This window comes from Nocardia cyriacigeorgica GUH-2 (assembly GCF_000284035.1).
GTDB classification, from domain to species: Bacteria; Actinomycetota; Actinomycetes; order Mycobacteriales; family Mycobacteriaceae; genus Nocardia; species Nocardia cyriacigeorgica_B.
Window position 1 is genome coordinate 5,617,911 of sequence record NC_016887.1, and the last position, 113,587, is coordinate 5,731,497.

Sequence of the window (113,587 nt, forward strand, 5' to 3'; positions counted from 1 at the left end):
TGTACCCGCGGACTCTGGTTTGCGTCCGCCATTGGCCTTCAGCTCCGCCTCCATCACTTCTGCGCGGTCGGCGTCATCCTTTGTGTACCCCTCGGGAATCTCTTCTCGGTCCGACCGCATCTTGCCCGGCATGACACGGCGATTGGGGTTGTCGGTCGGCTTCCACCTGCCAGGTTTCGACTTCGGTGGCTGCGCCGGTGCCTGCGCCGGAGCAGGTGCGGTCGAATTCGTCGTTGAGCGCGCGACTCCATCCTCCGGCACCTGTTGTGATGTCGGTGTCGCGGCTCGCGGCGAGGTTGTAGTGGATGTTGTCGCTCTCGGATGGGTGGGGTCCGAAGTGGGTTCAGCCGTGCTGGTTGCGGCACCGACAACCAGTAGGATTGCGGCAGTGGATAGTCCCACGGATGCACGGAATCTGGCACGTCGACTGCTTCTCTGTTGGTGTAGACGCACAACCCCTCCTGTCGCCGAGCCCCGCTAGGAGCAGATACCCCGTCATGGACCAAAGTGGAACAGGTCACTCGACCAGGTTCCAGCAATTGATAGCAGAACAGTCGGGGAAATAGCATGCGACACAACAAGCATGCCGTACGGACATAGCCATCGGCGACGATGTGCCGACCGAGACGAAGTCTTGGCGATATCGCTGCCGTAAGGTCGCCAGCACGGCGAATTTTCAGCGAAGTCATGGGGTGTTCCGGCATGCAGGCCAGGACTATTAGAGCCCGCACGAGAATCCTCGTTCCCGAAGATCCCAGATCGTCGCCGGTCTCGGGCTCATCGCCGCGTCCGATGATCCGGCGGCGGATCGACATCTACGACAAACCCGTCGGATCCGAGCGCACCCCAGGTGCCGTCAGACGCCTGCACCCAGCCGCGAACTTCGATATCGTCCAGATCGGCGGGTTCATTCGGAATCAGCCAGGGGGGCGGAGACTCACTCGCCGCACTGCTCGGATCCGTCACCGGACGAACCGTTCGCCACGGCTATCAGGGATGAGAACGCCGGCGCCGGCGAGTGTGCGGTAAGCGATCCGCTTGCGCGCACAGGAGTACAGATCACAGGTCAGGTGGGTTCTCATGACCTGCCTGGCTGCTGGGACGGACATTTCGCCGCCGGCAGGAGCGTCATGCGGCCAGTTGATCGGCCACATGCTGGCGTCGAGTAGTTCTTGTTCGCACCGGCGCAGGATGTCTCCGACCGGAACGCTGCCGACCGGGTGAACAGTGTTGCGATCCAATAGCCTCAGCGCGCCGAAGAAGGCGGCGGCAACGCCTGCTGCTATGACCAGGGCTGATATGACGTCGGCCATGTTGTGCCTCGCGGGTAGTGGGCGGTCAACCGCCTCGCGGCGGCTGCTTGCTGCACATCTGGCAGCAACCTTGGCACCACAAATCCCGGGCGACTGCTAATTTTTTAGCAGTCTCTCGATGTACGCTGGAGCGCATGAGTCCTGAGCCGCTGATGCAGGGCATCGGCACCAGCATTGCCGCTTACCGACGTGCGATCGGCATCTCCCAGCTGGATCTCGCGCGGGGAATCGGTAAGTCCGTCCAGTGGGTCAGTGGCGTGGAACGTGGTGCGCTGCATGCGGAGCGCCTGACCGACCTGATCAACATCGCGACGGTTGTCGGATGCAAGCTCGAGGATTTGCTCGGCCGGCCGATAGATACTCTGGCGCCGAGCACACCGCCGAGGACCGAAGCCGTTGCTGCCGTTCGGGAAGTGATGATGCGTGCGGCGGTTCCGCAGTCGGCACCGTCATCCGATATTTCGCTCGATGAGGTAGGTAATCGGGTCGCCCAGGCGTGGACGACGTGGCACACCTCGCCCACCGCCCACAGCGCGCTGGGCCGAGTTCTGCCAGACCTGCTGGCTGACGCCAATGCGGCGTATGCGGTGGCCGACGATCGACGCCGTGCAGCACGTAGCCTGTCGGGGACCTACCAGATCACCCGGCAGTGGCTGCATCATCTACCCGAGGGCGACCTCGCCTGGGTGGCGGCCGAGCGCGCGATGAATGCCGCACGCGAGGCAGATGACCCACACTTGATCGCCCTTGGCGCCTGGGCATTATCGGCCTCATATCGACGCGCCGGACAACAGGACGAAGCGACCCGGTTGTGCTTGTCGGCAGCCGATGAATTGAAGAAGAGACTCGACAAGGACCCTGCTGCGACCGATTTGATCGCGGACTACGGAATGCTGCACTTGGCCGCAGCGATCTCCGCAGCGCAGAGCGACGAAGACGGCCGCGCGTGGGCTCTGCACCGAGTCGCAGAGGACGCTGCCCGCTCGCTGGGCGCCGCCTACGATCCGTGGACGATGTTCGGACAAGGCAACGTGGATATTCACGGCCTGGCGATCTCTGCCGAACTCGGGCGTCCCGATGCTGTGATCGACTACGCGTCCAGGCTGGATGTCAACGATGTTCCCAGCGTGGAACGCAAGTCCAGAGTTCTGGTCGACACCGCGCGCGGACACGTGCAACGCAAAGAGGACGAGGCAGCCGCACTGGCACTGTTGGACGCCGAACGCATCTCCGCCGAGGAGGTGCGCGACTCCGGCCTTGTCCGAGAGCTATTGCGAGAGCTGCTGTTTCGTGACCACGCCAGGGCAAGGCCGCATGTTCGTGGTCTGGCGCGGCGCTGCGGGCTGATCGCCGGATGATGGGTATCGAACAGGCCTCGGCGGAATCCTGCTGGGCGTACCCCGGCAGAGATGTTCAGGTGGCTGTCGCGAAGGAACTCGAGACAGGTCGCCCGGATCGCCTGTTGCGCAAGGCGGCCGCAGGTCTGGCGACCATCGTCGCGAACGAACTCGAGCGGCGTTACGGTGCGGTCTACGGCCGGCGCGTGACCATGCTGGTCGGCTCCGGCAACAACGGTGCTGACGCGTTGCTGGCCGGTATTCGATTGCGACGCCGCGGAGTCCGCGTGGACGCGCTACTCACCGGTGCAACCGCCTACGAACCCGGGGTGCGGCAGTTGTTATCCGCTCGTGGCCGGGTTATCCCGGGAGCGGACGTCGGCGCCGGAAAGATGTCGCTCCGAACCGCTGACCTGATTCTGGACGGAATCGTTGGAGAGAGCGGCCAGGGCAGCCTTCGCGGGGCTGCCGCGGAATTGGTCGCAGCTATACCGCCCGGAACACCGGTGATCGCCGTCGACTTGCCGAGCGGGGTTGATCCGGACACCGGCGAAATTCATGGTCCCCACGTGCGTGCCGACCTGACGGTGACATTCGGCGCGTGGAAGGGCTGCTTGCTGCTGCCACCGGGTGCTCATGCTGCCGGAAAGCTGGAGTTCGTCAGCGTCGGCCTCCCGCAGTTCGAGGCCGGCCCAACCGTACGCCGCCTCGGCGCGGATGACCTCGCTGCGCGGTGGCCGGTCCCACCGCGAGTCGCCCACAAGTACACGCGCGGCGTACTCGGCATCGTCGCAGGTTCGGACCGCTATCCCGGAGCGGCCGTACTTGCCGTGCAGGGCGCGGTGGAATCCGGCGCGGCCGGTATCGCCCGATTCATCGGCCCGGACAGTGTCACTGCTCAAGTGTTGTCCGCCGTCCCCGAGGCCGTCCCCGGGATCGGACGGGTCCAGGCATGGTTGCTCGGGTCGGGAGTCGAGGACGACCCACTCCAGGACAAGGCCATCGACGAGGCCCTGAGTTCCGGGCTGCCGTGCGTGGTCGATGCCGGCGCTCTCGAAGCCTGTGTGCGACGACGACTCGACGGCGAACGCCCGTCGAACGCCGATCGGGTTCTGCTCACACCCCACGCCGGGGAGCTTGCACGCATGATGGGCTGGCTGGGCCGCCCCACCGAACGCACGGAGGTCGAAGCCCGGCCATTGCACTACGGCCGTGAGCTGGCTCGTGCCCTGGAGGTGACCGTCCTGGTCAAGGGGCCGACGACGATCATCGTTGGGCCGCGGGGAGTTGTGGCCAGCCAGGCGGAGGCACCACCATGGCTCGCGACCGCCGGGGCCGGTGACATTCTGGCGGGCATCGCGGGTGCACTGATGGCCGCGGGACTGGACGCGCTGGACGCCGGCGAGTTGGCGGCGTTCGTACACGGACGAGCCGCCATGATCGCGCACCTCGCACGGGGCGGCGGGCCGCTGACCGCGAGGGCTGTCGGCCAGGCACTCCCCACCGTCGTCGGTGAACTCCTCGGCGCGCCGCCGATCTCGTCAGCGACCCCGCTCCCGCCTCGGTAATTTGACGGTGTGGCTGCCGAGGACGATCAGAGACCAGCAGACCGGCCCGATCCCGCGGGCCAACTGAATCCGCCCCCGTGGCTGTTGCGCGCGTTCCTGCTCGCGGCGGCGACGGTGGCGGGTTTCGTGGTGGCGTTCTGGCTGCTGCAGCAGTTGCAGGGGCTGCTGACGGTGCTGATGGTGTCGCTGTTTCTGGCCTTTGCCATCGAGCCTGCGGTGAACTGGCTGGCCCGGCACGGCTGGCGGCGCGGCCCGGCCACCGGCGTGGTGTTCCTGACGCTGCTGCTGGTGGTGGTCGGATTCGTGTGGACCCTGGGGTCGCTGCTGGTGGAGCAGGTCACCACGCTGGTGGAAAACGCGCCGCGCTATGCGGATGAAGCGGTCGACCTGGTCAACAAGACCTTCAAAACCGATATGTCCGGCGACGATATCGAGAAGTACGCCACCGAGTGGAGTTCCAGCCTCGAGGGCTATGCGGTGGGGCTGGCGGGCAATGTGTGGGGCATCGGCACCACCGCGGTGGCGGCGCTGTTCCAGGCGCTCGGCGTGCTGCTGTTCACCTACTATTTCGCCGCCGACGGCCCGCGCTTCCGCAATGCGGTCTGCTCGCTGCTGCCGCCGAACAAACAGCGACATGTGTTGCGCGCCTGGGATATCGCGGTGGAGAAGACCGGCGGCTACATCTATTCGCGCGGCCTGCTCGCGCTGGTGTCGACGCTGGCGCACTACATCATGCTGCGGGTGTTCGATGTGCCGTCGGCGTTCGCGCTGGCGTTGTGGGTGGGTGTGGTTTCGCAGTTCATCCCGACCGTCGGTACCTATCTGGCCGGTGCGCTGCCGGTGGTGGTGGCGGTGGTCAACAATCCGCCCGACGGGTTGTGGGTGATCGGCTTCATCATCCTGTACCAGCAGTTCGAGAATTACGTGCTGCAACCGAGGATCACCGCGACGACCCTCGATATGCATCCGGCGGTGGCCTTCGGCGCGGTCCTCGCGGGGGCGGCAATACTAGGCCCGACGGGCGCGCTGCTGGCCATCCCGGTGACCGCGACCCTGCAAGCGTTCGCCGGCGCCTACATCCGCCGCTACGACGTGGAAGTGCCGGCCGAGGACGCGCCACTACCGCTGCCCAAACCCGAACGGCCGCATCATCGCCTGATCCGGATTCGCCGTCCCAAGCGCGACTGATCCACCGGGCCCGCGTGCCGAGCGAACCCGTTTCGCGATCCATTTCCCCAGCTCAACGCCGCGCGACGGGAATTCGCGCGCCTCGAGCCCGGTACTCGGGCGACAATGGAGCGATCGGCTGCGGGTGAAGCGGGAGGCGCATGGACGGCGACTGGCACGATTCGCGCGATAACCAGCGGGACGACCGCCCCCGTCGACGGGGTGGCGCCGGCCGGTTGGGCGCGGCCGTCGTCGCCACCATCCTGGCCGTGGCGGCCTTCCTCGGTTATCGCGGTGAGCTGCCCGGTTGGCCGACGCTGGAGCGCGTGCCCGCCGCCGCACCGGCCGTGGTCGCCCCGCGGCCGCCGCTGGACCCGGTGGCGGTGGCGGCCGGCCTCGAACCGGTGCTGGTGAACATCAACGTCTCGACCAAGCCGTTCGGCGTGGGTGCCGCCGGCTCGGGCATCGTGCTGACCGCCGACGGCCAGGTGCTCACCAGCCATCACGTGGTCAAGGGCGCGGAGTCGGTGAAGGTCACCCGGGTTTCCGACGGCCTGGTCTACGACGCGCAGGTGCTCGGCTACGACTCCAGCACCGATATCGCGCTGCTCGGTCTGGTCGGCGCGACCGGCCTGACCACGGCCCGGCTCGGCAGTTCCTCGGGTTTGCGACTGCGCGATGAGGTCATGGCGATCGGCAATGCCGGCGGCACCGGCGAGCCGACCGCGGTGGCCGGGCGCATCTCCGATCTGGACAGCACCATCCTGGCGTTGAATTCGGCGGACCTGTCCCGCAAGGCGCTCACCGGGATGGTCGAGATCAGCGCGGCGGTGAGTTCGGGCCAATCCGGTGGCGCGCTGGCCGATCACGCGGGCGCGGTGGTCGGGGTGATCGCGGCGGCCTCCGGGGATCAGGAGGACGAGGATCCGGGCATGAAGGCGCAACGCCCGCCTGTCGGGTACGCGGTGCCGATCGATACCGCGATGCGGGTGGTGCGCCAGATCCGTTCGGGGACGCCGACCGAGACCGTGCACGTCGGCCCGACCGCCACCCTAGGAGTGCTGATCTCCGATGCACGGCCCAGTGGCGCCCGCGTCGACGTCGCCATCTACGGACTGCCCGCACATAACGCCGGCCTGGCCGACGGCGAGGTCATCACCTCGATCGACGGGAAAATCGTCACCAGCGCTCGCGCCCTGCGCGCCGCGATCAACAAACACAAACCGAACGACATCGTCGAGCTGGGCGTGAGCGGCCCGGGTGGACAACGCACCGTCCGCGTCGTCCTCGCGCCCGGGACGCCCAACTAGTCCTCAGACCAGCGACAGCCAGTAGTCCTGGAACCGCAGGAAGATCAGCAGCAGCACCACGGCGTAGAACAGCGCGACGAACGTCCACCGCCATTCCGCGACCACCCGCATCGGCCCGCGCGAACCGCCCCAGAGCGTCTGGGTGACGATGGCCAGCAACGGCGTGATGATGGCCCACACGACCATGCAGTACGGGCACAGCGCGCCGATCCGGTACAGGCTCTGGAAGATCAGCCAGCAGATGAACACCGTGCCCGCGACCGTGCCCAGCCACAGCCCGATCCAGATCCAGCGCGGCAGCGCCACACCGGCCACCGCGAGCACGGCCAGGGTGACGACCACCGCGAACCCGGCGACACCGATGATCGGGTTGGGGAACCCGAACAGCGCCGCTTGGTCGGTGGTCATCACCGAACCGCAGGACAGGATCGGGTTGAGGCTGCACGAGGGTTGGTAGGCGGGGTCGACGAACAGTTTGAACCGTTCGACGGTGAGCGTGAACGACGCGATCCAGCCGGCCAGACCACCGATCAGCAGTACCCAGGCGGATCTGGGGGCGGCCGCGATCACTGCCCTGCGGCCTGCGCGATCACCGGCGCCAGCCCACCGGGGGTGAACAGCGCTTCGCGGGTCTGGACCTGCTCACCGTTGACGAAGACGGTCGGCGTGCCCTTGATGCCCTCGTCCAGCAGCTTCTTCGACTTGGCCTTGACGAACTTGTCGTAGGTGCGGTCGGTGATGCACTGGGCGACGCTCGGATCGGTGTAGCCGACCGACTTGGCGATCTCGATCAGCTGATCGTCGGACAGGCCGTTGCCGCCCTCCGGCGGCTGCTGCGCGAACATGGCCTGCAACCAGGCCTGGAACTTGTCGACGCCGGTATCGGTGACGCAGTAGGCGGCGTTGGCGCCGCGCGAGGAGAAGTCGGTGGTCGACATCTCGTCGAGGAACGAGGCGATGTTGTATTCGACCTTCACAGTGCCGTTGGCGACGCCGTCGGCGAGCACCTGACCGTTGGCTTCCTCGAACAACTTGCAGATCGGGCATTGCAGGTCGGCGACGACGCGCACGGTGACCTTGGCATCCGGATTGCCGACGACGATGGCGCCGGTGGATGCCACCGGATCCGGGGCCTCGGCGGCCGGCGTGGCGCCCGCGCTGGTGGGGCTACCCGCGATCACGCTGGGGATCGGGCCCAGGTCCTCGGAGTCGGAACCGCGCAGGGCGATCCCGATGCCGATGGCGGCGACGAGACCGACGAGCACCGCCGCGACACCCACCTGGATCGCGATCTTGCGGTTGCGGTCGGCACGCTCGGCCGCCGCCAGCGGATTGTTCCGACCGGGTTTATTGCTCACCGTGCGTTCACCACGCCTTTCGCTCGCTTTCGCGTTGCCTGCTGCCCTGATGGTAGAGCCGGATGCGGTGTTCCGGCGTCAGCGGGCACGCGCACATCATGGTCGGTGAACCTGAGAGTTTCCGAAATACGCGGCGTGTTCTCGGGCGGAGCCGGTCAGCGCGGGGTGAGCCCGGCCATCAGCAGGTCGACGGCGGTCTCGGGAAGATCGTCGGGGATATCGCCGTCGAGCTGGGTGATGTACATGTGCACCAGCCCGCCGAGGGTGAGCATGGTGAGGCGCGGATCCACCGTGGCGGCGATCTCACCGCGCTCGATTCCGCGCCGGACGATGTCCTGCGAGGCCGCCAGTCGCACGGTCCAGAAATCGCGCCGGACCGCGGCGGCCTCGGCGTCGGTGTCGGTGATCGCGGTGGAGCGGATCAGGGCCGCACCGGACGGGCTGCGGGCGAAGCGCACCAGCATCGTCATGAATTCGATCAGGTCGGTGCGCACCGAGCCGGTGTCCGGAATCGGGATCTGGGTTTCCATGCGGGACAGCAGCGCGTCCAGCAGCAGCCGGGGCAGGGTTTTCCAGCGCCGATAGACCGAGGTTTCGTGCACGCCGGCGGCGGCGGCGATATCGGCGACGCGCACGTCGTCGATGCCCACGGTTTCGATGCGCGCGAGTGTCGCATCGAGGACAGCGCGGCGCAGTCGGGCGCCGCGCAGCTGGGGTGTGTGGTTCGCGTCGGCCATGTCTTCGATTATCGCAAGTGGTCTTGCGTTATTGCTCGGAGGGGCCTAGCGTGGCGATAACGCAAGTCGACTTGCGATACGCGGTAGGAGACGAGATGAACGACAGCGACGTCGTGGTGTTCCGTGGCATCCCGTTCGCCACGGCGGCTCGATTCGGCAGGCCGGAGCGGATCGCCTACGAGGGGCCGCATCAGCACCGGTCGCCGGTGAGCGCACCGCAGCTACCGGGCCGGCTCGAACCGGTGATGGGAGCGCCCGCTCGGTTGCCGCAATCGGAGGACTGCCTGGAGTTGACCGTCACCGCGCCAGCGGATCGGGAACCGGGCGGGCGGCCGGTGATGGTGTGGATTCACGGCGGGGCGTATCTCGCCGGTGGCGGGGCCTGGAATCTGTACGACGCGAGCGAATTGGTGCGCGAGACCGGCATCGTGGTCGTGTCGATCAACTACCGGCTGGGCGTGCTGGGCTATCTGCGGATGCCGGGCGTGGCGCCGGGCAACCTCGGGCTGCTCGATCAGATCGCCGCGCTGGAGTGGGTGCGCGACCATATCGCCGAATTCGGCGGTGATCCGGAGCGGGTCACGGTGGCGGGGCAATCGGCGGGCGCGCATTCGATTGTCGCGATGCTCGGTATCGAATCTACGCGTGGGCTGTTCCGGAGTGCGATCGTGCAGAGTTCGCCGTTCGGGATCGGGTTCCAGACTGCGGCGAAGGCCCAGCGCGCGGCACAGGCGTTTCTCACCGCGCTCGGCGGCGACCCGCAGGATGCCCCGTTGACGCAGGTACTGGCCGCCCAGGCCGCGGCCGCGAAGAAGCTCGCCGGCCCGGGTGGACTCAACTCCGCGCCGCCGTTCCTGCCGATCGCGGGGGTGGATCCGCTGCCGGACCATGACCGATGGCATCGTGAAGTCCTCGACCGTGCTCCCGGATTCCACCTGGTGATCAGCGCGACCGCCGAGGAGATGCGGGCGTTCTACGACGGTCCGCATCCGGTGTTCTCCCGGATCCGCTCGGTGCCGATCGCCGGCCCGCGGGTGGTATCCGCAGTGCAGAACCTGGTCGGGCGCAAGGCTTTCGAAGACGGCACCACCGCCTTCGCCGATCTGCTCGCCGCGCACGGCGCCGACGTCTACCGCTACCGCGTGCACGCCCTGCATCCGGACAATCCGTTCGGCGCCTGCCACTGCCTCGAACTGCCGTTGTTGTTCGGCGACGATTCCGCCTGGCACGACTCGGCCATGCTGCGCCCGCTCACGCCCGCCGAGGTGCGGGAGCTGGGAGCGCCGCTGCGTAAACAGTGGGGCGCATTCGTGCACATCGGAGATCCCGGATGGGACCCGTATGCGGCCAGTTCTCCTGTCATCCAGCACATTCCGTGAAGCACACCCACTTCCCGCAGAGAGGACCGCATGCGATGGCTGACCGGCATGCCGAAGTAATCGGTGGTGGCATCGGCGGGCTGACCGCCGCGACCGCCCTCGCCCAGCAGGGTTGGTCCGTGCGGTTGCACGAACGTCAGTCCGCGATCCGAGCCATCGGCGCCGGAATCTATGTGTGGGACAACGGCCTGTCCGCTCTGGAGGAGATCGGCGCGTTCGCCGACGCGACCCGCGGCGCGCATATCGGTCCCGCCATCGAGGCGCGTTCGCGCAACGGTCGCACGCTCTACCGGATCGATATCAACGCCGACGACGGGCCGCGCTGCTACACACTGCTGCGGGACCGGTTGATCGAGGCACTGGTGCAGGCGGCTACCCGCGCCGGGGTGGACCTCGTCACCGATTCCGCGGTCGTGGCCGCCGATCCGGGCGGGCGGGTGGAATTCAAGGACGGCCGCACGACCAGCGCCGATCTGATCGTCGTCGCCAATGGTGTGCATTCGCGGCTGCGGGATCGGCTCGGTCTCACCGCTCGACGCATCCAAATGCGTGAGGGTGCGGCCCGGCTGATGGTGCCCGCCTCGGCCGACTACCTGCCGGCCGCCGACAGCGTCAAACATCTCGAGCATTTCCAGGGCCGGCGCAGGCTGCTCTACACGCCGTGCACGCCCGAGCACGTCTACCTGGCGTTGGTCGCCGATTCCGACGACGCCGCTACCCGCGGTGACCATCTCGACGTCGACTCCTGGGTGCGCAGCTTCCCCTATCTGGAAACGTTGCTCCGCACCACACCCGACATTCAGATCCGCTGGGACAACTTCGAATTCATCCGCCTGAAGGCATGGTCGCGCGGCAAGGTGGCCCTCCTCGGCGATGCCGCGCACGCGCAGCCGCCCTATCTGGGCCAGGGTGGCGGTACGGCCATGATCAACGCGGTCTCGCTGGCCGCGACCGTCAGCGCGGGCCTGCCGCTGCCCGAGGCGCTGGCGCGCTGGGAGCGCGAGCAGCGGCCCGGCATCGAACGCACGCAGAAGACCTCGTATCGGATGCGTCTGCTCAACAGCCTGCCCGACGGCGTCCGCGATCCGCTGTTGATGGTGGCAGGCCGGTTGCCCGGTCTCACCGATTCACAACTGGCCGCGACGCGCCTGCGGGCCACCACCGGCGATCAGGCCGCCTGACCGGGCGAAATGTCCGTGTCCGCAATGCCGCGGCTCGGGAAAGGGAGAAGAACATGATCACCACGATGAAGATCAACGGCGTCGAGATCGCCTTCGACGACCAGGGCTACGCACCCGATACACCGGCGGTCGTGCTGCTCAACGGCTGGGCCCACGACCTGCGCGCGTGGAATCCGCTACTGCCGTATCTGCGGGACAAGCATCGCGTCATCCGGGTGTGCTGGCGCGGCCACGGCCCCGACCGCTCGCCCGTCGGCGATTTCGGTGTGGCCGAACAGGTTTCCGACACCATCGGGTTACTCGATGCGCTCGAGGTCGAATCGTTCGTGCCCCTGTCGCACGCGCACGGTGGCTGGGTGGGCCTGGACATGGCCGACCAGCTCGGCGTCGAGCGAGTGCCCGCGGTCCTGCTGCTCGACCTCATCATGACCCCGCCACCCCCGGAATTCGCCGCGGGTGTCGCCGCGTTGCAGAACCCGGCTACCTGGAAGGCCGCGCGCGACGAGCTGCTGCGTTCCTGGCTGGACGGGAGCACCAACGAAACGGTGCTCAACCACGTCCGCTTCGAGGCGGGCGGGCACGGGTACGACATGTGGGCGCGGTCCGGGCGCGAGGTGGAAAAGGCTTATCGGACATGGGGTTCGCCGATGGGGCGGATGGAGAAGATGAGTGCACCGCGCCCTATTCGGCACGTGTTCTCACATCCGAAAGCGCCCGAATACGACGCCCTGCACGCCGAATTCGCCGCCAGGAATCCCTGGTTCAGCTACACCCGGCTCGGCGGGGAAACCCACTTCCCGGGTTTGGAACTGCCCGAGCACGTAGCAGGCGAGTTGTTCGACCTGCTCGGATCGACCGTTCGCAGCTGAGAACGCCCATGATCGGCCGATGCACATGCACCGGCCGATCCGGATCCGAGTCATCACATGGTTGCCACGTCGATCACGAAGCGATACCGCACGTCGCTGGCGACCACACGGTCGTAGGCGCCGTCGAGTTCGTCGGCGGCGATCACCTCGATCTCGGCGCCGATGCCGTGTTCGGCGCAGAAGTTGAGCATCTCCTGGGTCTGGGCGATGCCGCCGATCATCGAACCCGACAGCGAGCGGCGGTAGCCGGCCAGCGTCATCGGGCGCACCGACAGCGGCTGTTCGGGCAGGCCGAGGATGACCAGGGTGCCGTCGAGGGCGAGTAGCTTCATGTACTGGTCGATCGGCAGATCGGCCGAGACGGTGTTGATGATCAGGTCGAATTTCCCGCGCAGCTCGCGGAAGGTCTGCTTGTCGCTGGTGGCGTAGTAGTGGTGGGCGCCGAAGCGTTTGCCGTCGTCCTGCTTGCTCAGCGAATGGCTGAGCACGGTGACCTCGGCGCCGAGGGCCGCGGCGATCTTCACCCCGACGTGGCCGAGGCCGCCCATGCCGATGATGGCGACCTTCTTGCCCGGCCCGGCCTGCCAGTGCCGCAGCGGGGAGAACAGGGTGATTCCCGCGCACAGCAGCGGCGCGGCGACGTCCAGCTCGAGGCCGTCGGGGATGGCGAGTACGAAGTTCTCGGTCACCACGACCTGGGTGGAGTAGCCGCCCATGGTGTAGCCGCCGGGCTGCACCGTCTCCGGGACCGGCGTGTTGTAGGTCATAGTGGACCCGCCGGTGCAGTACTGCTCCTCACCGGCCAGGCACGCCCGGCAGACGCCACAGGAATCGACCATGCAGCCCACGCCCACCCGGTCACCGACCTTGTGCCTGGTCACCGCGGAACCGACCGCCGCGACGATGCCCGCGATCTCGTGCCCCGGCACGCACGGGTAATTCGCCCCACCCCATTCGTTGCGGGCGGTGTGGATGTCGGAATGGCAGATGCCCGCGTACTTGATGTCGATCAGCACATCGTGTGGCCCCAGCTCACGACGCTCGATGGCGACCTTCTCGAACGGCGCGTCCGGTCCGGCCATTGCGTAGGCGGTAGCTGTACTCATGCGTTCATGCCTACCGCCGCATGCGGGTGTTTGCCAACTGCCCGCGGGATGGGGCGGCGTGGCCGGGCTCAGCCTGCCGCACGGGTGGCGCGACGGGGGCGGCGCTGACGGGGGCTCGCGGGGGCGGAGTCCTCGAAGCGGCGCGGGGTGTCGGCGTTGTGGCCGCGGGCGTTCGTGCCGTGGGGTGCGGTGGGCCGGTCGGAGCGGGCGCCGGAGCGGTGGGTGGCGGGATCGTGCTCGGTGCGGCGGGCGGGCTGGCGGGTGCGGGCCTGGCCGTCGGCGTGGCGGGTGGCGGCGGCGGGACGGGCTCCGCCGCGGCGCTCGCCCTGCTGACGTCCGGTGCGCTCGCCAAGCTGACCTGCGGCGCGATCGCCGTGCTGACGTGCGGTGCGCTCACCCTGGTGGCCCGCGGTGCGGTCGCCGTGCTGACGTGCAGCGCGTTCGCCCTGCCGGCCGCCCGCGCGCTCGCCGTGCTCCCCGCGGCGGCCACCCACGCGATGTTCGGTCGCCGCCCGACCGGCCGACGGGCGGTTGCGCCGCGAACCGCGACCGGCCGGCTGAGCCGCGGGCTCGGCGTTGCGGCGGAAGCCGCGCGTGGGGCGCTCGTCCTGGCCGGTGTCCGGCGCGGAGCGGTGTTCGGGCGCGGCCACGGCGCCGATGAGGGCGGTGACGGCCGGGGAGGTTGCGCCGGCCCGCTGCGGGGTCACCGTGATGCCGGCCTTGCGTAGCAGCACCGCGACGTCCTTGCGCTGTTCGGGCAACACCACCGTCACCACGTCACCGGAGCCGCCGGCGCGGGCAGTGCGGCCGGATCGGTGCAGGTAGGCCTTGTGTTCGGCGGGCGGATCGACGTGCACCACCAGTTCCACGTCGTCGACGTGCACGCCGCGCGCGGCGATATCGGTGGCGACCAGGACGCGGGTAGAACCGTCGGCGAAGGCGCTCAGGTTGCGGTCGCGGGCGGCTTGGGAGAGGTTGCCGTGCAGGTCGGCGGCCGGGATGCCGGCGGCGGTGAGCTGCTTGGCGAGCCGGCGGGCGTGGTGCTTGGTGCGCATGAACAGGATCCGGCGTCCGGTGCCGGAGGCCAGCGCGCGCACCAGATCCTTCTTGGCGTCGGCGCCTGCCACCTCGAAGACGTGGTGGGTCATGGTCGGCACCGGGCTCGCGGCCGTATCGACCGAATGCGTGACCGGCTCCCGCAGGAACCGCTTGACCAGCCGATCCACCTCGTTGTCGAGCGTGGCCGAGAACAGCAGCCGCTGCCCGTTCGCGGGCGTGGCGGTCAGGATGCGGGTGACGGCGGGCAGGAAGCCGAGGTCGGCCATGTGGTCGGCCTCGTCGAGGATGCTGATCCGCACGGCGTCGAGCGAGACGACGCCCTGGCGCATCAGATCCTCGAGCCGGCCCGGGCAGGCCACCACGATGTCGGCGCCGGCACGCAGGTCACGGGTCTGCCGGTTTACCGGCACCCCACCGAAGATGGTGACCACCCGCAGCCCACACGGCCGCGCCAGCATCTCGACGGTGGCCGCGATCTGGGTGGCCAGCTCGCGGGTGGGCGCGAGGATCAGCCCGGACGGCTGCCCGGATTTGCTGGTCGCGCCGGCCAGCCGCTCGACCATGGGAATGCTGAAGGCGAGGGTCTTGCCGCTGCCGGTCTTGCCGCGGGCGAGCACATCGCGCCCGGCCATGGTGTCGGGCAGGGTGGCCGCCTGGATCGGGAAGGCGCCGGTGATACCGGCCGCGCGCATCGCATCGATCAGTTCGGCGCGCACACCGAATTCGGTGAACGGCGCGACGGGGGAAGCCGCGGACACGGCGGCAGAAGCGTTGTCGGACATGGAGATACAGGTGCCTTTCCGGCATCGGAGCGAGACCGCAGCGTCGCGCAGGACTCGAATCCTCACCCGATGGTGGCAGCGCCGCGATGACCGGCGCGAAAGGTAGCCATCCACGACGGAGTTGGGAACCTGCGCGAAAGATCAGCGCACGGAACCTCCGCAACCCTACCGCATCTGCGGCGCCCGCACTCCCGGCCGGCGCTGGGCGCCGGACCCGCTCGTACCTATGGGCCGCCAGATCGCCGGTCGCGGCGACGTTCTCGGCGGACTCGCCGCGACTGGGAGGTACGTCACACACCGCCGTCGCGCTGGTCCACTACCTGCTGCCCGACCGCGCCCAGGATGAGGCCGGAACCGCATGGATGCCTCGGACGGCACCCCACCCTCACCCCAGACCGGCCCGCGCCGCGACGGTGATTCCGCGCAGCGTGGCCGCCAGCGCGGAGCGCACCTTCTCCTGCCGCATGCGGCTGTAGAGGGAGGTGTCGAATTCGATCTGCACGGTCATCCGTTCGCCGACGGTGAAGACGGTCAGCTTCGGCGAGATGTCCGGTGCCATGGCGAAGATGTCATCGCGGACGAAGTCCAGCCCGGCGGGCAGCGAATGTGCGGGCAAGCGGCCGATATTGGAGATGGTGAAGGTCGGCGGCATCGAGAGCACGGCGGCCATGACCGGGTCGTGACCGAACTGCCGGGCGGCCAGCAGCACCATGGCGGCTTCCCGTCGTTCGAGGGCGTCGCGGACGCCGGCGTCGACTCGCAGGCCGAGCTCGACGGGACTCGCGTCGTCGTCCACGAATACCGGCGTCCCGATGCCGGACGCGAAGTTGACCAGCACGGAGTCGGGCAGCGGTGGACTCAGCCGGGAGCGCAGATCGGCCGCGTGCCCGAGGTTCAGCAGCAGCGGACCGGCCGCATCGAACTGGTCGCGCACCGCGACCAGCGCGGCACCGCTGAACAGACTGTTGACCGAGATGCCGTGGGCGCGGGCCGCGGCGATGAGCTCGGCGGTCTCACCGGCGGTCGACTCGATGCGCACCATCGCGAATCGTCCACCGGGGTCGGCATTTCCGTCGTGCGGCAACGCGACCGGCGCCGAGCCGGGGACGGCAGCGGCGACCTGCGCCCGGACCTGCGCCACCCACCCCGATACCGCCGCCTCGTCCACCAGTTCGGCCATGCGGTCGTCCAGCGCCTCGGGAATTTGCGCGCCGGTCGGCGCGTGTAGAGACGCCGCGTGCGGAGACGGCGCATGTGGAGTCGCCGAGCGCGGAGTCGGAACATGCGGAGTCGCCGAATGCGGCGTCGGCGCGTGCGGAGACAGCGCGTCCGGGGTCGGCGCGTGCGGAGACAGCGCGTGCAGGGTCGGCGCGTGCGGAGACAACGAGCCCGTCCCGCGCGGAGCCGGCGAGGCCGTCGCGGACGGCATCGGCGAGCCTGTCGCAAGCGCAGTGTAGTGGCGCCACAGCTGGTCCAGCAGCGCGAAAGCCGATCGGCCGTCGGCGATTCCGTGATGGATGGCCAGCACGAGCTGGGCGCGGTCGCCGTCGCGGAGGAGGTAGGCGCGCAGCAGCCCGTCCGACCAGTCCACCGGCGTATTGACCAGCCGGAAGTACTCGGTCTCGGCGCCGGCGAGCACTTCGAACGGGGGCCGCCAGAGATCGTCGACCACGAAGTGCTGGGCGCCCGCGCCATCGACCACCCGGCTGCGCAACAGCGGATGCGCCGCGACCACCTCGTCCAGTGCCAGCAGCAGCGTGGTCTCGTCCACCCTGCCGCGCACGGTCGAGCCGATGAACAGGGGCATGCCGCCGGTGCGGACGCTGCCGACGCGGCCGTCGGGGGTGAAGTAAGCGCTCTCGAAGGGGGACAGCGGACGGTGCTCGGCCATCGGACTCTCGTTTCCATGCGGTGGATCTACCTGTCACCGCGAACATACATCTGTTTCAAACATTTGTCACAGACGATTGTTTGAAACAGCCGTAACTAACGTTCGTCAGTGGTCCTGCTACGGTGCCGTGGTGGGAACTCGCGAGGATCTACTCGAAGCGGCGAAGACATGCCTGGCCGAACGCGGCTACGCCCGCACGACAGTGCGCGATATCGTCGCCGCCTCCGGCACCAATCTGGCCGCCATCAACTACCATTTCGGCACCCGCGACGCCCTGCTCAACCAGGCGATGATGGAGTCCAGCGGTGACGCGGTGCAGCAGATTCTGGACTCATTGCCCGGCGATCCCGGCGACCGCACCGCCCGCCTGGATGCGTTCCTGGCCGCACTGATCGGCTCGTTCCAGCAGAATCCGAGCCTGTGGTCGGCCAATATGGAAAGCCTTGCGCAGGCGCTGCATTCACCCGAACTGCGCGCCGAGATCAGCGCGGCGAAGGACCGGGCCCGGCACGCGCTGGCGCAGTTCGGGCAGGCCGGCCCCGATGACGCCGTCGGCGCTGTCCTGCACACCTTGATCTGCGGCCTGCTGGTGCAGTGGGTGATCGACCCGGACGGTGTTCCGGTCCCGGAGGAACTCACCGCAGGCCTACGCACCCTCACCGATCGACTCGCGACCCCGCCGCCACGGTAAGGCTCGCGGCGCCATCTCGTGGGACTCACGGCGCCATCTCGTGGATCTCGCGGCGCCGCCACATGAAAATCGCGGGCCATCACGTGGAGCTCGCGACCCCGGTAGGGCGGGCTCGCGGCCTCCGCCCACGACTACCCGCAGCCGCACCCGGCAATCGCCGCGACAGAGCTTCCGACAGTCGACAGCACGACAAGGGCCGCCTCCCCGGCGAACGGGAAGACGGCCCTTGCCGATTCGATCTATTCGCCCGCGTTCTCGGCTTCCGCCGCGGCTGCGGCAGCCGCCTCGGCCCGTCGGCGCACCCGCCGCGCCGCCGCGACCATATTCCGCAGCGACGGCTCCAACTGCCAGTAATGCCGGGTCTTCAATCCACCGTCCGGATTGGCCCACAATCGTTCCGGGGTGACGGCTTCGGCTGCGGCGGTGAGCAATTCGTCCAGCTCGTCGATGTCCGGGATGCGCGCCGAACGGCTCTCGTACACACCGGGTCCCACACCGTGGCTGAGGCCGTGTCCGGAGGCGCAATCCTCCTTCAGCGCCTTGAGCACCCATTCGATGGAGCGAGTGGCCACGATCGCGGTGACGTCGGCGTCGAGCTGTTCAATCGCCTCGACCACCTCGGCCCGGCCGGAATAGCCGATGTGGGTGTGGATCTGGGTTTCCGGTTTGACGCCCGAGGTCGCCAGCCGGAACGCACCGACGGCCCAGCGCAGGTATTCCTTGCGCCCTTCCGGTCGCGGCGGCAGCAGTTCGCGGATGGCGGGTTCGTCGACCTGGATGATCGAGATGCCGGCCTTCTCCAGATCCACCACTTCGTCGCGGATGGCCAGCGCCACCTGGTCGGCGGTCTCGTACAGCGGCTGGTCCTGGCGCACGAACGAGCGCGCGATCATGGTGACCGGACCGGTGACCATGCCTTTGACCGGCTTGTCGGTCAGCGACTGCGCGTAGCTGATCCACTCCACCGACATCGGCGCAGGCCGGGAGACGTCGCCGTAGATGATCGGCGGCCGCACGCACCGCGAGCCGTAGACCTGCACCCAGCCGAAATGCGTGGTGGCGAAGCCGTCGAGCAGTTCGGCGAAGTACTGGATCATGTCGTTGCGCTCGTGCTCACCGTGCACGAGCACATCCAGGCCGATGTCTTCCTGCAACCGGATGGTGGCCTCGATCTCGGCCTCGATCCGCTTGCGGTACTCGTCGTAGGACAGCCGGCCCTCGCCCAGGTCGTAGCGGGCCTGACGGATCTTGGCGGTCTGCGGGAAGGAGCCCAGCGTGGTCGCGGGCACAAGCGGCAGGTTCAGCTTCTCCTGCTGCGCGGCGCGCCGCTCGGCGTAGGGCGCGCGCTCACGCATCTCCGGGGTGATCGCGTAGACCCGCTGCCGCACCGCGTGCTTCTGCTTGAAATGCACCTCGGTGGGGCGCTTGCGCCACTTGTCCGACGGGCCCTCGGTGAGCGCCTTTGCCAGCGAGACGACCTCGCCCACCTTCTGTTTCGCGAACGCGAGCCGGTCGGCGACATTGCCCTCGATGTCGTATTCGGCCAGCACGTCATAGGGCACGTGCAGCAGCGTGGTGCCGGTGGACACCACCAGGTCGGGGCAGACCTTGGCCAGCTCGTTGAGGTATTCCAGGGTCACGTACCGGTCGGCGCGCCAGACGTTCTGGCCGCTGATCACGCCCGCGTAGAGGCGCTTGCGCCGGATACCGGGGATCTGCGCCAGATCCTCCGGGCGCATCCGGTAGGAGGCCAGGTCCAAGCCGATGGCCTCGACATTGGAGCGCGCCAGAATGGTCAGCGCCTCGCCGAAATCGCCGTACTGGCCGGTGACCAGGATGCGCGGGCGCAGCGGCGCCTTCGTCAACCGTTCGTAGGCGCGTTCGAACAGCGCCAGCTCGGCCTCGGAACGCTCGCTGGTGAAGCACGGTTCGTCCAGCTGCACGCAGGTGGAGCCGCGCTTGGCGAGGATCTCGAACAGCTCTTCGTACACCGGCAGCAGCTTGTCCAGCAGCGTCAGGGTGTCGAAACCGCCGGACTCGCCGGGGATGTGCCCGGCCTTGGACAGCAGCAGCAGCGACATCGGGCCGAGCACCACCGGCCGCAGCTCGATGCCGCGAGCCATGGCGCGATCCCATTCGTCCAGCAGCGCCTCGGGGTGCAGCGAGAACTCGGTGGTCTCGTCCAGCTCGGGCTGACGGTAGTGGTAGTTGGTGCCGAAGAACCGCACCAACTCCAGCGGCGGCAGATCGGGACGGCCCCGCGCCATCAGGAAGTAGAAGTCGAGGGGATCCATCCCCTCTTGCAGCTCCCGGAACCGGGCCGGGACCGCGCCGAACAGCAGCGCGTTGTCCAGGATGTGGTCGTAGAAGGAGAAGGTGTTGCCCGGCACCTGGGTCAGCCCGGTCGCGGCCAGCTCACTGAACTGCCGCTCCTGGATATCGCGCCTGACATCCAGCAGCTCCTCGCGGGTGATGCCGCCGCGCCAGTACGCCTCGAGCGCTCGCTTGAGTTCCCGGTGCGGCCCGATCCGCGGATATCCGAGGACGCTCGACCCGAAACCATCGGTGACGTTGACCATGAGCGGGAAACTCCTTTTCGATCACCTGATCGGCTTCCACCTGCCGAGATGGATGCCGAAGAACGCTGCGCTCGGCGTCGCCCGGGTCCAACGGGCGGCCATTACGCAGCTTATGCCCGGCCGCCCGAGTACCTACCGGATACCCGGCGAACTACATCGATGGATCACCATGCTCGCCGCCGCGAGCTCGGTCGGGCCCCGTCGACCCAGGCCTTCGACGCGGCAGCTGAGCGGGTGTGGGCCGGTCGACTCCGCCGGGTATGCCGCGGTTCGGCACTCGTCCGGCAGTTCGGGCGCCCTGCGGCGACGGCGGCGCCTCCCGGAACCTCGGAGAGCGGACCAGCAACCGCCGGCAGTGACTGCGGTCGGTTGCTGGCCGCCGGCCCGAAGGAATCCCGGAAGGCTCTCCGGAGAGAGCGAGAGCTACTTGCTGTTGTACTGGTAGAACCCGGCGCCGGTCTTCTTACCGAGCAGCCCGGCCTCCACCATGCGCATCAGCAGCGGCGGGGCGGAGTACAGCGGCTCCTTGAACTCGGCGTACATCGAGTCGGCGATGGACTTGACGGTGTCGAGACCGACCAGGTCGGTCAGCGCGAGCGGGCCCATCGGGTGGGCGCAGCCGAGCACCATGGCCTTGTCGACGTCTTCCTTGGTGGCGAAGCCGGATTCGACCATGCGGATGGCCGAGAGCAGGTACGGCACCAGCAGGGCGTTGACGACGAAACCGGAGCGGTCGGCCGAACGCACGACCTGCTTGCCAAGCACCTCGCCGGCGAAGGCCTCGGCGCGCGCGGAGACCGACTCGCTGGTCTTGAGCGTGGTGACCAGCTCGACCAGCGGCAGCACCGGCACCGGGTTGAAGAAGTGCATGCCGACGACCCGCTCGGGGTTGTTGGTGGCGACGGCGATCTTCATGATCGGGATGGAGGAGGTGTTGGAGGCCAGCACGGCGTCCGGGTCGGTGACGACCTTGTCCAGCTCGGAGAAGATGGCCGTCTTGACCTTCTCGTCCTCCAGCACGGCCTCGACGACCAGCTGGCGATCGGCGAAATCGCCCAGGTCGGAGGTGAACCGCAGCCGCCAGGCGGCCTGCTCGCGCTCGCGCTCGGTGATCTTGCCGCTGCTCACACCGCGATCCAGCGAGCGCAGGATGCGCGCGCGACCGGCGGCGGCCAGCTCCCGGGTCTGCTCGTAGACCAGCACGTCGACGTGCGCGCGTGCACACACCTCCGCGATTCCGGCACCCATCTGTCCGGCGCCGATGACACCGACGCGTTGAATCTTCTCGCTGCTCACGTCCAGCTCCTGGGGTAGGTCTTGGCTGTCGGGGTTGTCGGCGCCCGGTGGTGACCGGCACCTTCAGTTGATCAAGTTATAGGGATGCCCTCCCGCCCGGGGCTGTTCGGGCGGGAGGGCGGTACACCCCTACCGGGGTAGAGGACTCGCTATGGAGTTGCCCTCATGGCGCCATCCGGAGATGGCGCCATCAGAGACCGATCAGTGGAACTGACCCTCTTCGGTGGAGCCCTTCAGGGCGGCCGTCGAGGTGTTGGGGTCGACGGTGGTGGCGATGCTGTCGAAGTAGCCGGCACCGACCTCACGCTGGTGCTTGATGGCGGTGAAGCCACGCTCGGCGGCAGCCTTGAACTCGCGCTCCTGCAGGTCGACGAAGGCGGTCATGCCCTCGCGAGCGTAGCCGTGGGCCAGGTCGAACATGCCGTAGTTGAGCGAGTGGAAGCCGGCCAGGGTGATGAACTGGAACTTGAAGCCCATCGCGCCCAGCTCCTTCTGGAACTTCGCGATGGTCGCGTCGTCCAGGTGCGCCTTCCAGTTGAAGGACGGGGAGCAGTTGTAGGCCAGCAGCTGGTCCGGGAACTCCGCCTTGACGGCCTCGGCGAACTGCTTGGCGACCTCGAGGTCCGGCACACCGGTCTCCATCCAGATGAGGTCGGAGTACGGGGCGTAGGCCTTGGCACGCGCGATGCAGGGCTCGATGCCGTTCTTCACACCGAAGAAGCCCTCGGAGGTGCGGGTGCCGTCCAGGAACGGACGGTCGCGCTCGTCGACGTCGGAGGTGATCAGGGTGGCGGCCTCGGCGTCGGTGCGGGCGATGACGACGGTCGGCACGCCGGCGACGTCAGCGGCCAGGCGGGCCGAGGTCAGGGTGCGGATGTGCTGCTGGGTCGGGATCAGCACCTTGCCACCGAGGTGGCCGCACTTCTTCTCCGAGGCGAGCTGGTCTTCCCAGTGCGAACCGGCGACACCGGCCGCGATCATGGCCTTCTGCAGCTCGTAGACGTTGAGCGCGCCACCGAAGCCGGCCTCACCGTCGGCGACGATCGGGGCCAGCCAGTTCTCGACCGAGGTGTCGCCCTCGACCTTGGCGATCTCGTCGGCGCGCAGCAGCGCGTTGTTGATGCGGCGCACGATCTGCGGCACCGAGTTGGCCGGGTACAGCGACTGGTCCGGGTAGGTGTGGCCGGACAGGTTCGCGTCACCGGCGACCTGCCAACCGGACAGGTAGATGGCCTTCAGGCCGGCGCGGACCTGCTGCACGGCCTGGTTACCGGTGAGGGCGCCGAGCGAGTTGATGTAGTCCTCGTTGTTGACGAGATCCCACAGGATCTCCGAGCCGCGGCGAGCGAGCGTGTGCTCCTCGACGACGGTGCCCTGAAGCTTGACGACCTGCTCGGCCGTGTAGTTGCGGGTGATGCCCTTCCAGCGGGGGTTGGTGTCCCAATCCTGCTGGATTTCGGCAGCGGTCTTCGGGGTGCCGACAGTCGACATCTGTGACTCCACTTCCTCGTTCGGTCGGTGCCGCTCCGTCCGGCTCCTCCAGCGGAGATTTCGCACGAACTGCTGGAGCGGCAATTTGCAGGCTTGCTAGGCCCAAGGGGTGTACTTCCACACGATGGCACATCCAGAAATAGCCGTCTACCTGTTGGTACTGTGAATCTCAGCTAGCTTTCACCCACAGTTTGCTAACTCTGCGAAATTTGCGGGCGAATTGCAAGCGTGAAATCTACTCACGGGTAGCGCTGACATGCGGTTTTAGCGTAACGCCCGTACTGTTTGCGATCGGCGGGTGGTGCGGCGCTCGGCCCAGCCGACGCGCCGGGTTGTGAGCACACTCACAGAGCTCTCGGCCGCGCCATTGTGCGGCCCGTCACGCGAGGACACGCCAAGCCGGTCGGGCGCCGAGCGTGTCACTCGCCGGAATCATCCGGCCGCCTCCGCGACGCGGCGGCGCGGCACGCCGAAACTCGGCCGAACTGCTACCTGCGCCGATGGCCGCGCTTGACCGATCGGGCAGACTCGACACCAGTCGTCACCCGGACGAGCGTCCAGTACAACTCGCGCGAGGAGTAGCACTGCGCCGCGCAGAGTCGCAATGCGTCAGACAGGAGCACCATGCGGACCACCAGGATCACCGCCGCCCTCATCACCGGATGCGCCGCCGCGGCGCTGCTGATGCCCAGTGCGCACGCGACCCCGGCCGAGACCGGCGTGGTCGATTCGGTCCAGCCGCTCGCACCGGCGGCGACCCTGCCCGGCTCGGTGAACTCGGTCCGCATCACCTACTCCTCCACCGGCGCGCGCGACGTGCCGACGCAGACCAGCGCGGCGGTCTACTTCCCGCCCGGGCAGGCACCCGAGGGCGGCTGGCCGGTGATCGCGTGGGCGCACGGCACCGTCGGCCTCGGTGACGACTGCGCCTACAGCATCGCCGGACCCGGCGCGGTGGAACGCGACTGGGCCTACCTGGGCACCTGGCTGGATCAGGGCTATGCGGTGGTCGCCGCCGACTACGCGGGTCTCGGCGGTCCGGGCGAGCATCCGTATCTCAACGGTGTAGTCGAGGCCCACAACGTGGTCGACGCCGTGAAGGCCGCGACTCGCCGGTTCGACACGCTGTCGAACAAGTGGGTCGTCGTCGGGCAGTCGCAGGGCGGCGGCGCGGCGGTGTTCACCGCGCGGTACGCGACCGAATTCGGCGGCCCGGAGCTGGACTACCGCGGCGCGGTCGGCACCGGCGTGCCCGCCTACATCGAAGACATCCTGCTGCCGCTCGGCCCCGGTATGCCGCCGATCGAACTCAGCTCGCACACCACCGCCTACGTGCTCTACATCCTCAACGGCCTGCGCACGACCTACCCCGAACTCGATATCGAGTCCTATCTGACCGACGCCGGCCGCACCTGGCTGGCCCGCGCCCGGCAGGCCTGCATCGTGCCCTTCGGTGATGAGCTGAGCGCGAACAATGTCGTCGTCGGCGATCTGTTCGCCCGCCCGCTCAACCAGATTCCGGACCTGCACGGCCTGCTGCGCGGCTACATGGGACTGCCCGAATCCGGCTACGACAAGCCACTGTTCCTCGGCCAGGGCCTGCGCGACACCGACGTCATCACCCCGCAGACGCTGCGTTTCGCCGCCGTGCTGGCCGCCGCGGGCGAGCCGGTCACCCTGCACACCTACCCGACCGGCCACGACGGCGCCGTCAACGATTCGCTGCCGGACTCGCTGCCGTTCGTGCGCGACCTGTTCGCCTGAGCGCGGCCGCGGCAAACTCCGCGCAGCATTCATCCTGCGGTCACCGCGACGTCATTCGGCTCGGCAACGATCGCCGGAATTCTCGCCGCGGCGAGAAGGCATGACAAGCAGGAAGGGGCCGATGGTGGCCAGGATGAGACGGCAGTGGCTATTCGCCACGGTGGCAACGGTTTCGGTGGCGGCGGTCGCCTGCGGATCCGATGACGGCACGGCGGGACTGCCCGCAGCAGACGGCTGGCAACGCGACGCCGCCACCAGCTACCACCGGTTGGCCACCTACCCGGTCTTCCGCAATCTGCCCGACGGTGTGGCGCCGGAAACCCAGACCGTCGCGGAGATCTCGGCGGTCACCGCGGACGGCAAGACGCTGATCTACACCGACGCGCCGGGCAAGCGCATCGGCTTCCTCGACCTCAGTGATCCCGCGGCCCCCACCGGCGCCGGCTCGATCTCCCTGGAACAGCTCGGCCATGCCGACGACCAGCCCACCTCGGTGGCGGTGGTGGGTGATTACGTGCTGGTCGTGATCGACAGCAGCGGAGGCGATTTCGCGCATCCGTCCGGCCGGGTCGATATCGTCCGGATCAGCGATCGCACCAAGGTGCACAGCATCGATCTCGGCGGCCAGCCCGACTCCATCGCGGTGAGCAAGGATGGCACCCGCGCCGCCATCGCGATGGAGAATCAGCGCGATGAGAAGTTCACGCCCGAGGGCGCCGAGGAGGGCGATCTCCCCCAGCCGCCCACCGGTTTCGTACAGATCCTGGAGCTGAACGGCGAGCCGAACCAGTGGTCGGCGCGTCCGGTGCATATCGACGAGGCCGCCGCCCGCGACGCCGGCCTGGACACTCCGCAGGATCTCGAACCCGAGTACGTGAGCATGAACTCGCGCGGCGAGGTGGCGGTGACGTTGCAGGAGAACAACGGCATCGCGATCATCGACGCCGCGACGGCGACCGTGCGCACGGTGTTCTCGGCGGGCAAGGTCAGCGTCGACGGGATCGACACCGCCGAGGACGGCGCGATCGACCAGTCCGGTTCGATCAGCGACGTCGCCCGCGAGCCCGACGCCGTCGGCTGGATCGGCGACGGCCACATCGCGGTCGCGAACGAAGGCGACTGGAAGGGCGGCAGCCGCGGCTGGACCATCTTCGACGCCGTCACCGGCGCGGTGGTGTGGGACGCGGGCAACTCCCTCGAGCAGTTGACCGTGCGCACCGGCCTGCACACCGAGGGCCGCGCCGAGAAGAAGGGACCCGAACCCGAGGGCCTGGCCGTCACCGAACTGGACGGAAAGCCGGTCGTGCTGGTCGGTTCCGAGCGCAGCAACTTCGTCGCGGTCTACGACGTCGCCGATCCGGCCGCGCCGAAATTCCGGCAGATCCTCGCGACGAACGTGGGCCCGGAGGGGATTCTGCCGATTCCGTCGCGCAATCTGCTGGCGGTGTCGTCGGAGGAAGACGATGCGGCGAAGGGGGTGCGCGGCGCGGTGACGGTCTTCGGCTACGGCAGCGAATTCGCCGGTAAGGGCACGCCGCAGTTCCCGTCCGTGGTCTCCGCCGACGGGGCGAACGGCGCTCCGATCGGCTGGGGCGCGCTCGGTGCGCTGAGCGCCGACCCGGCCGCCGCCGACCGCCTCTACACCGCCACCGATGCCGCCTACGGACCGTCGCGGATCCTCGGCCTCGATGTCTCGACCGAGCCCGCCGTCATCGATCGGGAGCTGGCGATCACCGAGAACGGCGCGCCGGTGAGCCTGGATATCGAAGGCCTGGCGGCGCGGGCGGACGGCGGGTTCTATCTCGCGGTCGAGGGCGAAGAAGGGCCCGGCAACGCACTGGTTCAGGTGAACGGAGACGGTGCGATCGACAAGCGCATCGCGCTGCCCGGCGACATCAGCGCCGAACTGGGCAAATACGGTCTCGAAGGCGTCGCCGTCCAGGGTTCGGGCGCCGAGGAGACCGTGTGGGTGGTGTTGCAGCGCGAGCTGAAGTCCGATCCGAAGGGCGTCACGCGGATCGGTAAGTACTCGCCGGCGTCCGGCGAATGGCAGTGGTACGGCTACCAACTCGACACCACCTCCACCGACGGTGACTGGATCGGCGTCTCGGAGATCGCGGTCGACGGCGATTCGCTGCTGCTGCTCGAACGCGACAAGCTCAGCGGGCCGGCCGCGGTGGTCAAGGCCGCCTACCGGGTGGCGATTCCCGGCGATCCCGGCGTCACCGGCACGGCCGCTCCGGCTGTCCTCGCCAAGACCCGCGTGCACGATCTGCTGCCGGACCTCGCCGCCACCAATGGCTGGGTGCAGGAAAAGGTCGAGGGAATGGCGATCGCCGGAAACGGCGGCCTGTATGTCGTCACCGACAACGACGGAGTCGATGACGCGACGGGCGAGACCGTGCTGGTGCGGGTCGCGCTTTCCTGAGTTCACAGCGGGCGGGCGGCGTCGATTCATTCGACGCCGCCCGCATTGTGTTCTACGCCACTTCCCGCCAGTGGTCGCAGTGTGGCGAATACCACTCTCGCCCGAACAATCACGTGAGCCGGAATTCAGTGCCCGCACCGTAGCCGATTCGATGGTGTGAAAACGCTGTGACCAGGACGGTAACCCGTTGATATGTCCTGCATTTCACAGCCGTTGCGCGATTTCTTCGTGACCGGCCACAAGCCTTGGCGCGCCGTTCACACGAGCGCTACCCAAGATTGCGACTGGCACACCTATTTGTACTCCGAGGGCGATATGGTGTGCGTCACGTGCGCCGGATTCGGCGACGGGCGTCGTCCGGTGAACGCCCGCACGGCCCGCGCACGGGTGGATCGGAGTTGTGTGATGCGGGACATCGTCGACGACCTGTTGCGGGTGTGGCACTCGGGCCGGACCGGCGGACTGGCGACCATTGTGCGCACCAATGGTGCGACCGATCTACCGGTCGGGGCGGCCATGCTGGTCGACCCGGACGGCGGCGTTTTCGGCTCGATCACCGCGGGCGGTATCGAAGAGGCCGCCTATGAGGCCACCGCGACCTCGGCCCGCACCGGACAACGCGGTATGCACCGGCTCACCGTCAGCAATTCGATCGACCCCGGCCGGGAAGGCGGGGTGATCGACGTATTCACCGAACCGTTCTCCCGCGATCACTTCCCCGAGTTTCCGACCGTGGCCGCCGAAATCGCCGCGCACCGCCGAGTCACCGTTTTCACCGTGGTGTGGAATCCGGAGCCCGAGGTGATCGGCCAGCATCTGATCACCGACAAACGGCACAACACCGAACTGGTCTCGCTGCCGCAATCCGATATCTTCGTCTCCTCGTTCGCGCCGCCGCCGCGGCTGATCATCTTCGGCGCCAATTCCTTCGCCGCGGCCTTGTCGACGCAGGGGCAACTGCTCGGTTATCGGATCACCATCTGCGATACCCGGCCCAATTTCGCGACCCCGGAATCTTTTCCGGGCGCCGAAGTGGTGGTGGACTGGCCGCACCGATACCTCAATACGCTCTCGGCCGCCGGTGAGATCGACGCCGATACCGGCATCGTCGTGGTCGCCCAGGATCCGAAATTCGAGATCCCCTTGCTCACCGTCGCGCTGCGACTGCCCGAGCTCGGCTATCTCGCGGCACTCGGTTCCGCCTCGGTGCACGCCCGCCGCATGGACGATCTGCGCGCAGGCGGTTTCGACGACACCCTGCTCGCCCGGCTGCACTCCCCCGCCGGCCTCGGCATCGGCGCCCGCACCCCGGCCGAAACCGCCGTCGCCATCGCCGCCGAACTGCTGGCGGCCCGGGCCGGCCGCGCCGCTGCGCGCACCGGCGAGCGCAGGCCATCGGTCGGTACCTTCGCGCAACAGGCGATCTGAGCGACGGCGAATTCGACTCATCCCGACCCGAACCACCCGGACATGGATGAGATAGCGACCGTCCCCGGTTACACCCAGGGTGAATCCGTTCCTCGCCCTGCTCGACGCCAAACTGCACATCGCCGGCTCGGAGATCCTGTGGCGGGAGATCGTCGGCAACGGCTTCGGCATGGCCTCGGCCATCGGCGGTATGCGGCGGCGGGTGTGGGCCTGGCCGGTCGGCATCGCGGGCAACGCGCTGCTGTTCACGGTGTTCGTCGGCGGGGTGTTCAACACCCCGCAGCAGTTGAACATGGCCGGGCAGGCGGGACGTCAGCTGATGTTCGTCGCGGTCAGCGCCTACGGCTGGTGGAGTTGGTACCGCTATGCGCGCGCCGAGACCGGACTCGAACATCGCGGCGTCGATCCGCGCTGGGCGAGCGCGCGGGAACGCTGGCTGCTGGTCGCCGCGATGGCGGTCGGCACGGTCGGATTCGCGCAGGTCTTCGCCTGGATCGGCTCGTACGGCCCGTGGGCCGAGGCGTGGATCTTCACCGGCTCGGTACTGGCCACCTACGGGATGGCGCGCGGCTGGGCGGAGTTCTGGTTGATCTGGATCGGCGTCGACATCGTCGGCATCCCGCTGCTGGTGCGCGCGGGGTACTACCCGTCGGCGGTGCTGTATCTGGTCTACGCGGGATTCGTGGCGTGGGGCTTCACGGTGTGGGTGCGCACGCTGCGCCGCGCGGGATCGGGTCCGGCCGATCAGCACCCGCCGTCACCGGCGCTCACGACCTCGCCGTGACCGGCGCCGCCGGATTCCGGTCGGCGTTCTACCCGCACGCGCGGCAGCACTGCTAGCCCGGCACGCACAGATCGGGCGATACCACAAAGCCCGCCGCCGAACTTCGGGATCGCTGATAAACCCGCACCGATCCCACCCCAGCGGTTGCGCGCCCCGCGTAGGCGTGGACAGTTGAGGACGTGATCCTCACCGTGACAATGAATCCCGCCTACGACATGACCTATCGAGTCGAAGAACTCGAACGCGGTCGGGCGCATCGGGTGCGATCGGTCGAGCAGCGCATAGGGGGCAAGGGAATCAATGTCACCAGGGTGCTCAACCAGCTCGGCAAATACGCCCGCGCCACCGGTTTCGCCGACCACGCCTTCGCCGCCGCGGCCGAATTGGAGCTGCCGGTCGATTTCGTGCACGCGCTGCCCTGGGTGCGCCGGACGGTGGTGATCAGCGAATCCGGTTCCGGTACCGCGACCGCGCTGTGGGAGCCGGGCGCCCGGATCACCAACCCGCATGCCGCCGAACAGCTCGCGGTGCGGGTGGCCGGACTGCTGCCGGATATCTCGGGGCTGGTGATCGCGGGCTCGCTGCCCGGCGGCATCGATCCGGAACTGCCCGCCCAGATCGCTCGCAGCGCGCTCGAGCACGGCGTGCCCACCATCTGCGATCTGGACGGCGAGGCGATGCGGCTGGCCGCGAAGCTACCCGGGGTGGTGCTCACGCCCAATCGCGGTGAGCTGCGGCGGCTCACCGATGCCGATCCGCAGACCCCCGCCGAGGTGGTCGAGTCGGTGCGGCCGCTGATCGAGGGCGGGGTGCTCGCGGTGCTGGCCAAACGCGGTGCCGAGGGCATGGTCGCGGTGACCGCCGACGGCGCGTGGACGGCCGCGCTGCCCGAACCGCTCGCGGGCAACCCCACCGGGGCGGGCGATTCGGCCACGGCCGCCATCATCGCGGCGCTGTCGACTCGGGCGGCTCCGGATTGGCCCGCGATCCTCACCGATGCCGTCGCGACCTCGGCGGCGGCCGTCGTCATCCCGGTCGCCGGCGAGATCGATCGACGACTGCGCAGCCATCTCGCGCCCACCGTGCGGATCTCCGAGATCACCGCCGACCCGGACGGAAAGCCCGAGGTCGTCGCGGTGCCGTAGCCCCGGCCTACTTGAGGACGTACGGGGAGACCGAACTGCGGTGCTCACTGATATCGAGCACCTTGCCCAGCGGGGGAAACGCGCGCTGCGGACAGTTCGCGCGCTCACAGACGCGGCAGCCCGCGCCGATGGGGGTGGCCTTGGCCTCGCCGAGATCGATACCGTCGGCATAGACCACCCGGCCTGCATGGCGCAGTTCGCACCCCAGCCCGATGGCGAAGGTTTTGCTGGGCTGTCCGTACGCCGTCGCGCGGCGCTCGACGGTGCGCGCCACCCACAGGTATTTGCGGCCGTCGGGCATCTGCGCGATCTGGGTCATGATCTTGCCCGGATAGGCGAAGGTCTCGTACACATTCCACAGCGGACAGGTGCCACCGCTGGAGGAGAAGTGAAAACCGGTGGCGGACTGCCGTTTCGACATATTTCCCGCGCGATCCACCCGGACGAACGAGAACGGCACCCCGCGCAATTCCGGCCGTTGCAAGGTGGACAGGCGATGACAGATCGTCTCGTAGCTCTGGGTGAAGAAGGCCGAAAGCCGTTCGATGTCGTAGCGGAAATCCTCGGCGATTTCGTGAAAGTACGTGTACGGCAACACGGTTGCGGCGGCGAAGTAGTTGGCCAGCCCGAGCATGGCCAGCTTCCTGGCGTCCTCGGACATGAAATTGCCCTCGTCGACCAGCTGTTCCAGCAGCTCGCCGCATTCGAAATAGGCGAGTTCAGCCGCGAGCTTGAACGTGCGCTGCCCACCGGACAGGTGCGGCGCGATCTCCAGCCGTAGATTCTCCGGATCGTAGCGGTGCAGCACACCCTCACCGAGGTCGATGCGTTCGAGGATGCGCACACCGTGCGACCGCAGCATGCGCGCGATCTCGCTGTTCACATCGCCGCCGTGGAAACGGATGCGGTTGGCCAATTCCTCTGCGGCGGTATCCAATTCATGGATGTAGTTCTGCCGCTGATAGAAGTAGTCGCGCACTTCCTCGTGCGGTTTGCTGATCGTGGCGCTGCCCGAGCCGTCGGCGAAACGGTCCTCGGTGGCGGCCGCAAGCTGGGCGCTGGTATTGCGGTATCGGCGGTGCATATTGACCAGCGCACGGGCCATGCTCGGATGCGCGGAGACGATTTCGGCGATCTCCTTGGCATCGGCCTCGATACCGAGTTCGGCGTCCATCACCACTTCTTGCAGTTCGGCGATGAGCCGGGTGTCGTCCTGGGACGAGAAGAAGGTGGCATCGACGCCGAACACCTCATTGATCCGCAACAGCACCGGGACGGTGAGCGGACGCACGTCGTGTTCGATCTGATTGAGATAGCTCGCCGAGATCTCCAGTTGTTGAGCGAGCGAGACCTGGCTGAGCCCGCGTTCGGTCCGCAGCTGCCGAAGCCGCGCACCGACGTAAGTCTTGGCCATGCGACCAGCTTATGGCCGATTTCGCAAACCTGCCATAAGCAGAATTAGCAGCGGGTTAGAGCCATATGTCACACCGGCGGGTTACCGTCGTCTGGTGCTGTTCACCGATGTCGTGCGAGCGTCGGAGACCGTCCGCGCCACCCGCTCGCGGAAAACCAAGATCGCCGCCCTGGCCGAGCTGCTGGGCGCGGCGCAGCCCGAGGAGCTCGCCGCCATCGTCGCCTGGGTGTCGGGCGAGCTGCGGCAGGGCCGCATCGGGACCGGCTGGCGCACCCTCACCGCGCTCGGCGAGGCCGCGGCCGATGCGCCCACCCTCACCGCGTCACGGGTGGACGAACTGCTCGGCGAACTGGCCGCCACCTCCGGGCCCGGCTCGGCGAATCGCCGCAAACAACTGCTGAGCGAGCTGTGGCGGGCCGCGACCGCCGATGAGCAGGCGTTCCTGCTGCGATTGCTGACCGGCGAGCTGCGCCAGGGCGCGCTCACGGCCGTCGTCACCGAGGCCGTCGCCCGCGCCGCCGACGTCCCGCTGGAGCTGGTGCGCCGGGCCTACATGCTGTCGGGGAAACTGCCGGTCACCGCCATCGCCGCCCTCACCGGCGGCGAAGCGGCACTGCGCGAATTCCGGCTGGAAGTGGGCCGCCCGATCCAGCCCATGCTCGCCTCCCCCGGCGCCACCCTCGACGACGCCCTCGCCGAATTCGACGGAGCGTTCAGCGTCGAACACAAACTCGACGGCGCCCGCATCCAGGTCCACCGCGACGGCGACCAGGTCTGGGTCTTCACCCGCACCCTCCGCGACATCACCGCCAACGTCCCCGAACTGGTCGAACTGGTCGCCGGCCTGAACTGCACCAGCGTCGTCCTGGACGGCGAAACCCTCGCCCTCACCGACACCGGGCGGCCCCGGCCGTTCCAGGAGACGATGGCGCGGTTCGCGTCGGGGGATCTGGGGCAGAGCGCGGTCCCGCCGCCAGGGGCCGGCGCATCCGAGGCCGGCTCGGAGCCGACGGTTCCCACTGAGCTGCGGCCGGTGCCGACCTCCACGCGGGAGCTGCTGCTGCATCCGTACTTCTTCGACTGCCTGCATCTCGACGGGCGCGATCTGCTGGATGAGCCGTTGATCGAGCGGCGGGCGGCGCTCACCAAAGTTGCCGGGGAGCACAGTATTCCGGCGCTGATCCGGCCGGATGCCGAGGCGGCGGCGGAGTACTTCGACGGGGCGCTGGCGGCCGGGCACGAGGGGGTGATGATCAAATCGCTCGATGCGCCGTATGCGGCGGGGCGGCGCGGGCGGTCCTGGTTGAAGATCAAGCCGACGCACACGCTCGACCTGCTGGTACTCGGTGCCGAATGGGGTTACGGGCGCCGGACGGGGTATCTGTCCAATCTGCATCTGGGCGCCCGCGATCCCGAATCCGGCGAGCCGGTGATGGTCGGCAAGACCTTCAAGGGCCTCACCGACGCCCTGCTGCACTGGCAGACCGCCGAATTCCCCCGCCACGAACGCACCCGCGACCAGCACACCGTCTACCTCTGGCCGGAGCTGGTCGTGGAGATCGCCCTCGACGGAGTGCAGACCAGCACCCGCTACCCGGGCGGCGTCGCCCTGCGCTTCGCCCGGGTCGTCCGCTACCGCCCGGACAAGACGCCCGAGCAGGCCGACACCATCGACACCGTGCGCGCGCTACTGCCGTGAAAGGCGAGTGAAAGGTCAGTGCCGGGTCGACTCGAGGTAGGCGACGAACGACGTCCAGGCGGAAGGAGTGAACACGAGGATGGGTTGGGTGGACCGGTCCGGGTGTTTGCTGTCGCGGACGAGGGTGGAGTCGGGGGTGAAGGACACCTCTACGCAGGTTTGGCTGTCGCCGGAATACGAGGACTTGAACCAGCCCGTGCGGGCGCTGCCCGAGTCGTCAATGTTCACATGGTCGACTCTAGGTCGTCGGCCCGCTGTTCGATCAGGGCCAGCGAATTGTCTCGGTCGAAAGCGACGGTGATCGCGCGATCGTGCAGGAACGCCAGGTCGCGCACGCGCGTGTCCTTGCGTTCGGCGTCATCGGTGAAAAGGTCGCCGAAGACAGCCGATTCGTGCCACGCCGAGGTCGGCAGCCGGGGACTGTCGAAGTCGAGCAGGTGGAACGTCGATCCGCCCATGACGCTCGCGGGCGAAGTGAAGGGGATGACCCGTACATCGACGTTGTCGGGGTGGCGGCGGATCATGTCGGCGAGGTGACGTAGCTGCCGCAGGAGCACCCCGGCGCCGCCGAATTGCTGGACGAGCGCTGCCTCGCCGATCACCGCCGAGAGCATGACGGGATCGTCGTCGTCGAGTCGTTGCTGGCGCCGGCGGCGGACGGCGACTCGCTGCTCGATTTCGACCGGGGGCACCGTGGCCGTTGCCGAGGCCATCAGGGCGCGGGTGTAGTCCTCGTGTTGGAGAAGCCCCGGCATCAACACGCTTTCGAACGTCCGGACCGAGCGCGCGCCCCATTCCAGGCCGTAATACCGCAGCAGCTGTTCGCTGAACAGGGCGGAGTAGCGGGTCCACCAGCCACGGGCTTTCGCCGCTTCGCGCAGCGCCAGCAGCTCGTCTCGCTCATCCTCGTCGATCTCCAAGATGTCGAGTAGCTGCTCGAGTTTCCCCTCGGGGAGCAGGTTTCGCTCGTTCTCGATGTGCGACCAATACGCCGCCGAAACTTTGAGAGCCCTGGTGATGAATGAGGCACCGAGCCCGAGATCGAGCCGGCGCCGTCGCAGCCGCAGCGCCAGTTCCCAGCGCGCGACACCCGGCGACGACGTCATAAATCCGCATCGTACAGGGTACCGCGTGCGCCAATCTGGTTCGTAGTTTGACTTGTATAGTTTAGCAATCTACAGTGAGCGTCATCACAAATGGCAGCGGGGGGGCTCTCACGTCCCCGCATGGCGGGGAGCGAGGGGTCGATGGCTGTGCATGTGGTGCGCAGGGTGTGGATGGTTGGGGACAAGACGGCGCATCGGGCACGCGCGGTGGGAGATGGGGCGTGGGTGGTGTCGTATCTGCGGGGGCGGATGCTGACGATCGAGCAGGCCGTGGCGGCGTTGCAGGCGGCCGAGTTGGTGGTCGATATGGACGAGTTGGCCGCGCGGGTGGGGTTGACGTCGCTGGAGATGTTCGGGCTCGCGGTGGTCGAAGCGCCGTGGGACGCGGTTTCGGTATTCGACGAGTGAGAGAACGCGCTTTATCCGAAAACTATTGTCCGGCACCATAAAACAAGGGGGAATCGTGTCGATCCTGCCCACCAAGGAAAAGCTGCTCCTCGCCTGTCGCACCGCACCGCGCGAACAGCATCCGGTTCTCGGCGCCGCGCACCTGCTGGCCGGGCTGCACACCAAACGCAGGCGCCTCGCGCTCGGCGCCACCACCGATATCGACCGGCGCCGCGCCCGCCTGGTCCTCGCCGTCGACCGCTGGGTGGCGACCGAGCTGCCGATCGCGCACGGCGGCGCGCATATGCACACCGAAACCGTCGGCACCGTGGTCGACCGCCTGGCCATGCTGTCGACTCGCGCCCACGACACACTGTTGACCGCACCGCCCTGGCTGATCCACGACGCCTGGGAAAGCCTCGCCGAACTCGCCGTCGGCTACGAGGACCTCGCCTGCGAAATCGGCACCGGTCGCCGTCGCCTGCCCCGCCGCGCAGAGCCCTGACGGGTCGCGGCCGCGGGCCGGCCTATACCCGAAGTGACGGAATCCTAGATGAACACGACACGGACGCGATTTGGCATCCGTATGAAAATCGTCAAAACGGATACCGCACACTGGACGGCGTGACCGTTGAATTGCTGGTTCTGCTCATCGTCATCGTCACGGCACTCGTATTCGATTTCACCAACGGCTTCCACGACACCGCCAACGCGATGGCCACCTCGATCGCGACCGGTGCGTTGCGGCCGCGGGTCGCGGTGGCGTTGTCGGCGGTGCTGAACCTGATCGGTGCGTTCCTGTCGGTGGCGGTCGCGGCGACAGTGGCCAAAGGGATCGTGCAACTCGACGCGGTGTCGGGGCATGCCCTGCTGATCATCGTGTTCGCGGGGCTGGTCGGCGGCATCCTGTGGAATCTGCTCACCTGGCTGTTCGGCCTGCCGTCGAGCTCCTCGCATGCCCTGTTCGGCGGTCTCATCGGCGCCACCCTGGCCGCGCTCGGCTGGAGCGGCGTCATCTGGGCCGACGGCTCCAACGGCGTGCTCGCCAAAATCGTCATCCCGGCCGTCCTCGCGCCCGTCATCGCGGCGCTGGTCTCGGCGGTGGGGACGTGGCTGGTCTACCGGATCACCCGCGGCGCCGACGAGGGCAAGGTCAACGAGGGGTTCCGCTGGGGGCAGGTCGGGTCGGCGTCACTGGTCTCGCTGGCGCACGGCACCAACGACGCGCAGAAGACGATGGGCGTCATCTTCCTGGCCCTGGTCGCGCACGGCAGCCTCACCAAGGACGACGAGATGCCGCTGTGGGTGATGGCCGCCTGTGCCGTCGCCATCGCCGCGGGCACCTACCTCGGCGGCTGGCGCATCATCCGCACGCTCGGCAAGGGCCTGGTGGAGATCGACTCGCCGCAGGGTCTGGCGGCGGAATCGTCGTCGGCGGCGATCATCCTGACCTCCGCGCACTTCGGGCTGCCGCTGTCGACCACCCAGACCGCCACCGGATCCATCCTCGGCAGCGGACTCGGCAAGGGCGCCGAGGTGCGCTGGGGCGTGATGGGCCGCATGGTGGTGGCCTGGCTGCTGACGCTGCCCGCCGCCGGAATCATGGGCGCCATCTGCTGGGCCATCGCGCACTTCATCGACGGCCTGCCCGGCGTGCTCGTCGTCTTCGCGCTGCTGATCGGCCTGGCCACGCTGATCTACCTGCGGTCGCGGCGCAACCCCGTCGACACCACCAACGTCAACGAATGGCCCGGTGACGGTCCCGCGGGCGGCGGATCGGCGGATACCGGCATCATCGAGGATGTGCGGCACGGTTCGGCGCCCGGCCCCGATACCGGACACAATCGTTCGGCCCAGGTTTAGGAGCTTCCGGTGCACACTCTCGTCACGAATCTGAGCTCGCTGTGGAAGGTCGTCGCGGCCGGTCTGGTGTTCGGCGCCGGCCTGCCGATGATCTTCGCGTTCGGCGTGCGGTTCTGGTCGGCCTCGGAAACCCGCAGCGACGGCGGCGTGGTGCGGCGCAACTACCCGGCGCTGGCCGGGGCTCTGGTATGTCTGGGATTGGTGATCGCCGCCGTGGTGGCCGGTGTGCTCTACACGGCGAAGGCGTTCCTCGCCGCGCGGTTCGGCATCTATCTGTTCGGCGAGTCCTGAAGGGCGTGCAGTGACCGATTCGATCAACTCCAGCCAGTCCGACCCGGTGCGGCCGAAACTGCTCGGCCGGATCATCGGCTGGCTGCGCGCGGGCTACCCGCAGGGGGTGCCGCGCTCGGATTACGTCGCGCTGTTCGCCGTGCTGCACCGTCACCTCACCGACTACGAGGTCGCCGCCGTCGCGGAGGAGCTGGCGCGGGAGAACCCGGAACGCGAGATCACCCACGCCGATATCGAGGACGCGATCGCCCGCATCGCCAAGGAGCAGCCGGCGCCGGACGACATCTCGCGGGTCGCCTCACACCTGGCCGCCGGCGGCTGGCCGCTGGCCGAACCGCTCACCGAACCCGATTGATATGCCGCCCTTCCTGAACGCCATCATCGACTGGCTGCGCGCCGGATATCCCGAGGGCGTGCCGGAGTCCGACTACATCCCGCTGCTGGCCCTGCTGCGCCGCCGCCTCTCCGACGACGAAGTGCGCCAGATCGCCACCGAACTCCTGCGCTCCGGCGAGCACCCCGACCGCATCGACATCCAGGTCCTGATCACCAAGATCACCAACGAGATGCCCTCGGAAACCGACGTGGCACGCATCCAATCCCGCCTCGACCCGCCCACCTGGCCCGAGCCCTGACACCGAGAGTCACATGAGCGAGGCAAAACGCGAGTAGACCTCTCGCTCATGTGACTCTCGGCGAAATCGGTTCACTTGGGTGGGCGGGGGGCTAGGAGGGTGAGGGTTAGGGCTAGGAGGAGGAGGGCGGCGAGGGTCCAGGAGAGAGCTGCGAAGCCGTGGGGGGCGGCTGCGGCGGCGACCAGGGGGCCGGTGGTGGCGCCGACGTAGAAGCTGAACATCGCCACCGAGGAGGCGGCGGCTCTGGCGTCGCCGCCTAGTTCGCCTGCCGATTGCAGGACAGCGGGGGCGATGACGCCGAGGCCGCCGACGAGGACGGCCAGCAGGACCGTCAGCAGGGCGACTTCCGTGCCGGCGAGTGCTGCGGCGATCATGGCGACCGCGGCGACCAGCACGCCGAGCACGATCTGGCCGTGCCGGGAGAGCCGGGCCAGCGGGATCGCCAGCAGCGGCAGGGCCAGCATCACCGGGAGGGCGCCGGCGCGCAGTGCCAGCAGTTCACCGGAACCGTGGACCAGGCCGGCGATTTCGATGCCGGTGTACACCCCGACCATGACCGCCATGCTCAGGGCGCCCGCGATCAGCATGGGGAGCAGTGCGCGGATGCGCAGCACCGCGGGGATTGCGGCATAGCTGTGGCGCAGCGACCGATTCGCGGCGGCGGGCAGGTCGTCGAGCATGACCGAGCGCAGGGCGAAGGCGAGCACGGCGAACAAGACGGCGGAGCCGAGGAACACCGTGCGCCACGGGAACCAACCGACCACTGCCTGTGAGACGATCTGCGCCAGCACGGTCGCGGCCAGGAATGAAGTCGCCATCGACATGGTCACCACCGCGCGGTGGCGGGGCGCGATCCGGATCGCGACATAGGCCATGAGCGCGGGCGGGATCGACCCGACGACCAGCCCCTGCACCACCCGCAGCGGAATCTCCACCGAAGCACTGAACGCCATACCGGTCAAGAGGGTGACCACCGCGGCGGTGAGCATGCCAGTGAACAACACCCGGCGATGTCCGAACCGGTCCGACAGCGGCCCGAAGAGCACGAAGCCGCCCGCATAGCCGAACGCGAACGCGCTGATGATCCAGGTCATCACCCCCGACCCGACGTGCCAATCCGATTTCATGGCGCTGAACAGGGGAATCGGGATGTACATCTGGCCGGTGGCGAGGAGTGCGGACACGACGAAGACCGGGAGCGTCTTGGCGGTGGAGGCGTGTTCGGTGGGCGCGGGGATCGAACCAGGAACGGCGAGAGGAACTGTCGGCGATGCCATGGTACGAAGCGTACGGCCGGCACGACGCCAACGTCAACCAAATAGTTGGTTTAATGGAATGGTAAAGTCTTGCCCATGACGCCCACCACCAAACGCAGCGACGCCACCCGGCAGGCACTGTTGCGCGCGGCGCGCGACGAATTCGCCGAATACGGGCTGGCCGGTGCGCGAGTCGACCGCATCGCCGAGGCGGCGGGCGTCAACAAGGAGCGCATCTACGGGCTGTTCGGCAGCAAAGACAAACTGTTCGACGTCATCCTGATCGACAGCCTGCGCGAATTCATGGAGACCGTGCAGCCACTGGCCGACACCGAGGTGGGCGACTACGTCGCCAAACTGTTCGACTACCACCACGACAACCCGAAACTGCTGCGCCTGATGCTGTGGGAGGCGCTGCATCGCGGCGCCGACGCGCACGATATCGACGGTTGGCGCGCCGACTTCTACGAACGCAAATTCGACCGCGCGCAACAGCAATTCGGCGTCGACCAGCAGCGCGCCGGCTTGCTGCTGATCGCCCTGTGCGGGGTCGCGAACTGGGCCAACACCCTCCCCCAGACCGCACGTCTGCTGCTCGGCGACGCCGCCGACGACACCGCGACCATCCGCACCTTCATGGCCGATTTCGCCCGCGCGGCCCTGCGCTACGACCGGGACTCGCCGGTCAATATCTTGACCGGCCCCGGCGCCGCGGGAGGTGAGCAGGCGCAGACCGATGCCGCGCACGGCGAGCGCGCTCGCGTCGACAAGCCGACCGCATCCGACCAGGACTCCGAATGCACCGCGGCCGCTTCCCCGCGTCCCGATATGCGGCGGGCGGCTGACACCACGAGCCTGGCGCGTCCGCCCGCCGACCTCGAGCCCGCCGGGGCGTCCTCCGTGCCGGGCGGACCCAGCCGATCGGCAACCAGCACAGACGAATCCGGCACCGCCCCCGTCGCCGCGGCCGCCGAACGCTTGCGCGCAGCCCAAGCGGCCGTCGAAGCCGCGCGCGCCGACCTGGCGACGGCCCTGCGTGACGCCCACGCCTGCGGCACCAGCGCCAACCAGCTGGCCCGCCAGGTCTCGGGGACCCTGTCGCGCCCCGTCGTCCTGAAACTCCTCGCGGACTAGCGGCGCTCAGAACGGTTGCGACACTCGGTCACTTGGCCGACGGAGCACCGGAGGGGCGCCCCTACCACGCGACCACCGCCTGCCCGACGCCTCCGGCACCGGTAACGCCGAGCCCCGGCTCGTGGCGCCGGGTCAGAACGCCGCCTCGTCCAGCGCCATGATGTCGGTATCCAGCGACCCGATCACGTTCTTGACCGCCGTCAGCGTCGGCAGCACGTTCCGCGCGAAGAACGTTGCCACCCCGACCTTTCCTGCATAGAACGCCCGGTCCTTCTCACCCACTTCACCAGCCAGCGCTGCGGCCGCGATTTCGGCCTGCACCAGCAGGCGCCAGCCGATGAGCAGGTCGCCCACGGCCAGCAGGAAACGGACCGAACCGAGCCCGACCTTGTAGATCTCGCTCGGCTCCTCCTGCGAAGCCATCAGGTAGCCGGTGAGGGTGGCGGCCATGGTCTGTACGTCGGCCAGGGCCGTGCGCAGTAGTTCGCGTTCGGGTTCGAAGCGGCCGCTCTTGGCGTCGAGGAAGGCGCTGATCTGGCCGGTCACGTGGCCGATCGCCACGCCTTTGTCGCGCACGATCTTGCGGAAGAAGAAGTCCTGCGCCTGGATGGCGGTGGTGCCTTCGTAGAGCGAGTCGATCTTGGCGTCGCGGATGTACTGCTCGATCGGGTAGTCCTGCAGATAGCCCGATCCGCCCAGGGTTTGCAGGGATTCGGTGAGGTACTGGTAGGCACGCTCGGAACCGACACCCTTGACGATCGGCAGCAGCAGATCGTCGACGCGGTGCGCAAGGTCCTCGTCGGCGCCGGAGACCAGTTGCGCCACATCGGCATTCTGGTGCGCGGCCGTGTAGAGGTACACCGCGCGCAGACCCTCGGCGTAGGCCTTCTGCATGGCCAGCGAACGACGCACATCCGGGTGGTGGGTGATGGTGACGCGCGGGGCGGTCTTGTCGGTCATCTGCGTCAGGTCCGCGCCCTGCACCCGCTCTTTGGCGTAGGCCAGCGCGTTGAGGTACCCGGTCGACAAGGTGCCGCTGGATTTGACGCCCACCATCATGCGGGCGTTCTCGATCACCTGGAACATCTGCGCGATACCGTCGTGCACCTCGCCGACCAGCCACCCGACCGCGGGCACCTCGCCGCCGAAGGTGAGTTCGCAGGTGGGCGAGGACTTCAGGCCCATCTTGTGCTCGAGATTGGTCACGTAGACGCCGTTGCGTTCACCGAGTTCGAGCGTCTCGGGATCGAACAGGTATTTCGGCACGTAGAACAGCGACAGCCCCTTGGTGCCCGGCCCCGCACCTTCCGGCCGCGCCAGCACCAGATGGAAGACGTTCTCCGCGGTATCACCGACATCGCCGCCGGAGATGAACCGCTTCACGCCCTCGATATGCCAGGTCCCGTCCGGCTGGGCGATGGCCTTGGTGCGGCCGGCGCCGACATCGGAGCCGGCGTCGGGTTCGGTGAGCACCATGGTGCCCTGCCAGCCCTTGTCGTAGCCGCGGGTGGCCCAGTGCTGCTGCTGTTCGGTGCCGATGTTGTAGAGCACCGCCGCCATCACCGGCCCCATATTGAAAAACGAGGCCGACGGATTCGCGCAGGTGATCATCTCGTTGACCGCCCACACCAGCGCCGACGGTGCGGGCGTTCCGCCCATCCCCTCGGGCAGGCCGAGCCGGCTCCAATCGGCTTCGCGCACCGTAGCCAGCGTCTGGCGCAGCGCGTCCGGCACGGTGATGGTGTGCTCGTCGGGGACGAACTGGACCGGATCGCGGTCGGCGGCGGCGAAGGATTCGGCCACCGGCCCCTCGGCCAGGCGTTTGACCTCGGCCAGGATCTCCCGGACGGTCTCGGAATCCAGATCACCGTAGGCCCCGGTGTCGAGCAGTTTGTCCAGTCCGAGCACCTCGAACAGATTGAACTCGATATCGCGCAGGTTCGCCTTGTAGTGCCCCACCGCGTCCTCCTCGACTCACCGCGCGCGGTCAGCCGACCGTGCGGGTCTTCCGGCTAGCTGATGACTTCGAGTCGAAGCGTGCCGCACCGCCGGCGAGCTACGCAACCGTAGGCGCGGGCCGACCTCACCGCACCGTACTGGACGCTTGTGCGCAAGGTTTCACCTCACGGCAACGCAGGAAACCGACTCGTCATCGAGAGATATTCCGGCGCAACAACTTCTGTCTAACGTTTCGCAGCACGAATACAGGCTCTGTATACAACTCGGTCGACAGCCGTGACCGGGGCGAATGAGCAGGTATTCGGTGCGGAACCCGCGCGGTACCGCCACCACAACTGATGAGTGAGAAGGGTTCGCCCATGTCCGATTCCTCCCGATTCCGCCGACATCGCGGCAACGTCCGATCCAGGCGTTCGGTCAAGGCCCTGGCGGTGCCGACCGCGCTCGCGCTGGCCGGCGTGCTGCTGACCGCCTGCGGCGCCAGGGACGACGCCACCGCGGACGGCTCGAACGCCGTCTCCTGCGTCGACACCACCAAGGACACGATCAAGGTCGGTTCGCTGCATTCGCTGTCGGGCACGATGGCCATCAGCGAGGTCACCGTCGCCAACTCGACCAAGCTGGCCGTCGACCAGATCAACGCCGCAGGCGGGGTGCTGGGCAAGCGGATCGAGCTGGTGCTCGAAGACGGTGCGTCGGACCCGAAGACCTTCGCCGAGAAGGCGGAAAAGCTCATCAGCTCCGACTGTGTGGCCGCGGTGTTCGGCGGCTGGACCTCGTCGAGCCGTAAGGCGATGAAACCGAAGTTCGAAAGCCTGAATTCGCTGCTGTACTACCCCGTTCAGTACGAGGGCCTGGAAGACAGCAAGAACATCTTCTACACCGGTGCGACCACCAATCAGCAGATCGTGCCCGCCCTGGATTATCTGAAGCAGAAGGGCGTGAAGTCGCTGTATCTGGTGGGCAGCGACTATGTGTTCCCGCAGACCGCCAATCGTGAGATCAAGGCGTACGCGGCGGCCAACGGCATCGAGATCAAGGGTGAGGATTACACCCCCCTCGGCTCCACCGATTTCTCCACCATCATCAACAAGGTGCGCACCGCCGACGCCGACGCGGTATTCAACACCCTCAACGGCGATTCCAATGTCGCCTTCTTCCGCGAGTACACCAATGCCGGCCTGACCGCCGCCGATATGCCGGTGGTGTCGGTGTCGATCGCCGAGGAAGAGGTGGCCGGTATCGGCGCGCAGAACATCGCGGGCCAGCTCACCGCCTGGAATTACTACCAGACCGTTCCCACCCCGCAGAACAAGGCCTTCGTCGACGCGTACAAGGCCGCCTTCGGCGCCGACAAGCCCACCTCCGACCCGATGGAAGCCGCCTACACCTCGGTGTACCTGTGGAAGAACACGGTGGAGAAGGCGAACTCGTTCGCGGTAACCGATATTCAGGCCGCCGCCGACGGCGTGAGCTTCGAGGCGCCCGAGGGCCTGGTCACCATCGACGGCAGCAACCACCACATCACCAAAACCGCTCGTATCGGCGAGATCCGCCCCGACGGCCTGATCTACACGGTCTGGGATTCCGGTCAGCCCATCGCCCCGGACCCCTACCTCGACACCTACCCCTGGGCCGAGGGCCTGAAGTAAGCCACCTGCCCGCGGCGGATGCCGACCGCCGCGGGCAGGTTCCGGACGACCACGGTTCGCGGCCTGGTCCGGGCGGCAAGCCGGACGCGACGACGCCTCCGGCCGCCTCCGCCAGGACCCATGAGGGGGCCGCGAACCACGCCGCGCCAGCGGCAAGAAGATACGGAGATTCGATGGAAGTCGTTGTAGGCCAACTCTTCACCGGGTTGAGCCTCGGGTCGATCCTGTTGCTCGCCGCGCTGGGTCTCGCGCTGACCTTCGGTCAGATGGGCGTGATCAATATGGCGCACGGTGAGTTCATCATGGCCGGTTGTTACACCACCTACGTTGTCCAGCAGGTGGTGTCGTCGGCGGGGGTATCGCTGCTGGTGTCGTTGCTGGTCGGGTTCCTGGTCGGCGGCGCGTTGGGGGCGGCGCTGGAGATGGGGCTGATCCGCTGGATGTATCACCGGCCGCTGGACACACTGCTGGTGACCTTCGGTGTCGGCCTGGTGTTGCAGCAGCTGGCGCGCGATATCTTCGGGGCGCCGGCCAAGAATGTGCTGGTCCCGGAATGGTTGAGCGGTGGGGTCACGATTCTGGATGCCGTGGTGCCCAAGACCAGGATCTTCATTCTGGTGCTCGCGGTGGTCGCGGTGACGGCGCTGGCGATCGTGTTGAAGACGACGCCGCTGGGCCGCCGTATCCGCGCGGTGGTGCAGAACCGCGATCTCGCCGAAACCAGCGGTATCTCTTCCCGTTTCACCGATATCAGCACCTTCTTCATCGGTTCCGGCCTGGCCGGTGTCGCGGGTGTGGCGCTGACGTTGATCGGGTCCACCAGCCCGACCATCGGCCAGAGCTATCTGATCGATGCGTTCCTGGTGGTGGTGATCGGCGGGCTCGGGCAGATCAAGGGCACGGTGATCGCGGCGTTCGCGCTCGGGCTGCTCAATTCGTTCATCGAGTATTCGACGACCGCCTCGATCGCCAAGGTGATCGTCTTCGTGATCATCGTGATCTTCTTGCAGGTCCGGCCGCAGGGCCTGTTCACGGTCCGGACAAGGAGCCTGGCATGACCGCACCGCGCTGGTTCGCGAATCCCTCGATACGGGTCTGGGGCGGTTTCGCCCTGGCCGCCATTCTGTTGTTCGCGGTCGCGCCGGCCGTGCTCAGCGATTTCCGGTTGAACCTGCTCGCGAAATTCCTGTGCTTCGCCATCGTGGCGGCGGGTATCGGTTTGGCCTGGGGGCGTGGCGGAATGCTGACTCTGGGCCAGGGTGTGTTCTTCGGGCTCGGCGCCTACATCATGGCGATGCATCTGCAGATGGCGGATGCGGCGCGGCTGGGCAATGACGTGCCGGATTTCATGGAGATCGCCGGAATCCGGGAACTGCCCGCGTATTGGCAACCGTTCGCGTCGGCGCCGGTGGCGATCATCGCGATTCTCGTGCTGCCCGCGCTGGTCGCGGCGGCGCTGGGTTACGGCGTATTCAAGCGCCGGGTCAAGGGCGCGTATTTCGCGATCCTGAGTCAGGCACTGGCGGCGGCGCTGGCGATTCTGCTGACGGGTCAGCAGACCATCGGCGGCTTCACCGGCCTGTCGGATTTCCGGGCGTTCTTCGGTTTCAAGCTGTCGGATCCGCTGAATCGGCAGATGCTGTTCTTCATCGCGGCGGGCACCCTGCTCGTGGTGGTCGCAGTGGTGCGTCAGCTCATGCACAGCCGGTACGGGGAATTGCTGGTCGCGGTGCGTGACCAGGAGGAGCGGGTGCGGTTCCTCGGCTACGACCCGGCCAACGTCAAGATCGTCGCGTATGTGGTGGCGGCGTTCTTCGCCGGGATCGCGGGTGCGTTGTTCACCCCGATCGTCGGCATCATCTCCCCCGCCGATATCGGTGTCGTGCCGTCGATCGCCTTCCTGATCGGCGTCGCCATCGGCGGCCGCACCACCCTGCTGGGCCCGGTGCTCGGCGCGATCGGGGTGGCGTGGGCGCAGACGGCGTTGTCGGAACAGTTCCCGTCGGGCTGGACCTACCTGCAAGGCGTGTTGTTCATCGTGGTGGTCGGGTTCGTGCCGGCCGGGCTGGCCGGACTGTGGCCGACCCTGCGCCGCGTCATCGCCGAGCGCAGACCGAAACCCGGCGACAGCGCGCCGCCCGCGCCGGCGCCCACCGACCTGTTGCCGGTGCGGACCGAGGAGAAGGTGCACACCCGATGATCGATCACGAACCCAAGCGCGGCGGCAATGCCGGAATGTCGAGCGAATACCTCGAAGTTCGCGGGCTGTCGGTGAGTTTCGACGGCTTCCAGGCCGTCACCGATGTCGACCTGACGGTCCTCCAGGGCGACCTACGGTTCCTCATCGGCCCCAACGGCGCAGGCAAGACCACCCTGATCGACGCCATCACCGGCCTCACCCCGGCCACCGGCTCGGCGCAGAAGTCGGGGGTGGAGCTGCTGGGCAAGAAGGTGCATCAGATCGCGCGGCTCGGCGTGGGTCGCACCTTCCAGACCGCTAGCGTTTTCGAGCAGCTCAGCGTCTTGCAGAACCTCGATATCGCGGCGGGGGCCGGACGTTCCGCGCTCACCCTGCTGCGCAGGCGCAAGTCGGTGCTGCCGAGCATCGAGGAGGCGCTGGAGATCACCGGCCTCGGCGCGCTGCGCGACCAGCCCGCCGGTGTGCTCGCGCACGGTCAGAAGCAGTGGCTCGAGATCGGCATGCTGCTGGTGCAGAACGCGTCGGTGCTGCTGCTGGACGAGCCGGTCGCCGGGATGAGCGCCGAGGAACGCGAGGAAACCGGAAACCTGCTGCGTCGCATCGGCGGCGAACGCGTCGTGGTGGTGGTCGAGCACGATATGGATTTCATGCGTGCCTTCGCCACCTCGGTGACGGTGCTCGCCGGGGGCCGGGTGCTCAGCGAGGGCACCGTCGAGCAGGTCCAAGCCGATCCCAAGGTGCAGCAGGTCTACCTCGGCACCGCCGCCGAATCGAACGAGGAGAGCGCCGATGCTCGAATTGGCTGATATCCATTCCGGTTACGGCCGGACCGAAGTGATCCACGGCGTCTCGCTGACCGTCCCCGACGACAGCGTCGTCGCCATCATGGGACACAACGGCGCAGGCAAAACCACCCTGCTGCGCACCGCAGTCGGCCTGCTGACCAGCAAGTCCGGCACCATCACGTTCAATGGTGAGGTGATCACCTCACTGACGCCGTCGCGCCGGGTGCGCCGCGGGATCGCCTATGTCCCGCAGGGGCAGCAGAGTTTTCCCCAGTTGACCACAGCGGAGAACCTTCAGGTGGTGGCCGACGGCCGCAAGCGCGGCAAGGCGCTGATCGACGAATCCCTCGACCTGTTCCCCGCGCTGCGCGACCTGCTCACCCGAAAGGCCGGTCTGCTCTCGGGTGGGCAGCGCCAGCAGCTGGCCATCGCCAGGGCGCTGATCACCGAGCCGAAGCTGCTCATCCTGGACGAGCCCACCGAGGGCATCCAGCCGTCGGTGGTCGCCGAGATCGAACGCACCATCATCGATCTCACCCGCCGCGGCGGTTTGAGCGTGCTGCTGGTGGAACAGCACATCGGCTTCGCCTTGCAGGCCGCCCAGCGCTACTACGTGCTGGAATCGGGCCGCATCACCTCCTCCGGCGAGGGCGGGGCGGGCGCGGAGACCGAGGTCCGCTCGGCGATGGCGATCTGAGGCGCCGTGACGCGACGGGGGCGGGTCCCGCTGAGTGCGCAGGTCTACGAGGCGGTGCGCCGCGATCTGGCCGCGGGCGCACTGGCCTCGACCGAACGGCTGGGCGAGGAACGTCTTGCGGACAATTACGGGGTCTCGCGTACTCCGGTCCGTGAGGCGCTCGCGCGGCTGCTCGCCGACGGGCTGGTGGAGCGGCGCGCCGACGGGCTCTACCCGTACCGGCCGCGGCTGGACGAACTCGACCAGCTCTACGAACTGCGTAATGTGCTGGAATCCAGAGGTATTCAACGCGCGCTCGGTGCGCCGACGCACGACCTCGACATCGTCCGGGCCGAGCTGGAGCACTGGCGTCAGCTGGCCGGCCAGCCGCCCGAACCGGGCCCTGCCCTCATCGCCGCCGACGACCAATTCCACATCGCGCTCCTGCGTGCGGCCGGCAACGCCGCCCTCGCCGAAGCCCTCGCCTCGGTCCAGGTGCGCGTGCGGCCGGTGCGCACCATGGACATGCCCACCCCCGACCGCATCGCCACCATGACCGCCGAGCACATCACCATCGCCGAACAGCTGCTGGCCGGCGACTATGCGGCGGCGCTGGAAACGCTGACGACGCATATTGATTCGTCACGTTCGCATGTGATCGCGCGGGCGAAGGCGGCGCTGCATCTGACGCGGTTGGCGCAGGCGGTGCGGGACTAGGGCAGGCGCTCGCGTCGAGCCCACTGACACAGCGCCCGCGGGAATGCGGCCAAGCTCTCGCGTCGGGCGCGGCAGACATTGTGGTGCGGGGGCGACGGCCAAAACTCTCGGCTCGCCCGCGGTGCCGCCCGGGAGGCTCAGCTACCGCCTATCCCCATCCCGCTCACGGCCGCGCTATACCGCCCGCGGTCCTCAGCAACCGGATTGAAACGGCCAGCACTCCACCGCAGTTCGAGGCGATACCACGCCCGCGGGCACGGCCGGTGCCGTCGCCCGACTCTGCGGAGTCGCGGTCGCACCGGTCGTCGTCGTGGCGGTCGGTTCCACGTCCGGGCCGTCGGTGAGCACCGCCCGCACGATCACCCCCAGCACCACGAGCGTGCCGAGCACGCCGGCCGCGAACACCGCCCACGCCGCGGCCCGCTGCCTGCCGGTGTCCTCGGGTTTCGGCTCTCGTTTGGGCGGGGCCGGGCGGGCCGGGATCGGCTTCGGTTTCGGGGCGGCGGCGTCGAAGCCCTCGGCGAGCAGTTCGTCGCGGGTCGGGTGGATATCGCTGCCGCAGGATCGGGTGAGCGCGGTGGCCGCGGCCAGTACCCGGTCGGCGGTCCAGGCGCGTGGGCCTGCGGCGAAATTCTCCAGGTAGATGCGGAATTCGGTGGTGTCGGCGGCATTGGCGACGACCACGTCCAAGCCCGGGCGCAGGGTGGTGCGGGCGGGCCGGACCACCGCGCCGCGCCACGGCAACAACACCACGGCGCCGCAGAGATGGCCGGGATCCTGCAGGGAGCGTTCCAGCGCCGCCTTCACTTCGTGCACCGCGTGTTCGAGCTGGTCGGAAACACTCACGCCCTCGGGCTGTTCCAGATCGGCGGGCTGCGAGCTGATGGTCCACGGCCCGCCGCTGCTCACCTCGAGAATCCCGCTCTGCCTGCGCCGGAAGCCGCGCGCCTCCAGCACGGTGACGCCGCGCGGAGTCCAGACGACGGCGTCGACCTGCCGTTTCCCGTGTTCCGGACCCACCTGTAGATCGACCAGAGCCAGACCGGTGGTCGGGAGCCTGCGCAGGCATTCGACGAATTCCCGCTCGGGCGCGGACAGTTCCGCTCCCGTGTCGATCTTCACCAGCATCGTGCACAACCCCTGACGTGCGTCCCGATCCAGCCTTCGCCCCCGGCGGCGGCCCACGCAGGGCCGCCGCCCGAGCTACTCCGCTAGATCATGACGCCCCGTCCCGGCGAATTCCACCCCACCAGGGTTGTCACACCCACTGGACCAGTTGATAGAGAATGCCGTTCGGGTCGGCCATCTGGAAGTAGCGCTCGCCCCATTCCTCGGTCTCGATCGGGGTGACGATCGGGACGCCTTCGGACTGCAGGCGGACGTACTCGGTGTCGATATCGTCGACGACGAACACGACGAGCAAGCCCTCGCCTGCACTGCCCGCGGCACTGGCCGGCTTGAAGCTCTTCAGGCCCGTGCGCAGGTAGATGAGGTTCATGCCGGCGTCGTCGCGGGCGAGGGAGACGAACCCGTCGGCCGACATCTTCTCGGTGAAGCCGAGATGGTCGGTGACGAACTTCGCCGAAGCCTGCGGGTCGGCGACGTTGAGCGAGATGGCGGATTCAGTGATGCGCATACGGGGCTCCTTCGGTTCGCGTTTCTCTCTACTTAGTACGCTATACTTTGTAGAGAAATTTCCGGCAAGGCGCATTGTGATGTGAATCACTCCATGGAGGTGCGGATGGCAGGGTCGAAAGAACGCAGTGGGGCGGGAGATCCCGTGCGGACCCTGGAGCTGCTGTGGCGGGTGCCGACCCCGTCCGGGCGCGGTCCGAAGCAGCGCAGCAGTGTGGACGAGGTCGTCGCCGCGGCCATCGAGATCGCCGATACCGAAGGCCTCGAGGCCGTCACCATGCGCGCGGTGGCCACCCACCTCGGGCTCACCCCCATGGCGACTTACACCTACGTCCCCGGCAAGGCCGAGCTGATCGACCTCATGCTCGACGCCGTCTACCTGGCCATGCCGCGCCCTGATCTCGGCGGCCTGCCATGGCGTGAGCGGGTCACCACCATCGCGACGGAAAACCGCGCCATGCTCACCAAGCATCCGTGGGTGGCCTACATCCCGACCACCCGCCCGCCGCTGGGCCCGGGCCAAACCGCGAAATACGACCACGAACTGCGCGCTTTCGACGGCCTCGGCCTCGACGACGTCCAGATGGACGCCGCCCTGACCTACCTGCTCGGCTTCGTCACCTCGGTCGCCCGCATCGCCACCGACACCGCCCGCGCGGCCGCCGAGAGCAATCAATCCGACAGCGAATGGTGGGAACGCGCCGCGCCCCTGCTCGAAACTTGCATCACTGCCGAGCAATACCCGCTGGCCACCCGCGTCGGCGCCGCGGCGGGTTCGGCGTTCGACGGCGCCTACAGCGCCGACCACGCCTACGAATTCGGGCTCGCCCGAGTGCTCGACGGGCTCGACAGGTTGATCAGCGGGGTCGGCGGCTGAGCGCAAAACCAGGGCGCTAGTGCTTCATCTCGTCGCGCTGGATACGTAGCGCGGTAATCGTCGAAGCCAGACCTTCGTATTGGTTTGTCAGCAGCACGATTTCGATGAGGTGCCGCTCGTCGTAGTAGTTCGCCAACTGCGCCCAGGCGGCGTCGTCGATATCGCGAGTGTTCACCAGCTGGTCGACGGCGGTGAGCAGGGCGCGGTGCTTCTCGGACCAGCCCGGCGTTTCCGGGCCGCTGCGCACCCGGTCCAGGATCTCCGCGGTGACGCCGGCGCGTTTGCCGAGCTTGATGTGGTGGTCCATCTCGTAGTCGCAGGAGCGCAGATGGGCTACCCGCAGGATGACGAGCTCGGATTCGTGCCTGGTCAGCTTGCCGCCGGGCATGAGCTTGCCGGAGTAGTGCAGCCAGCCGCGGAACAGTCCGCCGGTGCGGCCGAGGGTGCTGAACAGGTGCGCGTCCGCGGTGCCCGCCGCGCGCGACAGCACCTGCCAGACCACCCAGTTGACCGGCCCCAGCTGACGCAATCGCCCCGGGGACACACGTGGTTGCGACGTCGAAACCATCTGCGTTCGCCTCTTTCACCGAATCTGCGGGCCCGATCAGCGGCCGGGCACGCGGGCCGACGCCGAGCCTACCGGCCGAGCAGTTCCGACACCGTGACGAACCGATATCCGTCGGCCTTCAGCGCGGCGACGATCCCCGGGATCGCGGCCAGTGAATTCGCCCGGTCACCGAACATGACGTGCAGCAGGATGATCGAGCCCGGCCGCACCTCGGCCACCGTCTGCTCGACGATCCGCTTCGCGCTGGGCGCCGCACCGGAGTCCGGTTCCACATCCCACATCACCGTGGTCCGGTCGTGGTCGGAGAGGTATTTCGGCAGCGTCCACAGCTTCTTGCCGTAGGGCGGGCGGAAGGTGATCGGGCCCTGGTATCCGGTCTCGCGGATCTCGTCGTCGGTGCGGGCGACCTCGTCGGCGACAGTTCCGGGCGTCACGAAAACCATCCGGCGGTGGGTGTAGGTGTGGTTGCCGATCTCGTGGCCGGCCGCCGCGATCGCCGTGCCGTACTCGGGATGGGCGGCGAGATCGCGGCCGTTGAGATAGAACGTGGCGGGGACCTGGGCGTCGGCGAGCACCTTCAGGACCTCGGGCGTCTTGGTGGTCGGCCCATCGTCCAGGGTCAACGCGACCACCTTCGCGTCGGTGTCGACCCGATCCACGATCCGCCCCGCCAGCTGGAAGGTCCGCGAATTCATCAGGTAGTAGCCGCCGACGGCCAGCACCACGACGACGACAAGCGTTATCGCCGCGCCGATCAGCACCCGGCGTTTCATCGGGTCGGCCAGACTTCATTCAACTGCGCGGCGGCGTCGGCGGATTGGCGCACCCCGGCGTCGTAGGCGGGATGCAGTGCGGCAGCGCTGAACACGTCCGGACCGAACGCTTCGATGGCACCGGCGTCGGGCACGATCGAGATCTCCCGCGCACAGCCGTGTTCCCGGTCGGTGCGGCTGCGCGGGTACACATGCGCCAGCGGCTCCATGATCACCACGACCTCGGCGCCCGTGGCCAGATCGGCATTGATGCTGGAGCGGTAGCCGCCGTCGTAATAGTGGCTGCCGTCGATCGGGATGGGCGGGAAGATGCCCGGCACGGCGGTGCTCGAGGCCAGGGCTTGCGGCAGGGTGGCGACATCGTCGCGGGTCCACGGGCGCAGCTCACCGGTGGCCGCGTCGATCGCGGTGATCACCAGCTCGCCGTCCGGCCAGTCCGCGAAATCGACCAGCGAGCCGATCCGTTCGATGTGGTCGTCCGGCTCACCCGTGCTCGCCGCCATCGCCAGCTCGCCGATCCGCTTGCGCATCTGCACCGGATCCTGGCCGCGCTTCCCGATGAGCCCGGCGATCTCCATCATCACCGTGAAATCCTGTTGCACCGCAGCCGCATTCGGCCGCGCGGGCACCAGCAGGCTCGACAGGTCACCACCGCCGGCCAGGATCGAACCGACGACGGCGCCGGCGGAGGTCCCGATGAACCGATCGGCCAGCGCCAGGTCGATCCCGGCCTCCCGCAATCCGGTCCCCAGCCCCGCCAGCCAGCTGATCCCCACCGGCCCACCACCGCCGAGCACCAGCGCGATTCGGCCCCGCTCGGCCGCCACCTCAGACATGTAGGCAGGCTAACGAACAAGCGCGGACTCCGCTGGGGAACGCCCGCGGCATGCCCCGAACACACGCGACCCGGCGCGGTGCGGATGGCACCGGCGCCGGGTCGGCGGACGTCGATCGGTTCGCGATCAGAAGTTGATCATGTGCCCGGCGAGGCCGTGAATCGCCTCCTGCAGGGCCTCGCTCAACGTCGGGTGGGTGTGGACGTTGCGGGCGAGTTCGTTGACCGTGAGGTCCCACTTCTGGGCCAGGGTCAGCTCCGGCAGCAGCTCGGAGACGTCGGGGCCGATGAGGTGGCCGCCGAGCAGTTCACCGTGCGTGGTGTCGGCGATGAGCTTGACGAAACCGGTGGGATCGCCCAGGCCGTGCGCCTTGCCGTTGGCGGTGAACGGGAAGGTCGCGACCTTCACGTCGTAGCCCTCGTCGCGGGCCTGCTGCTCGGTGAGACCGAAGCTGGCGACCTGCGGCTGACAGAAGGTGGCGCGCGGCATCATCCGGTAGTCGCCGAGGGTCATGGTCTCGGCGCCGCCGATGGTCTCGGCCGCGACCACACCCTGCGCCTCCGCGACGTGGGCCAGCTGGAGCTTGGCGGTGACGTCACCGATGGCGTAGATGTGCGGCACGTTGGTGCGCATGTGGTCGTCGATGTCGATGGCACCGCGGTCGGTGAGCGCGACGCCGGTGTTCTCCAGGCCGTAGCCCTCCACCCGGGGCGCGAAGCCGACGGCCTGCAGCACCTTGTCGACGGTGACGGTCTCCACCGAACCGGACTTGTTGTCCTTGATGCTGACGGTGACCTTGGATCCGTCGTCATCGATGGACTGCACGGCCGCACCGGTGGTGATGGTGATGCCGAGCTTCTTGTACGCCTTGGTGATCTCCTTGGAGACGTCGGCGTCCTCGTTGGGCAGCGCGCGGTCGAGGAACTCGACGATGCGCACGTCGACGCCGTAGTTCTTCAGCACGTAGCCGAACTCCATGCCGATGGCGCCCGCGCCGACGATCAGGATGGATCCGGGCAGGTCGCGGGTGAGGATCTGCTCCTCGTAGGTGACGACGTTGGCGCTCAGCGAGGTGCCGGGCAGCAGCTTGGTGACGGTGCCCGTCGCGATGATCACGTTGTCGAAGGTGACCGTCTCGGTGCCGCCATCGCTCAACGCCACCGAGAGGGTGTTCGGGTCGGTGAAGGTGCCGAGCCCGTCGTATTCGGTGATCTTGTTCTTCTTCATCAGGAAGTGGACGCCCTTGACCCGGCCGTCGGCGACCTTGCGGCTGCGGTCGAACGCCGCGCCGAAGTCGAAGGACGCCTCACCGGTGATACCGAAGGTCTTCGCTTCCTTGGTGAAGATATGAGCCAGCTCCGCGTTGCGCAGCAGCGCCTTGGAGGGGATGCAGCCCACGTTCAGGCACACGCCACCCCAGTATTTCTGCTCGACAATCGCTGTTCGCAGGCCGAGTTGAGCGGCACGAATCGCGGCGACGTAACCGCCGGGACCCGCGCCGAGAACGACGACATCGTAGTGGGAAGTCACGGCACCGAGCCTAACGCTGTTGCTGGAAGTTCACTCGCCTATCCCCCGCAATGGTGAGGAGTGCACAGCTACTCGCGAGTAGCTGTTTCGGCCGCCGATCGTGGCTACGGGGCCCCACATTCAGGTCAGGGAGGTATCGCCCATGGCGCACAGCAGGATGCGCAGGGTGCCGGCAAGCTGCTCGGATTGCCCGCGATCAAGAGCAGCCAGCAGGCGTTCATAGTTGGCGATGTGGTCGGCGAACAGATCGTCCAGGATCTGCTTACCGCGGGACGATAGACGGATGAGCACGGTGCGACGATCGGCCGCTGAGGGCACACGGGACACCAGCCCTTTGTCGACCATCCGGTCGATTCGTTTGGTAATCGCACCAGTGGTGACCATCGAGGAACGAACGAGTGCACCAGCGGTCAGCTCATAGGGCTTCCCGGCCCGCCGCAGAGTGGTCAGGACATCCGCCTCGCCGGCGTCCAGATCGTACTCGGCGAGAAACCGCTGGACCTCGGCGTCCCACAACCGGGCCAGCCGTGCCACTCGCGCAACTACGCCGAACGACGTGAGGTCCACATCGGGGCGCTCGGCGCGCCATGCCTCGATCATCTGATCGACAGCGTCGGCGTTCGGACCCATCAGCCCTCCAATATCTTCCTAGTAATTATCTTCCCACTCAATTATATTCGTGGCAACTCCGATCCGCGCACCCTTAGGAGCGGCAATGCCGAGCACCATCAACATGACTGCTATCCACGCGGTCTACGACGCGTTCTCCACCGGAGACCTGGATCGGTTCATCGACCTGCTCGACCCGGACTTCGCGTCCCGGCAATCGGATGCGGTGCCCTGGCGGGGCACCTATCACGGCCGTGCCGGCGTCCGGGACATGTTCAGCCGCGTCGCGCGATCCGGATCCGCATCGTTCCACCCGGAGGAATTCATCGACGGCGGCGACCGTGTCGTGGTGATCGGCAGAGCTCACATCACACCGCATAACACCGACCGAGGCTTCGATGTCCGGGAACTACACGTCTGGCGCGCACAAGACGGGCGCTTGCTCAGCTTGGACGTCTTCCTCAACGCCCCGGCCCCCATGCTCGCCGCGCTTACCACCACCTGACCGAAGCACCGCCCGGCAGAAACCGGACTGTGGACAACAGGGTCCGACCTTTGGATACGGTGGTCGCTGTGGTGACCGCCTCCGCCGACGTGCTGACCGGAACCGCCTCCACTCAGCTGATCCGCCTGGTCCGAGACACCGCGCTGCGTGCGGGCGTCGCTCCCGACCTGCTCGCGGTGATTCCTGGCGGCGCGGACGACCTGCGCGGCGAACTCGACCGCGTGCCGATGTCCGCGCTGATCCAGCTGTGGGAGCTGCTCGCGAGCACCGGGCCGGGCGCCGGGCTCGCGGTGGTCGAGGACGCGCCGCTGGGCCGGCTCAGCACGTGGGACTACCTGGTCACCACCGGCGCGACCCTCGCCGATTCGCTCACCGCCGCGCAGCCGTATCACCAGCTCGTTACCGCCGCGACCGAAGGCTTCGAGCTGCACACCGCGGGCGAGCTGACCGTCGGCTACCGCACCGGCGCCGGCGATCCGGCGGTGGCGGCGATCGTGAACGAGTACGTGCTCGGCTACTACTTGCGTCGGGCGCGGGAAGGGCTGGGTCGCAACGTCGTCCCGGCCCGGATCACCTTCAGCCATCCGGCTCCGCGCGAGCACCGGCTGCTCACCGAAGCGTTCGGCACCGCGCGGATCGACTTCGACGCGGCCGCCGACACCATCACCTTCACCGAAGCCGACGCCGTCGCCCCGCTCGCGCGCGCCGACCCCGCCCTCGCCGACCTATTGCGCAGCCACGCCGAACTCGTCCTCGCCTCCGCGCGACCGATCGCCGGGCCGCTGGACGAATTCCACACCGCCCTCGCGGCCGCCATCGACACCGGCACACCCACGCTCGCAACCGTCGCCGCCAGGATGGCGATGAGCCCGCGCAGCCTGCAACGACGGCTCGCCGAGAACGCCACCACCTGGAGTCATGAGCTCGACCAGACGCGCTACCGCCGCGCCGAAGAACTGTTGCGCGCCGGATCGACCACGGCCGGCGTCGCGGCTCGCCTCGGTTTCGCTGATGATCGCGCACTGCGCAAGGCGTTTCGGCGCTGGAGCGGGGAATCGCCGGGGACTGTGCGGCGGCACTGAGGCCGGACTTTCGGCACCCTGGCGCGTCAGGACCGGTTCGTGGCGCGCGCGGACCTGGGATGCGTCCCGGAACCGCCATAGCTTCGTCGTATCCGGATGAACAGTCCGGGAAGCGAGAGAGGCAGAACCGTGCAGATCCACACCGAACAGCAGCCCGCCCAGACCCCGGCCGACGTGCCTGCGACGACCCGCGAGATCCGTTTGGCCGCACGTCCTTCGGGCGCACCGACCGCCGAGAACTTCGACCTGGTCACCACTCCGATCCCCGACCTCGCCGACGGCCAGATCCTGGTCCGCAACACCTGGATGTCGGTGGACCCGTACATGCGCGGGCGGATGGACGACAAGCCGTCCTACATCCCACCATTCCAGGTGGGTGCGGCGCTGGAGGGTTCGGCGCTGGGTGAGGTGATCGCGTCGCGGTCCGATATTCCGGTCGGCGCCACCGTCACCCACTTCGCCGGTTGGCGGGAACACTCGGTGCTCGACGCCGCCAGCGCCACCGTCGTCGACCCGGCACTGGCCGAACCAGACCAGTTCCTCGGCGCACTCGGCACCACCGGTCTCACCGCCTACGCCGCCCTCACCGACGTCGCCCCGGTCCGTCCCGGCGACACCGTGTTCATCTCCGCGGCGGCCGGCGCCGTTGGCAGCGTCGCCGGGCAGATCGCGCGGCTGCTCGGCGCGAGCCGGGTGATCGGGTCGGCGGGCGGCCCGGCCAAAACCGAGTTGCTGACAACCGAATTCGGCTTCGACGCCGCCATCGACTATCGCGTGGGCGACCTCGCCGGCCAGCTGGCCCAGGCCGCACCCGAGGGCATCGATGTCTACCTCGACAGCGTCGGCGGCGAACACCTGCGCGTCGCCGTCGAAGCCATGCGCCCGCACGGCCGCATCGCACTCGTCGGCGCGATCAGCGGCTACAACGGCGACTCCACCCAGCGGGGACCGGATCTGTTCCTGGCCGCCACCAAGGAGCTCACCCTGCGCGGCATGCTGGTGAACAGCTACTTCCCGATCTTCGGCGAATACATCACCAAGGCCGCCGCCTGGCTCGCCGACGGCACCCTGCGCACCAAGGAAACCGTGTACGAGGGCCTCGACCAGGCCCCGGCCGCCTTCCTCGGCGTCCTGTCCGGCGCGAACACCGGCAAGATGCTGGTCCGGCTGGCATGAGGACGGATATCGGTTGCTCGTCGCACTCAGGCGGCGAGCCCGGCCGGCAGTCGCATCTGGCCCGGCACATCGGCGTCGCTCAGTCCCGCCAGACCTGCTCGGCAACACGACGGAAGTTCCCGCCGAACACCGCGGCCCGGTCGGCCTCGCTGAAACCACGCTCGGCGAGCACGTCGTCCAGTCCGGGCACCTCGGACAGCCCGAGCAGGTCTTCGGGTGGGGTCCACTGCAAGGGGCCCCATTTGGTGTACGCGTCGGAGAAGGCGGCGGGGTTGGTGCGGATTTCGTGGTTGAAGTCTTCGGCGTCGAAGGAGTAGTCGGAGCCGAGGCCGATGTGGTCGATGCCGACGAGTTCGGCGCCGTATTCGATGTGGTCGGCCATGGCGCTCACCCGCTGGGCGCGCTCGTCGGGGTCGTTGCGGCCGAGGAAGATGCCGACGCCGTTGATGCCGATGACGCCGCCGGTGTCGGCGCAGGCCCGGGCCTGCGCGTCGGTGATGTTGCGCGGGTGCTCCCAGACCGCGTCGAAGTTGGCGTGGCTGTAGATCATCGGCACTTCGGTGAGTTCGGCGAGGTCGAGGCCGGTGCGGCGGGAGCAGTGCGCGCCGTCGACGAACACGCCCGCCTCGTTCAGCGCGCGCACCAGATCGCGGCCGTAGCCGGTGAGCCCGGTGTCCTCGGTGTCTAGGCAGCCGCAGCCTGCCGCGTTGGCGTGGTTGTAGGTGGGCAGCAGGGAGCGGACGCCGAGGTCGCGGAAACGGGCGACGTTGTCGAGATCGCCGTCGAGCGGGCCGGCATCCTCGAGGTCGAAGGCGAGGGCGATGGTGTCCGGGTCACCGATCTCGGAGACCTTGGTGACCAGCCGGAACCGCCCGTCGGCGAGTGCGTCGGCGCGGAATTTGTGCAGCAAGGCGAGGGTGTCGGCGCTCGATTGCGGCGAATAGCCGACGTTCACCGACAGATACGAGCCGAGCGGGTAGCGCGCCAGCTCGCTGATGTCGGCGGTCGGTAGCAGCGGCAGGCAGCTGTGCTGCTCCCACAGAAACGGCGGCACGGCAACCTCCTGGATGGTTCAGTATCCGAGCAGCTCATCCTATGTCTCGGCGGCGGCGTGCCCGGGTACCCACGTGGCGGTCGTCACCGCTCGGCAACAATGTGGGGATGAGCGGCGTTGACGAGAAGGTGACTGATCCGTATCTCTGGCTCGAAGAGGTGACCGGCGAGGCCGCCCTCGACTTCGCCCGCGCCCGCAACGAGGTCGTCGTCGAGCGCTTCGCCTCCGCCGACCGGTTCACCGAGTTGCAGCGCCGCATCCTGGACATGCTCGACACCGACACCAAGATCGCCTACCCGGGCCGCCGGGGGCAGTGGCTGTACAACTACTGGCGCGACGCCGAGCACCCGCGCGGACTGTGGCGACGCACCACCTTCGCCGAGTACGCCACCGACGACCCCGACTGGGATGTGCTGATCGACCTCGACGCGGTCGCCGCCGAGGAGGACGAGAACTGGGTGTGGGGCGGTGCGGGCGTGCTGCGTCCGTCGCAGAGCCGCGCGCTGATCTCGCTCTCGCGCGGCGGTGCGGACGCCAAGGTCGTGCGCGAATTCGATCTGGAGACCAGGAAGTTCATCGCCCCCGAGGACGGCGGTTTCTTCCTGCCCGAGGCGAAATCGCAGATCAGCTGGATCGATATCGACTCGGTGTATGTGGGCACCGATTTCGAACCCGGCTCGCTCACCGATTCCGGATATCCGCGCATCGCCAAGCGCTGGCGTCGCGGCACCCCGCTGACGGAGGCGGAGACGGTGTTCGAGGGCGAGGTCGGCGATGTCGCCGTATCCGCCGGTTACGACCGGACTCCCGGCTACGAACGCCACTATGTGGGCAGGGCCACCGACTTCTTCAACGAAGAGGTGTATCTGCTCGAATCCGACGGCACTTGGCGTCAGCTGGAGACGCCGCTGGATGCCAGCGAGTCGTGGTACAAGGACTGGCTGCTGGTGCGGTTGAAGTCGCCGTGGGAGATCGGGCCGAAGACCTATCCGGCCGGTGCGCTCCTGGTGACCGACTTCAACGAATTCCTCGCCGGTGGACGCGATTTCGAGGTGCTGTTCGAGCCCGACGCGCACACCGCACTGCACGGCTATGGCTGGACCGAGAACCATCTGCTGCTGGTCACATTGCAAGACGTGCAGACCAAACTGCACGTCCTCACACCCGGCCCCGACGGCTGGCGCCGCGAACCCCTCGCCGACACCCCGCCGATGTCGACCACCGGCGTGATGAACCTCGACCCCCTCGAGGGCGGTGACGAATTCATGCTCACCACCAGCGGGTTCACCACCCCGACCACGCTGCTCGCCGGTTCCGTCGGCGGCCCGGCCACCCGACTGAAGCAGGAACCCGGCTTCTTCGACACCGACGGCATCGAAACCGAGCAGTTCTTCGCCCGCTCCGACGACGGAACGATGGTGCCGTACTTCGTCATCCGCCACCGCGACCACAAGGGCTCCCCGCAGCCGACCGTGATGTCCGGTTACGGCGGTTTCGAGGTCTCCCGCACTCCCGCCTACAGCGGCGCCTCCGGCATGGGCTGGCTCGAACGCGGCGGCACCTGGGTGATGACCAATATCCGCGGCGGCGGCGAATACGGCCCGGAATGGCACACCTCGGTGCAGAAAGCCAACCGGCACAAGGTCTACGAGGACTTCTCTTCCATCGCTCGCGACCTGGTCGAGCGCGGCATCACGACCCACGAACAGCTCGGCGCCGTCGGCGGCTCCAACGGCGGTCTGCTCATGGGCGTCATGCTCACCCGCTATCCGGAACTGTTCGGCGCCATCGTCTGCCAGGTCCCGCTGCTGGACATGAAGCGCTACCACCGCCTCCTGGCCGGCGCCTCCTGGATGGCCGAATACGGCGACCCGGACAACCCGGAAGAATGGGAATACATCAGCAAATACTCCCCCTACCAGAACGTTCGGGCCGACAAGCAGTACCCGCCGATCCTGCTCACCACCTCAACCCGCGACGACCGCGTCCATCCCGGGCACGCCCGCAAGATGGCCGCCCTCCTGGAACAACTCGGGCACAAGGTCTGGTACCACGAGAACATCGAAGGCGGACACGGCGGAGCGGCTGATAACAAGCAGTCGGCGTTCCAAGCGGCGCTGATCTACGAATTCTTCACGCAGATGCTGGTGGAGAAAGAGGGGTAAGCCGCAGCATCGGGGCTTCGCTCACCTCGCGGATAACGCTGACCGACGGTCTCGCCGGCTGGAGATGATCGAGACAGTCGTGTCGTTCCGCGAGGGCCCGACCTCGAGACCTCAGATGTCGCTCACCGACAGGACGCGGAACGGGGTGACAGGAGTTCCCGGGCCGAGCGGGCCGCCCTTGTCGAATTGCGAGGACACGACCAGAGTTCGATCGTCGATATGCACCAAAGTCGTTGGTACGGCCAGTGACTCGTCGGTCAGCTCGGCTTCCCGGGTCGCGCTGGTTCCGTCGGGAGTGATGGTCCAGCGGGACAGGGTATTGCGGACGTTCTGGCCTACCCGCAGCGTCGTGCCGTCCAGCTCGAGTCCATCACCCATCGACACATCACCGCCGTTCAACACGACCTTGCTGATGGGGCCAGGAGTTTCCGCGGCGAGGTCCACTCGATAGAGATCGCCGCCGGTCGAATCGACGACGAGCAGATACTTGCCGTCGGCGTCGGCGGTGATGCCGTTGAGGGTGTAGGCCTCGGGGCCGTGCGGTTCGAGGGCGGGCTTCAGATCGAAGGCGGGGGCGAGTTCGGCGCGGCCGCCCTGGGCGATCGTGCGCGTCAGATCGCCGGCCGTGATCCGGTACACCACTGCGGTTTTGCTGTCGGTGACGTAGGCGGTGCCGTCGGCGGTGATCACGATGTCATTGATGAAGTGCTCCCCCGCGCCGACGTCGAAGCGGGCCAGCAGCTCGCGCGAGTCGATGTTGTACACAGCGACTCCGGCGGACGAGTCGAGCACCCACAGCCGCCCGTCGCGATCCACCCGCAATCCGTTCGCGGTCCTGCGCCCGTCGGTGCCGCTGGGCAGGAATACTTCGGCCGTATCCGCGCCCGGTGTCGACCGGTAGATCGTGCCGTCGGCGAAGGAGCCGACGTAGATGTCGCCGTGGCGTTTGTCGGCCGCGATCCCCTCCGGGTACACCCGATCCCCGGGCAGCTCGAAGGCCGTCTCGATCCGCGGCGTCTGCTCCGCCGAGTCCGCGTTAGCGCCACAACCGGCGGCGGCAAGCATAGCCGTCGCCGCGACCAATGCCGTCGACCAGCGACGACGCGCAATCTGATGCATGATTCGAGCCCCTCATGTGTAGTCACATACTAGATCGAGCACGAATGTAGATTAGAGTTCTAATCATCGTCAAGACTCTATCCAACCGAAGAGTGGATACGATGCCTGGTATGACGCCCATGCCCGCCGCCGAACGCATCGGCTCCTACATCAAGCGCGCCGAACAGGCCCTGAACGCGGCCAAGAACGCGGCGCTGAAACCGGCGGGCGTCACCGTGGCCCAGTACGCGGCGCTGCTGGGCCTGGTCGAGAACCCGGGCATCTCCGCCGCCGCCCTCGCCCGGCTGTGCGGGGTGACGCCGCCGACGATGAACACCGTGCTCACCAACCTCGTCGACCGCGGCCTCATCGAACGCACCCCGCACGCTTGGCACAAGAACGTGCTCGAAACCCGGCTCACCGAGGCCGGCGAGCAGGCCATGCGCGATGCGGACGCCCGCGCGATCGCCGTGGAGCGCGCCGTCGCGGCGGGCTTCACCGAGGATGAGCGGCAGACGCTGATCGATCTGCTGACCCGCTGCGCCGACCTCTTCGATGCCACCCGGGCCGAGGCGCCCGCAGCACCCGAGCGGAGTTAGCCGATGAGTGATCCAGCAGGCATCCTCTACGACATCGACGGAGTGCTGGTCACGTCATGGCGTGCCTTGCCCGGTGCGTCCGACGCCGTCCGGAGCCTCGCCGAGCGGGGACTGCGCCGCGCGTTCTTGACCAACACCACCTCCCGCACCCAGGCCGAGATCGCCGACCGGCTGTGCGCGGCGGGCATCGAGGTCGGCGCCGACGAGATCGTCACTGCGGCCCGCTTGACCGTCGAGTACCTGCGCCGCAACCATCCTGGCGCCCGCACGTGGGTGCTCAACCACGGCGATATCGAGGTGGATCTCGCCGAGCTCCGCTTCGACGCCACCGACCCCGAGGTCGTCGTGCTCGGTGGCGCGGGCCCCGAATTCACCCACCGCGCGCTCAGTCGCGTCGTGGAACTGATGCTCGACGGCGTGCCGGTGGTCGCCATGCAGGGCGGCATGACCTGGGCCACCGACGACGGCCTGCGCATCGACACCGGCACCTATCTGCCCGGCTTGGAAGCGGCCGGGAACGCCGGCATCACCGTCGTCGGCAAACCATCCGCCACCGGCTTCCGCACCTGCGCCGCGACCATGGATCTGACACCGGAGCAGGTGCTGATGATCGGCGACGACCTGCAATCCGACGTACTGGCCGCCCAAGACGTCGGCATGACCGGGGTGCTGGTGCGCACCGGCAAGTTCCGCGCCGCCGTATTGGAAGCGTCGGCGCGGCAGCCGGATCACGTCATCCATTCGGTAGCAGACCTACCCGGGCTCCTCGCGCAATCCGGCTAGCGCCTCGCTCGCTCGTGGCGCGATGTTCGTCGGAATTCGTGCGAAGGTGTCCGTTCGCAGAGGATGCGAGAGGTCAGCCGAGAACGAACGCGACGAGAAACCCTGCCGCGGTGGCGATCCCGACCCACCATCCACCCTCCCGGTACGCCTCGGGCATGAGCGAATCCGCGAGCACGGCGATCGTCGCCCCACCGGCGAACGCCTGCACGGTGCTGATCTGGGTGCCGGAAAGATTGTCCGAGAGCAGGTTTCCCAGCACCGTCACCACCACCAGCACCACGCCGGTGATCGTCCACAAGGCCAGCGCACGCCCCGGTGCGAAACCGTGCCGGTCGCGCATCAGCGCCGCACCGCCGATCGCCTCGGGCACATTGCCCACCGCCACCGCGACCAGCAGCACCACTCCCCCGCCGCCGGCCAGCGTGACGCCGAGCGCGGTGTTCTCGGGGACACCGTCGAGCACCGTGCCGAGCATCAACGCCCACCCGATCGCGGTGGGACCGAGCCGTTGCTCGATGAACCGATTCGCGACGACATACACCGTGGCTCCGGCGAACAGGGCAGTGCCCGCGACCCAGGCCCCGGCTTCCACGAACGCCGGTTCGAACAATTCGTTGGTCACCGCGGCGATCATGGTGCCTGCGCCGAAGGCCATCAGCGAGGCGAGCAATGGTTTCGGCAATGTCCAGCGCAAGCCGATGACGGCGCCGAGCACCAGCGGCACTGCCGTGCCCAATCCGTAGAGCAGCGCGGTCCCCATTCGGCCACGGTAGGTCAATGGATAGTGCCGCCCCGGTTTCCGCGCCGGAGCCATCTAAATAATTCTAGAAATTCCCTTCAAAATCGCCCGAGCCGCCGTAGCTCTCGGTATCGTCCGATTCGGCAAACAGCCAGTGACACTGGCCAGGTAATCCCAGATCGGAGTTCGTGTTTGACAGCTGTTCCATCCGACGTGCTCGGACAGTCGCTCGCATGCCGTCGGCGATGGGGAAGGCCGGTGAGTGTCGAACATCTCGCCTGCCCCGGCGCCACGAGCGAATAACGAGCCGACGCAGACTTGCCAACTCGGCTGACGCGCGGTCGGCCGCCAGTTGCGGCGAAGGGCCCGATCCATGACGAGGGGATCGGGCCCTTCGGTATTGTCTGCCCCAATGTCACAGGATGCGAATACGGGACGAATGTATGCCGGGCAACCCGTAGAGGACCGGCAGCGCCAGCGGCGTGCGCGTTTTCTGGAATCCGGGCTCACCGTTTTCGCGCGCGATGGATACGCCAACAGTTCGGTCGGCGCCATTTGCAAGGATGCGGGGCTGTCGTCTCGGCAGTTCTACGAGGAGTTCACCGGCCGCGAATCCTTGCTGATCGAGCTGTACGAGCAGATCCATCGGGAATCGCGCGCCGCGGTCGAGGCAGCACTGGCCGAACGGTCCGAGGCCAGCGCGGTGGAGAGCATCGACGCCGCCGTGCGCGCCTACGTGCAATCCATCGGCACCGACCCACGCAAGGCCAGAGTGGCACTGGTCGAGGTGGTCGGCGCCGGACCCAAGGTGGAAAAGCTGCGGCTGGAACTGCGTCGCATGTGGGGTTCGCTGCTCGCGGGCGCGGCCGAGGACGCCGCGATGCACGGCGAGATCCCGCCCGGCGACTACGAGATGCGGATGCTGGCCATCATCGGCGCGGTCAACTACGTGGTCGACGAATGGAGCGGCTCGGACCCGCGCCGTCCCCTCGACGACGTGATCCGCGTGCTCAGCCGGGTCATCATGGGTGCCGTCGGAGCGTGATCGGCACCGGGGGCTGCGCGTAGCCTTGGCGCGTGGAGACCGTACCGATCCAGATGCCCGACGGCAGCACCGTCCCTGTGCGATTGCTGTCGGCCTCGGGCGTCCACCGTCATCCGGTGACGCCGGACGTGCCGCGCCCTGTCGTGGTGATCGTGCCCGGGCTCGGCGTCCCCGGCGAGTACTACAGCTACTTCGCCCGGCTGCTGTCCGAGCGCGGTTTCGACGTCGCCATCGCCGAATTACGCGGTAACGGCGACAGCACCCCCAAACCGGACTCCTCGAGCACCTACGGCTACCACGAGTTGGTCTCGGTCGACTTCCCCGCCATGTTCGAAGTGGTGCGCGACCGTTTCCCCGACAGCACGCCCTACCTGCTCGGCCACAGCATGGGCGGCCAGCTCGGCGTCATGTACGCCGCCCGCATCCGCGGCCGCCTCGGCGGACTCATCCTGATCGCCTCCGGCACCCCCTACTACCGCGGCTACCGCGGACTCACCGGCCCCGGCATGCTCGTCGGCACCGCCGCCGTCTCCCTCACCGCCAACCTGGCCGGCTTCTGGCCCGGCGACCGCTTCGGCCCCAACGGCTTCGGCCGCCAATCCAAGGTCCTGATCTCCGACTGGGCCCGCCTCGCCCGCACCGGCCGCTTCGTCCCCGTCGGCGCCGACATCGACTACGAAGAACGCATAGCCCGCCTGAAACTCCCCGTCCTGTCCATCACCATGACCGGCGACGACCTCACCCCCACCTCCTCCGCCCGCCACCTGCTGGAAAAATTACCCAACGCCGACGTCACCACCTGGCACGAGACCCGACCACTCGGGCACAACGGGTGGATCCCCGATCCGAACAGCACGATCGACCGGATCGAGAAGTGGTTGCGGGACAGGTGATTCCCAGCCGCGTCACCCACGGCCCCCGATAGTCGACCACCGGGCGAACGACAATCGCGGCCAGACTGTTTCCACGTCGCCGAGTTCCATGAGGGAATGCAGGGTCAGCGGGTCCAGATGGTTGGGAGCCGGGGTGATCAGCGCGTCGACCTCAGCTGCGCGCATCTGATCGACCAGCGGGAGTACCGAACCGATCGCCGGCCAGACCAGATGGTATCCGAGCCGCCGGGCCAGTCGGCGGACCTGCACAACCTCCGCGGAGTACTCGATGCTGACGTCGGGGTCTATCCACGCCAAGGCGGTTATTCGGTGGCGCACGGCGGCTCCATTCGCTCCTCTGACAATCGCGATCCCGGCTCAGCCGAGCTTTCGCTCTCCTCTGGGGAAACGGACTGTGCAACCACACGCGGGGGCAAGGCAATGGCTCCGACTATTGCCAGTAGTGGTAGCCCGACCGCGACCGCGAATCCGATGGTGATCCAATCGAGTGTCATCGCGGGCGCCCTGTGCCCGCAGCGAATCGACCCCGTGGAGTCGCTGACCAGCGCGTGCCATCGTGCGCGTTGACGATCAACGCGCGCCGCTCGAGCCGCGCTATAGCCCACCGGGTGCGGCACCTGGTCAGCCTGGCTTGTCTCGCGATCTGATCGGCGGTCAGCATCGCACCTGGCACGAGCACATCCAGTACCGCGAGTTCGGCCCGCCTCGGTCCGAAACACATTGGTCCTCCAATTGTTGGCATTGGCACGATGAGCGAATCCCTGCGCTGCCGCTTCGGACACAGCGTTCTTTCAGGTTTCACGCCGCGAAACAGGTGGGGCGAGTGGTACTGGAGGTGGCATCACTACGTCGGCGACCGTGCAGCGGGCAGGCAGGAGCGCCAGTGGCACAGCAGGTGGCATTCAGCCCGGAGGTGATGCGCAGAAGGCGGTAGTGGTGGCAGGCTGGAGAGATGTCAGCGGACACGGCGCGGCTGATCAAACAGCTACGTGCTGCCAAGGGGTGGAGTCAGGGCAGACTCGCGGGTGAGTTGTCGAGGTCGTCCGGTTACAACATGACTCGCGAATATATTTCGCGGCACTGGGAGTCGGGCAGGACGGAGCCGTCGGCGTTCTGGCTGCGCCATCTAGCCGCGGTGCTCGATTGCCCGCTAGAGCTATTGGAGACCGACGTGAACCGTCGCGAATTCATGTCCCATCTCGCTGCAACGTCGATCGCACCAGTTGTCGCGTCAGATTTACTGGCGCAGGGCTTTTCCACGCGCTTGCACTCGAGTGGCCCCAGCGTGGACGAGTGGGAGGGCATGTTGGCGCGGTACGGTTCGGACTATATGAGCCAGGGTGCGGCGCAGATTCAACAGCGATTGGCGGCCGACCTCGTTGTCTTGCAGCAACAGTTGGATTCGCCACGAATGTGGGCTGTGGCGGCGCGCCTGATGACGCTGTTCGCCAAGACCTATCCGGGAAGCGATGGGCGCAAGGCGATCTCGTGGTATCGCATGGCGGCCGAGGCCGCCGACCGATCCGGCGATAGCGATACCCGGGTCTGGGTACGTGGTCGCGCGGCGATCGCGCTCGGATATGAAGGAGCGGCGCTCCCTGTCGCGCACACGTTCGCAGATCAGGCGCTGGCCATCTCCGATGACCACAGTCTGGGAAGATTGAACGCCCTCTGGGGCAAAGCGCACGCTTCGGCGATACAAGGCGACAGGGCGACCGCACGCAGCCTGATCGACACCGGCCGGCGAGAGTTCGACGTTTCGTATTCGGAAGAGCAAACTTCGGACTATGCCGTGCCGTGGTGGCGGGTGAACGTCTTCCTGTCTCTGCTGGCGGCCCGCCTCGGCGACGAGAAGATCGCCCTCGCTGCGCAGGACGACGCGAGCGCAGCGCTGCCACCGGAACTTCCACGTTTTTCGACCCACCTGGATATGCATCGCGGTTTGATGCTGGTCCGCGCAGGCGACCGAATTCAGGGCGTACGCGTCGCCCGCGCCGCCCTGGACGCCCTGCCACCAGAGAAACACTCGCTCACTCTGCGCATGCTCATGGATGAGATCAGTGGGCCGGACCGCATGGACACCACGATGACGTGAAATGCTCGCGGTGGGTTCGAAGCTCACCGTTCCGTTGTTCGAACCGCCCTACCCGAGAACGGATTCGAAACATGCCCGATTCGCCGACGGCCGAGCGCAGACCCTACGTCGCCTTGATCGTCTACGAGATGGGCAGAGTCGGCGGCCGTGGCGTCTACTATCGCGAAGACTTCGTCCTCGTCTGGGCCGACGATCTCGTCCAGGCCCGAGAACTCGCCGACCAGCACGTGCGCAACGAGGTGTACGAGTCCGAAGACGGAAGCTACGTCAGGCTCTACGCGGTGATCGACGTCAACGAGGTCACCGAGCCGTTGGATTCAGCCCCCACCACGGACCTTTATTCACGGCACTTCGCGAGCATCGACGACTACAGATCGTTCGAGATGTTCCTCGGAGGGAAGGATCCCCTGGCATAACGGCCTCCTCACCTCATCGCCACGCCCGAGTTTGTCATGCATCGCTGCTACCCGGGCGTGGAAGGTCCTCCGCATCCTCGGTGGTAAACGGGCCACGCAGTCGCTGCGCCAGTTCAGGATCGGAGTAGACCTCGGCCGTCGACTGCCATTCGCGCAGCGCGCGGGAGAACGGGAGCAGCAGGCCGGTCTCGGCCCCTGCGAGTAGGTGATCCAATAGCTCTCGAACGCATTGGGGGCGAGCGGGTTCCGGTAGCCACACCAGCCAGGGCAGTTCTTCGGCGAATACTTCCTCGGCCAGTGAGCGGTTCGCCTTGGCGACGATGGCCAGGGATCGTGCGGCCAGGCCCAGACCCTTGACCAAGGCCTCGAAGCGCTCGGAGCGCATGAGCACCAGGTTCTCCGCGTCGCGGCGTTCCAGGATCACGTCGGCGTCGTCCAGCGCGGGGAACACGCTGGTCTGCTTGTTGATCAAGGTGGAGAACGGGAAGGTGCGGGTAGCCATGCACCCATGCTACGGCACTACTTCGAAACTAGTTCAGTAGTTATCCGGATGCCGACAAGGCCGAAGGCCGGCCCACCTGACGGTGGGCCGGCCTTCGGGTCGAAAAGGGTTGCCGGGTGGCAGGACTCAGAAGTCCATGCCGCCCATGCCGCCGGTGGGGTCGGCGGGAGCGGCCGAGGCCTTCTCCGGCTTGTCGGCGACGACGGCCTCGGTGGTCAGGAACAGGGCCGCGATGGAGGCCGCGTTCTGCAGGGCCGAACGGGTGACCTTGACCGGGTCGGCGACGCCGGCGGCCAGCAGGTCTTCGTACTCGTTGGTCTGGGCGTTGAGGCCCTGACCGGCGGGCAGGTTGGCGACCTTCTCGGCCACCACGCCGGGCTCGAGGCCGGCGTTGAAGGCGATCTGCTTCAGCGGAGCCGACAGCGCGACCTTCACGATGTTGGCACCGGTGGCCTCGTCACCGTCGAGCTTCAGCTCGTCCAGCGCCGGAGCCGACTGCAGCAGGGCCACGCCACCACCTGCGACGATGCCCTCTTCGACGGCAGCCTTCGCGTTGCGGACGGCGTCCTCGATGCGGTGCTTGCGCTCCTTGAGCTCGACCTCGGTCGCGGCACCGGCCTTGATGACCGCAACACCGCCGGCCAGCTTGGCCAGGCGCTCCTGCAGCTTCTCGCGGTCGTAGTCGGAGTCCGAGTTCTCGATCTCGGTGCGGATCTGCGCAACGCGGCCCTTGATGGCCTCCGCGTCGCCCGCGCCCTCGACGATGGTGGTCTCGTCCTTGGTGACGACGACCTTGCGGGCCTGGCCGAGCAGCTCGATGCCTGCGGTCTCCAGGGAGAGGCCGACCTCTTCGCTGATGACCTCGCCACCGGTGAGGATGGCGATGTCGGCGAGCTGGGCCTTGCGGCGGTCACCGAAGCCCGGGGCCTTGACGGCGACGGACTTGAAGGTGCCACGGATCTTGTTCACGACCAGGGTCGACAGGGCCTCACCCTCGACGTCCTCGGCGATGATCAGCAGCGGCTTGCCGGCCTGGATGACCTTCTCCAGCAGCGGCAGCAGGTCCTTGACGGTGGAGATCTTCGAGCCGACCAGCAGGATGTACGGATCCTCGAGGACCGCTTCCTGACGCTCCGGGTCGGTGACGAAGTAACCCGAGATGTAGCCCTTGTCGAAGCGCATACCCTCGGTCAGCTCCAGCTGGAGGCCGAAGGTGTTGCTCTCCTCGACGGTGATGACGCCTTCCTTGCCGACCTTGTCCATGGCCTCGGCGATCAGCTCACCGATGGACGCGTCGCCCGCGGAGATACCGGCGGTGGCGGCGATCTGCTCCTTGGTCTCGACTTCCTTGGCGGTGTCGAGCAGCTTGGCGGTGACGGCCTCGACGGCCTTCTCGATGCCGCGCTTCAGTCCCAGCGGGTTCGCGCCGGCCGCGACGTTGCGCAGGCCCTCGCGCACCAGCGCCTGGGCGAGCACGGTGGCGGTGGTGGTGCCGTCGCCCGCGACGTCGTCGGTCTTCTTGGCGACTTCCTTGACCAGCTCGGCGCCGATCTTCTCGTACGGGTCCTCCAGCTCGATCTCCTTGGCGATGGACACACCATCGTTGGTGATCGTGGGGGCGCCCCACTTCTTCTCCAGCACGACGTTGCGACCCTTCGGGCCCAGCGTCACCTTGACCGCGTCGGCGAGGCTGTTCAGACCCCGCTCGAGGCCGCGACGGGCCTCTTCGTCGTACGCAATTGTCTTGGCCATTGCGGTGAGATCCTCCAAGTAATGAGGCTGACACACAGGATGACCGCATTGTCGGGCCACCCTATTTACGCTGGCCAGGCTCGGTGCCCGCGACGGACGACCAGGGGTGTCTTGGATACCCGATCTCACCGTCCCGACCTGGCACTCACGGGTAGAGAGTGCCAAGCCCTTTTTAGCACTCGCCGGTGACGAGTGCAAGGTCGGCCCCGCGCTATCCCTGCAACCGGTCGGTGACGCGCAGCGCCAGCGCGAGGAACGCATCGGCGCGCCGCTCCTCCGGCGAGCGCGGCTCACCCTCCTCGACGGTGACCAGTTCGGCGTCGTTGATCAACAGCTCGGCTTCCACCCGCATGATGGCCCGGATGAACGGCGGCGCCACCTCGGGCGGCAGGTCGCCGTTGACGATGTAGCTGCCGTCGTCGAGGGATTCGGTGGACACATACGACAGCGCGCGCAACAGATCGTCGCGCCGTTCCCCCGCGATCAGGTCGGAGTTCTCGTCATCCGCCATTGCTATAGGTTACCGGCAGTACTGGCGGCGGGGCGGCCGCACAGGCACCTGCCGCCCCGCCGCGACCTTCCGGCAACCATCCGGTGATGCCCGCGGCCGCCGTGCCGGGTTCAGGATTTGTCGCCGATGATGCCCGCGAGCAGCTCGACCAGATGCTCCTCGGCGACGGCCTTGTCGATGCCGAGGCCCGACAGCACGCCGCTGCCGTTCTCCTGCTCGAGCAGGGCGAGCAGGATGTGCTCGGTGCCGATGTAGTTGTGACCGAGCCGCAGCGCCTCCCGGAAGGTCAGTTCCAGCACCTTCTTGGCCTCCGGGTCGAACGGCACCAGCGCGGGCACCTCGTCGCCGCCGGGCGGCAGTGCCGCGGTGGCGGCCGCGCTGACCGACTCGATGGTGGCGCCCTGGGTGAGCAATTCCTTGGCGGCCAGCCCGTCGGGTTCGGACAGCAGCGCGAGCACCAGGTGCACCGGCGCGATCTGCGCGTTGCCCGCGCCACGTGCCGCCTCCTGGGCCGCCATGACCACGTTCTTGGCGCGCGGGGTGTAGCGGGCGAAGCCCTGGTTGGGGTCCATGGCGGCGGCGTCGCCGGGTGTCTTGGGCACGAACCGCTTCTGCGCGGCCTGCTTGCTGACGCCCATGCTGGCGCCGATATCGGTCCAGGAGGCGCCGGAGCGGCGGGCCTGGTCGACGAAGTGGCCGATCAGGTGATCGGCCAGTTCGCCGAGGTGCCCGGCGGCGACCATGGCGTCGGCCAGTTGGTCGAGGACGTTGTCGGGGCGGGCCTTTTTGATGCCTTCGATGAGGTCGTCGAGCTTGAGCGAGGAAGTCATGCGTCAACCATAGGTTGACGAACCATCGTCGTCAACCGTTGGTTGACGTTTGACTATTTCGCTCCCGCACCGGCGGCGGCGAACCGCACGATCGCCTCCTTGACCCGGGCCGCCGTACGCCCGGTCAGCACCATCCGGCCGGGTGCGTCGTCGGCGTGCACGAACTGGATGACGCCATCGCGGCGGCCGAGGCTCAGGCACTGGAGGTGGTATCGGAAGTTCAGCTCGCCCGGTTCGCGGCCGCGCAGACGTGCGGTGACGGCGTCGGCGGCATAGGAGCCGGTGGGCAGCGCGGTCGCGCAGGCCATCCGCAGTTCGCGGCCGCCGGGCCCGGCGACGACGGCGCTGTCGCCGGCCGCGTAGATGTTCGGATGCGAGACCGAACGCAGCGTGGCGTCGGTGCGGACGCGGCCGTGCGCGTCCACCGCGAGACCGGCGCGAGCGGCCAGCTGCGGAACGCCGAACCCCGTGGTCCACACGGTCGCCCGGGATTCCAGCGACGTGCCGTCGGCCAGCCGCACGGCGTCCGCACTCACCTCGATGACCTTCTCGCCGGCATGCACCCGCACGCCCAGCCCGTCGAGAACCCGCTGGATATGGGCCTGCGCCCGCGGGGACAGCCAGGCGCCCGGCTCCTCCGTGCCGACCAGTTCCACCCGGGTACCGGGGCGGGATTCGGCGAGTTCGGCCGCCACCTCGATGCCGGTGGCGCCGGCGCCGACCACCACGATCGGCCCATCGGCGGGGATGCGGGCGGCCGATTCAGGCGTGGCCACCGAGTAGGCGTGTCCGGCAACACCCGGCACTCCGCAGTCGTCGTCGGCGCTGCCCAGCGTGTAGATCAGGGTGTCGTAGCCGAGCGGTTCACGATTGTCGAACCGCAGCAGCGAACGCTCGGCGTCGAGTTCGGTCACCCGGCCGTGCACGAATCCGACGCCCTGGGGTTCCAGCAGTGCACGCAGGTCCCAGGCGCGGGTCTGCTGCCCGGCGAAGCGCTGATGCAGCCGCACCCGTTCGACGAATTCCGTACGCGCGTCGACCACAGTGACGTCGGCGCCACGCGCTTTCCGCGCCAACCGGCGCGCGGCGGCCAGGCCCGCGTATCCGGCGCCGAGGACGACGATCCGATGCTGTCCGGTCATGGTGGGCTCCTCCAGGAGTGGGGACGGTGATACCACTCAGACCGGATGGCCCGCCGATCCCTGACAGGGCGGCACTGTGACCCTGACCACACACCATCGAGGCCCAGCCCGTGACTGGTTCAAGCGGCCCGATCTCGCAGCTCAGGCCGCTACCCGCCCGAAGTACGCGAGCTTCTCGGGCGCGACCACCAACCGCAAGGCCGTCACCACAGTGCCGTCGGAATCGGCCGTACACACCGCCATCGGCGCACCGCCTGCCCAGGCGCACACCGCGGGCAGCCCGTTGACCTCGGTGAGTTCGATGGTGACCTCGGGCCCCACCCAGCTGAACAGCTTGGTCAGGTAGAGCGCCACCTTCGACACGCCCACCACCGGACGGCGCGCCACACCGACCATGCCTGCCCCGTCGGCGACCGAGACCACGTCGGCGGCGAGCATCTGCTCCAACGCGGCCACGTCACCCTCACGGGCGGCGGCGAAGAACCGTTCCATCAGCGCCCGCGCGTGATCGGCCGGAATATCGAAGCGCGCCTTACCGTCTCGCACCCGACGACCGGCGCGGTGGAAGACCTGCTGGGAATTGGCCTCGGAAAGCTCCAGCATCGTGGCGATCTCGCGATGCGTGTAGCCGAATGCCTCGCGCAGCACGAACACCGCGCGCTCGACCGGTGAGAGCCGCTCCAGCGCGGTGAGCAGCGCCATCGACACCAGCTCGCGCTCCTGCGCCGACTCCAGCGGACCGAGTTCGCCGGCTCCGGTCGGCACCGGCTCGGGTAGCCACGGGCCGACGTAGCTCTCCCGGCGCGCCCGCGCCGAATCCAGCCAGGTGCGGCACAGATTCACCACCACGGTGGTCAACCAGGCCTGCGCCGAACGGATTTCGGTGCGCTCGGCGGCTTCCCAGCGCAGATAGGTTTCCTGCACGGCGTCCTCGGCTTCGGCGGCCGATCCGAGCATCCGGTAGGCGAGCGAGAACAACCGTGAACGCTCGGCTTCGAAATCAGCCAGACCCTGTGCGTCCACTCCGCTACCTCCCGCGCCGTCTGCGGCGACGATACCCGGGCAGGTTCAGGCGCCGGCGCCGTCCTGCTCGCGCACATCCTGTTCGCGCTTACCGCCCGGACGACGCAGCCGCAGCCGCGACGACCCGCGCATCGCCGGACGGCGAATGGCAGGCCGCCGGATCGCCGGGCGCCGCCGCGCCGCCCGTCGCTGGGCGCGCCGCTCGGCCGGCTTGTGTTCCCAGGTCTCCGGCCGGGCCGCGACCCAGCGCTGGGAGTACCAGGCGAACGGGATATGGCCGAGGTACAGCACGATCAGCACCAGCAGCAGCACGATCGGGTAGGTGACCAGCGCGGCGGCGGCCGCGGCCACCAGGACCAGCAGTCCGGCTGCGGCCTGCGGCGCGACAGAGACCGACTTCATGGCCAGCGTCGGGATGGTGCTCACGGCCAGCAGCGCGGCGAACACGACCCAGGCGGAGACGGTGCCGAAACCGACCCACCAGCCGTCACCGAATTGCACGTACAGCGCGATCGGGGCCAGCGCGATGAGCGCGGCGGCGGGCGCCGGGACACCGACGAAGTACTCGCGCGCCCAATCCGGGCGGGTGTCGTCGTCCATCAGGGTGTTGAACCGCGCCAGCCGCAGCACGATGCTCACCGCGAACAGCAATGCGATGATCCAGCCGGTGCTGTTGTCGCTGAGCAGGCCGATGTAGATCACCAGGGCGGGGGCCACACCGAAAGAGATGGCATCCGACAGCGAGTCCAGCTCGGCGCCGATCTTGGTGGTGGCAGCCAGCATCCGGGCCAGGCGCCCGTCGAGGGTGTCGAGGACCGCCGCCGCGCCGATCATGGCCAGCGAAACCCCGAATTCACCGTCGAGGGCGAATTTCACCGCGGACAGTCCGGAGCACAGCGCCATGATGGTGACCATGCTCGGCAGCAGCCGGATCGACCGGCGCCGCCGACCGGCAGTGCCCTGCTCCATCATGACCCGGTGGTCGGCAATACGGCCAGCACGGTCTCGGCACCGATGGTGCGCTGACCGACCTCGACGAGCAGTTCGGTGCCCGCCGGGAAGTAGGTGTCGACCCGGGAGCCGAAGCGGATCAGGCCGTAGGTGTCGCCGATGGTGAGCACATCACCGGGCTTGGCATCGCAGACGATGCGGCGGGCCAGCAGGCCGGCGATCTGCACGACCACGATCTGCGCGCCGGCCGGGGTGTCGATGACCATGCTGTTGCGCTCGTTGACCGAGCTGGCCTCGGGCAGGTCGGCCGAGCGGAACTGCCCGGCCTGATGCTGCACGGTGCGCACCGTCCCGGAGACGGGCACCCGCTGCACATGCACGTCGAGCACCGACAAGAAGATGCTCACCCGCGGCAGCGGCTGATCGCCCAGGCCGAGTTCGGCGGGCGGCACCGCGGTGTCGACCAGCGCGATCTCGCCGTCGGCGGGCGCGACGACAACGCCTGCCCGGTTCGGCGGCACCCGGTGCGGATGCCGGAAGAAGGTCGCGCAGGCCGCGGCAGCCGCCAGCCCGCCACGGCGCACCCAGCGACGTTTGCCGCCGAGCACCGCGACGGCCAGCGGCGCCGCGACGAACGGCAGGCCGGCCGGGTGCAGCGGCGGGATCGCGTTGCGCACCAGGTCGGCGACGTGGCCGAGGCCGGTGCGTTCGGGCGTGCCGGGCGGGGTGGGACGGCGTGCCACAGGTTCCTCTTTCGTGCTCGGTGCAAGACGAACGCGCCGTTCGGCGCAAGCGTTCACACCTTACGGGAACCGCGCCCGTGGCACTCGGTGTCAGCGCACGGAACTGCGTCCGGTGAACAGTTTGACCAGGTAGAGCAGCACACAGGCACCGACGAGGCAGGTGACGAAGCTGAAGAACCAGCCCGCGCTCTCGACATCGACGCCGAACAGCATCAGGACGAATCCGCCGAGCAGGCCGCCGATCACGCCCACCACGATATTGAGCAGAATGCCCTGTTGAGCATCGGTTTTCATGATCTTGCTGGCGATCCAGCCGGCAAGACCGCCGATGATGATCCACGCGATAATCCCGATTCCGAGCATGGTGTCCTCGAATCTGTGGGTTGGGCACGCCGCCGGTTGCGGCGTGTGCCAGGGATATACCCGGGTCATTGTGAGAATACGCACTCGCGGGTACCGGAGGTAGCGCTAATATGAGGGAGCCTCATGTCTACGAGCCGGCGTAGTACCAGCTGATTCGTAGCTATCGACCAGTGAGGATCCACATCGATATTCGGGGACAACCCGGCGGCGCCGCCGCAGGTACATAGGAGACGCACCATGGCTGCTCGTTTCGCCCAGACCACCGGCGCAGAGCACACGGCGATCCTCGGGCTCGGCGTCTATCGCCCGGCCCGGGTGGTCACGAACGACGAGGTAGCGGGCCCGATCGACTCGAGCGACGAATGGATCCGGACCCGCTCCGGCATTCGCACCCGGCGCTTCGCCGACGATTCCGAAACCATCCAGAGCATGAGCGTCGCGGCCTCGCGCGGCGCCTTGGAATCGGCGGGAGTCGCCGCCGACCAGGTCGATTGCGTCATCGTGGCCACCTCGACCCATCTGCTGCTCACCCCGGCCGCGGCGCCGCAGATCGCCACCGAACTCGGCATGAACGGCGCGGCCGCCTTCGATATCTCCGCCGGATGCGCCGGCTTCTGCCATGGGCTCGCCCTCGCCTCGGATCTGGTCCGGGCGGGTACGTCGAAGAATGTGCTGGTCATCGGGGTGGAGAAGCTGACCAACACGATCAACCCGACCGATCGTTCCACCGCGTTCCTGTTCGCCGACGGCGCGGGCGCGGTGGTGGTCGGCCCCTCCGAGGAGCAGGGCATCGCGCCCACGGTGTGGGGTTCGGACGGCACCCAGCATCACGCCATCCGCCAGGACAAGGACTGGATGGAGTTCTTCGCCGAGATCGAGGAGAAGGGCCTGGACGCGGTGCGGCCCTATCTGGCGATGGAGGGCACCGCAGTGTTCCGCTGGGCCGCGCATTCGCTGGAGAAGGTGTGCCGGGAGGCGATCGATCGGGCCGGGCTGTCCACCGACGATCTGGACGCGATGATCCCGCACCAGGCCAACGGCCGGATCATCGAGATCATGGCCCGGGTGCTCAAGCTGCCGGAGAATTGCGCGCTGGCCAACGATATCGAGGAGACCGGTAACACCTCGGCCGCCTCGATTCCGCTGGCGATGGAGCAGTTGCTGCGCACCGGGCAGTCCAAGCCGGGCGATACCGCCCTGCTCATCGCCTTCGGCGCGGGCCTGTCCTGGGCCGCGCAGGTGGTGTCACTGCCGAACTGGCAGTCCTGACGGCTCCGGCGAGGCGGGCGCGGACTACGCGCCCGTCTCGACCGTGGTCTTGATCTTGGCGAGGGTTTCGTTCATGCCCTGCACCAGCGCCGCTTCGAAGGCCTCTTCGCCGCCGAGCACCCCGTCGATGGCCTTGCGCACGATCCAGGTGACGCCGTTGGGCACGTCCCGGCGCTCGATCAGCCGGGTGCCGGTGGCGGTGGGTTCGAGGGTGTAGCTCCAGACGGTGCGGTTCTCGTTCATCCGGAAGGCGAAGGCCTGGTTGGGTTCGTAGCGCACGATGCGCGAGCTGGTCGGCCAGCGCTTGAAGCCGTCCTTGTTGAAGTTGAGCGTCCAGGTGCCGGCCTTCGGCGTGCCGAGCGGGACCATCTTGACGCACTGCGGGCTGAATTCCGGCATGCGCTTCAGGTCGGAGATGACGGCCCAGACCTTCTCCGGCGGCGCGGCGATGTCGATGGTGGCTTCGAGAGTGTTCGGCAAGACGGCCTCCGGATATATGCGACTGCGAGTAACGCGCATCCTAATCGTAATGATGACCAGGTCACATTTTCGCATGCTCGCGCCGTCGAATGTAACGGGCGGCGCACAATGGGGATAGACGAGAGACACAGCCACCAGCGAACCGCCCGCAACAGTGAGGTGATCGGCCGTGAAACTGCGCTCCCTCCTACATCGTCATCCGCCGCAATCGAGGCCGGCGGCATCGAAGCTTCCGCAACTTCCCCTGATCGAACCCGAGGGTGAATCCGCACCGCGCGTCGAGGAACGACTCGAAAGACTGCTCACGCCAACAGAACTCGAACTGGTCCTGCGTCACCGCGTGTGAGTGCCGACTCCACGGTGACGACAGCCGAGCCGGCGAGACTCCATACTCATGAGGTGAGTTCCCCCGCTGCCCCCAAGCCGGCCATTCTCAGCGTCGACGACGACCCGGGCGTCTCCCGGGCCGTCGTCCGCGATCTGCGCCGGCGCTACGGCGCCGACTACCGCATCCTGCGCGCGGAATCGGGTCCGCAGGCCCTGGAAGCCCTGCGTGAATTGAAACTGCGCGACCAGCCGGTCGCGGTGCTGATCGCCGACTACCGCATGCCCGGGATGGACGGCATCGAATTCCTGGAGCAGGCCATGGACCTGCATCCGTACGCGCGGCGAGTGCTGCTTACCGCCTATGCCGACACCAATGCCGCGATCGACGCGATCAACGTCATCGACCTCGATCACTATCTGCTCAAGCCGTGGGATCCGCCGGAGGAGAAGCTCTACCCGGTGCTCGACGCCCTGCTGGAGGCCTGGCGCGGCAGCGACCAGAAACCGGTGACCGGCACCAAGGTGATCGGCAACCGCTGGTCGCCGCGCTCGTCGCAGGTGCGCGAGTTCCTGGCCCGCAACCAGCTGCCCTATCGCTGGTATCTGGCCGACGAGCCGGAGGGCGCGCGGCTGCTCGAGGCCGCGGGCGCCGATCCGCAGCGTTGTCCGGTGGTGATCACCGCCGACGGGCAGGCGCTGCTGCAGCCCACCGACAGCGAACTGGCGAGCAGCGTCGGGCTCAGCACCGAACCGGTGGGTGATTTCTACGATCTGATCGTCGTCGGCGGCGGTCCCGCCGGACTCGGCTCGGCCGTCTACGGCGCCTCCGAAGGTCTGCGCACGGTGCTGGTGGAACGGACCGCGACCGGTGGACAGGCCGGACAGAGTTCGCGCATCGAGAACTATCTGGGCTTCCCGGACGGACTGTCGGGTGCGCAGCTGGCCGATCGGGCGCGGCGCCAGGCCGCCAAGTTCGGCGCGGAGGTGATCACCACCCGTGAGGTGGTGGGCCTCGAGGTCAACGGTTCGGCGCGCACGGTGCGCTTCGCCGACGGCGGCCGGCTGTGCGGGCACACCGTCATCATCGCGACGGGTGTGGACTATCGGCGTCATCCGGCGCCGGGCATCGGCGAATTCACCGGGCGCGGTGTGTATTACGGCTCGGCGATGACCGAGGCCGCCGAGTGTGCCGAGCACGACGTCTACATCGTCGGCGGTGCCAACTCGGCGGGCCAGGCCGCGATGTTCCTGTCCCGCAATGCGCGCACGGTGCATCTGGTGGTTCGCGGGGATTCGCTGGAGAAGTCGATGTCGTACTACCTGATCCAGCAGATCGCGCAGACCCCGAACATCCACGTGCACACCCGCACCGAGGTGGTCGCGGTGGACGGCGACGATCACCTGCACACGATCGTGTTGCGCGACAACGAGACCGGCGCCGAGGAGAAGGCCGCCACCGAGCGGTTGTTCCTGTTCATCGGCGCGGCCCCGCAGACCGACTGGCTCGACGGTGTGGTGGCCCGCGACGACGACGGCTACGTGCTGGCCGGTCCCGACCTGCTGGTCGACGGCGCGCGCCCGGCCGGGTGGGAACTGCCGCGACCGCCGCATCATCTCGAGACGAGCGTGCCCGGGGTGTTCGTGGCCGGTGACGTACACGCCGAATCGGCCAAGCGGGTGGCGTCGGCGGTCGGCGAGGGTGCCATGGCGGTCATGCTCGTGCATCGGTATCTGGCGTAGGAGGCGGGTATGGGCTCGGAATTGATCTGCGATCCGGCCGAACTGCGGACGCTGTTCCTGTTCGAGAAGCTGAACGACGAGCAGCTGGCCTGGCTGTGCGCCGACGGCCGGATCGAGCACATCGAGCCGGGCCCGCTCTACCGCGAGGGCGATCCGGCGACCTGCTTCTACGTGCTGATGGATGGCGAGGTGCGGTTGACCAAGCTGTCCGGCGGCCAGGAGATCGAGATGATTCGCACCGATCATCGCGGCTCCTACGCCGGCGCGTGGGCGGCCTATCTGGGCGAACGCGCCGACCAGCACTACGGCGGCTCGATGTATGTCACCCGGCCGTCGCGGTTCTTCGTGCTCGACGCCGCCACCTTCGCGCGGATGATGCACGAATGGTTCCCGATGGCGGTGCATCTGCTGGAGGGCGCCTTCTTCGGGCAGCGCAACACCAATGCCCGCATCGCCCAACGGGAACGCCTGCTGGCGCTGGGCTCGCTGTCGGCCGGACTGACCCATGAACTGAACAATCCGGCCGCCGCCGCGGTGCGCGCGACCTCCGGCCTGCGCGACCGCATCGCCGGAATGCGGCACAAACTCGCCATGATGGCGCAGGGCAAATTCGACACCGCCTCGCTGGAGTCGCTGGTGCGGCTGCAAGAGGAGGCCGCGGCGCAGGTCGCCAAGGCGCCCGAGCTGACGCCGCTCGAGGCCGCCGACCGGGAAGACGCGCTCGGCGAATGGTTCGACGAGCACGGCATCGCCGACGGCTGGGATCTCGCCCCGACCTTCGTGCAGGCCGGCTTCGACGCCGACTGGCTCGACCGGGTGGCCGCGACCCTCGAGGACTGCACCCCGCAGGTGCTCGAGGGCGCGATCCGCTGGCTGAACTACACCATCGAGACCGAACTGCTGATGAACGAGATCGCCGATTCCACCACGCGCATCTCCACGCTCGTCGGCGCGGCCAAACAGTATTCGCAGATGGACCGGGCCCCGTTCCAGGTGGTCGACCTGCACGAACTGATCGACAGCACGCTGGTGATGCTCAACCGCAAGATCGGCGATTCGATCCAGGTGGTCAAGGATTACGACCGCGCGCTGCCGCCGGTCCCCTGCTATGCCGCCGAACTGAATCAGGTCTGGACCAATCTGATCGACAATGCCGTCTACGCGATGGACAGCTCCGGCACCCTGACCATCCGCACCCGCCACGACAACGATTGCGCGGTCGTCGAGATCAACGACACCGGCCCCGGTGTGCCTGCCGAGGTGCGCGAGCGCATCTTCGAACCGTTCTTCACCACCAAACCTGTCGGCGAAGGCACCGGGCTCGGCCTGGACATCTCCTTCCGCATCGTGGTGAACAAGCATCACGGCGATATCCGGGTCGAATCGACGCCCGGCGACACCACCTTCACCGTCTGGCTGCCCCTGCACCGAGAAGAGGACGAATCAGCGAATCTGGAAGCGACAGGAGAACCGGCATGACCGAGCTACCCGAGGGCATCGATCCGACCGTCCCGCCGAGCGGGCCGGGCTGTGTGGAGTGCGAGGCCGCCGCCGGCTGGTGGGTGCATCTGCGCCGCTGCGCGCAATGCGGCCACGTCGGCTGCTGCGACAGCTCCCCGGCCCAGCACGCGAGCAAGCACGCCGCGGTGACCGGCCATCCGCTCATCCAGAGCTATGAGCCGGGCGAGGACTGGTACTGGGATTTCCGCACCGAGGAGATGTTCAGCGGCGGACCCGAACTCGCGCCGCCGCGGGAGCATCCCGTCGAGCAGGGTGCGCCCGGACCGCGGTCGCGGGTACCTGCCGACTGGCAGTCGCTCATCCACCGCTGAGCTGCGCGGACCGCGTTTTCAGGGATCGATAAGGCGACCGCAAGGCCGGTGCCCGACAGTGAGCGACGCACCTGTCTGCGCGCCCGGCGGGCGCTCGATCCTGTGAGGCACCCATGTCGAAGAACCGCCCCTACCCGGTACGCTGCATCGGACGCGCCGGACGCTCCGGCGCCGCTGATCACCGGGGAACCCACGATATGAAGCGAATTCCTGCGACGATTCTGTCCGTCGGCGCCTTGGCGCTGATCCTGGCCGGGTGTGGTCCGGACGAGTCCACCGAGGCCAGCGGGCTGCGCAAGGGCACAACCGACACCTCGACCGCCGCCACCACCTCCGCGCGGGCGACCACCACCTCGGCCGAGTCCACTGAGACCTCCTCGGCGCCGACCACGACGCGCAGCGGGGGCAGCACGTCCGGCACCGCCTCGCAGACCACCTGCGCCGAATTCCGTCAGCTCGATATCGCGGGCGAGAAGGCGCTGATCGAAGCGATTCTGGCCGAACACCCGGAAAGCCCGTTCGCCGGCAGCCCGAACGTCGCGCTCGGCACCGCCAAGCTGGTGTGCCTGTCCGACGAGATGGCCAACACCCCGGTCGCCGAGGCCGCGGGCATCGTCGAGCCCTGAGCCGACGACCCTCCCGAACGCGGGTGCACCCAAGGGTGTGCCCGCGTTCGTGGTTTCTGGGCAGAATGGTTCTCGATGGCTGATTTGGCTCTTACCGCGCGTCTGAATCCTTCTGCCGCCGATGCCCGCCGCGGCGTGGTGCGGTTGCATGCCGAGGTGCTGACCGCCCTCGGTTTGCGGGAATGGGATGGGATCACCCTGGTCGGTTCCCGGAGGACGGCGGCGGTGGCCGGCCTGGCGCCCGCGGGCACGCCGGCCGGGGTGGCGCTGCTCGACGACGTGACGTTGTCCAATGCCGGCCTGCGCGACAGCGCCACGGTCGTGGTGTCACCGGCGACCGTCTACGGGGGTAAGCGGATCTCGGTGAGCGGCTCGGCCCATGCCACCGGCTCGATTCCGGCGGCGACGCTGCGGCAGGCGCTGCTGGGCAAGATCGTCACCGTCGGCGATACGGTCTCGCTGCTGCCGCGCGATCTCGGCCCGGATCTGCCGGCCGCGGCCGCGAGTCAGGCGCTCTCGCGCGCCTTCGGCATCGCCTGGACCACCGAGCTGCTCACCGTCACCGCCACCGATCCCTCGCCCGGCCCGGTGAGCGTGCAACCGAATACCGCGGTGGATTGGGGGCCGGGGGCGATCGCGCCGGTAGGCGGCAACGGCAGGCCGGCGAGCATCTCCGCGCGCGAGGACTCCTCCGCGAGCATGACCACGGACCCGACGGGCACGGTCGCCGCGGCCCGCTCCGCGCCGATCCCGGTCGAGGATCTGGTGGGCGCGCACACCCAGGCCGCCAAGCTCACCGAATGGCTGACGCTGGCCCTCGACGAACCGGAACTCCTCAAAACCCTCGGCGCCTCACCGCATCTCGGCGTGCTGATCACCGGCCCGGCCGGGGTGGGCAAGGCGACGCTGGCCCGCGCGGTCACCGCGCCGCGGCGCCTCATCGAGCTGGACGGCCCGGCCGTCGGCGCCGCCGAGAGCGGGGCCCGGCTGCGCGAGGTGGCCCAGGCGGTGGCGGAGGTGAGTTCCGGGCAGGGCGGGATCTTGCTCATCACCGACATCGATGCGCTGCTGCCCGCGACCGCCGATCCGGTGGCGACGCTGATCCTGGATCAGTTGCGCGCGGCCATCGCCGAACCGTGCGTCGCCTTCCTGGCCACCACCGCGCATCCGGCGGCACTCGATTCCCGGCTGCGCGCCCCTGACCTATGTGACCGCGAGATCGCTTTGACGCTGCCGACCGCGGCTGTGCGCCGGTCGCTGCTGGAGCAGTTGCTGCGCAAGGTGCCGACCGGCGATCTGAAACTCGACGAGATCGCCGCCAAGACACCCGGTTTCGTGGTATCGGATCTGGCCGCGCTGTGCCGGGAGGCGGCCCTGCGCGCGGCCTCGCGGGCCAATCGCGAGCAGACCGAACCGCAGTTGTCGCAGGACGACCTGGCGGGCGCGCTCGAGGTGATCCGGCCGCTGTCGCGTTCGGGCATGGAAGAGCTGGCCATCGGCAGCCTCGGGCTCGACGACGTCGGCGATATGGCCGAGACCAAACAGGCCCTCACCGAGACGGTGCTGTGGCCGCTGCGGCATCCGGATTCCTTCGCCCGCCTCGGCATCGAGCCGCCGCGCGGGGTACTGCTGTACGGCCCGCCCGGCTGCGGAAAGACCTATCTGGTCCGCGCGCTGGCCGGATCCGGGCAGCTCAGCGTGCACGCGGTCAAGGGCGCGGAGCTGATGGACAAGTGGGTCGGCTCCTCCGAGCGGGCGGTGCGCGAGCTGTTCCAGCGGGCGCGGGATTCGGCGCCGTCGCTGATCTTCCTGGACGAGGTCGACGCGCTGGCCCCGCGCCGCGGGCAGAGTTCGGACTCCGGCGTCGGCGATCGGGTGGTGGCGGCGCTGCTCACCGAACTCGACGGCGTGGAACCGCTGCGCGAGGTGGTCGTCCTCGGCGCCACCAACCGGCCCGAACTGATCGATCCCGCGCTGCTGCGGCCGGGACGGTTGGAGCGGCTGGTGTTCGTGCCGCCGCCCGATGCCGAGGCCCGGCTGGCGATCCTGAAGACGACAGGCCGGTCGGTGCCGCTGGCCGACGACGTCGACCTGGCCGCGCTGGCCGAGGACCTCGACGGCTACTCCGCCGCCGACTGTGCCGCGCTGCTGCGCGAGGCGGCGCTGGCGGCGATGCGCCGCGATGTCGCCGCCGCCGACGTCACCGCGGCCGATCTGGACGCGGCGCGTTCGGTGGTGCGGCCCTCGCTCGACCCCGATCAGGTCGAATCGTTGCGCCGCTACGCCGAGGCGCGGGCCGACTCCCGCTGACCACACCGGCCACACCCGTCCCGTCGCACCGCCCGCATCCGACCGGATTCCCGGCGCTCCTCACAGCAACCGGAAGATTTGCGGATGCATAGCCCGTTCGGCCGAATATGGCGGAGCACATAGGCACCTGGACACAAGTCCTACTATCCGCCCACGTAGGATGGGACCGCAGCACCCCGCCGCACCGACCCGACGGAGTGAAGTTTGCTCGGAATTCTGCTCGCCCATGCCCTGGCCGCTCTCTTGGCGCCGCTGTGCGTTCGGGCGATGGGTCGCAATGCGTTCTACCTGCTCGCCCTCGTTCCGCTCGGCTCCCTGAGCTGGGTCTTCGCCAACTGGAACGAAACCAAGCGGGTCCGGGTGAGCTGGGCGCCGAGTATCGAGATGAATCTCGACCTGCGCTTCGACTCGCTGGCCGCGGTCATGTGCGCGCTGGTGCTCGGGATCGGGGCGCTGATCCTGTTCTACTGCGGCCGCTACTTCGACGACGACGAACCCAAGCTCGGGATCTTCGCCGCGCAGATGGTCGGCTTCGCCGGCGCCATGTTCGGTCTGGTCACCAGCGACAATATGGTGTTGCTGTTCGTCTTCTGGGAGACCACGACGGTCCTGTCGTTCCTGCTGGTCGGCCACAACTCCGATCGTGCGCAGAGCCGTCGCGCCGCGATCCAGGCGCTGCTGGTGACGGCGGCGGGCGGACTGGCGATGCTGGTCGGCATCATCATCCTCGGCCAGAGCACCGGCAGCTATCTGCTGTCGGACCTGCTGGCCGCCGAACAGCCGCCCAGCGGGCTCGCGGTGAACGTCGCCGTGGTGCTGATCCTGGTCGGAGCGCTGAGCAAGTCGGCCATCGTCCCGCTGCACTTCTGGTTGCCCGGCGCCATGGCCGCGCCCACGCCGGTCAGCGCGTACCTGCATGCGGCGGCCATGGTGAAGGCCGGTGTGTACCTGGTGGCCCGGCTGGCGCCGGTGTTCGCGACCAACCCGGTCTGGCATCCGATCGTGCTGGTGCTCGGCGGCGCCTCGATGCTGCTGGCCGGGGCGCGGGCGTTGCAGGTCAGCGACCTCAAGCTGGTACTGGCCTTCGGCACCGTCAGCCAGCTCGGCTTCCTCATCCTGATGGTCGGGCTCGGCACGCCCGACGCGGCACTGGCGGGGCTTGCGCTGATCGTGGCGCACGCGCTGTTCAAGGCCTGTTTGTTCATGGTGGTCGGCATCGTCGACCACGGCGCGGGCACCCGTGATCTGCGCGCGCTGACCGGGCTCGGGCGACGCGCACCGGTGCTGTGTGCGGTGGCGGTACTGGCGGCGCTGAGCATGGCGGGCATCCCGTTGATGGTCGGCTTCGTGGCCAAGGAGAGTGCCCTCGACGCGACCCTGCACGCCGACATCCTCAACGATCCGGCCCGCATCCTGCTGACGGTCGTGGTGACGCTCGGCTCGATGCTGACGGTCGCCTACAGCGCGCGCTTCGTCTGGGGTGCGTTCGGCAACAAGCCCGGCGTCACGGAACCGGATTGGCATCGTCCCGGCGCACTGCTGCTCGGCGCGCCTGCCGTACTGGCAGCCGGCAGCCTGGTCGCGGGCTTGGCCGCCCCTGGCCTGGACGAGCTGATCAGCCCGTACGCGAGCTCGATCCCCGGAGCGCTCGGCTCGCATCTGCTGCTGTGGCACGGCTTCACCGACGTGCTCGCACTGACCGTCGTGATCGTCGCGGCCGGCCTGGTGATCTTCGCGTTCCGCGGCCGGATCGGCGAATCCCCGCGCCCGCTGCTGGGCAATGCCGACCGCGCCTACGACGCCACCCTGCGCGGCATGGACAAGCTGTCGCTGCGGATGACGGGCTCGGTGCAGCGCGGTTCGCTGCCGGTCAGCCAGGCCATCATCCTCGGCACCCTGATCATCCTGCCGTCGGTGGTGCTCGCGCTGGGCACCCGGACCGGCGTGCAGATGCGGCTGTGGGATTCGCCGTTGCAGCTGGCCATCGGCGCGATCATGGTGGCGATGGCGCTGGGGGCGACGGTATTGCGTAACCGCCTGGCCAGCGTGCTGGTCGTCGGCGTCACCGGGTACGGCTGCGGTGTCATCTTCGCGCTGCACGGCGCACCCGATCTGGCGCTCACCCAGTTCCTGGTGGAGACGCTGACGCTGGTGGTGTTCGTGCTGGTACTACGGGCCTTCCCGGCCGAGATCTCCGGTTCGCGCACCGCCGGATTCAATGTCCGGCGCGCGGTGCTCGCGGCCTGTGTGGGCGCCACCGTCACCGTCCTCGGCGCCTTCGCGGTCGCGGCCCGCAGCGCCGAGCCGATCTGGCACCGCATTCCCGGCGCGGCCTACGAATTCGGCGGCGGCAAGAACGCGGTGAATGTGCTGCTGGTCGATATCCGCGCCTGGGACACCCTCGGCGAGATCTCGGTCCTGGTCGTGGCGGCCACCGGTGTGGCCTCGCTGGTGTTCCGCAGCCGCCGGTTCGGCAGCGCGCCGCGGGCTGCGGACGCACCCAACTACCGGCCCGGACTGGTGAGCTGGCTGCCCGCGGGCCGGCTGGTCGACCGGCGGGAACGGTCGATGGTCATGCAGATCACCACCCGGTTGGTGTTCCCGACCATGATGGTGCTGTCGGTCTACTTCTTCTTCTCCGGCCACAACGCACCCGGCGGCGGTTTCGCCGGCGGGCTCACCGCGGGCCTCGCGCTGGTCCTGCGCTACCTGGCCGGCGGGCCGTACGAACTCGGTGAGGCGCTGCCAGTGGAGGCCGGGCATCTGCTGGGCGCCGGGCTGGCGCTGGCCGCGGGCACCGCCACCACCTCGCTGATCTTCGGCGCACCGCCGCTGTCGTCGGCGATTCTGGAGGTGACGCTGCCGCTGCTCGGCCACGTCAAGCTGGTGACCTCGCTGTTCTTCGACCTGGGTGTGTATCTGATCGTCGTCGGGCTGGTGCTCGACGTGCTGCGCAGCCTCGGTGCGCGGCTGGACCGCGAACTGGCCGAGACGCCGGAACCGGCCGAAGTCCGGGAGGCGGTCAAATGAGCGTGAACATGACCCTGATGATCGTCATCGGCGTGCTGGTGGCGTGTGGGGTGTATCTGATCCTCGAGCGGGCGGTGTCGAAGATGCTGCTCGGCATGATCCTGTTCGGCAATGCGGTGAATCTGCTGGTGCTCACCATGGCCGGCGGTGACGGCAAGCCGCCGATCAGCGGCGCCACCGACGACGCCCATCAGGAAATGGCCGACCCACTCGCCCAGGCCATGGTGCTCACCGCCATCGTCATCACCATGGGCCTGGCCGCGTTCGTACTCGCCCTCGCCTACCGGTCCTTCACCCTGACCACCACCGATGACGTCGAGAACGACCCGGAGGACGTCGGGATCGCGGCCACCCGCGAGCAGGAGGATCCCGAGGAATGAGTCTGTCCCCCGACCTGCTGCCGGTGCTGACACCGCTGCCGGTGCTGATCCCGATGCTCGCGGCCGCGACCACCCTCGTGTTCGGCCGTCGTCCGCGCACCCAGCGCATGGTGGCGCTGATCTCGCTGTCCGCGGCTGTCGTCGTCTGCGCGGCGCTGCTGTTCCTGGCCGACCGCGACGGCACCACCGCCATCCAGGTCGGCGCCTGGGAGACCCCGATCGGCATCACCCTGGTGGTGGACCGGCTGGCCGCCACCATGGAGCTGGTGTCGTCGATCGTGTTGCTCGCCGTCGCCGTCTACGGTGCCGGCCAGAACATCCGCGACGCCGATTCCCAGCAGCCCACCTCGATCTTCTGGCCGACCTATCTGGTGCTGAGCGCGGGCGTGTCGATGACGTTCCTCGCCGGCGACCTGTTCAACCTGTTCGTCGGTTTCGAGATCCTGCTGGTCGCCTCGTTCGTGCTGCTCACCCTGGGCGCCACCGAGGAACGCATTCGCGCGGGCGTGTCGTATGTGATGGTGTCGATGCTGTCGTCGCTAATCTTCCTGACCGGCATCGCGCTGGCCTACGGCGCCACCGGCACGTTGAACATGGCCCAGCTGGCGCTGCGAATGGACGAGGTGCCGGACGGTATTCGCAACGCGGTGTACGCGGTGCTGCTGGTGGCCTTCGGCATCAAGGCGGCGGTGTTCCCGCTGTCGAGCTGGTTGCCCGACTCCTATCCGACCGCGCCCGCACCGGTGACCGCGGTCTTCGCCGGCCTGCTCACCAAGGTCGGTGTGTACTCGATCATCCGCACATACACGTTGATCTTCCCGGATGGCGGCTTCGACAATGTGCTGCTGATCGCGGGACTGCTGACCATGCTCGTCGGCATCCTCGGTGCGATCGCGCAGAGCGATATCCGGCGATTGTTGTCGTTCACCCTGGTCAGCCATATCGGTTACATGGTGTTCGGCGTCGGGCTGGCCAGCCGGATGGGGTTGTCGGGCGCGGTCTACTACATCGCCCACCACATTCTGGTGCAGACGGCCTTGTTCCTGGTGGTCGGCCTGATCGAACGCCAAGCCGGCTCGGCGTCGCTGCGCAGGCTCGGCGGGCTGGCCGCGGCGAGTCCGCTGCTGGCCATCCTGTTCCTGGTGCCCGCGCTGAATCTGGGTGGTATCCCGCCGTTCTCCGGGTTCGTCGGCAAGGTGGCCCTGCTCCAGGCGGGCGCGCAGAACGGCAGTGTGCTGGCCTGGACGCTGGTCGCCGGCTCCGTGGTCACCAGTCTGCTCACCCTGTACGTGGTGGCGCGGGTGTGGAGCAAGGCGTTCTGGCGGCCGCGCGCGGAGGCCTCGGAGGGGCATCTGGCCGCCGCGACGCTGCCGACCCTGGTGGAGGATTCCACCGACATGCTCTACGACGAGCGCGCCGATCCGGGCCGGATGCCTGCCCTGATGGTGACCTCGACGGCCGCCTTGGTCGGGGTTGGACTCGCGCTCACGGTCTGGGCCGGGCCGATCCTCAATATCGCCGACCGGGCCGCCGATGACCTACGCGACCGCGGCGTCTACATCACCGCCGTGCTCGGATCGGAGCCGCGATGACCCGGGAAACCGTGATCCGGATCGCCGTGCTGTGCTGGCTGGCCGCGGTGTGGGTGGCGCTGTGGGGCCGGCTCAGCGTGGCCAATGTGCTGGCCGGGCTGGTGGTCGGCGCGCTGATCATGGTGACGTTGCCGCTGCCGCGGGTCCCGGTCACCGGCTGGGTCCGCCCGGTGCCGCTGCTCCAACTGGTCGCTGTGAGCATCTACTACGCGCTCGAATCGAGCATGCAGGTGGCCTGGTTCGCGGTCCGGCCCGCGCCGCCGCCGATCTCGGGCGTGCTGCGGGTGTACTTCAGCTTCAAATCGGATCTGGTGCTGGTGTTGTGCACCAATCTGCTCAATCTCATTCCCGGCACCATGGTGCTGGAACTCGATCGTGAACGATGCGTGGTGTACGTGCACGTCATGGATGTGGGCAGCGATAAGGCGGTGGACAAGTTCTACCGCACCACCCGGCGGCTGGAACGGCTGCTGATCGCGAGCTTCCAGCGGCCGGCGGCACGTGCGGTACCGGAGGTGAGCGCATGATCGTCGTCGCCGTGACGGCCGGCATCCTGTTGGTGGCGGCCGCGGTGATCACCGCCTACCGCACCCTGGCCGGGCCGAGCACGCTGGACCGGGTGGTGGGCATCGATTCGCTGGTGGCGATGGCCATCTGCGGGCTCGCGGTATGGGCCGCCTACAGCCGCGACACCACCGTGGTGCCCGCCATCGTGGCACTGGCGCTGGTCGGGTTCCTCGGCTCGGCCGCCGTTTCCCGATTCCGAGTGCGGGACGACCGATGATCACCATCCTGGACTGGATCTCCGGCATCCTGATCGTGCTCGGCGCGTTCCTCGCCTTCACCGCGGCCATCGGCATCGTCCGCTTCCCGGACACCCTGATGCGCATGCACGCGGCCACCAAACCGCAGGTCATCGGCCTGAACCTGGTGCTCGCGGGCACCATCATCCGGGTCTATGACAGCCCCGACGCCTGGATGCTGGTGCTGGTGGGCCTGTTCACCCTGCTCACCGCCCCGGTCATCGCGCACCTCATCGGGCGCACGGCGTACCGCGAACAGCGGCATCGGGATGGACTGCTCGCCGTGAACGAGCTGGGCAACGAACTCGACCAGCGGCCCGGGAACTGAGCCGACTACCCGGTGCTCGCCGTGCTTTCTGCGCCATCGGCAGTTGCCGGATCAACCGGACCACCCCACGGCACCGCAGCACGACAACGCCGGAGCGGAAGCGCGCGGGCTACTCGGCCGACGCGGTGACAGCCTCCGGTTCCTCGGCCCGCACCTTCTGCCTGCGCGCGAACCAGGTCCCGTGGAACGCCGCCGCCACGGCCGCCAACAGCGCCATCACAATGGTTCCGGCGAGCACCGGGTACTCGGCCATCGGCACCGCCAGGTAGCGGTAGGAGATCAGCAGCGCGGCCAGTACCAGCGCGCCCCCGGCGACCAGGCGGATCCGGAACCAGCCCCAGCCGCGTTCTGGTTCACGCAGCGCCGACTCCACCGTCAGGCACAGCACCGCGCCCGCCACCAGGTCGACGCCGTAGTGGTAGCCGAAGCCGAGCGTCGCGGCCAGCGTGCACAGCAGCCAGAACATGCCGCCCCAGCGCAGCCAGCGCGGCGCCAGGCTGCCATCGGCGGCGCGGCGGGTGTGCAGGAACACCGCCAGCGCCCACGCGGTGTGCATGGACGGCATGCAGTTGCGCGGGGTCACCGAGTCGAAATCCAGCGCCGACGGGTTACGGTCGATCGGCGGCACCACCTGCGGCCAATAGTTGCCCAGCTGGAATCCCGCGCCGTCGGCCCCGAAGGCGAACATCGGCCCGACCACCGGGAACAGCACGTAGACCAGCGGCCCGACCAGGCCCAGCACCAGGAACGTCCGCACGAGGTAGTGGCTCGGCCACCGCCCCGTCGAAACCACTCCGCGCAGCTGCCACACCGCCACCACGATCGCCGCGGCGGGCAGTTCGATGTACACCCAGTGCAGCACCGCCTCCACCGACGGCCCGAGGGTCTCCAGCACCCGACCCATCACCCAGGACGGGTCGCCGAGCGCATGGTCGGCCAGCATCACGTATTCGTCGAGCACCTGCGGCTGGGTGAGGATCGTGACGTGCAGCCACACGTCACCCACCTTGGTGGCCAGGATCAGCAGCGCGCCGAGCGCCGCCGCGTGCAGGGCATTGCGCCGTTCGACGCCGTCCCAGCGCACCAGTGCCAGCACCGCGATCGCGGTCAGCACGATCACCGGGCCGTTGCCCACCGTGAACGGGTCCCCCGCCAGCATCCGCGCGCCCGCACAGACGACGTCGATCCCGACCGCGGCGCCCAGCGCGATGATCCGCCGCCGCGCCGGCAGCCCGACCAGCGCCAGCACCAGGCCTGCCCACGGCACCGTCATCGACTTCGGCGTGCCCGCGTAATCACGCCAGAGACTCTCCAGCGGGCCTTCGAACCCCTGAACCGACGCCACGACCTGGAGGGCGATCAACAAGGCGGGCACGGCGGCGATGGCGGCGCCGAGAGCGAGGACCCGAATCCGGGTACGCGGCAGGGACAATCGGGCCGCGGCACCAACTCTGGAGTTCGGGTCTTCGACTAACACATCGACCATGTTAAACGGCAGGTGAACGTCATCCCCCTGGCCGAGGGAACGTCAGGCGACCACGACCGCCGCGATCACTGATCCAGCTCCTTGACCAGCGCGTCCACTACCGCGACGAGATCGCCCTGCGCGGCCGCCGCCACCTTGCGCTGACGCTGGTAGGAGGCACCGCGGGCCGGGATCTCGGCCACCGAGGCGAGTTCGTCGCAGCAGCCGAGCAGCTTGGCCGTCGGCTCCAACCGGTTCAATAGCTCATCGAGATCATCTGTGACGAGTCGCTCATTACTGTCGGAATCGACGATGACGATCGCGTCGAGCCCGTACCGTGCGGCCCTCCACTTGTTCTCCTGCACATGCCAGGGCGGCAGTGTGGGCAGCTGTTCGCCGGTTTCCACCCGCCGGTCCAGGTCGACGATGAGGCAGTGGATGAAGGCCGCCATCGCGGCCAGCTCGGCGCGGGTGGAGATGCCGTCGCAGACGCGCACCTCGATGGTGCCCCATTTCGGGGCGGGCCGGATGTCCCAGTGCATCCCGCCGAGTTGTTCGAACACACCGGTTTTGAACTGGTCGTGCACGAAATACTCGAACTGGGTCCAGTTCTCGAACTGGAACGGCAGCCCGGCGGTGGGCAGCTGCTGGAACATGAGCGCGCGGTTGCTGGCGTACCCGGTATCGGATCCCGACCACATCGGCGAGGACGCCGACAGCGCGAGCAGATGCGGATACGACAGCAGCAGCGAGTTCAGGATCGGAAAGACCTTGTCCTGGTGCGACACTCCGACGTGCACGTGCACGCCCCAGATCAGCATCTGCCTGCCCCACCACTGGGTGCGTTCGATCAGCTCGTCGTAATGCGGTGAGCGGGTGAGCTGCTGGGCCGACCACTGCGCGAACGGATGGGTGCCCGCGCAGAACAGGTCGACGCCGAGCGGATCGGCGGCGCGGCGCACGGTGTCCATGGTGGCGCTCAGATCGTCCATCGCCTCGCCGACGCTGTTGTGCACGCCGGTGACGATCTCGACGGTGTTGCGCAGCAGTTCCTTGGTGACCTGCGGGGTGCCGTCGTGGGCCCGCAGGTCACCGACCGAATCGAAGACCGCCGCAGCGGTATTGGACAGATCGCGGGTCACCTTGTCGACGAGGGCGATCTCCCATTCGACGCCGATGGTCGGGCGGGGCGAACCGTGGAAGACAACCCTCTCGATCCCAGCCCCACCCATGCCGGCACGCTCCTACTGGATGACGCCGCAGGCGACGCGGCCACCCGCGTCACCGGTCGCCAGGGTGGACTCGTCCGGACCCGAACCACCCGGATGGTTGTAGCGGCTGGGGATATTGCCGAAGTTGTCGGCGTCGGCGTGGATGATCAGCGCCTTGCCGCGGATGTCGGACATGCTCACCTTGTCGGTGGTGGTGACCAGGGTGGCATTGCCGTCGGCGCGCACCTGCAGCGAGGTCAGGTCACCGCTGGCCGGATGCGCGTTGGCCGGGCCGACCTGGAGGTGGCCGCCCGCGGAGAGGAAGTCGCCCGCCGAACCACCGGTGGGGGCCACCGAATTGGGCTCGCACTTGCCGACCTGGTGGATGTGCAGGCCGTGGAAGCCCGGGCGCAGACCGTGCGCCTCGATGCTGATCTTCAGGAAGCTGCCGGCTTCGGTGATGTCGGCGGTGCCGACGGTGGTACCCGCGGCGTCCTTCAACTCGACCTTGGTGCCGCTGGCGGCCGGGGTCTCACCGTGCCCACCGGTGCCGGTGCTGCCGTGGCCGCCACCGTGACCGGTCTCGGCGCCGGCCGGGGCGGGCGAGGAGGTCCACACCGGCGGAGTCGTTCCCTGGACGTCGCTCGACTCCTGGCTGTTCGTGCAGGCGGTGAGGCCGAAAGCGGCGATCGCCAGCACCGGGGTCACGATCCGCCAGGACGGGCGACGAGTTGTGGACGGTGCCATCGGGGAACTCCTTTACGAGTACCGAGTTTACGAGTAAAGCTGGGTGGACACGTTGTTTTACCGGTCAAGATGATGCCACGCCCGCCGTGTCGCTCGATCCTCGGGCCGTGTCGGGCGCTCGATCAGTTCCCGGTCACCACGACGACCACGCCGGCCGAACCGCCGCCCAGCCCGGGGATCATCGGCGCCACCCCAGCACCGAGCACGGCCGCGACGGCTTCGGCCGCGGCCTTGTCACCGCTGGCATTGCCGTAATAGACGGTGGTCGCCGGAATCGTGGATCCCGCGTAGTTGCCCGCGGTGGCATTGGTCCAGCCGTTGGCGGCGAGCTGGTTCACCGTCTTCGAGGCCAGCCCCGCGATCATGCTGTTGTTGAGCACCCGGATCGGCGTCGACTGATCAACCACCGGAGTGGTGGAGGTCGTGGTGGTGGGAGCCGCCGTCGTCGTGGTCGGCTTCGCGGTGGTGGTGCGCGCCGAAGTGGCCTGCGGGGCCACCGCGACCGACGTGGTCGTGGCCGGGGCGCTGGTCTCGGCGGCGGTGTCGGTCTCGGAGTCCGCGCTCGACAACGACATCGCGCCCAGCCCGGCGAAGACGATGGCCAGTGCGATCAGCACCATCGCCAGCGCTCGCAGCGGGATCCCGCCGGAAGTGGGTTTCGGGTAACTCACCTGTTCGAGCCTAGTCCGTCACACCTGGAAGCCGAGCCGCCGCGCGGCACGGGCCTTCTGCCTGCTGGCCCGCAACCGGCGCAGCCGTTTGACCAGCATCGGGTCGGCGGCCAGCGCCTCGGGCCGGTCCACCAGGGCATTGAGCACCTGGTAGTACCGGGTCGGCGACATCGAGAACAGCTCGCGGATGGCTTCTTCCTTGGCGCCGGCGTACTTCCACCATTGGCGCTCGAAGGCCAGGATGTCGTGTTCGCGACGGCTCAGGCCGTCGTCGTCACCGGCCTGCTGATCGGCCGTGACCTCGTCGCTCGTAGAAGGGCTGTCCTGGATTGCGGAAAGGTCCCGCGCTGTTGCGCCGTCCATCTTGCTCCCTCGCCGAGTCACCGTCGGACGAAATGATGCTTGTACGTCGCCGATCATTCAACCACGGGAATAGCCGATCGCGCCGTGTGTCCGGCGGCGTGTCCGGTACCAGCGGTTACGCGTCGAGTGGGCGGATACGACGCGATTTCGGCCGCGGATCCGGACCCGCCGAGGGGCGGCGCGCACCGCGAGAGGCCGACGCGGCAAAATTGGCCGCATGGCAATCCTCCCTATCGTCATCGTCGGCGATCCCGTTCTGCACAACCCGACCGAGCGGGTGACCCAGTCCCCGGAGGAGCTGGCGGGACTGATCGCGGACATGTACGAGACGCTCGACGCGGCCAACGGCGTGGGCCTGGCGGCGAATCAGGTGGGGAAGCCGCTGCGGCTGTTCGTCTACGACTGCCCGGACCAGGCCGCCGACGGTACCGTCACCCGGCGTCGTGGCGCGGTGATCAACCCGGTGCTGGAGACCTCCGAGATCCCCGAGACCATGCCCGATCCCGATGACGACGAAGAGGGCTGCCTGTCGGTCCCCGGCGAGCAGTTCCCCACCGGCCGCGCCGACTGGGCCAAGGTCACCGGCATCGATGAGCACGGGCAGCCGGTGGAGATCGAGGGCAAGGGTTTCTTCGCCCGGATGTTGCAGCACGAGGTCGGCCATCTCGACGGCTTCCTCTACGTCGATGTGCTGATCGGCCGCAATGCCCGCGCCGCCAAGAAGGCCATCAAGCGCAATGGCTGGGGCACACCGGGTTTGAGCTGGCTGCCCGGCAGCGTGCCGGATCCGTTCGGGCATGACTGATTTCGCCGGTATTCCGCTCGGCCGACGGGTAGTGCTGCGGTATCTGCTGCCGGAGGGCTATCCGCAGCCGATGACGGATGTGATCGGCGAGCTGGTCTCGCTCGATCCGCCGACGGTGCGCGGCGCCGACGGTCAGGTGGTGTCGGTTTCCACCGATCGGGTGGTCGCGCTGAAAGCACTGGGGCCCAGGCCGATCCGGACTCGGGAGATCCGCGCACTGGAAGCGGCGGCGGCCGATGCCTGGCCCGGCGCCGAGCACACCTGGATCGACGGCTGGCTGGTGCGAGCCGGACACGGCTACACGAATCGGGCGAATTCCGCTGTCCCCCTCGGTACCTCGGACGGGCCACCGCTGATGTCCGCCGATGCGCTGCACCGGATCGGTGCCTGGATGTCCGAGCGCGGACTGCCGGTGCGGTTGCAGCTGCCCGACCGGCTGGCGCCGCCGCCGTCGGGCTGGCACACCTGGGGCGAGACGACGGTCCTCGGGATCGATCTGGACAACTTCGTGCTGCCGCGCGGTCCGTCGATGGTGCGCATCGCGCCCGCCCCCGACGCTGCCTGGCTAGAGTTGCATCGCCACCGCGGCGAGGAGCCCGGCGACCCGGGCGCACCGATGCCGGAAGCCGACGTGCTGACGGCGGTGCGGGCGGGCGAGCTCGGCTTCGCTTCGCTGGGGCTGCCGCATCCCATCGCGATCGGCCGCGGCGCGCTCACCACCGCGCCGGACGGGCGCCAGTGGATCGGCCTGACCTGTGTGGCGACCGCGGCGCAACACCGGCGCCACGGGCTGGCCTCGCTGGTCTGCGCCGAGCTGATCCGCTGGGGTCGCGACCGCGGCGCCACCCATGCGTATGCGCAGGTGGAAGCCGACAACGCCGGCGCGCTCGCGCTGTACCGGGAGCTCGGTTTCCTGGAGCACCATCACTATCGCTATGCCGCCCCCGGCCCCCGGATCCCGGTGGTCCGGTAGAACGGGATCAGGCCGTTCATCCACCTCTCTTCGACAAGGAATCCCGTGCGCCTCGCGACCTGGAACGTCAACTCGATCCGCTCCCGGATCGACCGAGTCGCGGCCTTCCTCGACCGCCAGGACATCGACGTGCTGGCCATCCAGGAAACCAAATGCCGCGATGACCAGTTCCCCTATGAACGCTTCGACGAGCTGGGCTACGAAGTGGCGCATCTGGGCATCAATCAGTGGAACGGCGTGGCCATCGCCTCCCGCGTCGGCCTGGCCGAGGTCGAGTTGGCTTTCCCGGACCAGCCCGGTTTCGACAAGAACGCGGGCGAATCGCTGATCCCCACCCCGGTGGTGGAATCGCGGGCCATCGGCGCCACCTGCGGCGGGGTGCGGGTGTGGAGCCTGTATGTGCCCAACGGCCGGGCGCTGGGCGATCCGCATTACGCCTACAAGCTGGAGTGGCTGGCCACCCTGCGCGACAATGCCGCCCGCTGGCTGGCCGAGGACCCGCAGGCCAAGATCGCGCTGGTGGGCGACTGGAATATCGCCCCCACCGACGACGACGTCTGGTCGCCGGAGTTCTTCGCCGGTAAGACCCACACCTCCCAGCCCGAACGCGACGCCTTCACCGCCGTGCTCGATGCGGGGTTCGCCGACGTCATGCGTCCCTTCGCGCCCGGACCCGGGGTCTACACCTACTGGGACTACACCCAGCTGCGCTTCCCCCGCAAAGAGGGCATGCGCATCGATTTCGTGCTCGCCTCGCCCGCCCTCGCGGCCACCGTCACCGATGCGGTGGTCGATCGCGAGGAACGCAAGGGCAAGGGCGCCAGCGACCACGCGCCGGTGATCGCCGAGTTCACCGGCTGACCGCCGGGCCCGTCGAGGCGCCGGTGAGCGGCGTCGGCACTGATACCGTTGCCGCATGAGTACCGAATCCGCGGTGCGTCCGCGGCGTCGTGCCCAACATCTCGGCCCGCAACGGCGCCGGCCCCAAGTGCTCGACGCGGCACTGGCCATCGCGATCGAACAGGGCATCGCCGCCGTCACCATCGCCGCGGTCGCCGAGCGGATGAACGTCACCCGGCCGGTGGTCTACGCCTGCTTTCCCGATCGCGTCGCGCTGCTCGAAGAGTTGATCCGGCGCGAGGAGGGCTACGTCTCCGACGGTGTGTTCGGCGCACTGCGCGAACGCGACGTGGATGCCGGTGAATCGGTGTTCGTGGAGGGTTTCCGCGCCCTGCTCGAGGTGGTGGCGGCCCGGCCGGAGTCGTGGCTGCTGCTCTACGGCAATCCGGATCCGGCGGTGGCCGGTTCGTTCGGCCGCGGCCGCGCGCTGGTGGTGCAGCGTTGCACCCGGTTGCTGCGCCCGACGCTGCGGGCGTGGGGCATCGAGGACGCCGACCGCAAGCTTCCGGTGCTGGTCGAGCAGTGGATCTCGGCCGGTGAGGGCGCGGTGCGGACCCTGCTCGCCGATGACGGGAACTGGACGCCGGAGGACCTCGGCGAGTTTGTCGGCGCCGCCGTCTACCGGGCGCTGCGCAACGCCTGAGCCAGGTCGACGCCCGTCGCCGGCGCTCGCCCGGCCGGGAGCCCCGCCGTCGATTCGGCCCGCAACGCCGCGTCCTGCCGCGGGCACCGACTCGCCCCAGAAATCCCTGGTCGCGGCATACGATGGAACCGGCTGTCCGTCCGTTCGGCGGGAGGTGTGGTCATGGCTTTCTATCGGCAGGTGGGGTCGGTGCCGCCGAAGCGGCATACCCAGCATCGCGACGATCAGGGGCGCCTGTTCTACGAAGAGCTGATGGGCGAGGAGGGCTTCTCCGGTGACTCTTCGCTGCTGTATCACCGTGGGCTGCCGCCGGCGATCATCGACGCGACGGTGTGGGAGTTGCCCGATCAGTCGACCACCCCCAATCATCCGCTGCGCCACCGGCATCTGCGGTTGCACGAACTGTTCCCCGGCGACAGCTGGGCCGAGGCCGACGTGGTGACGGGCCGCAGGTTGCTGCTGGCCAATGCCGACGTGCGGTTGTCCTACGCCGTCGCGGGCACCGCTTCGCCGCTGTACCGCAATGCCATCGGCGACGAGCTGGTGTACGTGGAATCGGGTGCCGCCGTGGTGGAGACGGTGTTCGGCGCGCTGCCCGCGCGGCAGGGCGATCAGGTGCTGATCCCCCGGGCCACCACGCACCGGTGGTTGCCCATCGGGCCCGAACCGTTGCGCACCTATGTGATCGAGGCGTCGAGCCATATCACTCCACCGAAGCGCTATCTGTCGAAATTCGGTCAGCTGCTGGAGAATTCGCCGTATTGCGAACGCGATCTGCACGGGCCCGGCGAACCGCTGCTCGCGGTCGGCTCCGAGATCGAGGTGCTGGTCAAACACCGGCCCGGCGGGCAGATCGTCGGCACCCGGATGGTGTATGCGACCCATCCGTTCGATGTGGTCGGCTGGGACGGCTGCCTGTACCCGTTCACCTTCAACATCAGCGATTTCGAACCCATCACCGGACGAGTGCATCAACCGCCGCCGGTGCATCAGGCCTTCGAGGGCATCAACTTCGTGGTGTGCAATTTCGTGCCACGCAAGGTGGACTATCACCCGCTGTCGATTCCGGTGCCCTACTACCACTCCAATGTCGATTCCGACGAGATCATGTTCTATTGCGGCGGGAACTACGAGGCCCGGCGCGGTTCCGGGATCGGCCAGGGGTCGATCTCGGTGCATCCGGGCGGGTACGCGCACGGCCCGCAGCCGGGTGCCTACGAGGCGAGCATCGGGGCGGAGTTCTTCGACGAACTGGCGGTCATGGTCGACACCTTCCGCCCGCTCGAACTCGGGGAGGGCGCGCTGGCCTGCGAGGATCCCGGGTATGCGTGGACCTGGTCCGGGCGGGGACCGCAGTGAGGACGCGGATCGAGGTCGCGCCGGATTCGCCGTTCGGGCCCGAGCATCTGCCGTACGGGGTGTTCGCGCCCGGCGGCGACGATTACCGGGTGGGCGTGCGGGTCGGCGATAACGTCATCGATCTGGCCCTCGCGCTCGATGATCCGGTCTTTGCCCATCCGGAACTCAATCCGCTTCTGGCACAGGGTCCGCGGCGGTGGGCACAGGTGCGCGAGCGGGTGCGCGAACTGGTCGATGGCGGACTCTCCGCGGATGCGGTCTTCCCGCTGGCGGCGGTGCGCCTGGCGCTGCCGGTGCGCATCGGCGACTACGTCGATTTCTACGCCAGCATCGACCACGCGACGAACCTAGGCAAGCTGCTGCGGCCGGGATCGGAACCGCTGCTGCCGAATTGGCGTCATCTGCCGGTGGGCTATCACGGGCGGGCGGGAACCGTCGTGGTGTCCGGCACCGATATCGTGCGACCGCGCGGGCAGCGGCGCACCGATTCGGGCACACCGGATTTCGGGCCGACGCGGCGACTGGATATCGAGGCCGAGCTCGGTTTCGTCGTCGGCGTCGGCTCCGCCCTCGGCAGCTCGATCGGCACCGGCGCCTTCGCCGAGCACGTCTTCGGCGTCGCGCTGATCAACGACTGGTCCGCCCGCGATATCCAGGCCTGGGAATATCAGCCGCTCGGCCCGTTCCTCGGGAAATCCTTCGCGACCTCGATGAGCGCGTGGATCACCCCGCTGGCGGCGCTGGAATCGGCCCGGATCCCCTCGCCGCCGCAGGACCCGGCACCGCTGCCCTACCTGCGGGAAGCCGAACCCTGGGGACTCGACCTCGAGCTGTGCGTGCGGTGGAACGGGGTAGCGGTGGCTCATCCGCCGTATGCCCGGATGTATTGGTCACCGGCGCAGATGCTGGCGCACCTCACCGTCAACGGTGCGGCCACCCGGCCCGGCGACCTCTACGCCTCCGGCACCATCTCCGGTCCGGCCGCCGAGGAGCGGGGTTCGTTCATGGAACTGTCCTGGGGCGGCACCGAGCCGGTCACGGTGAACGGCGCCGAACGCACCTTCCTGCTCGACGGCGACGAGGTCACCATCACCGCCACCGCACCGGGGGCCGGCGGAGCTCGCATCGGTCTCGGGGAAGTCAGCGGGCGGATCCTTCCCGCTCGCGAAGAGTGAACGGCCCACGAGGTCGATTCCCGCGATGAATTTCGCCGGGAGGCGCAGTCTTCATGGATAGGGCAGGACCATCCGATCGGGAGGACAACCATGCAGAAGATCGTCACCAACCTCTGGTACGACACGGAGGCCGAGGAAGCGGCCGAGTTCTACTGTTCGCTGTTCCCGGACTCCAAGATCATCCGGGTGCAGCGCTTCGCCGAGACCGGCATGCGCGAGGCCGGCTCCGTCATGACCGTCGACTTCGAACTCGCTGGTCAGCGCTTTACCGGCATCAACGGCGGCGGCGAGTACCAGTACACCCACGCCATGTCGCTGCTCATCAACTGCGACAGCCAGGACGAGGTCGACCGGCTCTGGGATGCCCTGCTCGCCGACGGCGGCAAGGAGATCGAGTGCGGCTGGCTCTACGACAAGTACGGCGTCCCGTGGCAGGTGTGGCCTGCCGAAGCCGATGAACTGCTCACCGGCGATCCGGCCGCCGTCGACCGCGCCACCGCCGCGATGCTGAAGATGAAGAAGATCGACCTGGCGGCGATGCGGGCGGCCTACGAGAACGCCTGAACTCCTCACTCGGCGCGGCATCCGGCGGTGCGTCCGGATGCCGTGCGCCGGTCTGCTCCGGGCGCGAAGCGGGGCAGGTATGGTCGGGCGGGTACGAATCACGCCAACGGGGGCTCGCACCAGCGGGCTGAGAGGACGGCTAGCCCGATTCCGGGCGGATCAGGGCCGTCGACCGTATGAACCTGACCGGGTAATGCCGGCGTAGGGAGGAAATATGGGTTCCACCGGCCGTTCCGCTACCACCGCGGGTGTCGACACGGTGACCACCGGCCCCATCGAGGGCAGCGTCAAACACTACGAACAGGTCGAAGCCGACGGGCTGACCCTGCGCATCCCGGTGCGCCGGATCAACCTCACCACCGGCGCGCACTTCGACGTCTACGACACCTCTGGCCCGTACACCGACGACACCGCGACCATCGATCTCGAAGCCGGCCTGCCCAAGCTGCGCGACGAATGGCCCAAGCCGCAGATCGACGGACCGCGCACCCAGCTGGCCTGGGCGCGGGCCGGCATCATCACCGCCGAGATGCGCTATATCGCCGCGCGCGAAGGGGTTTCGCCGGAACTGGTGCGCGACGAGGTCGCCGCCGGCCGCGCGGTGATCCCCGCCAACCATCGTCACCCCGAATGCGAGCCGATGATCATCGGCAAGAAGTTCGCGGTGAAGATCAACGCCAATATCGGCAACTCCGCCGTGTCCTCCTCTATCGCCGAGGAGGTGGAGAAGATGGTGTGGGCCACCCGCTGGGGCGCCGACACCATCATGGACCTGTCCACCGGCAAGAACATCCACGAGACCCGCGAGTGGATCATGCGCAACTCGCCGGTTCCGGTCGGCACCGTGCCGATCTATCAGGCGCTGGAGAAGGTCAACGGCGATCCCACCAAGCTGACCTGGGAAATCTACCGCGATACCGTCATCGAGCAGTGTGAGCAGGGCGTCGACTACATGACGGTGCACGCGGGCGTGCTGCTGCGCTATGTGCCGCTGACGGCCAAGCGGGTCACCGGCATCGTCTCGCGCGGTGGTTCCATCATGGCGGCCTGGTGTCTGGCCCACCACCAGGAATCGTTCCTCTACACCCACTTCGAGGAACTGTGCGAGATCCTGGCCCGCTACGACGTCACCTTCTCCCTCGGTGACGGCCTGCGTCCCGGTTCCATCGCCGACGCCAACGACGAGGCCCAGTTCGCCGAACTGCGCACCCTCGGCGAGCTCACCAAGATCGCGAAATCGCATGGCGTGCAGGTGATGATCGAAGGCCCCGGTCACGTGCCGATGCACAAGATCGTGGAGAACGTGCGGCTCGAGGAGGAACTGTGCGAGGAGGCGCCGTTCTACACTCTCGGCCCGCTGGCCACCGATATCGCGCCCGCCTACGACCACATCACCTCCGCCATCGGCGCCGCGATCATCGCCCAGGCCGGTACCGCGATGCTGTGCTACGTCACGCCCAAGGAACATCTGGGCCTGCCCAACCGCGATGACGTCAAGGTCGGCGTGATCACCTACAAGATCGCCGCCCACGCCGCCGACCTGGCCAAGGGCCATCCCCGTGCCCAGCAGCGTGACGACGAATTGTCCAAGGCCCGTTTCGAATTCCGCTGGGTCGACCAGTTCAACCTGTCGCTGGATCCGGACACCGCCCGCGAATACCACGACGAGACCATGCCCGCCGAGCCGGCCAAGACCGCCCACTTCTGCTCCATGTGCGGTCCGAAGTTCTGCTCCATGCGGATCTCCGCCGACGTGCGCGAATACGCGGAGAAGCAGGGCCTCACCGACGTGGAGGCCATCGAGGCGGGCATGGCGGAGAAGTCCGCCGAGTTCGCCGACGCCGGCAAGAAGGTCTACCTGCCGGTCGTTTCCTAGTAGTACGAGACACGCACGCCCCCGGACGGATTCGGCCGGGGGCGTGCGTTTTCGGATTATCCCACCTTGTACACACCCAGCGCGCGGGCAACCAGCCGCCCGCCCACCGCGGTCAGCACATCGACCGAACAGGTCTGCAGCCGGCGTCCGGTGCGCAGCCGGGTGCCGACGATCTCGAGATCCTCGGCGACGGCCGGTTCGATGTAGTCGACCGATAGCGAGACGGTGACGCCGCGAACCTTGTCCGGAATATCGAGTCCGGCCCACGCGGCGACCATCACTCCGAAGTCCGCGACTGCGGCGATGGCGCCGCCGTGCACCATCGAGCCGACGGTCACCAGATCATTGCGGAACGGCAGCCGCAGCTTCACGTGACCGTCGCCGATCTCGGTCAGCACCGCGCCCATCAGCTGCACGAACGGCGAGTAGGGCAGGAACTGCCGCATGAGATCCGCGCCGTTCGCGGGCGCCTGCGGTTCGATCGTCGGCGTGCTCGACGCCTCTTGTCCGGGTGGCGAACTCACCTATTCCACCTTCTTCACGGCATGTCGGTAAACGCTGGACAAACTGTGAGTACAGTAACATACTGGCAGTCGGTACAAGACCCAACGTATGTGGATAGGTGTGGGTATGGACAGCCCAGGTAAGCGCCAGGAGAATCTCGCCTGGCCGATCGGACAAGCCACCGCAGGCCCAACGGAATCCGTTGCACCGCAGCCGGGTTCACCGCCGGCTCGCAGTCCGGAGTCCGGCGGGCAGGGCGGGGTCGCGACACGTCCGGTGACCACCGCCGACCGGCCGTCGGCAGCGACGGCAATCACCGACTTCTGGAACGATCACCCCAAGCGCGCACTGGAAACCTTCGGCCGCCAGATGTCGATGGGGCGGGAGGTGATCGTCGGCCTGGTGCTCGCGATCGTGCGCGGCCGGTTCCATTGGCGAGAGTTCGTGCGGCAGGGCGCATTCATGGCCAATGTCTCCGCCATCCCCACCATGATCGTCGCCATTCCGGTCGGCGTCGTCGTATCGCTGCAGGTCAGCTTGGTGATCAAGCAGGTCGGCGCGGAGTCGTTCGTCGGTGCGGCGGTCGGCATCGGTGTGGTCAAACAGGGTGCGCCGCTGGTCACCTCGATCATGATCGCGGGCGCGGTCGGCTCCGCGATCGCCGCCGACCTCGGCTCCCGCACCATCCGCGAGGAAATCGACGCCATGCGCACCATGGGCGTCGATCCGCTGCAACGACTGGTCGGCCCGCGGTTGCTGGCGGCCATGCTGATCAGCACCCTGTTGTGCGGGTTCGTGGTGTTCGTCGGATTCGCCGCCACCTATGGCTTCTTCGTCTACGCCGACGGTGGTACGCCCGGGTCGTTCCTGCAAGCGTTCGTCGACTTCGCCAGTTCCAACGATCTGCTCTTGGCCTTCTTCAAATCAGCCCTGTTCGGCGCGCTCACCGCGATCATCGCGGGCTATCACGGGCTGCACGCCCGGGGCGGACCGGCCGGTGTCGCCAATGCGGTCAACGCGGCGGTCGTGCAATCGGCGCTGGTGCTGTTCGGCGTCAATGTGGTGATCTCGCAGATCTACAACGCCGTCGTCCCGAGTCAGCTGGGGTGACGATGGCCGCGACACATACTCCACCGCTGCTGCGCCCGCTGCGCGCGCTCGCCCTGCCCGCGCGGCTGCTGGCCGAAACCGGGCACAAGATCTTCTTCCTGGTCCGGGCGCTGGCCGCCATTCCGCTCGCACTGCGCAACTATTCGCGCGAGGTGCTGCGACTGATCGCCGATATCTCCTGGGGCAACGGCACGCTGGTCGCCGGCGGCGGCACCGCGGGCGTCATGCTGGCCATGTGCGCCTTCGGCGGGATGACGGTCGGCATCGAGGCCTACACCAACCTCGACATTCTCGGCATCGGCCAGGTCACCGGCGCGATCTCCGCCCTCGGTAGTACCAGGGAGATCGCCCCGATTCTGGCGACGCAGGCGTTCATCGTGCAGGCGGGCTGCCGGTTCACCGCTCAGCTCGGTGCGATGCGGGTCTCGGAGGAGATCGACGCACTGGAATCGATCGCGATCCGCCCGATGCCGTACCTGGTGACGACCCGGATCATCGCCAGCGTCATCGTCGCGATTCCGTTGTATGTCGCCGCGCTGGCGGTGTCGTTCATTTCCACCGCCCTCACCGTCGCGGTGGTCGGTGACGTCTCCGACGGCACCTATCAGCACTACTTCCAGATCTTCGCCGTGCCGACGGATCTGTTCTATTCGATCCTCAAGGTGATCGTGCTGGTGACGCTGAGCATCTTCATCCAGTGCTACTACGGGTACTTCGCGACCGGCGGACCCGAAGGCGTCGGTGTGGCGGCGGGCCGGGCGATCCGGCTGTCGATCATCGTCATCGTCAGCGCGAATCTGGTGATGTCGCTGGCGATCTGGGGTACCGCTGTCGGTTCGGCACGGTTGTCCGGATAAGGAGCGCGGGAGTGGACCAACGATCGGTTCCGGAAGCGGCGATCATCCGCCAGGCCCTCGACGAGATCGGCCGGGTGATCGTCGGTAAGCAGCAGGCGGTGCAGTCGATCATGGCCGCCGTCCTCGCCGGTGGGCATGTACTGATCGAGGATCTGCCGGGCCTCGGGAAGACGACGATCGCGCGCACCTTCGCGGCCGTGCTCGGGCTCGAGACCACCCGCGTGCAGTTCACTCCCGACCTCCTGCCTGCCGATCTGGTCGGCGCCACCGTCTACAACGCCGCGGCCGGGCGGTTCGAATACCGGCCCGGCCCGATCGTCACCAATGTGCTGATCGCCGACGAAATCAACCGCACCCCACCGAAAACCCAGTCGGCGCTGCTGGAAGCCATGGCCGAAGGGCAGGTCAGCACCGATGGGGTCACCAGGCCGCTGCCCGCGCCGTTCCTGGTGATCGCGACGCAGAATCCGATCGAGCACGAGGGGACCTACCCGCTACCGGAGGCGCAGCTCGATCGATTCGCGATGTGCCTCGGCCTCGGGTATTCGACCGCGGCCCAGGAGAAGGCCCTGCTGCGCCAGCGCATGAGCGCTGCGGGTGGGTTCCGGCCGCGGCAGATCGCCGACGCGGCCACCGTCGACCGGCTGCGCGCCGCGACGAGCCGAGTGGACGTCGACGACGACATCCTCGACTACATCGTGGCGCTGGTGCGCGCCACCCGCACCCATGTGCAGGTCGAGGTCGGCGCCAGCCCGCGCGCCGAACTCGACCTGCTCCAGGTCGCCAGGGCACACGCCCTGCTGCAAGGCCGGGATTTCGTGATTCCCGAGGATGTGAAAACGGTTGCGCCCGAGGTGGTCTCGCATCGGGTGTCGCTGCGGCCGGAGGCGTGGATGCGGCGGATCCGGGGCCGCACCATCGTCGCCGAGGTGCTCTCGCGCACTCCGGCGCCCCGGTTGCGCGAGGCGGCCGCATCGGCCGCGGGCGCATTGGGCCTGGCCGGGGCGGTCGACAGCCGTTGAGCGAGCAGGCCGGTCGGCAGGCGGGGACGCGGCGCATCGCCGCGGCCTATCCGGCCGGTGTGCTGATCCTGGTCGCGACGACGGCGCTCGCGGTGCGCGGCGAATACCCGGGCGGGCGCGAAGACGCGGCCGATCGGACCACCGACCTGTCACGGCAATCATCGCTGCCGCTGGTGCTGCTCGCCGCCGTTGCGCTCGCGCTGGTGGTGTTGTCGCTGGTGTCGTTCCTCCGCCGTCCCGCGCGGCGGGTGCCGATGGGTCCGGCACTTCCGCGTTCCCGGAAACGTCGTGATCTCCGCGAACTCCGCGATCTCGTGATCGGCGGCGCACTGCTGATCCTGATGCTGGCCCTGCCGGTCGGTGCCGGAGCCCTGATCGCGCAGCACCTGCCGGCACCGGTATCCCGGGACAGCACCGAGCAGGAGCCCACTCGATCGGAAGACCCTGTGCCCGCTCACCGTTCGGCGACATCCGAGCCCACCCCGCTGGGTATGGACGAGGCCGACCTGCGGGTGGCGGCCACGACCGCGGTGGCTCTCGTGCTGGTCGCGGGCGGTGCCGTCGTAGTCGGGAAGGCCAAGAACTGGCGTGGCCGCACCCGCGAGCCTGCCGACTCAACGGTCCAGGCCCCGGCTCTGATACGCACCGCACTGACCCGCGCGACCGCGAATGCCGCAGAGGAGATCGCCGATCCGGAAGTGGCACCGCGCGAGGGCATCCTGGCCTGCTATCGCGCGATCGAGCGGCAGTTCGCCCGGACCCCACGCATCGCGCCGAACGCCGCCGATACGCCCTCGGAAGTCCTGGGACGAGCCGTCGGCTGCGGCATCGTCGGCAAGGCCACCGCGGCCACTCTGGTGTCGTTGTTCGCCGAAGCGCGGTTCAGCACGCATCCGATGACCGAGCACGACCGTGCGCGCGCAGTCGCCGCGCTCGACAGCATCAGGTCCGAGCTGGCAGGTGAGCGCGATGCTGATCGCTGATCGCACCGTGATCATGTGCCTGCTGGGAATCGCGGCCGGCCAGGCGGTGGTGCTGGTGTCGAGTCCGCGAGCGCTGCCGATCGCCGCCACAGTCGTGCTGCTGGCGGGGCTCGCCGTGGTCGTCATGCACGTCGCCGCAGGCGGCCGGGTCCGCCCCGACGCCTCACCACCGGAGTCGCCGTATCTGGATCGATGGCAGGCGCGCGCCGCGATGCTCGTCGACAATGCGGAGGGTTCCGCGGCCGATTGGGACCGTCGGATACGGCCCTACCTGGCCCGGGAATTCCATCTGTGCCTCGGGCACCGGGCCACGATGACGGCCGTCGAACGCGCGGAGCTGGGACGCACCCATTTCGGCCCGCAGCTGTGGCAGTGGATCGATCCCGGCCAGGCCGCTCGGAGTGGCGCAGGCCCGGGACGAGAAACCTTCACGGCGATCGTCGAGCGAATGGGCCGGCTGTGACGGCGGAACGAACGGTGCAGAACTGGCGGTCGGCGCCACCGGCGATCGCGATCGCGACCACGGCGGCGATCATCGCGGCGTTGGCCATCCTGCTGGCGCGCCCGCAGCTTGTCGTCTTCGCCGCGCCCCTGTTCGGTGTGGTCGCGGCCGGACGGAAGTCACCCGAAGTGCTTATCGCAGTGCATGCTTCGGATGGGCCGGACCGGCACATCGTGCGCTGTGTGGAGTCCGAATCGGTCGAGCTGTCGCTCGATATCGAGGCTCGGGCGGGCGAGGCCCAGGTTGCCGCGTCGGTGCTCGAATGCCCCGGGCTGTCGATCGAGCGACAGGACCGAGAGGGCAACCGGCTGACGGTGCGCGTCTCGGCCGACCAGCCGGGAAAGTTCCCGATCAGGGTGGAAGCCGTCGCGACCGCCAATGGCGGGTTGCTGCGCGGGTCGGTGGTCCTGCACACCGGCGACCTGTACGTCTACCCGCTGACGGCCGGCGCGCCGATGTCCCCCGCCACCACCTCGGTCCGGCACCGCCTCGGCATGCATCCCACCCGGCGAACCGGTACCGGGACCGAATTCGGCGGCATCCGCGCCTACGCGGACGGCGACGACCTGCGCTCGATCAATTGGCGTGCGACCGCGCGCCGCGCGAGCCTCCAGGTGACCGAGCGTCGCGCCGAAGTCGGCCACGATGTGGTGATCCTGTTCGACGACGCCTTGCGGGGCGACGGTCGAGACGATGCCTTTCATCGCGCCATCCGAGGCACTGCCGAGATAGTCCGAGCGGCACTGCGGGCTGGTGATCGCGTCGGTGTGGTGTGTCTGGATCCCGCGCCGCGCTGGGTGCCCGCGCGCGGCGGACGTCAGCAATTCCACGAGATCCTCACCTGCCTGCTCGACCCTGGTTATCCGAATTGCCGTCGCGGTTCCGGCACGGTGGCTCCGCCGGGTGCGGTCCCGCACGGCGCTTCCGTCGTGGCGTTCTCCACACTCATCGACACCGGATTCGCGCTCGCCCTCATCGAATTGCGGCGTCGCGGCAGTGCGGTGGCGGCAGTCGATCTGCTGGCCGCGGACGCGCCGTTCTCCGACGAGGCCGATGCACTGGTCGGCCGGCTGTGGACGCTCGAGCGGGCGTCGATGTACCGCGATATGGCCACCATCGGGGTCGAGGTGATCGGCTGGCAGGACGGCATTCGCCTCGGCGACGCGCTGACCGGCCGGCTTCTCGCGGGACGGAGCCCACGATGATGCGCTCCGACACCGTCGCCGTGGCTGCGGCAGCGCCCATGATCGCCACCGTCGCGTCGCCGGGTGACGCCACCGCCCTGGCCATGGCCGCCCTCATCGCCGGTCTCGCCGTGCTGGGCACCCGGCGGCCGGCGTACGCCCATGCCGCGGTGCTGTCGACAGCGGCGGCACTGGCTACCTCCGGGACCACGATCGCCGCGGCTCTCGCCGGCGGAATCGGCGCCGCCGTGTATTCAGTGGCCTGCCTGCACTTTCCGCTGTCCCTACCGTGGTCGAGTCGCGCGGTCGGCTGGGCGGTGGCGTGCGGTGTCGTCGCCGCTGCCTGCGCCGCGGGCCCGCCCCTGCCCGGACTCGCTTTGCTCGCTCCGGCCGCCGTCCTTGCCACGGTCGCCACCACCCTCCGGATGGCCCGACCCGGCGCCGCCGACACAGATCAGCGCCACGTCAGCGGTGCCGATCACGCTGTATCCGAACGGCCGCTGTCGAAGCCTGGAGGATGACGATGCCCACCGGAAAATCAATCGGAACAGCCCCTGACCACGCGACGGTGATCGACCGGATCGCCGCCTACGCCGACCATCCCAGTGCGTTCATTGCCTGCAATGACGACTTCGAGCATTACGTCGCCGACGATCTGCCCGGCATCGTCCCGTATCGGCGCCGCGGCCGCACGATCCTGGTATTCGGCGGTGCGTTCGCGCCGGCGCAGCACCGTAGCCGGCTGCTGTCGAGGTTTCTGCGTGATGTCGTCGGCCGGAAGAAGGCGGTGGTGGCCCAGTTGCGCCCGGATGACATCGAGCTGTTCGCCGGGCACGGGTTCACCGTCAACCAGTTCGGCTGTTCGTATTCGATCGACCTGTCGGCATTCACCAGCAAGGGCAAGCCGCTGGCCAAGGTGCGCCAGAACATCTCACGAGCCAAGCGCGAAGGCACTACCGTCCTGGAGATCACCGACGACCGCTACGCCGACGAGTTGGACGAGATCGATCGGCAGTGGTTGCGCGCCAAGGGCTGGCACGTGAAGAAACTCGACTTCATGGTGGGCCAGCGCGGCGGCCGCGGGTCGGACCAACGGCGCCTGTTCATCGCCCAACGCGACGGGCGGATCACCGGCTACGTGTCCTACTCCCCCGCCTACGGCGCGCGGCCCGGATGGCTCTACGACCTGACCCGGCGCGTGCCCGACAGCTCGGTCGGCACCATCGAACTGATCAATTTCACTGCCTTGCAGGCCTTCCGAGACGAAGGCGCGTCCTGGCTGCACCTCGGGTTCACGCCGTTCGCCGGCATCGACGACACCGGCCAGGCCCATGCCAGCCGATTCGTGCGGTCGATGATCGGTGTGCTGGCCGAACGCGGCAGTGTCGTCTATCCGGCCCGAACCCAGCAGGCGTTCAAGTTGAAATGGGCCCCCCAGGTCATCGAACCGGAGTACCTCGCCTTCAGTGGCGGGCCGCGGCCGAGTTCGGTCTGGCAGCTGCTACGGATTACCAATTCGATCTGACCACATCAAGCGGAGGTATCTGGTGTCTGAGTACTCATCCCGGCCACGCGGTGCGATGGACCGCAAACAGAAGCTCGGTTTCGCACGGCGCGCCGCCACAGCGCAATTGGCGGGGCTGCCCGGTGTCGTGAAGGCGGCGCTGGGCTCCGGCGGCCGCACGGGCACGGTCGAGCTGCCCGAAGCACCGCCGGACAGCAAGCTCACCCGGCAGGCGGTCGAGCTGGCCGAAGCCGTCTACGGCGGGGAACTCCATCAGCACTGCCTGCGCTGCTGGTACTTCGGCGCCGCCTTCGCCCAGCTGGACGGCCTTCGATTCGACCCGGAAGCGCTCTATGTGGCGGCGCTGCTGCACGACATCGGACTCACCGACCGGTACCGGCCGGCCCCGGATCAGTCGCCGTGTTTCGCGGTGCACGGCGGGGCGGTGGCGCGCGAGCGGCTGATGACGTGGGGCGCGTCGACCGAACTCGCCGGTCTCGTCGACGATGCCATCGCGCTGCATATGGATGTCGCGGTGGATCCGGCACAGGGCGTGGAGGCACACCTGCTGCACGCGGCCGCCCACCTCGACGTCGCCGGTTCCCGGATCGGCGATCTGCCACGGCCGCTGCTGGCCGAGATCCTGCGCGCCCACCCGCGCGACGGATTCTCCGACGTGTTTCTCGCCGCCATGCGCCGGGAGGCGCGCGAACGGCCCGATTCGCGGGCAGCGGTGATGTGGAAGCAGGGCATGCGCATTCCGGTGTCGATGAATCCGCTGAACAGGACCTTGACCAGCTGACATACTGAGAGTATGTTAACCGACTACAAGTCGGCGAATAGACCGCCGTCCTCGACCCCGGGGGTACACATGGGCCGCGCGATGCTGTTGACACGAATCGCCCGCTTGGCGCTGCGCGCGCCACGGGCAGTGCTGATCAGCGCATTCGTCTGCGCGCTCGCCGCCGGGGTCTACGGCTTGCCCGCCGGGTTGCAACTGCCCGCGGCCGGATACGACGTTCCGGATTCGGAATCCGCCCGCGCCGACCGCGCCCTGGAAGAGGTGTTCGGCGCGGGCGGCTACACCATCGTGTTCACCGTGACCGGCGAAGCCGGCGTGGACAGCCCGGCCACCCGCGCCCGCGCCGACACGATCACCGCGGCGCTCGGCAACTCGCCCTACGCCCGCAACATCCTGTCCTACTGGGCCGCACCGGAACCGCTGAACGCTTCGTTGCGCGGCAACGACGACCGCACCGGCCTGGTCGTCGCGCGCATCGCGGGAAACGACGAGCAGGCGACGGTCCGCTCGCACGATCTGGCCGAGCCACTCATCGGCACCCGTGACGGCGTCCACGTGGCCGCGGGCGGGCAGGCCATGACCTACTCCGAGGGCGGGCATCAATCGAAATCCGATCTGCTGCTGATGGAGGCCATCGCCTTCCCGCTCACCTTCGTCGCCCTGGTATGGATCTTCGGTAGCGCGATCGCGGCCGCGTTGCCGCTGGTCGTCGCCGCGGGCGCGGTCGCGGCCTCCTCGGCGGCGCTGAGCCTGATCGGGGAATTCACCGGCGTCTCGGTGTTCGCGATCAATCTGGCGACCGCGCTGTGCCTGGCGCTGGCCATCGATTACACGCTGTTCATCGTCAGCCGGTATCGCGAGGAAATCGCGGGCGACGCCCCGCCCGGCGAGGCGCTCATCCGCACCATGAATACCGCG

112 protein-coding genes and 1 riboswitch (2 of these 113 only partly in view) are annotated in these 113,587 nt (G+C 68.2%); of the genes, 69 read left to right on the forward strand and 43 right to left on the reverse strand.

Annotated features, from left to right (window positions below):
* A protein-coding gene (locus NOCYR_RS28710) for an LGFP repeat-containing protein (protein ID WP_231855988.1) crosses the window boundary here: on the reverse strand, positions 1-132 show its 5' portion. The gene continues 1,113 nt to the left of window position 1, outside the view; only the first 132 of its 1,245 coding nucleotides appear in the window; the start codon lies at positions 130-132; its stop codon lies off the left edge, out of view.
* Positions 133-962: 830 nt separating this feature from the next.
* Entirely contained in the window at positions 963-1,313 is a 351-nt protein-coding gene (locus NOCYR_RS25165) for a hypothetical protein (RefSeq protein ID WP_014353229.1), read from the reverse strand.
* Positions 1,314-1,447: 134 nt separating this feature from the next.
* Here NOCYR_RS25165 and NOCYR_RS25170 point away from each other — a divergent pair, with 134 nt between their 5' ends.
* The 4 genes from NOCYR_RS25170 to NOCYR_RS25185 all read left to right on the forward strand — a co-directional run bounded on the left by NOCYR_RS25170 (position 1,448) and on the right by NOCYR_RS25185 (position 6,695).
* Positions 1,448-2,671 (forward strand): helix-turn-helix domain-containing protein, encoded by a 1,224-nt coding sequence (locus NOCYR_RS25170; RefSeq protein WP_048833701.1) that lies wholly within the window; start codon positions 1,448-1,450, stop codon positions 2,669-2,671.
* 59 nt (positions 2,672-2,730) lie between these two features.
* Entirely contained in the window at positions 2,731-4,218 is a 1,488-nt protein-coding gene (locus NOCYR_RS25175) for a bifunctional ADP-dependent NAD(P)H-hydrate dehydratase/NAD(P)H-hydrate epimerase (RefSeq protein WP_197538398.1), read from the forward strand.
* A 9-nt stretch (positions 4,219-4,227) separates the two neighbouring features.
* The gene (locus tag NOCYR_RS25180; protein ID WP_014353232.1) at positions 4,228-5,406 is read left to right on the forward strand and encodes an AI-2E family transporter; all 1,179 of its coding nucleotides are present in this window, start codon (positions 4,228-4,230) and stop codon (positions 5,404-5,406) included.
* Between the two features lie 140 nt (positions 5,407-5,546).
* On the forward strand, positions 5,547-6,695 hold the full coding sequence (locus NOCYR_RS25185) for a S1C family serine protease (RefSeq protein ID WP_014353233.1): 1,149 nt from the start codon (positions 5,547-5,549) through the stop codon (positions 6,693-6,695).
* A 3-nt stretch (positions 6,696-6,698) separates the two neighbouring features.
* On the opposite strand, the gene NOCYR_RS25190 is transcribed toward NOCYR_RS25185, so the two are convergent.
* The 3 genes from NOCYR_RS25190 to NOCYR_RS25200 form a co-directional block, all read right to left on the reverse strand.
* Positions 6,699-7,265, reverse strand: coding sequence for a vitamin K epoxide reductase family protein (locus NOCYR_RS25190; protein ID WP_014353234.1), 567 nt, complete (start codon positions 7,263-7,265; stop codon positions 6,699-6,701).
* Positions 7,262-8,053 (reverse strand): DsbA family protein, encoded by a 792-nt coding sequence (locus NOCYR_RS25195; protein ID WP_014353235.1) that lies wholly within the window; start codon positions 8,051-8,053, stop codon positions 7,262-7,264. Before NOCYR_RS25195 ends, NOCYR_RS25190 begins: the two co-directional genes overlap by 4 nt.
* A 155-nt stretch (positions 8,054-8,208) precedes the next feature.
* Entirely contained in the window at positions 8,209-8,790 is a 582-nt protein-coding gene (locus NOCYR_RS25200; RefSeq protein WP_014353236.1) for a TetR/AcrR family transcriptional regulator, read from the reverse strand.
* 95 nt (positions 8,791-8,885) lie between these two features.
* Between NOCYR_RS25200 and NOCYR_RS25205 the strand changes: the two genes are divergently transcribed.
* From NOCYR_RS25205 to NOCYR_RS25215, 3 genes are read left to right on the forward strand one after another with little or no spacing between them, the layout of a single operon-like run.
* Complete coding sequence (locus NOCYR_RS25205; protein WP_014353237.1) at positions 8,886-10,169, forward strand: carboxylesterase family protein; 1,284 nt, start codon at positions 8,886-8,888, stop codon at positions 10,167-10,169.
* A gap of 35 nt (positions 10,170-10,204) precedes the next feature.
* The gene (locus NOCYR_RS25210) at positions 10,205-11,350 is read left to right on the forward strand and encodes an FAD-dependent oxidoreductase (RefSeq protein ID WP_014353238.1); all 1,146 of its coding nucleotides are present in this window, start codon (positions 10,205-10,207) and stop codon (positions 11,348-11,350) included.
* A gap of 56 nt (positions 11,351-11,406) precedes the next feature.
* Positions 11,407-12,219 carry an alpha/beta fold hydrolase gene (locus NOCYR_RS25215; protein ID WP_048834444.1) on the forward strand — a complete coding sequence of 271 codons (813 nt, stop codon included), beginning with the start codon at positions 11,407-11,409 and terminating at the stop codon, positions 12,217-12,219.
* Positions 12,220-12,272: 53 nt separating this feature from the next.
* Here NOCYR_RS25215 and NOCYR_RS25220 read toward each other — a convergent pair whose 3' ends face one another.
* The 3 genes from NOCYR_RS25220 to NOCYR_RS25230 all read right to left on the reverse strand — a co-directional run bounded on the left by NOCYR_RS25220 (position 12,273) and on the right by NOCYR_RS25230 (position 17,057).
* Complete coding sequence (locus NOCYR_RS25220; RefSeq protein WP_048833703.1) at positions 12,273-13,325, reverse strand: NAD(P)-dependent alcohol dehydrogenase; 1,053 nt, start codon at positions 13,323-13,325, stop codon at positions 12,273-12,275.
* 68 nt (positions 13,326-13,393) lie between these two features.
* Positions 13,394-15,166: a DEAD/DEAH box helicase gene (locus NOCYR_RS25225; RefSeq protein WP_014353241.1), complete on the reverse strand. Its 1,773-nt coding sequence runs from the start codon at positions 15,164-15,166 to the stop codon at positions 13,394-13,396.
* Between the two features lie 385 nt (positions 15,167-15,551).
* Positions 15,552-17,057: a phthiocerol/phthiodiolone dimycocerosyl transferase family protein gene (locus tag NOCYR_RS25230; RefSeq protein WP_014353242.1), complete on the reverse strand. Its 1,506-nt coding sequence runs from the start codon at positions 17,055-17,057 to the stop codon at positions 15,552-15,554.
* A gap of 130 nt (positions 17,058-17,187) precedes the next feature.
* Between NOCYR_RS25230 and NOCYR_RS25235 the strand changes: the two genes are divergently transcribed.
* On the forward strand, positions 17,188-17,748 hold the full coding sequence (locus tag NOCYR_RS25235; RefSeq protein WP_048834446.1) for a TetR/AcrR family transcriptional regulator: 561 nt from the start codon (positions 17,188-17,190) through the stop codon (positions 17,746-17,748).
* Between the two features lie 239 nt (positions 17,749-17,987).
* Here NOCYR_RS25235 and metE read toward each other — a convergent pair whose 3' ends face one another.
* From metE to aceA, 3 genes are all read right to left on the reverse strand, one after another.
* Positions 17,988-20,327 carry a 5-methyltetrahydropteroyltriglutamate--homocysteine S-methyltransferase gene (metE, locus tag NOCYR_RS25240; RefSeq protein WP_014353244.1) on the reverse strand — a complete coding sequence of 780 codons (2,340 nt, stop codon included), beginning with the start codon at positions 20,325-20,327 and terminating at the stop codon, positions 17,988-17,990.
* A 423-nt stretch (positions 20,328-20,750) separates the two neighbouring features.
* Entirely contained in the window at positions 20,751-21,623 is an 873-nt protein-coding gene (locus NOCYR_RS25245; protein ID WP_014353245.1) for a 3-hydroxybutyryl-CoA dehydrogenase, read from the reverse strand.
* A gap of 201 nt (positions 21,624-21,824) precedes the next feature.
* Positions 21,825-23,114, reverse strand: coding sequence for an isocitrate lyase (gene aceA / locus NOCYR_RS25250; RefSeq protein WP_014353246.1), 1,290 nt, complete (start codon positions 23,112-23,114; stop codon positions 21,825-21,827).
* A 624-nt stretch (positions 23,115-23,738) separates the two neighbouring features.
* Here aceA and NOCYR_RS25255 point away from each other — a divergent pair.
* The 5 genes from NOCYR_RS25255 (at position 23,739) to NOCYR_RS25275 (ending at position 30,663) form a co-directional block, all read left to right on the forward strand.
* Positions 23,739-24,878 carry an alpha/beta hydrolase family protein gene (locus NOCYR_RS25255; protein ID WP_014353247.1) on the forward strand — a complete coding sequence of 380 codons (1,140 nt, stop codon included), beginning with the start codon at positions 23,739-23,741 and terminating at the stop codon, positions 24,876-24,878.
* A 133-nt stretch (positions 24,879-25,011) separates the two neighbouring features.
* Complete coding sequence (locus tag NOCYR_RS25260; protein WP_231855989.1) at positions 25,012-27,306, forward strand: esterase-like activity of phytase family protein; 2,295 nt, start codon at positions 25,012-25,014, stop codon at positions 27,304-27,306.
* Between the two features lie 405 nt (positions 27,307-27,711).
* Positions 27,712-28,734: an XdhC family protein gene (locus NOCYR_RS25265; protein WP_014353249.1), complete on the forward strand. Its 1,023-nt coding sequence runs from the start codon at positions 27,712-27,714 to the stop codon at positions 28,732-28,734.
* Between the two features lie 79 nt (positions 28,735-28,813).
* Positions 28,814-29,518 (forward strand): nicotinamide mononucleotide transporter family protein, encoded by a 705-nt coding sequence (locus NOCYR_RS25270; RefSeq protein ID WP_014353250.1) that lies wholly within the window; start codon positions 28,814-28,816, stop codon positions 29,516-29,518.
* Positions 29,519-29,697: 179 nt separating this feature from the next.
* Positions 29,698-30,663 (forward strand): hexose kinase, encoded by a 966-nt coding sequence (locus NOCYR_RS25275; RefSeq protein WP_014353251.1) that lies wholly within the window; start codon positions 29,698-29,700, stop codon positions 30,661-30,663.
* Between the two features lie 7 nt (positions 30,664-30,670).
* On the opposite strand, the gene ramB is transcribed toward NOCYR_RS25275, so the two are convergent.
* A complete protein-coding gene (ramB, locus tag NOCYR_RS25280; protein WP_014353252.1) occupies positions 30,671-32,077 on the reverse strand; it encodes an acetate metabolism transcriptional regulator RamB in 1,407 nt (468 codons plus the stop codon).
* A 94-nt stretch (positions 32,078-32,171) separates the two neighbouring features.
* Here ramB and NOCYR_RS25285 point away from each other — a divergent pair, with 94 nt between their 5' ends.
* Positions 32,172-33,776 carry an ATP-dependent DNA ligase gene (locus tag NOCYR_RS25285; protein WP_014353253.1) on the forward strand — a complete coding sequence of 535 codons (1,605 nt, stop codon included), beginning with the start codon at positions 32,172-32,174 and terminating at the stop codon, positions 33,774-33,776.
* A 15-nt stretch (positions 33,777-33,791) separates the two neighbouring features.
* Here NOCYR_RS25285 and NOCYR_RS25290 read toward each other — a convergent pair whose 3' ends face one another.
* A complete protein-coding gene (locus NOCYR_RS25290) occupies positions 33,792-34,004 on the reverse strand; it encodes a DUF397 domain-containing protein (protein WP_014353254.1) in 213 nt (70 codons plus the stop codon).
* Positions 34,001-34,882: a helix-turn-helix domain-containing protein gene (locus NOCYR_RS25295; RefSeq protein WP_014353255.1), complete on the reverse strand. Its 882-nt coding sequence runs from the start codon at positions 34,880-34,882 to the stop codon at positions 34,001-34,003. The genes NOCYR_RS25290 and NOCYR_RS25295 overlap by 4 nt, the downstream gene beginning before the upstream one ends.
* A gap of 171 nt (positions 34,883-35,053) precedes the next feature.
* On the opposite strand from NOCYR_RS25295, the gene NOCYR_RS25300 reads away from it, so the two are divergent.
* The 6 genes from NOCYR_RS25300 (at position 35,054) to NOCYR_RS25325 (ending at position 38,058) form a co-directional block, all read left to right on the forward strand.
* Positions 35,054-35,290, forward strand: coding sequence for a hypothetical protein (locus tag NOCYR_RS25300; protein WP_228797736.1), 237 nt, complete (start codon positions 35,054-35,056; stop codon positions 35,288-35,290).
* A 55-nt stretch (positions 35,291-35,345) separates the two neighbouring features.
* Positions 35,346-35,774, forward strand: a complete 429-nt coding sequence (locus NOCYR_RS25305; protein WP_014353257.1) for a DUF4254 domain-containing protein — start codon at positions 35,346-35,348, stop codon at positions 35,772-35,774.
* A 119-nt stretch (positions 35,775-35,893) separates the two neighbouring features.
* A complete protein-coding gene (locus NOCYR_RS25310) occupies positions 35,894-37,132 on the forward strand; it encodes an inorganic phosphate transporter (RefSeq protein ID WP_081505512.1) in 1,239 nt (412 codons plus the stop codon).
* 9 nt (positions 37,133-37,141) lie between these two features.
* Positions 37,142-37,423 carry a hypothetical protein gene (locus tag NOCYR_RS25315; protein WP_014353259.1) on the forward strand — a complete coding sequence of 94 codons (282 nt, stop codon included), beginning with the start codon at positions 37,142-37,144 and terminating at the stop codon, positions 37,421-37,423.
* Positions 37,424-37,433: 10 nt separating this feature from the next.
* On the forward strand, positions 37,434-37,778 hold the full coding sequence (locus tag NOCYR_RS25320; RefSeq protein ID WP_014353260.1) for a DUF3349 domain-containing protein: 345 nt from the start codon (positions 37,434-37,436) through the stop codon (positions 37,776-37,778).
* Positions 37,774-38,058, forward strand: coding sequence for a DUF3349 domain-containing protein (locus NOCYR_RS25325; protein ID WP_048833705.1), 285 nt, complete (start codon positions 37,774-37,776; stop codon positions 38,056-38,058). Before NOCYR_RS25320 ends, NOCYR_RS25325 begins: the two co-directional genes overlap by 5 nt.
* A 71-nt stretch (positions 38,059-38,129) precedes the next feature.
* On the opposite strand, the gene NOCYR_RS25330 is transcribed toward NOCYR_RS25325, so the two are convergent.
* The gene (locus NOCYR_RS25330; protein WP_048833706.1) at positions 38,130-39,335 is read right to left on the reverse strand and encodes an MFS transporter; all 1,206 of its coding nucleotides are present in this window, start codon (positions 39,333-39,335) and stop codon (positions 38,130-38,132) included.
* Positions 39,336-39,410: 75 nt separating this feature from the next.
* Between NOCYR_RS25330 and NOCYR_RS30200 the strand changes: the two genes are divergently transcribed.
* Positions 39,411-40,448, forward strand: a complete 1,038-nt coding sequence (locus tag NOCYR_RS30200; RefSeq protein WP_048833707.1) for a TetR/AcrR family transcriptional regulator — start codon at positions 39,411-39,413, stop codon at positions 40,446-40,448.
* Between the two features lie 132 nt (positions 40,449-40,580).
* On the opposite strand, the gene NOCYR_RS25340 is transcribed toward NOCYR_RS30200, so the two are convergent.
* Entirely contained in the window at positions 40,581-42,407 is a 1,827-nt protein-coding gene (locus NOCYR_RS25340) for an acyl-CoA dehydrogenase (protein WP_014353264.1), read from the reverse strand.
* Positions 42,408-42,766: 359 nt separating this feature from the next.
* Between NOCYR_RS25340 and urtA the strand changes: the two genes are divergently transcribed.
* The 6 genes from urtA (at position 42,767) to NOCYR_RS25370 (ending at position 48,437) form a co-directional block, all read left to right on the forward strand.
* Positions 42,767-44,059, forward strand: a complete 1,293-nt coding sequence (gene urtA, locus NOCYR_RS25345) for an urea ABC transporter substrate-binding protein (protein ID WP_014353265.1) — start codon at positions 42,767-42,769, stop codon at positions 44,057-44,059.
* Positions 44,060-44,232: 173 nt separating this feature from the next.
* A complete protein-coding gene (gene urtB / locus NOCYR_RS25350; protein WP_014353266.1) occupies positions 44,233-45,117 on the forward strand; it encodes an urea ABC transporter permease subunit UrtB in 885 nt (294 codons plus the stop codon).
* Positions 45,114-46,259 (forward strand): urea ABC transporter permease subunit UrtC, encoded by a 1,146-nt coding sequence (urtC, locus tag NOCYR_RS25355; protein WP_014353267.1) that lies wholly within the window; start codon positions 45,114-45,116, stop codon positions 46,257-46,259. The genes urtB and urtC overlap by 4 nt, the downstream gene beginning before the upstream one ends.
* Positions 46,256-47,065, forward strand: coding sequence for an urea ABC transporter ATP-binding protein UrtD (gene urtD / locus NOCYR_RS25360; protein ID WP_014353268.1), 810 nt, complete (start codon positions 46,256-46,258; stop codon positions 47,063-47,065). The genes urtC and urtD overlap by 4 nt, the downstream gene beginning before the upstream one ends.
* On the forward strand, positions 47,049-47,741 hold the full coding sequence (gene urtE, locus NOCYR_RS25365) for an urea ABC transporter ATP-binding subunit UrtE (protein WP_014353269.1): 693 nt from the start codon (positions 47,049-47,051) through the stop codon (positions 47,739-47,741). Before urtD ends, urtE begins: the two co-directional genes overlap by 17 nt.
* 6 nt (positions 47,742-47,747) lie before the next feature.
* Positions 47,748-48,437 carry a GntR family transcriptional regulator gene (locus tag NOCYR_RS25370; RefSeq protein WP_014353270.1) on the forward strand — a complete coding sequence of 230 codons (690 nt, stop codon included), beginning with the start codon at positions 47,748-47,750 and terminating at the stop codon, positions 48,435-48,437.
* Between the two features lie 192 nt (positions 48,438-48,629).
* On the opposite strand, the gene NOCYR_RS25375 is transcribed toward NOCYR_RS25370, so the two are convergent.
* Complete coding sequence (locus NOCYR_RS25375) at positions 48,630-49,565, reverse strand: nuclease-related domain-containing protein (RefSeq protein ID WP_014353271.1); 936 nt, start codon at positions 49,563-49,565, stop codon at positions 48,630-48,632.
* A gap of 130 nt (positions 49,566-49,695) precedes the next feature.
* On the reverse strand, positions 49,696-50,073 hold the full coding sequence (locus NOCYR_RS25380; protein ID WP_014353272.1) for a VOC family protein: 378 nt from the start codon (positions 50,071-50,073) through the stop codon (positions 49,696-49,698).
* Positions 50,074-50,178: 105 nt separating this feature from the next.
* Here NOCYR_RS25380 and NOCYR_RS25385 point away from each other — a divergent pair, with 105 nt between their 5' ends.
* Positions 50,179-50,949, forward strand: coding sequence for a TetR/AcrR family transcriptional regulator (locus tag NOCYR_RS25385; protein ID WP_228797732.1), 771 nt, complete (start codon positions 50,179-50,181; stop codon positions 50,947-50,949).
* Between the two features lie 16 nt (positions 50,950-50,965).
* Here the strand turns inward: NOCYR_RS25385 and NOCYR_RS25390 are convergent, their stop codons facing one another.
* The 5 genes from NOCYR_RS25390 to NOCYR_RS25410 form a co-directional block, all read right to left on the reverse strand.
* Positions 50,966-51,517: a carboxymuconolactone decarboxylase family protein gene (locus NOCYR_RS25390; RefSeq protein WP_048833709.1), complete on the reverse strand. Its 552-nt coding sequence runs from the start codon at positions 51,515-51,517 to the stop codon at positions 50,966-50,968.
* 68 nt (positions 51,518-51,585) lie between these two features.
* On the reverse strand, positions 51,586-52,290 hold the full coding sequence (locus NOCYR_RS25395; RefSeq protein ID WP_014353275.1) for a polysaccharide deacetylase family protein: 705 nt from the start codon (positions 52,288-52,290) through the stop codon (positions 51,586-51,588).
* Entirely contained in the window at positions 52,287-53,126 is an 840-nt protein-coding gene (locus NOCYR_RS25400; protein ID WP_014353276.1) for a patatin-like phospholipase family protein, read from the reverse strand. Before NOCYR_RS25400 ends, NOCYR_RS25395 begins: the two co-directional genes overlap by 4 nt.
* Before the next feature lie 126 nt (positions 53,127-53,252).
* Positions 53,253-54,656, reverse strand: coding sequence for a dihydrolipoyl dehydrogenase (gene lpdA, locus NOCYR_RS25405; protein WP_048833710.1), 1,404 nt, complete (start codon positions 54,654-54,656; stop codon positions 53,253-53,255).
* A gap of 120 nt (positions 54,657-54,776) precedes the next feature.
* Positions 54,777-55,286 carry a MarR family winged helix-turn-helix transcriptional regulator gene (locus NOCYR_RS25410; protein WP_014353278.1) on the reverse strand — a complete coding sequence of 170 codons (510 nt, stop codon included), beginning with the start codon at positions 55,284-55,286 and terminating at the stop codon, positions 54,777-54,779.
* A gap of 85 nt (positions 55,287-55,371) precedes the next feature.
* On the opposite strand from NOCYR_RS25410, the gene NOCYR_RS25415 reads away from it, so the two are divergent.
* The 3 genes from NOCYR_RS25415 to NOCYR_RS25425 all read left to right on the forward strand — a co-directional run bounded on the left by NOCYR_RS25415 (position 55,372) and on the right by NOCYR_RS25425 (position 58,028).
* On the forward strand, positions 55,372-55,770 hold the full coding sequence (locus tag NOCYR_RS25415) for a nuclear transport factor 2 family protein (protein ID WP_014353279.1): 399 nt from the start codon (positions 55,372-55,374) through the stop codon (positions 55,768-55,770).
* A gap of 68 nt (positions 55,771-55,838) precedes the next feature.
* Positions 55,839-56,852 carry an AraC family transcriptional regulator gene (locus NOCYR_RS25420; RefSeq protein WP_231855990.1) on the forward strand — a complete coding sequence of 338 codons (1,014 nt, stop codon included), beginning with the start codon at positions 55,839-55,841 and terminating at the stop codon, positions 56,850-56,852.
* A 129-nt stretch (positions 56,853-56,981) separates the two neighbouring features.
* The gene (locus NOCYR_RS25425) at positions 56,982-58,028 is read left to right on the forward strand and encodes an NADP-dependent oxidoreductase (RefSeq protein ID WP_014353281.1); all 1,047 of its coding nucleotides are present in this window, start codon (positions 56,982-56,984) and stop codon (positions 58,026-58,028) included.
* A gap of 79 nt (positions 58,029-58,107) precedes the next feature.
* On the opposite strand, the gene NOCYR_RS25430 is transcribed toward NOCYR_RS25425, so the two are convergent.
* Positions 58,108-59,082 carry a dipeptidase gene (locus NOCYR_RS25430; RefSeq protein ID WP_014353282.1) on the reverse strand — a complete coding sequence of 325 codons (975 nt, stop codon included), beginning with the start codon at positions 59,080-59,082 and terminating at the stop codon, positions 58,108-58,110.
* A gap of 107 nt (positions 59,083-59,189) precedes the next feature.
* Here NOCYR_RS25430 and NOCYR_RS25435 point away from each other — a divergent pair, with 107 nt between their 5' ends.
* Positions 59,190-61,247 (forward strand): prolyl oligopeptidase family serine peptidase, encoded by a 2,058-nt coding sequence (locus NOCYR_RS25435; protein ID WP_014353283.1) that lies wholly within the window; start codon positions 59,190-59,192, stop codon positions 61,245-61,247.
* 111 nt (positions 61,248-61,358) lie between these two features.
* Here the strand turns inward: NOCYR_RS25435 and NOCYR_RS25440 are convergent, their stop codons facing one another.
* Positions 61,359-62,366 carry an SMP-30/gluconolactonase/LRE family protein gene (locus NOCYR_RS25440; RefSeq protein WP_148280758.1) on the reverse strand — a complete coding sequence of 336 codons (1,008 nt, stop codon included), beginning with the start codon at positions 62,364-62,366 and terminating at the stop codon, positions 61,359-61,361.
* A gap of 110 nt (positions 62,367-62,476) precedes the next feature.
* Between NOCYR_RS25440 and NOCYR_RS25445 the strand changes: the two genes are divergently transcribed.
* Together NOCYR_RS25445 and NOCYR_RS25450 are read left to right on the forward strand one after the other, a co-directional pair.
* Complete coding sequence (locus NOCYR_RS25445; protein WP_228797726.1) at positions 62,477-62,944, forward strand: MarR family winged helix-turn-helix transcriptional regulator; 468 nt, start codon at positions 62,477-62,479, stop codon at positions 62,942-62,944.
* A gap of 3 nt (positions 62,945-62,947) precedes the next feature.
* Entirely contained in the window at positions 62,948-63,727 is a 780-nt protein-coding gene (locus NOCYR_RS25450; protein ID WP_014353286.1) for an HAD-IIA family hydrolase, read from the forward strand.
* Between the two features lie 73 nt (positions 63,728-63,800).
* On the opposite strand, the gene NOCYR_RS25455 is transcribed toward NOCYR_RS25450, so the two are convergent.
* The gene (locus NOCYR_RS25455; RefSeq protein WP_014353287.1) at positions 63,801-64,487 is read right to left on the reverse strand and encodes a ZIP family metal transporter; all 687 of its coding nucleotides are present in this window, start codon (positions 64,485-64,487) and stop codon (positions 63,801-63,803) included.
* Between the two features lie 391 nt (positions 64,488-64,878).
* Here NOCYR_RS25455 and NOCYR_RS25460 point away from each other — a divergent pair, with 391 nt between their 5' ends.
* Positions 64,879-65,511, forward strand: a complete 633-nt coding sequence (locus tag NOCYR_RS25460) for a TetR/AcrR family transcriptional regulator (protein ID WP_228780726.1) — start codon at positions 64,879-64,881, stop codon at positions 65,509-65,511.
* A gap of 32 nt (positions 65,512-65,543) precedes the next feature.
* Positions 65,544-66,404 (forward strand): alpha/beta fold hydrolase, encoded by an 861-nt coding sequence (locus tag NOCYR_RS25465; RefSeq protein WP_014353289.1) that lies wholly within the window; start codon positions 65,544-65,546, stop codon positions 66,402-66,404.
* A gap of 12 nt (positions 66,405-66,416) precedes the next feature.
* Here the strand turns inward: NOCYR_RS25465 and NOCYR_RS25470 are convergent, their stop codons facing one another.
* Positions 66,417-66,722, reverse strand: a complete 306-nt coding sequence (locus NOCYR_RS25470; protein WP_048833711.1) for a hypothetical protein — start codon at positions 66,720-66,722, stop codon at positions 66,417-66,419.
* A gap of 634 nt (positions 66,723-67,356) precedes the next feature.
* On the opposite strand from NOCYR_RS25470, the gene NOCYR_RS25475 reads away from it, so the two are divergent.
* The gene (locus NOCYR_RS25475; protein ID WP_052315514.1) at positions 67,357-68,499 is read left to right on the forward strand and encodes a helix-turn-helix transcriptional regulator; all 1,143 of its coding nucleotides are present in this window, start codon (positions 67,357-67,359) and stop codon (positions 68,497-68,499) included.
* 71 nt (positions 68,500-68,570) lie between these two features.
* Positions 68,571-68,915 (forward strand): DUF4288 domain-containing protein, encoded by a 345-nt coding sequence (locus NOCYR_RS25480; protein ID WP_014353292.1) that lies wholly within the window; start codon positions 68,571-68,573, stop codon positions 68,913-68,915.
* A 34-nt stretch (positions 68,916-68,949) separates the two neighbouring features.
* Here NOCYR_RS25480 and NOCYR_RS25485 read toward each other — a convergent pair whose 3' ends face one another.
* The 9 genes from NOCYR_RS25485 to NOCYR_RS25525 form a co-directional block, all read right to left on the reverse strand.
* Positions 68,950-69,417, reverse strand: a complete 468-nt coding sequence (locus NOCYR_RS25485; protein WP_014353293.1) for a hypothetical protein — start codon at positions 69,415-69,417, stop codon at positions 68,950-68,952.
* A gap of 126 nt (positions 69,418-69,543) precedes the next feature.
* Positions 69,544-71,169 (reverse strand): chaperonin GroEL, encoded by a 1,626-nt coding sequence (gene groL / locus NOCYR_RS25490; RefSeq protein WP_014353294.1) that lies wholly within the window; start codon positions 71,167-71,169, stop codon positions 69,544-69,546.
* A gap of 211 nt (positions 71,170-71,380) precedes the next feature.
* Complete coding sequence (locus NOCYR_RS25495) at positions 71,381-71,680, reverse strand: DUF222 domain-containing protein (RefSeq protein ID WP_014353295.1); 300 nt, start codon at positions 71,678-71,680, stop codon at positions 71,381-71,383.
* A gap of 110 nt (positions 71,681-71,790) precedes the next feature.
* Entirely contained in the window at positions 71,791-72,510 is a 720-nt protein-coding gene (locus NOCYR_RS25500) for a Clp protease N-terminal domain-containing protein (RefSeq protein ID WP_014353296.1), read from the reverse strand.
* Positions 72,511-72,563: 53 nt separating this feature from the next.
* Positions 72,564-73,652, reverse strand: coding sequence for an NAD(P)/FAD-dependent oxidoreductase (locus tag NOCYR_RS25505; protein ID WP_014353297.1), 1,089 nt, complete (start codon positions 73,650-73,652; stop codon positions 72,564-72,566).
* Positions 73,653-73,793: 141 nt separating this feature from the next.
* Positions 73,794-74,675: an RNA polymerase sigma-70 factor gene (locus NOCYR_RS25510; RefSeq protein WP_014353298.1), complete on the reverse strand. Its 882-nt coding sequence runs from the start codon at positions 74,673-74,675 to the stop codon at positions 73,794-73,796.
* Between the two features lie 45 nt (positions 74,676-74,720).
* Positions 74,721-75,647: a CDP-alcohol phosphatidyltransferase family protein gene (locus NOCYR_RS25515; RefSeq protein ID WP_014353299.1), complete on the reverse strand. Its 927-nt coding sequence runs from the start codon at positions 75,645-75,647 to the stop codon at positions 74,721-74,723.
* The gene (locus NOCYR_RS25520; RefSeq protein ID WP_014353300.1) at positions 75,644-76,369 is read right to left on the reverse strand and encodes a phosphatidylserine decarboxylase; all 726 of its coding nucleotides are present in this window, start codon (positions 76,367-76,369) and stop codon (positions 75,644-75,646) included. The genes NOCYR_RS25515 and NOCYR_RS25520 overlap by 4 nt, the downstream gene beginning before the upstream one ends.
* A gap of 90 nt (positions 76,370-76,459) precedes the next feature.
* The gene (locus NOCYR_RS25525) at positions 76,460-76,732 is read right to left on the reverse strand and encodes a GlsB/YeaQ/YmgE family stress response membrane protein (RefSeq protein WP_014353301.1); all 273 of its coding nucleotides are present in this window, start codon (positions 76,730-76,732) and stop codon (positions 76,460-76,462) included.
* A gap of 237 nt (positions 76,733-76,969) precedes the next feature.
* Here NOCYR_RS25525 and NOCYR_RS25530 point away from each other — a divergent pair, with 237 nt between their 5' ends.
* Positions 76,970-78,001, forward strand: a complete 1,032-nt coding sequence (locus tag NOCYR_RS25530; protein WP_014353302.1) for a beta-ketoacyl-ACP synthase III — start codon at positions 76,970-76,972, stop codon at positions 77,999-78,001.
* Between the two features lie 24 nt (positions 78,002-78,025).
* Here NOCYR_RS25530 and NOCYR_RS25535 read toward each other — a convergent pair whose 3' ends face one another.
* Complete coding sequence (locus NOCYR_RS25535; protein ID WP_014353303.1) at positions 78,026-78,481, reverse strand: SRPBCC family protein; 456 nt, start codon at positions 78,479-78,481, stop codon at positions 78,026-78,028.
* 169 nt (positions 78,482-78,650) lie between these two features.
* Here NOCYR_RS25535 and NOCYR_RS29835 point away from each other — a divergent pair, with 169 nt between their 5' ends.
* The 12 genes from NOCYR_RS29835 to mnhG all read left to right on the forward strand — a co-directional run bounded on the left by NOCYR_RS29835 (position 78,651) and on the right by mnhG (position 91,449).
* Positions 78,651-78,827 (forward strand): hypothetical protein, encoded by a 177-nt coding sequence (locus tag NOCYR_RS29835; protein ID WP_158430212.1) that lies wholly within the window; start codon positions 78,651-78,653, stop codon positions 78,825-78,827.
* A gap of 53 nt (positions 78,828-78,880) precedes the next feature.
* Positions 78,881-80,548, forward strand: coding sequence for an FAD-dependent oxidoreductase (locus NOCYR_RS25540; RefSeq protein WP_014353304.1), 1,668 nt, complete (start codon positions 78,881-78,883; stop codon positions 80,546-80,548).
* Positions 80,549-80,557: 9 nt separating this feature from the next.
* Positions 80,558-82,027, forward strand: a complete 1,470-nt coding sequence (locus NOCYR_RS25545) for an ATP-binding protein (protein ID WP_014353305.1) — start codon at positions 80,558-80,560, stop codon at positions 82,025-82,027.
* Complete coding sequence (locus NOCYR_RS25550) at positions 82,024-82,380, forward strand: UBP-type zinc finger domain-containing protein (protein WP_014353306.1); 357 nt, start codon at positions 82,024-82,026, stop codon at positions 82,378-82,380. Before NOCYR_RS25545 ends, NOCYR_RS25550 begins: the two co-directional genes overlap by 4 nt.
* A gap of 197 nt (positions 82,381-82,577) precedes the next feature.
* Positions 82,578-83,006: a hypothetical protein gene (locus tag NOCYR_RS25555; protein ID WP_167330490.1), complete on the forward strand. Its 429-nt coding sequence runs from the start codon at positions 82,578-82,580 to the stop codon at positions 83,004-83,006.
* 75 nt (positions 83,007-83,081) lie between these two features.
* Entirely contained in the window at positions 83,082-85,316 is a 2,235-nt protein-coding gene (locus tag NOCYR_RS25560; RefSeq protein WP_048833712.1) for an AAA family ATPase, read from the forward strand.
* A 204-nt stretch (positions 85,317-85,520) separates the two neighbouring features.
* Complete coding sequence (locus NOCYR_RS25565) at positions 85,521-88,346, forward strand: Na+/H+ antiporter subunit A (protein WP_014353309.1); 2,826 nt, start codon at positions 85,521-85,523, stop codon at positions 88,344-88,346.
* Entirely contained in the window at positions 88,343-88,726 is a 384-nt protein-coding gene (locus NOCYR_RS25570) for a Na(+)/H(+) antiporter subunit C (protein ID WP_014353310.1), read from the forward strand. Before NOCYR_RS25565 ends, NOCYR_RS25570 begins: the two co-directional genes overlap by 4 nt.
* Positions 88,723-90,318, forward strand: a complete 1,596-nt coding sequence (locus tag NOCYR_RS25575) for a Na+/H+ antiporter subunit D (protein WP_014353311.1) — start codon at positions 88,723-88,725, stop codon at positions 90,316-90,318. The genes NOCYR_RS25570 and NOCYR_RS25575 overlap by 4 nt, the downstream gene beginning before the upstream one ends.
* Positions 90,315-90,845: a Na+/H+ antiporter subunit E gene (locus NOCYR_RS25580; RefSeq protein WP_014353312.1), complete on the forward strand. Its 531-nt coding sequence runs from the start codon at positions 90,315-90,317 to the stop codon at positions 90,843-90,845. Before NOCYR_RS25575 ends, NOCYR_RS25580 begins: the two co-directional genes overlap by 4 nt.
* Positions 90,842-91,102, forward strand: a complete 261-nt coding sequence (locus NOCYR_RS25585; RefSeq protein ID WP_014353313.1) for a monovalent cation/H+ antiporter complex subunit F — start codon at positions 90,842-90,844, stop codon at positions 91,100-91,102. The genes NOCYR_RS25580 and NOCYR_RS25585 overlap by 4 nt, the downstream gene beginning before the upstream one ends.
* The gene (gene mnhG, locus NOCYR_RS25590; RefSeq protein ID WP_014353314.1) at positions 91,099-91,449 is read left to right on the forward strand and encodes a monovalent cation/H(+) antiporter subunit G; all 351 of its coding nucleotides are present in this window, start codon (positions 91,099-91,101) and stop codon (positions 91,447-91,449) included. Before NOCYR_RS25585 ends, mnhG begins: the two co-directional genes overlap by 4 nt.
* 109 nt (positions 91,450-91,558) lie before the next feature.
* On the opposite strand, the gene NOCYR_RS25595 is transcribed toward mnhG, so the two are convergent.
* From NOCYR_RS25595 to NOCYR_RS25615, 5 genes are all read right to left on the reverse strand, one after another.
* A complete protein-coding gene (locus tag NOCYR_RS25595; protein ID WP_048833713.1) occupies positions 91,559-92,935 on the reverse strand; it encodes a phosphatase PAP2 family protein in 1,377 nt (458 codons plus the stop codon).
* Between the two features lie 65 nt (positions 92,936-93,000).
* Entirely contained in the window at positions 93,001-94,146 is a 1,146-nt protein-coding gene (locus tag NOCYR_RS25600; RefSeq protein ID WP_014353316.1) for a glutamate--cysteine ligase, read from the reverse strand.
* Between the two features lie 12 nt (positions 94,147-94,158).
* A complete protein-coding gene (sodC, locus tag NOCYR_RS25605) occupies positions 94,159-94,872 on the reverse strand; it encodes a superoxide dismutase[Cu-Zn] (RefSeq protein ID WP_014353317.1) in 714 nt (237 codons plus the stop codon).
* Between the two features lie 122 nt (positions 94,873-94,994).
* Positions 94,995-95,543 (reverse strand): LytR C-terminal domain-containing protein, encoded by a 549-nt coding sequence (locus NOCYR_RS25610; RefSeq protein ID WP_048833714.1) that lies wholly within the window; start codon positions 95,541-95,543, stop codon positions 94,995-94,997.
* 18 nt (positions 95,544-95,561) lie between these two features.
* The gene (locus NOCYR_RS25615; protein WP_014353319.1) at positions 95,562-95,906 is read right to left on the reverse strand and encodes a DUF3263 domain-containing protein; all 345 of its coding nucleotides are present in this window, start codon (positions 95,904-95,906) and stop codon (positions 95,562-95,564) included.
* Between the two features lie 217 nt (positions 95,907-96,123).
* On the opposite strand from NOCYR_RS25615, the gene NOCYR_RS25620 reads away from it, so the two are divergent.
* The 8 genes from NOCYR_RS25620 to thiC all read left to right on the forward strand — a co-directional run bounded on the left by NOCYR_RS25620 (position 96,124) and on the right by thiC (position 104,201).
* Complete coding sequence (locus NOCYR_RS25620) at positions 96,124-96,711, forward strand: peptide deformylase (RefSeq protein ID WP_014353320.1); 588 nt, start codon at positions 96,124-96,126, stop codon at positions 96,709-96,711.
* A complete protein-coding gene (locus NOCYR_RS25625) occupies positions 96,704-97,684 on the forward strand; it encodes a GNAT family N-acetyltransferase (RefSeq protein ID WP_048833715.1) in 981 nt (326 codons plus the stop codon). Before NOCYR_RS25620 ends, NOCYR_RS25625 begins: the two co-directional genes overlap by 8 nt.
* A gap of 45 nt (positions 97,685-97,729) precedes the next feature.
* Entirely contained in the window at positions 97,730-98,545 is an 816-nt protein-coding gene (locus tag NOCYR_RS25630; RefSeq protein WP_014353322.1) for an exodeoxyribonuclease III, read from the forward strand.
* Between the two features lie 55 nt (positions 98,546-98,600).
* Positions 98,601-99,227: a TetR/AcrR family transcriptional regulator gene (locus NOCYR_RS25635; protein WP_048833716.1), complete on the forward strand. Its 627-nt coding sequence runs from the start codon at positions 98,601-98,603 to the stop codon at positions 99,225-99,227.
* 162 nt (positions 99,228-99,389) lie between these two features.
* Complete coding sequence (locus NOCYR_RS25640; protein ID WP_014353324.1) at positions 99,390-100,586, forward strand: homogentisate 1,2-dioxygenase; 1,197 nt, start codon at positions 99,390-99,392, stop codon at positions 100,584-100,586.
* The gene (gene fahA, locus NOCYR_RS25645) at positions 100,583-101,761 is read left to right on the forward strand and encodes a fumarylacetoacetase (protein ID WP_014353325.1); all 1,179 of its coding nucleotides are present in this window, start codon (positions 100,583-100,585) and stop codon (positions 101,759-101,761) included. Before NOCYR_RS25640 ends, fahA begins: the two co-directional genes overlap by 4 nt.
* Positions 101,762-101,851: 90 nt before the next feature.
* Positions 101,852-102,325, forward strand: coding sequence for a VOC family protein (locus tag NOCYR_RS25650; RefSeq protein ID WP_014353326.1), 474 nt, complete (start codon positions 101,852-101,854; stop codon positions 102,323-102,325).
* A gap of 96 nt (positions 102,326-102,421) precedes the next feature.
* Positions 102,422-102,550: riboswitch (TPP riboswitch) on the forward strand.
* Complete coding sequence (thiC, locus tag NOCYR_RS25655; RefSeq protein ID WP_014353327.1) at positions 102,540-104,201, forward strand: phosphomethylpyrimidine synthase ThiC; 1,662 nt, start codon at positions 102,540-102,542, stop codon at positions 104,199-104,201. It overlaps the preceding riboswitch by 11 nt.
* A gap of 56 nt (positions 104,202-104,257) precedes the next feature.
* Here the strand turns inward: thiC and NOCYR_RS25660 are convergent, their stop codons facing one another.
* Positions 104,258-104,725, reverse strand: coding sequence for a PaaI family thioesterase (locus NOCYR_RS25660; protein ID WP_014353328.1), 468 nt, complete (start codon positions 104,723-104,725; stop codon positions 104,258-104,260).
* 256 nt (positions 104,726-104,981) lie between these two features.
* Here NOCYR_RS25660 and NOCYR_RS25665 point away from each other — a divergent pair, with 256 nt between their 5' ends.
* The 10 genes from NOCYR_RS25665 to NOCYR_RS25710 all read left to right on the forward strand — a co-directional run.
* On the forward strand, positions 104,982-105,815 hold the full coding sequence (locus NOCYR_RS25665) for an MlaE family ABC transporter permease (protein WP_014353329.1): 834 nt from the start codon (positions 104,982-104,984) through the stop codon (positions 105,813-105,815).
* Between the two features lie 2 nt (positions 105,816-105,817).
* The gene (locus NOCYR_RS25670; protein ID WP_048833717.1) at positions 105,818-106,672 is read left to right on the forward strand and encodes an ABC transporter permease; all 855 of its coding nucleotides are present in this window, start codon (positions 105,818-105,820) and stop codon (positions 106,670-106,672) included.
* 11 nt (positions 106,673-106,683) lie between these two features.
* Positions 106,684-107,694, forward strand: a complete 1,011-nt coding sequence (locus NOCYR_RS25675; protein ID WP_014353331.1) for an AAA family ATPase — start codon at positions 106,684-106,686, stop codon at positions 107,692-107,694.
* Positions 107,691-108,677: a DUF4129 domain-containing protein gene (locus NOCYR_RS25680; protein WP_014353332.1), complete on the forward strand. Its 987-nt coding sequence runs from the start codon at positions 107,691-107,693 to the stop codon at positions 108,675-108,677. The genes NOCYR_RS25675 and NOCYR_RS25680 overlap by 4 nt, the downstream gene beginning before the upstream one ends.
* On the forward strand, positions 108,664-109,140 hold the full coding sequence (locus NOCYR_RS29840; protein ID WP_158430214.1) for a hypothetical protein: 477 nt from the start codon (positions 108,664-108,666) through the stop codon (positions 109,138-109,140). Before NOCYR_RS25680 ends, NOCYR_RS29840 begins: the two co-directional genes overlap by 14 nt.
* Entirely contained in the window at positions 109,137-110,384 is a 1,248-nt protein-coding gene (locus NOCYR_RS25690) for a DUF58 domain-containing protein (RefSeq protein WP_048833718.1), read from the forward strand. The genes NOCYR_RS29840 and NOCYR_RS25690 overlap by 4 nt, the downstream gene beginning before the upstream one ends.
* On the forward strand, positions 110,381-110,884 hold the full coding sequence (locus NOCYR_RS25695; RefSeq protein WP_014353335.1) for a hypothetical protein: 504 nt from the start codon (positions 110,381-110,383) through the stop codon (positions 110,882-110,884). Before NOCYR_RS25690 ends, NOCYR_RS25695 begins: the two co-directional genes overlap by 4 nt.
* Before the next feature lie 2 nt (positions 110,885-110,886).
* Positions 110,887-111,888 carry a bifunctional lysylphosphatidylglycerol flippase/synthetase MprF gene (locus NOCYR_RS25700; RefSeq protein WP_048833719.1) on the forward strand — a complete coding sequence of 334 codons (1,002 nt, stop codon included), beginning with the start codon at positions 110,887-110,889 and terminating at the stop codon, positions 111,886-111,888.
* A gap of 22 nt (positions 111,889-111,910) precedes the next feature.
* Positions 111,911-112,669, forward strand: a complete 759-nt coding sequence (locus NOCYR_RS25705) for an HD domain-containing protein (protein ID WP_231855991.1) — start codon at positions 111,911-111,913, stop codon at positions 112,667-112,669.
* A 69-nt stretch (positions 112,670-112,738) separates the two neighbouring features.
* On the forward strand, positions 112,739-113,587 hold the beginning of the coding sequence (locus NOCYR_RS25710; RefSeq protein ID WP_014353338.1) for an MMPL family transporter. 1,440 nt of this gene lie beyond the right edge of the window; 849 of the gene's 2,289 nt are visible here — the first part of the coding sequence; it begins with the start codon at positions 112,739-112,741; the stop codon falls past the right edge of the window.

Excerpts from the sequence above, each read along its gene's own strand:
- NOCYR_RS25165 (WP_014353229.1), bottom strand. The coding sequence starts at position 1,313 with ATGGCCGACGTCATATCAGCCCTGGTCATAGCAGCAGGCGTTGCCGCC.
- NOCYR_RS25170 (WP_048833701.1), top strand. The coding sequence starts at position 1,448 with ATGAGTCCTGAGCCGCTGATGCAGGGCATCGGCACCAGCATTGCCGCT.
- NOCYR_RS25185 (WP_014353233.1), top strand. The coding sequence starts at position 5,547 with ATGGACGGCGACTGGCACGATTCGCGCGATAACCAGCGGGACGACCGC.
- NOCYR_RS25200 (WP_014353236.1), bottom strand. The coding sequence starts at position 8,790 with ATGGCCGACGCGAACCACACACCCCAGCTGCGCGGCGCCCGACTGCGC.
- NOCYR_RS25205 (WP_014353237.1), top strand. The coding sequence starts at position 8,886 with ATGAACGACAGCGACGTCGTGGTGTTCCGTGGCATCCCGTTCGCCACG.
- NOCYR_RS25210 (WP_014353238.1), top strand. The coding sequence starts at position 10,205 with ATGGCTGACCGGCATGCCGAAGTAATCGGTGGTGGCATCGGCGGGCTG.
- NOCYR_RS25220 (WP_048833703.1), bottom strand. The coding sequence starts at position 13,325 with ATGAGTACAGCTACCGCCTACGCAATGGCCGGACCGGACGCGCCGTTC.
- NOCYR_RS25225 (WP_014353241.1), bottom strand. The coding sequence starts at position 15,166 with ATGTCCGACAACGCTTCTGCCGCCGTGTCCGCGGCTTCCCCCGTCGCG.
- NOCYR_RS25230 (WP_014353242.1), bottom strand. The coding sequence starts at position 17,057 with ATGGCCGAGCACCGTCCGCTGTCCCCCTTCGAGAGCGCTTACTTCACC.
- metE (WP_014353244.1), bottom strand. The coding sequence starts at position 20,327 with ATGGTCAACGTCACCGATGGTTTCGGGTCGAGCGTCCTCGGATATCCG.
- aceA (WP_014353246.1), bottom strand. The coding sequence starts at position 23,114 with ATGTCGACTGTCGGCACCCCGAAGACCGCTGCCGAAATCCAGCAGGAT.
- NOCYR_RS25255 (WP_014353247.1), top strand. The coding sequence starts at position 23,739 with ATGCGGACCACCAGGATCACCGCCGCCCTCATCACCGGATGCGCCGCC.
- NOCYR_RS25260 (WP_231855989.1), top strand. The coding sequence starts at position 25,012 with ATGAGACGGCAGTGGCTATTCGCCACGGTGGCAACGGTTTCGGTGGCG.
- NOCYR_RS25265 (WP_014353249.1), top strand. The coding sequence starts at position 27,712 with ATGCGGGACATCGTCGACGACCTGTTGCGGGTGTGGCACTCGGGCCGG.
- ramB (WP_014353252.1), bottom strand. The coding sequence starts at position 32,077 with ATGGCCAAGACTTACGTCGGTGCGCGGCTTCGGCAGCTGCGGACCGAA.
- NOCYR_RS25295 (WP_014353255.1), bottom strand. The coding sequence starts at position 34,882 with ATGACGTCGTCGCCGGGTGTCGCGCGCTGGGAACTGGCGCTGCGGCTG.
- NOCYR_RS25300 (WP_228797736.1), top strand. The coding sequence starts at position 35,054 with ATGGTTGGGGACAAGACGGCGCATCGGGCACGCGCGGTGGGAGATGGG.
- NOCYR_RS25330 (WP_048833706.1), bottom strand. The coding sequence starts at position 39,335 with ATGGCATCGCCGACAGTTCCTCTCGCCGTTCCTGGTTCGATCCCCGCG.
- NOCYR_RS30200 (WP_048833707.1), top strand. The coding sequence starts at position 39,411 with ATGACGCCCACCACCAAACGCAGCGACGCCACCCGGCAGGCACTGTTG.
- urtA (WP_014353265.1), top strand. The coding sequence starts at position 42,767 with ATGTCCGATTCCTCCCGATTCCGCCGACATCGCGGCAACGTCCGATCC.
- urtB (WP_014353266.1), top strand. The coding sequence starts at position 44,233 with ATGGAAGTCGTTGTAGGCCAACTCTTCACCGGGTTGAGCCTCGGGTCG.
- urtC (WP_014353267.1), top strand. The coding sequence starts at position 45,114 with ATGACCGCACCGCGCTGGTTCGCGAATCCCTCGATACGGGTCTGGGGC.
- urtD (WP_014353268.1), top strand. The coding sequence starts at position 46,256 with ATGATCGATCACGAACCCAAGCGCGGCGGCAATGCCGGAATGTCGAGC.
- urtE (WP_014353269.1), top strand. The coding sequence starts at position 47,049 with ATGCTCGAATTGGCTGATATCCATTCCGGTTACGGCCGGACCGAAGTG.
- NOCYR_RS25375 (WP_014353271.1), bottom strand. The coding sequence starts at position 49,565 with ATGCTGGTGAAGATCGACACGGGAGCGGAACTGTCCGCGCCCGAGCGG.
- NOCYR_RS25380 (WP_014353272.1), bottom strand. The coding sequence starts at position 50,073 with ATGCGCATCACTGAATCCGCCATCTCGCTCAACGTCGCCGACCCGCAG.
- NOCYR_RS25385 (WP_228797732.1), top strand. The coding sequence starts at position 50,179 with ATGGCAGGGTCGAAAGAACGCAGTGGGGCGGGAGATCCCGTGCGGACC.
- NOCYR_RS25390 (WP_048833709.1), bottom strand. The coding sequence starts at position 51,517 with ATGGTTTCGACGTCGCAACCACGTGTGTCCCCGGGGCGATTGCGTCAG.
- NOCYR_RS25395 (WP_014353275.1), bottom strand. The coding sequence starts at position 52,290 with ATGAAACGCCGGGTGCTGATCGGCGCGGCGATAACGCTTGTCGTCGTC.
- NOCYR_RS25400 (WP_014353276.1), bottom strand. The coding sequence starts at position 53,126 with ATGTCTGAGGTGGCGGCCGAGCGGGGCCGAATCGCGCTGGTGCTCGGC.
- NOCYR_RS25410 (WP_014353278.1), bottom strand. The coding sequence starts at position 55,286 with ATGGGTCCGAACGCCGACGCTGTCGATCAGATGATCGAGGCATGGCGC.
- NOCYR_RS25415 (WP_014353279.1), top strand. The coding sequence starts at position 55,372 with ATGCCGAGCACCATCAACATGACTGCTATCCACGCGGTCTACGACGCG.
- NOCYR_RS25435 (WP_014353283.1), top strand. The coding sequence starts at position 59,190 with ATGAGCGGCGTTGACGAGAAGGTGACTGATCCGTATCTCTGGCTCGAA.
- NOCYR_RS25440 (WP_148280758.1), bottom strand. The coding sequence starts at position 62,366 with ATGCATCAGATTGCGCGTCGTCGCTGGTCGACGGCATTGGTCGCGGCG.
- NOCYR_RS25445 (WP_228797726.1), top strand. The coding sequence starts at position 62,477 with ATGACGCCCATGCCCGCCGCCGAACGCATCGGCTCCTACATCAAGCGC.
- NOCYR_RS25450 (WP_014353286.1), top strand. The coding sequence starts at position 62,948 with ATGAGTGATCCAGCAGGCATCCTCTACGACATCGACGGAGTGCTGGTC.
- NOCYR_RS25455 (WP_014353287.1), bottom strand. The coding sequence starts at position 64,487 with ATGGGGACCGCGCTGCTCTACGGATTGGGCACGGCAGTGCCGCTGGTG.
- NOCYR_RS25460 (WP_228780726.1), top strand. The coding sequence starts at position 64,879 with ATGTCACAGGATGCGAATACGGGACGAATGTATGCCGGGCAACCCGTA.
- NOCYR_RS25475 (WP_052315514.1), top strand. The coding sequence starts at position 67,357 with ATGTCAGCGGACACGGCGCGGCTGATCAAACAGCTACGTGCTGCCAAG.
- NOCYR_RS25480 (WP_014353292.1), top strand. The coding sequence starts at position 68,571 with ATGCCCGATTCGCCGACGGCCGAGCGCAGACCCTACGTCGCCTTGATC.
- NOCYR_RS25485 (WP_014353293.1), bottom strand. The coding sequence starts at position 69,417 with ATGGCTACCCGCACCTTCCCGTTCTCCACCTTGATCAACAAGCAGACC.
- groL (WP_014353294.1), bottom strand. The coding sequence starts at position 71,169 with ATGGCCAAGACAATTGCGTACGACGAAGAGGCCCGTCGCGGCCTCGAG.
- NOCYR_RS25495 (WP_014353295.1), bottom strand. The coding sequence starts at position 71,680 with ATGGCGGATGACGAGAACTCCGACCTGATCGCGGGGGAACGGCGCGAC.
- NOCYR_RS25500 (WP_014353296.1), bottom strand. The coding sequence starts at position 72,510 with ATGACTTCCTCGCTCAAGCTCGACGACCTCATCGAAGGCATCAAAAAG.
- NOCYR_RS25505 (WP_014353297.1), bottom strand. The coding sequence starts at position 73,652 with ATGACCGGACAGCATCGGATCGTCGTCCTCGGCGCCGGATACGCGGGC.
- NOCYR_RS25515 (WP_014353299.1), bottom strand. The coding sequence starts at position 75,647 with ATGATGGAGCAGGGCACTGCCGGTCGGCGGCGCCGGTCGATCCGGCTG.
- NOCYR_RS25525 (WP_014353301.1), bottom strand. The coding sequence starts at position 76,732 with ATGCTCGGAATCGGGATTATCGCGTGGATCATCATCGGCGGTCTTGCC.
- NOCYR_RS25530 (WP_014353302.1), top strand. The coding sequence starts at position 76,970 with ATGGCTGCTCGTTTCGCCCAGACCACCGGCGCAGAGCACACGGCGATC.
- NOCYR_RS25545 (WP_014353305.1), top strand. The coding sequence starts at position 80,558 with ATGGGCTCGGAATTGATCTGCGATCCGGCCGAACTGCGGACGCTGTTC.
- NOCYR_RS25550 (WP_014353306.1), top strand. The coding sequence starts at position 82,024 with ATGACCGAGCTACCCGAGGGCATCGATCCGACCGTCCCGCCGAGCGGG.
- NOCYR_RS25555 (WP_167330490.1), top strand. The coding sequence starts at position 82,578 with ATGAAGCGAATTCCTGCGACGATTCTGTCCGTCGGCGCCTTGGCGCTG.
- NOCYR_RS25560 (WP_048833712.1), top strand. The coding sequence starts at position 83,082 with ATGGCTGATTTGGCTCTTACCGCGCGTCTGAATCCTTCTGCCGCCGAT.
- NOCYR_RS25570 (WP_014353310.1), top strand. The coding sequence starts at position 88,343 with ATGAGCGTGAACATGACCCTGATGATCGTCATCGGCGTGCTGGTGGCG.
- NOCYR_RS25575 (WP_014353311.1), top strand. The coding sequence starts at position 88,723 with ATGAGTCTGTCCCCCGACCTGCTGCCGGTGCTGACACCGCTGCCGGTG.
- NOCYR_RS25580 (WP_014353312.1), top strand. The coding sequence starts at position 90,315 with ATGACCCGGGAAACCGTGATCCGGATCGCCGTGCTGTGCTGGCTGGCC.
- NOCYR_RS25585 (WP_014353313.1), top strand. The coding sequence starts at position 90,842 with ATGATCGTCGTCGCCGTGACGGCCGGCATCCTGTTGGTGGCGGCCGCG.
- mnhG (WP_014353314.1), top strand. The coding sequence starts at position 91,099 with ATGATCACCATCCTGGACTGGATCTCCGGCATCCTGATCGTGCTCGGC.
- NOCYR_RS25595 (WP_048833713.1), bottom strand. The coding sequence starts at position 92,935 with ATGGTCGATGTGTTAGTCGAAGACCCGAACTCCAGAGTTGGTGCCGCG.
- NOCYR_RS25600 (WP_014353316.1), bottom strand. The coding sequence starts at position 94,146 with ATGGGTGGGGCTGGGATCGAGAGGGTTGTCTTCCACGGTTCGCCCCGC.
- sodC (WP_014353317.1), bottom strand. The coding sequence starts at position 94,872 with ATGGCACCGTCCACAACTCGTCGCCCGTCCTGGCGGATCGTGACCCCG.
- NOCYR_RS25615 (WP_014353319.1), bottom strand. The coding sequence starts at position 95,906 with ATGGACGGCGCAACAGCGCGGGACCTTTCCGCAATCCAGGACAGCCCT.
- NOCYR_RS25620 (WP_014353320.1), top strand. The coding sequence starts at position 96,124 with ATGGCAATCCTCCCTATCGTCATCGTCGGCGATCCCGTTCTGCACAAC.
- NOCYR_RS25625 (WP_048833715.1), top strand. The coding sequence starts at position 96,704 with ATGACTGATTTCGCCGGTATTCCGCTCGGCCGACGGGTAGTGCTGCGG.
- NOCYR_RS25635 (WP_048833716.1), top strand. The coding sequence starts at position 98,601 with ATGAGTACCGAATCCGCGGTGCGTCCGCGGCGTCGTGCCCAACATCTC.
- NOCYR_RS25640 (WP_014353324.1), top strand. The coding sequence starts at position 99,390 with ATGGCTTTCTATCGGCAGGTGGGGTCGGTGCCGCCGAAGCGGCATACC.
- NOCYR_RS25650 (WP_014353326.1), top strand. The coding sequence starts at position 101,852 with ATGCAGAAGATCGTCACCAACCTCTGGTACGACACGGAGGCCGAGGAA.
- thiC (WP_014353327.1), top strand. The coding sequence starts at position 102,540 with ATGGGTTCCACCGGCCGTTCCGCTACCACCGCGGGTGTCGACACGGTG.
- NOCYR_RS25670 (WP_048833717.1), top strand. The coding sequence starts at position 105,818 with ATGGCCGCGACACATACTCCACCGCTGCTGCGCCCGCTGCGCGCGCTC.
- NOCYR_RS29840 (WP_158430214.1), top strand. The coding sequence starts at position 108,664 with ATGCTGATCGCTGATCGCACCGTGATCATGTGCCTGCTGGGAATCGCG.
- NOCYR_RS25695 (WP_014353335.1), top strand. The coding sequence starts at position 110,381 with ATGATGCGCTCCGACACCGTCGCCGTGGCTGCGGCAGCGCCCATGATC.
- NOCYR_RS25700 (WP_048833719.1), top strand. The coding sequence starts at position 110,887 with ATGCCCACCGGAAAATCAATCGGAACAGCCCCTGACCACGCGACGGTG.